Below are 115,343 nucleotides of genomic sequence, written 5' to 3' on the forward strand. Positions count from 1 at the left end.
TCCGGAAGCCGCCTTAGCTCTAGCGTCCGCTCCTGCGCCACCTTGATGTCTTACGAACGTGCCGATTGTGGACCTTCAATGGCGAGACGTCCCAGTTCGACCAGCTGCGCCCGCTAAACAGCGCAAGCCGACATCAAGCCCGTAGCCGGCTTTGCGGTGCCGTGCCGGTCGATCACGAGACTGCTACGGTTCAGGTCTGTCGTCTTCCCGCCACCCGCCTGACCAGCGCGCGCGTTCCGTCGAGCTCAAAGGCACCGCAATCGTAGCCATTCCTCTGCTGGGGTATGGCGGTGTTTTGCAGGTTGGCCCCAACGCCTTGTAAGAGCATTGGTGCTCCAGATGACCGTCAGCTTAGTGCTGATCGAGGCACCAAGCGCGCGAACATGCCCGGACCCAAGCCGCTGGGCTGGTCTTGTTGCGCCCATTCCAGACCTAAGAACGGGTGGCATATAGTTTGCTCCACCAGTGAGGTCACGATCTACAAAAGCAAGTTTGTGAGGACAGCATGCTCGGAATTGGAAGTCAGTTGCCGCCATTCGACATCACAGGCGTGAAGCCCGGTTTTCATGCGCAGGAAGAAGAAGGGCAGAGTGCATTTGAGACGCTGACCGAAACGAGCTTTCCGGAAAAATGGAAGATTATCTTCTTTTACCCCAAGGACTTTACATTCGTCTGCCCGACAGAGATCGCGGAATTTGCCCGGCTTTCCAAAGAATTCGCTGAACGGGATGCGGTTGTACTGGGTGGTTCGACTGACAACGAGTTCTGCAAGCTTGCATGGCGGCGTTCGCATGTCGACCTGCACAATCTACCAATCTGGCAGTTTGCCGATACAAAGGGAACGCTCGTCGATGGTCTTGGTGTGCGTTCACCCGAAGGGGTCGCCTATCGTTGCACCTTCATTGTTGACCCCCAAAACACGATCCAGCACGTTTACGCGACCAATCTCAGTGTGGGGCGCAGTCCTAAGGACACGCTCCGCGTTCTGGACGCGCTGCAAACCGGCGAGCTCTGTCCCTGCAACCGCGAAATCGGCGGCGAAACCTTGAAAGTTGCTTGAGGCAGCATGTCGTGGATCGAACAAATAAGGATTCCCGATTTCGCGAAGGATGTCCGGCTTAACTTGATCTCCGTGGTGACCGACGAGACGTTTTCGCTGCAGAGAAAATACGGGCTGCTGCTGGCGAGTGCGGCTGCCACCCGCAATGCAGCCCTGGTGGCCGCGCTGGAATGCGCGGCGTCCGCCGTGATGACCTCTGTAGAGATCGCCGCAGCGAAAGCCGCCGCCACTGTGGAGGCAATGAACAACGTCTACTACCGCTTCGCTCACCTCGTTTCCGACCCGGAATACAAGACGATGCCGCCACGGCTACGTATGGACGTGATCGGCAATCACGGGGTGGACAAGACAGATTTCGAGCTGTGGTCGCTTGCTGTCTCCGTCATAAATGGTTGCGGTGTCTGCATTGATGCCCATGAGAAGACACTGAGGGCCGCGGGCGTTGATTCCAGAGCGATACACACCGCTGTGCGTTTTGCTGCGATCACGCAGTCAGTGGCGGTCGCTATCGAGGCCGCTGGGTCCGCCCCCGCTCAGGCGAGAGGCTGATCTCTACTCTGCCATTCGATCGACGCAGTTGGGGCGCCACGCAGTGGCACCACAACGAGGCCTTTGCGGCTCCCGCACGAGCTGCACGGCGGGTCACGTCGGCAAGTCATGTTGCGCGGCGTCCTCATTAAGAGCGTCGTGGTCGAATTCCCGCCGTCCCGCAGATGACACGCAATGCGCCACGGATAGGATGAGTTCCCACGCCTCGCCTCGGTCGCCCGACGGCCTTTCGTTCACCATCACCCAAACTTGAACAGCACACCATACCCGCCGCGCGGATGGCTCCATTGGATGTCGCCGGTCGGCTCAGCGATAACGCGACAGGTACCGCACTCGATGCAGCCGTCAACCGCTACCTCGACCTGGCCGCCGTCGTTGAGCTCATAGCACCGCGCGGGGCAGACTTTCAAAAGTGAAAGTAGCTGCGGCGATGGCGTTGTGTGCGCACGGACCTTGACGTGAGGGTTTCCGACGTCGACAAGATAGCGGTTGTAATACAGCTTGTCTTCGACGCGCACCGCGGGTTCGGAACTCATGCTTTGGCCTTCCATTGTTGGACTTCACACTGTTGCGGTCAGCGCCAGGCCCGCGCAAGACGACAAGCATCGCCGAACAGACCTGACCATGACCGCGCCTTGACAAAGGATTTCAGGCTAGCTTTCTCCTTTTCAGCCTTGGGCGTACCATCGACGCGCACAAAGTTCTGCATCGCCTTGGAGATGAGCTGCGGATAGGTGAGAAAGAAGTTCTGGGAGTGAGTATGCATTAGGGGCGGCAAATCCTTGTACTTCTTCAGATCTTTGATGACGAACGAATCGTCCAGCATCTTCTTGTAAATTGACAGATTTGTTGCACTCATCGGTTCGCCGCGTGATTTAACCAGACCTATCGCTTCCGCGGCGATACGGCCGGAGGTCATCGCGAGATTGGAGCCCTCACGATGAATGGCATTGTTGAGTTGGGCCGCATCGCCCACTACGACCCAGCCTTCCCCAAAAAGCTGCGGGATCGACTTGTAACCGCCTTCGGGAATGAGATGCGCCGAATATTCCTTGACTTCGGACCCTGCTAACAGGGGCGCCACAGAGGGATGCCTCTTGAATTGATCGAGCAGTCCGTACGGCGTTTGGCCCGTGCGCTGGAAGTCGGCGACAAGACAACCGATGCCAAGCGAAATGCACTCTTTATTGGCGTAGATGAAACCCATCCCGGTCATGCCACGAGAAATGGTGCCGGCCGCTTCGATCACGACGCCTTCATCGCCCCTGAGATTGAAGCGCGCCTCGATAGTCTCGCGAGGCAGGAAATGCATTTCCTTAACCGCGAGCGCAACGTTGTCGGCTGTCGGGCGCGCGCGTAGGCCTGCACGTGTGCCGAGCAGGCCATTGACCCCTTCGGCCAGGACGACGACGTCGGCATGTATTTCGCCGTCTCTGCGATCTGTACGAACACCGACGATCCTTTCACGATCGTCCCGTACGAGCTCGGTGACGGTGGTCTCGCACAGCACGATCGCACCAGCTTCACGCACCTTGGAAGAAAACCATTTGTCAAACTGAGCGCGTATGATCGTATAGCGGTTCGGCCGCTCCTCGTTGAAGTCCTCCGAACGGTAGTGCATGCCGACATGGGAGCGGTCGTCCATCATCCAGAACCGCTGTTCGATCAGGTGGCGTTCGAGCGGCGCCTCCTCTCGAAACTCGGGGATCAGCTTTTCCATCATATCGGCATATAGGATGGCGCCCTGCACATTCTTCGATCCGGGATATTCGCCCCGCTCGAGCTGCAGCACCTTCATGCCGCGTTTGGCCATCGTCAATGCCGCCGCGTTTCCGGCCATACCGGCTCCGACCACGATCGCATCGAATTTCTCTTCAATCATCCTCATCTCCTCTAGACCGCGATCCGGGCGCGCGATTCTGGCAAAAGCCGCGCGCGGAATGCAGCCGTCAGCGTCGGTAGCAATTGAGTGGCATCACTGACGATCGCGAGATGGGCGAAGTCGAAGATCGGAGCGTTCTTGTCAGTATTGACGGCGACGATCAGATCCGCGCCCTCGACGCCAACCCGGTGCTGGATCGCACCGGAAATCCCCGCGGCAATATAGAGCTTCGGCCGGATGGTTTTGCCTGTCTGGCCGATCTGCCGGTCAGACGTAACCCACCCTTTTTGCACGAGAGGACGCGAGCAGCCATATTCAGCCCCAAGCAGGGATGCGAGCTCGCGCACCAACCGAAAGTTCTCAGGCGATCCTAGTCCTAGGCCGCCCGCAACCACGACATCGGCATAGGCCAGATTGGACGTTTGTGCATCGCGGTCGGGCAGAAATGACAATACTTTTGTGACGATATCGTCTTCGAAAAGGCCGAGCGGATGAACGACGATACGAGCGGCATCGCGGTCGACACGCTCAGGCATCGGCATGACCCGCGGGCGGACGGTGGCCATCTGCGGACGATAATTTAGCGTGTAGATCGTGCAGAGCAGCGAGCCGCCAAAGGTCGGACGCGTCGCCGCAAGCGAACCATCGGCGTCCACGTCCAGCGCGGTGCAGTCGGCAGTGAGCCCCGTCGATAGGGTCGTCGCCACAGAACCTGCGAGATCGCGACCGAGCGTCGTCGCACCCAACAGCAGGATCTCGGGCTTGTAGGTGTTGACGAGTTCGGTTAGGGCCTTGGTATAGGATTCGTTACGGTAATCCGACAAAACATTGTCGCTCACGAGATAGGCCAGATCGGCGCCATAGCAAAAGGCTTCAAGCGCGGCGTTACGTGTGTGCTGCCCCTCCGGACCGATAACCACAGCGGCAAGATTCACTTTTAGCCTGTCGGCAAGGCCGCGCCCTGCACCCATAAGCTCCCAGGAAACGGGATGCACCTGACCACGCTCAAGCTCGACGAAGACCCAGACGTGCTTGTACGACTTAAAGCGCTCCGGCAGCTCTTTTTTGGCTGCTGCGCGGCCGGCAGCCGCTGGCATGGCCGTTCTGCTGACGTTGCTCATAGTTTCAAATTCCTCCTCAACGATAGGGGCGCCGGCGCCACGGGTTGCTTTTTCGCTTCGTCAACTGAAGATCACTTTCGGTTAGCAAGTGGCTGGCTGCTCTGCCCCGCCTGCGTGTTCGGACCGGCCACACAACAACACAGGTCGTCGCAATAGACGCACCCGTCCGACCGGATTTGCAGAGGTCTTCCAAACTCGACTGTTACCCGTCGGGTTCGACGAGCGCCACCGCGGCTCGCCAGGGCGCTGTGGTGATTCTAACCGATCGCTTCGGTGCCTGAGTGGGCGAGTTCGTACGCTGCGCAGTACCTGCGACCCAGCTCGGCCCAACGACTCCACATTGGCGGTGCAAACGAGGGCGATCCTGGCAACACTTCTATCACGCAATCCATCCCGACCGTCAAACGAAAGCACTCCGTATGGGCCGAACCTGGCGCTCTTCGTGGCACCGTTCCCATCCGCCATGAGATGGGCACAAATCTGAGCGGGATCGGGGACCGATTTGATGCAGATGATGTTGTGCATACGGGGTGCAGGAGTAACGCGAAGCGAAGACTTATCCATTGACCAGCATCTCACCGACGTTACGGAGCTTTGATCGCGTCAAAACCGGTTTCGAGGGGAGCTAACGCAATTATGGGCCTCGAAATGGTAGCGCAGGTCTCAGCAGGTAGTAAAAACAGCATCATAGGTCCTCCTTCAAACTCATCGCGGTCGACTGCTATCTGTCGGCACCGCTGACAGGACAACAGCAAGTGTCGTACCAGTTGCAAAGACCATTGAAAACCAGTCGGAAGTAATGGCCTGCGACACAATTCAAACAACCGCTGATACCGTCGACACGACCAGTCCAGACATGGGTCGGGAATACGACAGCCGCCGCTCCGGTGATGGCTGCAGATACTTGAGCACAAAGAGAAGGCCCCAATATCGGATTGCCTCGGCGCCGGCCGGTGCGTAATTCGCTTACAGTGAAACGCTAGATCACTTCAACTCGCTCAACGGGACAAAGGCCGCGGCCTTCTTACGGTCCGCGACGGCATCCTTCAAAACCTTGAACACTCGCTGATCGATCGGTGACGATGCCACGAAATCTGCATAGGCTTGCTCCAGCATCGCCTTGCAGCTCGCTCTGATTTCCGGCTCTTCGGCGCCAGTAAATTGCTCTTCGGCAAAATATTGTCCCATGCGCTTTAAGATGTGAAGGCGCGCGACATTTACGATTTTGGGGTCGTAATCGACGCCAAGCAGCGAGAAAAAATCCTCTGCCGACGAGGCCTTGCTGAGCCGATCCAGAATACCGGCTGGCGTAGATGAGCTGATCATCGAAAATTCTCCTTCGGATTAGCTCTGGACGGTCAATGAGATGGGGGGCGCGTGTTGACTGCTGCCGTCCTGCCTCGCACAGCTGGTGCGCATCGCCACAGCCTGACTCCGGAAAGCGGTGCCCCCAACTTCGCTGCCCAGATCGGCAGGTCCGCCGGTGACGAAGCCAGTTCCGATGAAGATCCGGGATCAATGGCCAAATCACGATCTAGCTTGGCGCTCGTCAGGTCGGTCGTCAGGCCGGAAATCAGCCGGGCGAGGAGATGCCGATTGGCAGTCCGGGGACAGCTCGTCATTGGGTAGGAGATCACAGCATGTATGGCGGAACGGGAAGTAAGATCTGGAGGTGAGATCGCGCCAGGGGATCTGACGTGCGAGAGCTGGACGCCGCTCGTGCCATCAGCGACATCGCACACTGTCCTTGCGGCGCGTCGGTTTGCCAAGGGTCGACGCAAACGTTGCTGGACACGGCTTTTCACGCGGGGGTGGGGTGCCAAGCATCCGCACACGTCGCGCCAGATCGCCGCCACGGTTTCGCGCTCGACCGGCAGCTTGTGCTCGATGGCATATTTGCGGACTTGCGACAGGATCTGCCTGGCTTGATCGTCGCTGGCGACGAGCTGCAGTTCATCGAGTATCGCGGTGATCGCCGCAAGTCCGGAATGCTTGCCGAACACAAAGCGGTTGCAGCGGCCAAGCAAAACGGGATCAAGCGATTGATAGGTGCGTTGATCCTTCAAAAGGCCAGCGACATGAATGCCGGATTCATGCGCAAATACATGCTGTCCGACGATCGCCTTGTTCATAGGAATCGCACGTGCGGCCGCGGCTGCTACCACCGTGGCGACGTTCTCGAGCTCCGGGAGTATGATGCCAGTCTCGCGCCCGTAGAGCTGCTTGAGTGCGACCGCGATTTCCTCGAGCGGTGCATTTCCGGCCCGCTCGCCCAGCCCGATGACGGTCACTGAGGCGTGGCTCGCGCCAGCCCTGATGGCGGAGAGCGTGTTCGCGGTTGCGAGTCCTAGATCATCGTGACCGTGAAATTCGAGTTCGAGATCGGTAGTCGCACGCAAATTTCCGACCAGCGCGTAGGTTGCGTCGGGATCGAGCACACTGAGCGTATCTGCAATACGAAAGCGACGCGCGCCCGCGGCTTTTGCAGTCGCCATCAGTCTAATGAGAAAATCAATGTCGGCGCGGGAGGAGTCCTCACCACCGACGGCGACCTCAAGTCCGCGCTCACGGGCATAGCCTACCACTCGCTTCACCCGTTCTAGCGCCAGGTCGCGATGACCACCTAGCTTGGCCGCGATCTGGACATCGGAGGTCGGGACGGACATATTGATCATGGACACCTTTGCTTCGATCGCCGCGTCGACATCAGATTCCCGCATCCGGCACCAGCCTATGGTGGTCAGCGGAAGATCTGCTTCGACAATGGCGCGGATGGCGGCGATCTCCTCGTTGCCCATCGCCGGCGTTCCCGCCTCGATCTCCGTGACTCCGGCCCCGGGCTAGCGCCTGCGCGATCGCCAGCTTTTCGTCTGTGGTAAACGCAACGCCAGGTGCCTGCTCGCCGTCGCGCAATGTCGTGTCGTTGAGCACGGTGGGCTTGGCGCGCACCTGGTCGTACCGAGACGATTTGGCGGTGGTGTTCGCGGCGATCACGCGAGAGCTCCTCATTGTTTGACCTACCTACGCTTCAGCAACCAGCATGCCAGCCTGCCGTCCCGGCCAATCCATTGACGACTCTACCGCTTCCGTCCTCGACCTTCTTGAGCAAATGAATTGTCGCAAATGCGACAGGTCATCAAGCGGACGCCTTGCCTGTTGCTACGCCGAGTTCGAACGTTAGCAATTGCGGCTCGCCAGGATGTGAGAATTGTCGCGGAGCACTTGGGGGCCGCCGCGGCCTTGAACACATGGTCACTCGCTCGCATGGAAACGGCGTCAGCCGCGCCCTCAACGTCCCGCGCGGCTTACCAAACCCGGCGAGGCTTTCTCGGATGACTGGGCGATAGCGGACCTTTGTTGCAGTTCAGGCGGCCAGTCGCCGGAAACCACCGGCCGAGCCGCCTGCAACAGAAAATCGCGCCGGCGCTCGGCCATCCGGCTCTCACCGCTTTCTTCACCGAAGCAGATGTTGAAGTCGTGACATTGATTGCACACGGGTGTTGTGCACATCACGAGGCCTTCATTCTCACAAAGCATGCGGTAGAAGAAGCGCTTCCAGCGCATATTGTTGAAATTGCGCGCGGCGAGCGGCGCGAAATGACGGCTCAGCAACCGAGAGAGTTCGCCACGATTGCGCAAGCCGAGAGCTTCCCACAGATGGTCCGGCTCTATCGCGCGGCGCGCGATCATCGCAGCCAGCCAGCGGCCGATATCCCCTTCCGTCGATCGTTGCTTGAGCAAGAGATCGCGCAGCATTGCGATCTCGTCGTCCTCTTCGCACTTGCAAGCCGAAAGCTGCTTCGCGAGCTTGATCTCAAGCGTGGGAAAGTACTGCTCCAGCAAGGCCACCAGTTCAAGGCCGGACAGGCCAGCCTTCTCGGGAAGGGAGCCACCATCCATTGTGGCAGCCGCCAGGATAGACGCCAGGACATGGCGATCGAGATTGCTGTCAATGGTAATGTCGGCATCTGCAGGCGGCACACCGGTGAGCATGCGGTAGGTTGCAATTCCCCTGTGCATCTGGGTGTTGACATCAACGGCACAAGCAGCCAGCAACGGAACGAAGTGCGCTTCGGACAAATTTTGCGGGTCTCCACAATGGTCAGGTTTGCGTGCCGCATCCTGGTTTTGATCAGGGTCGCTCGTCAGAATGCCGGCCTCCCGGGATGGGCGGTGAGGGAGACCGGCATCCGTCGCGCGCCTTTACGAGGCCGCGAGTTCGGCGGCGGTCTTGCCGATGATGGATTCGTCCACGGGCTTCATAATGCCATGCTCCATCAGCATGTCCTCGAGCTCGTCCATGGAGATCGGGGTGGGGATGATGCCTTTGCCGCCATTATTGTGAACCTTGGTTGCAAGATTGCGATAGTGATCAGCCTGCTTGGAATCGGGTGCATATTCGAGAACCGTCATCCTGCGCAGTTCTGCATGCTGCACCACGTTGTCGCGGGGCACGAAGTAGATCAGCTGAGTACCCAGCTTCTTTGCCAACGCTTCCGCCAGTTCCAGCTCCTTGTCGGTCTGCCGCTCGTTGCAGATCAGACCGCCCAGCCGCACGCCGCCAGAGTTCGCGTATTTCAGGATGCCCTTGGAAATGTTGTTCGCGGCATACATCGCCATCATCTCACCGGACATCACGATATAGATTTCCTGCGCCTTGTTCTCGCGGATTGGCATCGCAAAGCCGCCGCAAACAACGTCGCCAAGCACGTCGTACGAAACATAGTCGATGTTCTCGTAGGCGCCGTTCTCTTCCAGAAAATTGATCGAGGTGATGACACCGCGGCCGGCACAGCCGACACCTGGCTCAGGACCACCGGACTCCACGCAACGAATCTCCCTGTAGCCGACCTTCATTACGTCCTCGAGTTCTAGGTCCTCCACGCTGCCGGCGCTCGCGGCAAGGCTCAAAATCGTGTCTTGCGCCTTGGCGTGCAGAATCAGGCGAGTCGAGTCCGCCTTCGGATCGCACCCTACAATCAGGATTTTCTGACCCATCTCGGCTAGGGCCGCCAGCGTGTTCTGCGAAGTGGTGGATTTGCCGATGCCGCCTTTGCCGTAGAACGCGATTTGTCTTAGTGAAGACATGTTGCTCTCCATCAACCGATTTGCCAAAAAAGTTGCGCACTTCTTGTGCGAGCTTGGTTCTCTCACAGAAGCGGGGCACACGGGTTCAAGGGAAGGAGCGCATCGCTCGCCGTGGGCGTCGGCCTGCACTCAGCCCTCACTCAGTGTTGCTGCAGCTCATTAGCAACAGCCGTGCCAGCGCTTGAATCCACACATTAAGCTTCTGATTACGCTTACAAAAGCCAACCAGCCGGCGCGTGATCATTGGTTGTCTTGGATGTGACGCGATCTGCGCGGCTGTCGGAAAACAAACAAACAAGCACAAACATCAACGCCAAAAGCCGGAATCACGGGATCTATTCCGATCTCTCCAGTTGTGGAACGGAACTTGCTGTTCCTCTCACAACCCGAGCGATTTCGGGAGAGTGAATATGCCGGACGGGCTCGAAACATGGCGGACCAGCGGCGAGTGTTGCAAATGCGGTACGGCGCTCGATGCGCAGATATCGGAGTTGACGGGCAAGAACTTCGAATGGGCTCGCGACAGCGGCAGCGGCTTGCCACAGATTCAGCTCAGCATCCCTACATAGGTATGCCGTGGCGACAATCATCGTTTATCAGAAGCCCGGCTGCGCCAGTAACGCGCGTCAGATTAAAGCGCTCAAGTCCGCCGGCCATGACGTGGTCGTGCAAGACATCTTGAAGCAGCCATGGCACGCGGACGAATTGGGCAGCTTCTTCCGCAATATGCCCGTTAACTCCTGGTTCAACCGAGCCGCGCCTCGTATCAAGTCAGGCGAAGTCAATCCCGATTCTATCGACGCGGCAAGCGCACTCGCATTGATGGTAGGGGATCCGCTCCTAATACGACGACCGCTGATCGACGTAGACGGGGCACGAAGTGCCGGACTCGATCGTGCGCCAGTGCTGTCGCTGCTTGGCGGCAAGACGCAAGATGATCTCGAGGTCTGCTTGCACGAAGCACACCGCACGCGTTGCCCGCAGACGTGAAGACGCCGAGTGCCAGCCATCAGGCGAGGCAAAGAATGACGTTTCCACTTCCGGCTTGCTTTACGCCAAGTAACCGCGGAGCGCTTCCCTGAAAGGGCCCGCGCGAGCGGTTGCTCGTAGGTTGGCATCGCCGATATTCCACTGGAATGCCGCGCTTGCCGCTTTGCAACATGTGAGAGACGTAGCCGCATTTGCTACCTTTATCACGCGCGACCTCGGCGGCCCGCATTCAATCGGAGCGCCACCCCGAGAGGCAGATTCTTCAAAGGATTCGTTTAGACTGACTACTGGATTGAATAACGATCAAAGCAGAACACGTTTCGCAGCCGTGATCCTAATGCAACTTAGCGGGACAATTGTGCTAACGGTCGCTTCGATTTTGATTGGTATCAAATACTACTCCGTTCCTCATGTGTGACAGAGATCTCGCGCGGCTGCTCGCGCGAGTTTTGGAATGGAGACATCGATGAGAGTACTAACAGTTCTGGCGAGGGCATCGGTCCTCGCGCTTGCGAGCTCGTTGGCCAGCAATTCGGTACGAGGTGCGGATCTGGGCCCGGCGCCGGTCTACTATGTCTACTATAAAGCGCCTCCAATAGAGCCCGACAGCCCCTGGATGATCCGCCTGCGCGTGCTCGGCGTTTTGCCGGATACCGCAGGTAGCTCGGTCAACGTTGCCGGGACGCCATCGCTGTCTTCACCAAGTTCAGGGCTTTCGCTCAGCGATCGAGCCATACCAGAGCTCGATATCACCTACTTCTTCACAAGGAACGTAGCCGCTGAACTCATTCTCGGAGCGACTCGCCATCACATCAGCGGCAATGGCGTCCTCACTGGGCTCGATATCGGCACCGCCTGGCTGTTGCCGCCAACATTAACCCTGCAATATCACTTCACCGATTTCGGCCAGTTCAAGCCCTATATCGGCGCTGGCATCAACTACACTGCATTCTTCAACCAATCGGCAGCCAATGCGTCGCTTGGCGGCCTTGCCGTCACGGATCTACACATCAGAAACCAATTCGGCGCGGCGGTCCAATTCGGCTTCGATTACATGCTTGACCGTCACTGGGGCCTCAATTTTGACGTGAAGAAGCTGTGGCTGCGGCCGGAGTACTCCGCGACCGTAAACAATACGATTGCTGTCACCGGGCGCGCCAATATCGATCCATGGCTCGTCAGCGGGGGCGTCGCTTACAGGTTCTGAGGCCAGAACAGGGTCATAAAGGAGACTCCGTTTGATCAACTCGGACGCTGCGAGCGCATCAAGCGCACCTCCTGCCCTCGCCGTCTGCAGTGGGGAGCCGGCTGACGCGTCATCGACGCGTCAGCTGGCCAGAGGCAGAAATTCATTCGTAGCATTGCTATCGCTGTGAGCCACGGATCGCGCGGCACGTAAGTGACGATACACGAACAGATCGGCGCGTTATAATCCTATTACTGCTTCGCCGCGCGTTGCAGAGGAGCCATTTTGCCTATTTGGCCTCACAACAGGCGGTGCGCCGCGCCCCATGTCAATGACCTACTGTTAGCGACCCGGAGCTCGAGTTGGACGGTCAACCTCAGACGATCCGAGCTCCGAGCGGCCGGGCAGCTCATGGACGAGCATGCCGTCCATGCTTGCTGGTCCGGTCAAGTGGTCGCGACGACGCCTCTAACTTCGCTTGAGCACCATCACAAGGCGGTCGACACGTTTGCCCTGCTTGAGGTGGGATTTGACGATCTCGTCAACGTCCTCAAGCGTGGTCACGCGGTACCAGATTCCACCGGGATAGACGACCAGCAAGGGACCAGAGTTACAAAATCCAAGGCAGCCCGCCATCGTGAAACCAATATCGTTGAGGCCTTGCGCTTTGATCGCCCTGCCCATTCGATCCCACAGGGCTTGCGCGCCTGAGGCGCCGCAGCTGCCGTGGGGATGGCCTGGCGGACGCTGCGTGTTGCAGGCAAAGACATGATGCCGATAAACCTGAGGGAGCTCCATTTCTCTTTCTGAGTTCATCCGCCTATCCTCTGATAGTGCTGAAGGGATGAGGTGCGAGCACATCATGCCCAACAGTCTCTTACTATTGAACGTCCCATGATTCCCACCCGCGCTTGCGAAACAGGCGCAATGAGCGGGCGTCATAGTGGTTGTCGTCGCCAAAGATGAGCGATAGATACCTACGCGTCCGAAGCCGCCTCCTGATCAATTCCAACCTCTTCTCCTGTCATCTCGATCTGTTTATCCACTCATCGCTTATTCACGATCCAAATTCTTTAAGGTAAGTTGCACACCAGATGCGCAACGTTCGCTGCTGCAACGATCCTTCGCTTTGGACTGCGCGCCTCGCAATTACTGCCGAAGCAGGGGCAATGTCGTTCGCTTCTCGCTTCTATCAGCGGCCCCCGAGCCAATGGCCTCGTTCAGCTCAATGGCATCGGCCGGAAAGACGGCAAAACCCTCGGACCTATTCACTCATCAAATCCCGCCGGGTTTTGTTCGCTCATCTCGGCCTCGCAGTTTCCTGCTTGAAGATATCAACCGCAGTCCGGCTCAGCCGAAAAATCCCGCGGCCACGAGTGAGCGGCCGATAAGCCGAGCTGGCACGGGTGTTGAGGACATCAAACCACTGGTCTGGCGTGAGCTTGGCCGGACGCTCGCTGATTTGTATCACCCTCCCGTTCGGGGCGAAGCGGACGTGGATGACGATTTCTTGCGAGTTCATACGATTCCTATTTTGGTAACATTATCGATCACGGGCCGAAGAGACCGACGATCTCGGTTATAACGTGCTTGGCTTCGGGCACTCGGCGCAGGCCTCAAGCCGAGCCTTGGACGCCGAGACTTTTTATGATTGAGCAGGCCTTCTTCCGCGCTCGCCTGGAACATTTCTTCTCCCTTTCCTGGACCAGTACATGTCGCCGGTGGCATCCAGCGCGCTCCTGCTTTTTTTGTGGATCACGATGTACAAAGCACGTCTCCTAGGTCCGCTTGCTCATCTCTTGCGATGATAGGTGTGCGCTCCATCCAGCTAAAACTCTGCTATTTCAGTGCCCGCACACCGTTCCTTTGGCCAAAAGGACGCTAGTCGGTCGAGTTGGGTCGGGGCGTAATCTGCACGCAGCGATCCGATCGATCGAGCATATGAAGATCGACTCGGAACGGCTGATCCGATAACTCTGACGCATGACAGCGGTGCCAAGAAAGCTGCGGCAAACGGCGCCGCCGCCTAACAAACGGAACCATGTCGGCGCCATCCGCAGCAAGCGGTCGTTCGATTTCGATCAATTCTTTCGCGGTGAGCGCCATCGTGGCTTCTTTTCAATTAAAGGGTGGTCCCTTATTGCCAGAACAGACGCTCAGGATCCGCGTTCAAGTCGTCGATTGCAGAAGGCAAGCGGAGGTAAAGGCTGTAAAATTCCCAGACTCCCTGGGCATGATTCTTCCGAAATAACTTCCAGATCCCGCTCACGGTATCATAAAGAATTAGGGCGACATCGATGAGAGCGCCATCCGTGTCGATGTTGTGCGAGCAACAAGGGCTCTCGACGAGGTAGCCGCCCCTCACCGGCCCCACTTTCGGCGAGACGTAAAGATAGCGCTTGCGCGCGCTCAAGCCCCGCTCAATTCGTTTGCGATCGAGCTCGTTTGGGTGAGGCAGCAACCCCGCCTTTGCTTTCCTCATCAGCGCGGCATTCATGGCGAAAGCCTCCTTCAAAGCACTGTTATTTCTTCTTCAAGACAGCCGATGAGCAGCGCCTCACCAAAATCGACAATATAGACCGGCACGTTCGCTTCGGTGTGGATAGCGACCTTGATGATTTCGCCGGTCGCTCCGGCGGCGAGCAAGACTCCCTCGGGCTCCGCGTTCGGAAATGAGCTGTCGTTGGTGAGGTCGACTGCGGCTTTGACTCGCTGGCCCCGTCGATATTTCGGAACGCCTTGCTGAGTCATGACTCCTCCGGTAACGGCAGATCATCGATCTCCTCACAGGTCTCCACCGGCTCTAGCTCCTTGCGTTTCATGCCAACGCGGTGGCCGCTGTCCAGAAATTCCACACCGTAGATGTAGAATTGCTGCAGGAAAGTGCCGATCGAGACGACGTACCCCACCTCCCCCTTCTTAACTAAGAGGTCGCCAATCTCCTTGCCGGGATAGGTGCCATCATTTCGGATGGTGCGATTGGCTCGAAGCTTTTGGCCAAAGGTAAAGACGGGTGGGCCGCTGAGCTCGACGATATCGCTGTCGCGAAGAATGCTGTTCATCTATCCCCTCCTCATGCGCCGCTCCCTCTAGAGATGCCGAGAAGCCGCCTAGCTCACGCGGGCAACACTCTGCATCATTTCGGTGCCCACCCGCCGTATCGTCAATCGCATCGACGATGGGAGGGCTGCCTTCGAGGCCGCTCTCGTACCACGAAGCGCCCTCGGAGCTCCGAGATGCCGCCAGGCCGTGCTGCCGACCCAACAGCACGACCGCAGGACAATGCAGAGCAGTCGCCGTAGGGTACGAACGCCCGCGCCTGCAAGGCCGCCAGCCCGAGGGCGACGCTTGCGACGGATTCAGCACTAGGTCCTGGCATGCCGTTCATGAGATCTCACGCTTTAGCCTGGCGCTTGATAGCGGGGCAAGGACGTGTCAACCACGCAGGTATTGTCGACCGGACAGGCGGCTACACATTGCGGCTCGTCAAAATGGCCGACGCATTCGGTGCATTTCGTCGCCTCAATGACAAAGCTCCCCTCCTTCTCCGATATAGCAACGTTCGGGCATAAGGGTTCGCAGGCAGAGCAGCCCGTGCACTGCGAGGCGATGATTTTGAACGGCACACATTCCTCCTTATGCCGCAGAGATCCGAAGCGGAACCGCGGCGTCGCCGCGCTCCACATGCTGGACTTCCCCGCGCCTCACCTTGTCGAGATAGGATCTGAACCAAGCGATCGCCGACTTCTCAATGAACTCATAGGCGAATTGATCGACCGGCTCGATGCCCGCCTTGATCAAATTGCTTTTGGGGCCGCCGCCAATCTTGGCCACGAAGACCGCATGGCAGTCACGGATGCCGCGCACGATGGTGGAAAGTCTATCTTCCTCGCCATAACCGCCCTGGCAGTAAACCTCCACGCGGCGTACGCCAACGAATTTGGCGCCGGATGTAGAAAGCTCGTACATTTGGAATTCTTTTGCATGCCCAAAGTGCTCGTTGATCAACCCCGAGCCCTTGGTTGCCACAGCCACCAGAAGAGTGATCGCGCTGATCTCTCCGGAAAGCTTCTCAAGCTCCTTTTGGCAGGCCTCGGCTTTGGAGACGCGCTCATTCTCTACTCTTTTCTGATAAGCCTTGCGCATCTCTAAGTCATACTGGACGTCCATTTTCATCACCTGATCAGTGGTAAACTCTGGGCCTCGATCGTCCCCGAGTAGACCAACCGCGTCGGCGCGGCACTGGCGACAATGCCGCATCATGTTTATCTGCCCTTCACAGGCATCTTGCAGCGCTTTCAATTCTTGCGCCGTCGGGCCGCGCTGACCGTTGCGGCCAAATGCTGTGCCATGCTCGGGTGCGGAGATCAGCGGCATGATATTGTGAAGGAAGGCACCGCGCGACGTGACCGCCTTGTTGACCTCCACCAAGTGGTCATCATTGATGTTGGGGATCATCACCGAGTTTATCTTGCACAAGATACCCCGCTCGCTAAGCATCTCGAGGCCTTGCAGCTGGCGATCAGTGAGTATCTTTGCCGCCTCGATGCCCGTGTAACGCTTGTGGTTGAAGAAGATCCACGGATAAATCTTGGCTCCGATTTCGGGATCAACCATGTTGATGGTGATCGTGACGTGGTCAATCTTGGACCTGACAATGGTATCAACATAGTCCGGCAGTGCGAGTCCGTTGGTTGACAGACAAAGCTTGATGTCGGGAGCCGCCTTGGAGACCAGCTCGAACGTTTCGAACGTCTTTGCTGGATTAGCCAGAGCATCGCCCGGTCCAGCGATGCCAAGCACTGTCATCTGCGGAATGGTGGTCGCGATCGCGAGCACTTTTCTCACCGCCTGCTCAGGGGTGAGTTTCTCGCTCACCACGCCCGGACGCGATTCATTGGCGCAGTCGTATTTTCGGTTGCAGTAATTGCACTGGATGTTGCAGGCAGGCGCGACCGCGACATGCATGCGAGCGTAATGATGGTGCGCGTCTTCGCTATAGCAGGGATGGTCTTTGACCTTTTCCCAGATTTCGGTTGGCAGATCGCCTTGGCCGGCCTTCGAGCCGCAGCTCGCCTGCCCGGTCTTGGCCGAAGCGCAGCAGCCCTTATGATCGGTGGTGGGCTGCATCATCTTGCCGTGATTTACTGCAGCTTTGACATATGTACCGCGTCCGACGACCGCGTTCATTCGCTTTTCCCTGGAGACATCGTCGCTCTCCTAGGACCATCCTTGAGCGAGCCTCATAAAGCTGGGTAGCAACTTGCATGCCATGGCCAGAATGATGCAATCGCAGCCGCAGGCCATCGAGTTGGCGCGACGTTAGCACTGGCGCATGCAACAACAGCCATGATGAGCTTGTTAGCAAAACGACAGATACGTCGCCATTCTCACCCAGAGCTTTATGCCTTGCGCATTCATTCTCGCGCTAAGCTCCCCCGAACGCCGCTCCATCTAACGCGTTTGCCGCGTTGCGGCTCTCGCAAGCCCGATACACGCGGGGGGATCCGGGCTCGACAAGGCCAGTAGTGGCTACCACGGATCCTGCTGGACGCCCAACGACGGGGAGCAGGATGGAGTGTAACCGCCTCGGCTCAACTGAGCGAGCGATTGCCTGCGTCATCAATTCCGTTGCGACAGCGATATGTTTGCTAATTTGGATATACCGGGGTCGCCCCTGACCGCATTGCCCGTAACTGGCTGCGGCGGCGCAAATTTGCTGGCGAAGAAGCCGGCCAATGCGTCTGGCGTTGTCGGCAGAACGGATCTGCGCCATTCAGCGTGGCCAGGACGATATGGAACAATACTCGGGGCCCTCAAACCAACGAGAGCGCCCCATGCAGCCGCCGCAACGACAAAGTCGATCTGCGGGAGTGTCTTCAGGGATCGTGCCCGGTCTCGTCCCGCTTTTTCGCATTGATTGTGATTGGCAACCGGGTGTCGCTCGCCATATCAGGCAAATCGAATACCCAGCCATTAGCCACTTTGATCCAGCCGCCCCATAGCGTCTCGTACTCGGATTCCACGATTTGCTCTTCGAGATCCTTTTTTGGCACGTAGATGGACAGGCCCTCCGGAGACCGGCGGATCATGATCTTCACAAGGTCTACTCCCTAACAGTGGCGCCGGAGATGGCGCGCATGCGAGCCACAATGTCGGACACAGCGCACACGACCTCATCGACCTCCGCCAACGAGGTCTCACGCGACAGAGAAAAGCGCACGGCGCCGTGCATCCGCCACGTCGGCACCTGCATGGCACACAGAACATGCGATGGCTGCATTGAACCGGAGTTGCAGGCTGATCCGAGCGACACGGCTATGCCCGCCCGATCGAGATGGTGGGCGATGGCTTCGCCTTCGAGGTGGTCGAAGGCAATATTGGCCGTGTTCGCCAACCGATTGCTGACGTCACCGAGCACAACGCACTCCCCATTGCGCAAAACTCCATGTTCAAGGCGGTCGCGCAAAGCGCCAATGCGAACGCGCTCGGGTTCAAGCCGCTCCGCCGCAAGCCCGGCAGCCTTTCCCAGGCCGACGATCCCGGGAACATTCTCGGTCCCGCCGCGGCGCCCTCGTTCCTGTGATCCGCCGCAGATTAGCGGCCGGAATTTAGTCCCTTTGCGCAAATATATCGCGCCGACCCCCTTGGGGCCGTGCAGTTTGTGCGCGGATAGCGACAGCATGTCGATCGCGCTTTCCCTTAGGTTCAAACGCACCTTCCCAATTGCCTGGACTGCATCTGTGTGAAACAGCGCGCCCGCCTCACGGGTCAATCCGGCCAGAAACTCCACAGGAAACAGCGTTCCGGTCTCGTTATTGGCCCACATAACGGAGGCAATGGCTGTGCGTGGCCCAAGCGCGCAGCGAAACGCCTCGATGTCGAGCCGGCCGCAAGCATCTACGGGTACTATGTGCGTCTTGACTCCCCTTGCCGCCAATTGCTGAGTTAGCGCAAGTACAGCGGAGTGCTCAACCGAAGTAGTGACAATTTCGTCTCGCTCGTCCTGCGTCGCCAGAGCAGAGAGGATCGCGGCATTATTGGCTTCGGTCCCTCCCGAGGTGAAGACGATTTCATGATCGTATGCGTTACCTAACAGGTCCCTCAGGCTTCGCCGGGCCTGCCTCACAGCAACTGCGACGTCGTTGCCAAAGGCATGCCTGGATGAGGCATTGCCGAAGTTCTGAGTGAAGAACGGCAACATCGCTTGCACGACGGACGGGTCAGTCCGTGTCGTTGCATTGTTATCGAGGTAAATCGGCGCTCGATCTTCGCTCAATCCACTGCCCCACCAGTACCAGCAACGAGGATTCGCCGACTAAATCCGCGGATTTTAACGCTCGCCCTCGAAAGCTTACACGACGTACAGCCACCGGCCAGCCTAGCCATAAACAGGCTGCCATCGATGCCGATCAGCTGCTATCCGCCACCGTGGAGTTGTAGAATGAGGCATGATATCTTCAAGCGCGTCGCGAATGCGACCCTCCCGCTTTGTCGTAGTGGACGACGATTGCCTCGGTTGTTTTGGCTCGGCCGGCGCGCTTCGATGTTTTCTTCTCATCACCTGAACAATGTTTTTCATCAGCAGAACGATTTCCCGCAGGAGCAGTTTGCGGTGGCGTTCGGGTTGTGAAAGGTAAATCCAGAGCCCTCCAGCGCCACGACGAAATCGATGGTCGTACCGACTAGATGATCGCAGCTCTTGCTATCGACGAACACCTTCAGCCCATTGCATTCGATCACGGTGTCGTCAGGCTTCGGTTCCTCGGCCAGACCCATCTTGTATTTGAATCCACTGCAGCCGCCTGCTTCAATCATGACGCGCAGACCGCCGGACGGGCGCGTGGACGATAATATCGCACTCTTGATCGCATTCACTGCGCTATCGGTCAGGTTGATCACGTCTTTCCCTCATCAGCTTGAACGTCGCTAACAGCAAGTCACGTGCCAGCGCGCAGACACTTAATGATGCGCGCCTTCGCACGTTGGCTTTGGAACAGGTGTAGGATTGCTTACATGAGGCGGTGCCAGCCAATGACACGTTTTCTTCTTAGGCTGCGCTGCTACGCTGCGGCGGCAGGCAATTTGCATCGCATCTGGCACCGACCAACGGGTCGGTGAAGAGCTTAGATCGAGGACGAATTTAATGACTGCAATCGAGAACACCGCACTCGGCAGATTTGAGAAGGAGGGCCGCCTGCTCAACGCCGTACTCAAAGGCGCGACTACCAAGCCGGGCCGGTTCGGCTTTCGTGGCGACATCGCACTGAAGTTCCAGACTCAGGTCGCCGACGAGAAGCGACCGCCGGACTATTCGATCGAGCAGGTTCTAACGATCGCTCAGGACGGAGAACGCACTTTTCCGGTGCTAGCCGGATACCTACACTCCTTCGCGTATCTTGCTGACGTAGCAACCGTCCTTGACGGCGCCTTAAGCCCAACCGGAAGCTACTTCATGTTTTGCAACAACATCGATTTACTGGCGAAGTACAGAGTGAAGTTCGGCGATATTAACTTCCACGTCTTACCCTGCGATGAATCCACCGTTTGGAAGGAGATGATGGACCTGGTCGGGCTGAACAAGGACGACATCAAGAAGCTCGATCCGCGCGGCAAGCTTGACTACCTCCTCGATGCCGCAAAGGATCTCGATCTGTCCTATGAGGAGATCTCTTACGATGGCGGGCTAAAGAGGATGGAGCCGGTGAAAAACCGCAACGAGAACCGCCCGGTCTGAGGCGGTCTTCAGTTGTCTGGCGATGCATCGTCTTCGACAAGACGCACGCCGAGGACACAGATATCACCATCCAGAACTGCCAACGCGATCGGCGTGAGCGTTCTACCCTGACATGGACCTTCGGCACACCGGCCGGTGCCGAGTTCGAAGGTCGAACCGTGCTTGCCGCACATCAGTCGGATACCGTATGGGTCCAGGAATTGGTTCCGCTCCCAGTCCAAATTGACGCTGTTGTGAGGGCATTGATTGACATAGCCAAGTACCTTTTTGCCCCAGCGCACCACAATGATGGACCACGGTCGGTGATTGCCATTATCATCGACGACCATAAGATGGAATCCCATGGCCTGGCGGCTTGGAATGTCGTTAAAGCCGCAAATCGCATAGATCGCGTCTGGCTGCATTCATCGCTCGTTTATTGGAAAACGTTCTTCATTGTCGCCGTGCAATCAAGCCTGCAAGAACCGTACAAGTGTCGGAACGTGTTTCCGGGCACGAGCGCTGGGACCTGAGCCACTGGCGCAAGCGGCCGACAAGCTGGAGGTGTTGCAGGCCAACCGCCTGCGGGTGGCGCACGAGGACGGCACGTTATGCAATCAGGACCTCAAGCGAGTCACGGTCGACACTACTGTGCAGCGAAGCCCATCACCTTCCCAACCGACCAAGCTGCTGCCCCGGCGGCGATCAAGGAGATCAGCCGCCTGGCGAGCAAGCCCAGGGGCAAGCTGCGGTAGTCCTATCTTGGTATTGCCAAGACGGCGGCAATGATGGATTCCTGCTACGCCGTTGCAAGCAATTCAAGCGGCATCACCGGCAGTTGCGCATCCCGCGCAGCCGGCTGGGCCGGATCATCCGCGAGATCCACCGCAACATCGAAGGTCAATCTGCGCTCGAGAACGCGTTCGCCCTTCCGCTTGGTCGGGCCACGCAGATTCGCTCGTAGCGGCAGCGCCAGCGCGGCTGCAGCTGCATTCCTTCCACGCCTCGGACGTGGAGTGCCTCGGCGATGGAGGGGCGCCAGCGTACCTAGTAATTTCGGTGCACCCGCGTCGCGCCTTCATCTCCGGCCAAAAGCGCGCAGTCTTCGGCATCATCAAGCGCGAGCTGCGCCGCCCCTCCGCCATCGAACCCGTCATAGGACAACTGAAGGCCGATGGTCACCTCGACCGCTCTTACCTCAAAGGCCGCGCCGGCGGCGCCGACAATCACCCTCTCCGCCGTCGCCCACAACTTCCGCCGCATCCTCACCTGGCTGAGTACTCTTGGCGTACCACCATCATTGTTGCCCTCAGCGGCCATCACCGCTGAAATCGGCTTTCTAACGGACGACCAAGTATGCGTTCAAGAACGAGGACGGCGTGACCCAGGCGCCGGCACCAGCCTATATGATCGCGAAGAAACCACCTCGCGGAGCCTGCTCCCCCTTCCCGATCGAAGAAGGCGGCTGACTTATTGGCCGATGCCCGAGATGACCGAACCTTCGAGCTTCGCTAGACTATGCGGGAATGTGAGTGATGACGGGCCTGAGATAGGTTGCGTATCGAGGCGGGTGTCGAACGCTGCCAAAACCTCTCGAGAAGAGCGATACGCCATGAATGACATTACCAATACTGTTCCATCAGGCGCGAGCTCCTGATCGACATCAAGCAAAGCGCGGGTTGCAGATCGGCCCGGAAATTGCCGTCGGCGACGGCGCGCTCGGCTTCTGGAAGGCTTCCCGGAACCCGACAACCGCGATGCTAGGTGCACACACGGTCAATATCCTGGACAAGGTACCGCTCTCGGTGCAAGCCGCCAACAGAGGGATTCGCGCCAAGTCTATTTGGCGTCGAATCGGACGTCCGACGCAGCGGCAATCGACGTCTTTGCGAACAATACCGCGCCAGATGCGGACGGGCAGACGAATGATCGCCGCAATCGTCTCACCATGAAGAAAAACGCTAGTCTATCTCATCCGTCGTTCGCAGTTGATCGCAATGCTCGGCAGGGAAGTCGTAGCAGGCCAGCAGGGTTTCGCGGTCCTTGACCAGGCTCGCGGCCAAGTTTGACCGTCCCGCAGAGAGACCATGTCATTTCCAGGTTGCTTATCCTCGATCGGATTCATGATCACTTTCATGGTTCTCTTTGAGCGCCGCCGCCGCTCTTACGGGCTCTGCATTGGTGCATTGACGATGTCGCCGACTGTATCAAGATGCTCCACTCAAGCAGGATTGGTCGGTAGACCGCCGCCCTAGCCAACGGCGGTGGGGAGCACCGGCCTGCGCAGCGCCAGGGCAGGCAGCTGAGGGCTAAGCCGCGTTGGCGGCGAGCGGCCCAGCGCTGATCGAGCAGCACTCTGGGCGCGATCCGCCGCCTGACGCAAGCGCGTGTTGAAGTGGCGAGCCATTCCTGCAGCAACATACTCAATGAACTCGAGTAGCCACCGCTTTCAGGCCCGACCTCGTCCACAGCGACTATTCGGCAGCCGACCCCGGGCCTAGATTGAGGCGCTCGAAGTACCAAGATGTGTCATCGCCTGACGACTCTGTCTCATCACTTGCTTCACTCGAAGCTCGCTCGATGTTCGCCTGAGCACCACTACTCTCGGCGGCAAGATATCCTTCAGGTTTGCCTACACGTTGCCATTTGCCTTCGTCGTTATGCGTCCACTTGTCGGGATGCTGGTGAGGATCAAGTACCCAGTGATTCTTATCACTCACAGGAACAAAGCCCATCTGAGCCAGACGGGACTCGATGCCTGGCAACGCAGGTTTTGACATTATCAATGCTTGTTCGCCGTCTTGCCGAAGCTGATGTTCAAGTAGAATATCGCCTGCGTTCTCGACGAGCGGATGAGTAACCCGAAGATCTACTTGGGATGTGACCGCGTTGCGACCGGGAAACTGGGCGCTGAATCGCCTTCCTCCTACCCGAAGTCCGCCTTCTGTCCTCAGAAGCCCGACAGTTTTGTCACCCAAGCGATAGGCGTAATATCGCGCCTGGTCGGTATCTTCGTCGGTGTGACCATAGGTTCTAGCAATGTTTGCCGCGCGCTCAGCTTTTGTGGATATGAAATCCGAGTACTCCAGTGGACGCTCGGCAATGTACTTGATGTCGTCGCCATAGAAGGCCTTCACTTCTTCCCCGAACTCATCACTGTCGATCTCTTTGATCGGAGGTTGGGAAGTTACAGAGTACGGCCGTGTCGTTGCCTGAGACGAACTTGGGCCAGCATCGGGCGCCATGCCTGCAAGCCTTTCCGCAAAGCCCTCGTCATCTGAATGCCTTGCTTCATCAGCCTGGGTAGCGCTTGTGGATTGGCTAGATGAGCCAACAATTCGGCCATACATCGGATCGCTCTCCTGTCGGTACGGTTTGGGGGTCAGAGCTCGCGTTGCTCGAGCTCTACCGAGGATGGTAAGATGTCTAGCTGACCACGAGCTGACGCGCCGAGGTTGAGCATCTGTCGCCGGCTCTTGTGAGAGGAAGCTAACGCCTCGTCAGTGAAGAGCGGCTGAAGCAAATGAGCTAGAACCGCATCTCATCGTTGTCATATGCGAAGGCACGGTCTTGGCGCATCGGGCATAGGAGTCTTGGAATTTGATTTTCTGGATTCCCTCGAATCGAGAGCCATAATTCCGTCGCATCGGAGGTGGCGATGCGGCCGAAGAAGCACAGGACGACGGGGATCGGGCAATCTGTTCCGGGCCAGGCTGGACCAGATCGTCAATATGAAGCACGCGCGGTTCAGCTCGCCGGCAACGTCGATTGGGACTGGATCGACATCCGCCGCTGTACAGCGAGAACGGCCGGCGCGCCACACGTCCACGAGCTTGTTTCGAGCGGGCAGGATCGAGCCACACAACCTGTGCATGCAACGCCGCAGATTGCTCGCCACGCTCGGGGCAGCGGCAGTTGGGCATCCTGCGCGCCTAGCTAAAGACTCTTTTGGCGTCTCTTCCTGACCGCCGATGGCACTGAGTTCCGGCCAGAGATGCGCGCCGCATGAGGCAGTCTTAAACGCGCGAGATGCGCCTTCGGCGGAACAAGCGTCCCTGCCGGGACGAAGGTGTTGGCCATCTTGAAGTCGTGCCTGCGGGCTTTACACGCCGCACGCTTCACGTCGAGATGCAGACCTCTTGAACGCGATCATGCGGCGGCTCCCTGTGGAGACGACCGCGGAAAGAACCATGAACCCGGCAGTGGATCACGTTTACTATCGGGGTTGACACCGTGCCTGCGAAGAGAACGGACGACTACCTCGTGGGCCTTTCGACCCGCTTCCACTTGTCGTTCTCGTTCCTCGTCCACACTTCGGGGTGCTGGTTAGGATCAAGCACTAATGGTTGCGGCCCACGTGAACAACACCCATTTCCGCTAGACGGGCTCCATGCCTCTCCTGGCAGGACGTGACAAGACCAACGGATGATCGCCGTCCTCTCGCATTTGATGTTCCAGGAAGATGTCGCCCGCGTTCTCGACGCGGATGAGCACCTGAAGACCTACCACAAACGTGATATCGTTGCAGCCCAGCTGTTCCTGAAGATGCTCTCCTTTAAACCGAGCCGGACCTGCTGCTCTTAAAGGCCTCCGAGAGCTGCCTTCGCTCATGCAGTTTCGGCTGCAGCTGAAACGTGGGTCTGGCAGTCGGCCGGGCAAACCCTGGCGCACGCACCGCAGCCGATGCAGGCACCCTGATCGTCCAGGACCATGATCTTCTTCTCGATCTCCTCGTCGTCGTCATTGTCGAGCTCGATAAGTTCGCCTTCCTCGTTGATTCCTTTCAAGGTCATGACATCTCGACCGCACACCTTGAAACAGCGGCCACAGCCGATGCATTTCTTTGCATCGATCGTGATCAAGTATTGTGGCGTCCAGTCGCGTCCGTCTCGTGTTTGAAACGACATGCATTGCCCCTCTAGGTATTCTCCAGCGCCTTTAAGGCGAGGCTCTTGCGCTCAAGTTCGGCATAAGCATCGTACGCCTTCTGCGCGACCACCATGATCGAGGTCCAGTTGATGGGCAGTTCTTCCGAAAGGTCGTGCAGATCCATCTTGGCCTGAATCGCCTTGGCGGACACCTTCCTTAGTTCGGCCTTCAGTGTTTCACGATCGCTCATGAGTGTGCATCCTCAATAGTTCGCCACGTCAGGGAATTTCCGAATCAGGTCAACTCCATCCCTGACATATTTATCTCCCTCCTGAGCCAGCTTGACGAAACTGTCGAATCCGAAGCGATGCACGTCGCGCAGCTGCTTGTTTACGGCGACCAACCGCCCTGCGATGAGCACTATGCGCCCGAAGCCTTCATGATGCAGCTTCAGAATCGGCTGAATCATAACGCCGGTCTCCCTCTCTACTGACAGCGCAACTGCATTGAAGAACAGCTCAAGCCGCCACAGTGTCTTGGCATCGGGATCACCGATAATCGGCAATGCGCGCCGCTTCTCCATGTTCAGGATATAGGGTTCGAGCAGATCACGATCGCTCTTCCCTTCCCAGGCTCCGTTGGTATCCTGAGCACGCCAAATCTTGACCAAATCGATGAGGAATGGCGCGTCGACCGGGCTGGCCTGCTGCTCTATTTTTGCGGTCATATCACCTCATTCATCAAACTCGAACGTTCTCCCCTGGTCCTTTGCCATGACCTTGCGCAGCCAGGGAGGTGGTGTGCCCTTCAGCACCCGCTCGAGTTTTTCTAGGAGCACTAGAATGTTTTCTGGTTTGCTCACCTTGATAGGATGGATTTTGTTGGCCACCACTCGCGCAGCCGCTGCACCACCAATGGCAGCGACGTAAAGGATTGCGCAATCCTTGATAGCCTCGATCTTTGGCGCCAACTTATCATCGCTGCCGTCTTCCTTAAGATCGCCATCAAACTCGATCGCTTTAACAAACACGTGCCCGCCAGGAGCGACATCGTAGATTGCGATATTCTTTGCCCAACCAAAATGAGCATCGACGCGTCTCAGGTCCTGAGTGGCAAACGCAACTTTCATGCAACCGACCTCTCAGTCGCGACGGTGGAGCTGCGATGGCCCGCGCATCGTGGCAGTACGCGCCCAGTCCGCCACTTATCGGGCGTAGGCTGATCGTTCTCGTCGCGATGCGCGATCACGAGATTCGCGATTTCGAAGATCACATTCCGCGTACCACGGTAGCCTACCGATAGCTGGTGTCCCGCGCCAAGTCGATCGAATATCGGAAAACCTGCGCGATAGAACGGCACCTTCAGCCGCGCCGCCGCTTGCCTTCCATGCGAATGCGTGATCAGCAGATCGCAGTTGTTCTTTTTGGCAAGGCCTTCCAGATCTTCGAGATCGCCAATGATTACCTCCTTGGTCTTGATCCGTTCGATCACCTCCGACTGAGTAGTCGTCACGGCAACGGCCACCTGCGTGCCCATGTCGTTCAGCATGCCGGACAAATCAAACAGAAGGTCTGGCTCAGCACCGATTGCGAGCTTGCGACCGCCAATATGGAAGTGCGCATCCAGCATGGCATCTGTGAGCTGACCGCGCTGGCGTCGATATTTCAAGGGTATCGGGCGGCCGCTGATCTCACTCAAAAACGTCATGAACTCATCATTCGGACAAAGGCCACACAGCCGCTCGAAGACACGAAAAGGCACGCCGGTCTTTGCCTGCATGACCTCTGCAGCTCGCCGCATCTGCGCACCGATTGCAATCGTCCACCCGGCGCGACCCATATCCGCAATTTGGCCGACGCCGATGCCGCCGATGGTCGTTGGCGTAAACTCATCCGGGATATGCCCATCAAGCGATCCCGCCAGGTCAGGGAGGAAGGACGGAGACAACCCGAAATCCTCCAGTATGACACGGAGTTCATCAAGATCGCCGGGCGTGAGGTGACATCCCGGCAGAACATTCACCCTCGATGGATCCCTCAGGCGACTGGCATTTGGCCCATCCACCAGCACCTCCACAATGCGCGCGACAGCCTTCTCCCAGCCGTCCTGGAACGCACCCTTGAAATCAGGTGTCGAGACGTAAACGAGCGGCAACTTTGCGAGTTGCGGATGCTTGCTCCGGATCAGCTTGAGGTAGGCATCCACATCGTCGCCGTTGGTCTCGGTGACACCAGTCGAGCAGATTCCGATGACCTTTGGCTTAGCTCGCTTGTAGATGTTCAGTATCGCCTGCTCGAGATTCTCATAACCACCCAGTACAGTCGTGACCTCACTCATCGCGGTGGTCTGCAGCGGTACAGCCTCTTTGAAATGCCGGACAAAGAGCGTGAGCCCGAAGGATGTGCACCCCTGGGAGCCGTGCAGAAGCGGCACTGCCCCGCCCAGCCCCATGAAGGCGAATGCGCCGCCGATCGGCTGGCTCATCTTCAGCGGGTTGACAGCGCAGGCTTTTGTTGGCGTCGTGACGATGGCCATGACGCCTCCCTACTCTGCGGCCTGCCGCATGGCAGATGGCTCGGACACCAAGATCTCCTCGATACGTCTTTGACAGCAGCCACCGACCGCATTGGTATGCTCCCTGACCGCTTCGACGCTCCTCAGGCGATGCGCGTAGATTGCATCCTCGATCGTGCCCAGATCGACCCTGTTGCACATGCAGATCTTCCTGGCGCGGCGCGACTTTTCGGCGAGCGCCGGGTCGGCGAGCGCGGTCGCGGGCGATTGCATCTGCTCCATCGCCTTGGCCAACGCCTCCCATGGCGCAGGTCGACGTAGCTGCTTCCACATCGGACTGGAGAGCGACTTATCGATCTCCTCCACCAGCTTGACCATTCCGACATAGCCCATATAGGCGTGGCAACGCTCCTGGTTGATATCGAGCCAAGGCACCGCCGCTTTCAGCGCGACGAACTGCGACTTTCCGCCCGATAGCATGATGTCCGCCTTTGCGCCCTTCAGCATCTCGTACATTTCGCGCGGCGTCATATTCTCGATCATGTGGGCATCATGCCCCATGAGCTCCTTAATGCGCTCCTTATCTTCCTTGGTCGATTTTTTTACGCTGGTGCCGACTACCTCAAGCCCGGCTTCCTGGAGTGCCGCAACGACCGACCATGACTTGACGCCGCCGGTCATTAACAAGGCCTTTTTGCCTTCGAACCGTGGCTTATACGGCTCGATCGCACCCCAGGCCCACGCTTCCTCGCGCGCGATCAACGCTTCGGTGCGCCCGAGCAGATCTGTCGGGGCGCCGCGTTCAACCAATAAGCGGGCAATCTGCCGTAGCGATTCGGTCGAATCTTGAATACCGTAGAAAGAACCCTCGAAGAATGGAATCCCGTAGCGTTGCTCCATCTTGCGTGCGACGTTGATCATGGACTTTGAGCACACCAACATCGACGCCCGTGCGCGATGAGATGAAGCGACTTCGCGATATTTGCCGTCGCCTGAGATGCAGCAGAGAATTCGCACTCCAAGCTCATCTAGTAATGGCTTCACTTGCCAGAGCTCGCCCGAAAGATTGTATTCTCCGATCAGATTGATGTCGTACGGGGTGGTGTAGTCCGGTTCTCGTGTACCGATCACATAGTCAAGCAAGGCCTCGCCGGCCAGCTTGTTGCCGAGGTTCTTCGAACCGACGAAGCCCGGAGAATTGATCGGGATCACCGGCTTTAGAAATCTTCGAGATGCCGCCTTGCAGACTGCGTTGATGTCGTCGCCGATCATCGCCGGGATGCAGGTTTGATAAACGAAGATGGCGCACGGATCGTACTTGTCGATGATCTCCTTGATCGCCTTGCAAAGCCGCTTCTCGCCTCCGAATACAATATCGGTTTCGCTCAAATCGGTTGTGAATGCGGTGCGCCACAGATCCGAGCCGGACGACACCGCACCCCGATTGTCCCAGGAATTGCCCTCGCACGCGATCGGACCATGTACCAAGTGAGCCACGTCGGTGAACGGCTGCAGCGCAACCTTGGCGCCATCGAAAGCACAGCCCCCGGCAGCACTACCCGGCTGCAGCTGTTTGGTGCAGCCGTTCCTGCGTTCAGCCTCCGACTTACTGCCATTCTTGGCGCAGCCCGGCTCGTCGAAGATATTCTGGACCGTGGCCGCTAGTGAACTCATCCTGTTTCCTCTCAGGGCGAACAAATTGCAAAGTCAACGACCATGTGCTCGTGCCATCGTCCATTGCTTGGGCGATGGCACGCGCAGTCGCTCATCAGCGAATGATGTCGAAGCTGTAGTCCGTTTTGCCAAGAACGTTGGTGTTTTTGTCGATCTCGTCGAAGATCTTGTCCAGGATCTTCACCAGCACATTCAGGCCGCCCTGATAGCCCCATAGGGGGGAGCGGTGATGATGATGCCGATCAAAAATCGGAAAGCCGATGCGGATCAGTGGCGTTCCGGTATCACGCTCCAGGTACTTCCCGTAGGTGTTGCCAATCAGAAAATCGACGGGCTCGGTAAACAGAAGTGAGCGCATGTGCCAGAGGTCTCGGCCGGGATAGGCTTGGCAGCCCTGTCCAAATGGCGAGCTTGCAAGCAGCGCCTGCATTTTTTCCTGCCATGCCTTGTTGCCGTTGGTAGACAGCACATGGGTCGGTTCGGCGCCGAGTTCGAGCAGAAACGCAGCCAACCCATAGCAAAGATCCGGATCGCCATAGATCGCGAACTTCTTGCCATGAACATGCGCGCTGGAGTCGGCGATGGCGTCCACCAGGCGGCCACGTTCTCGCGCAAGTTGCTCGGGAATCTCCTTGCCGCTGAGGCGTGACAGCGCGACGATGAAGTCATCCGTTGCAGATAAGCCCACCGGGTAGTTGAAGGATACGACGTCCTGGCCATGCTCCGCCACGAATGGCAGCGTCTTTTCCGTGCACCACTGTTGCATGGAGATAGTCGCCTTGGCATGAATCGCGTTCGCCGCATCCTCCAGCGTCGTACCACCGTCATACATCCGGAATTCGCCGTCGGTCGGAGTATCAAAGACTTCCGAATTGTCGGCGAGAACCGTATGCCGGATGCCCATCAATTCCAAGATGCGCTTGATCTCGCGAAGGTTCCCAACGGTATAGCCATCGAACCCGCCAATGATGTTGATCGCCCCATTCGGTTTGCGCTCAAGCTTCGGCGCTGTTCCGGCCTTGCCGTCCCAAAAATGCTCCAGAATGCCCTTGAGCGCATTGTCATAGCCGGTGACGTGGCTGCCGACGAACGCCGGCGTGTGGGCGAACGGCACGTCGAAGTCCGCCGGAACCGAGCCTTTTTCTTTCGAAGTCTTGATGAAGGCGTTGAGGTCATCGCCGATCACCTCGGCCATGCAGGTTGTGGAAACCGCAATCATCTTGGGCTTATACATGTTGTAGCTATTCGCGAGCCCGTCGATCATGTTGTTCAGACCGCCGAATACGGCAGCGTCTTCCGTCATTGACGAAGAGACACAGGAGCTAGGCTCCTTGAAGTGCCGCGACAAATGACTGCGGTAATAGGCCACACAGCCTTGCGAGCCGTGGACGAAGGGCAACGTGCGCTCAAAGCCAACAGATGCGAATACGGCGCCAAGCGGCTGGCACGCCTTGGCCGGATTTACCGCTAGCGCCTCTCGCGCGAAGTTTTTCTCGCGATATTCGGCGGTTTTCGTCCATTCCTTAATACGTTCGACCTCGGCGGGATGGCGAGGGTTCTCGAATATCTTCTTCTTGGCCAGCATCTGCTGGTATTCTGGACCGCGGAACAGTTCGACATGATCGATCACGTGCTCGGCACTCTGCGCCATTGGTGAAATCCTTCACTATCGTCGAGATTGGTATCGCCCGGCTTTCCCAAGCGAGATGAGTTGCTTTATTCCGCAGCCTGGAGCTTGGCCCTCGAAGCTTCCTTCCAGGGGGCCTTCGTTTTCTTCCAAATCGGCGAGTTGACAGCCATGTCCATGTCGCGCGCAAAGATCGCGAATCCGTCATAGCCGTGATATGGACCCGAATAGTCCCAAGAGTGCATCTGCCGGAACGGCACACCCATCTTTTGAAAAACGTACTTTTCCTTGATACCCGACCCTACAAGGTCAGGCTGGAGCTTTTCAACGAAGCGCTCGAACTCATAGCCATTGACGTCATCGTAGATAAGCGTGCTGTCCTTCACGTAGTGCTGAGCTGTGCGCTGATAGTCATCGTTGTGACCGAACTCGTATCCGGTGCCAATGACTTCCATCCCCAGGTCCTCATATGCGCCGATAACATGACGCGGACGGAGACCGCCGACGTACAGCATCACCGTCTTGCCCTCCAAGCGAGGCCGATATTTAGCGATCACCGCATTCACGAGCGGCTCATACTTCTGGATTACCCGCTCGGCGCCTTCCTTGATCTTGTCGTCGAAATAACCCGCAATCTTGCGCAATGACTCTGCGATCTTTGATGGTCCGAAGAAATTGTACTCGCACCACGGGATACCGAACTTCTCTTCCATGTGGCGTGAGATGTAGTTCATCGAACGGTAGCAATGCAGAATGTTAAGCTTTGCCTTCGGCGTTGCTTCGAGCTCAGCCAGCGAGCCGTCGCCGGACCACTGCGCGATTACCCGCAGGCCCATCTCCTCCAGCAGAATTCGTGATGACCAGGCGTCGCCGCCGATATTGTAGTCTCCGATAATCGCAACATCGTACGGCGTCGGCTCGAACTTGGGTTTGCCATCGCCCTCGAGATGGCCGAAAATCCAATCGCGCACCGCATCGTTCGCAATGTGATGGCCCAGTGACTGCGACACGCCCCGGAAGCCCTCACAACGGACCGGCACGATGGTCTTGCCGCCATATTCCTTGGATTTCGCTCGTGACACGGCTTCGATATCGTCACCGATCAATCCGATCGGGCATTCCGATTGGATCGTGATGCCGTTGTTAAGTGGAAACAGCTCTTGGATTTCATCAAGAATTTTGACCAGTTTTTTGTCGCCGCCGAATACGATGTCCTTCTCCTGGAAGTCGGAGGTGAACTGCAGGGTCACAAAGCTATCGATACCCGTGGTGCCAACGTAATAGTTGCGACGCGAGCCCCAGGAATACTGACCGCAGCCGACGGGGCCATGGCTGATATGAACCATGTCCTTGATTGGTCCCCAGACCACCCCCTTTGACCCTGCATAGGCGCAGCCTCTGATCGTCATCACGCCAGGTATGGATTTGATGTTGGACTTCACGCCGCAGTCTGACTTTCCGGCCTGGTGAACATTGAGGTGCTTGGCACGCCGTTTCGCGGTTTTCTCCGGATAGACCTTCAGCACCTCCTCGATCAGCTCTTTGTTGCGAGCCCTGATTTCTGCGATGCTCTGGGTCGTGGCGAGACTCATCTGATGTCCTTCAAAGGTTAGCTGTTGCGAGGGCGGCTTCTTGATCCAAGACTTTTGCAACCAGCATGCCAGTGTCTCGCGAGCACCAAAACTGCAACAATCAAAACTACTTAGCGAGCCTCGTGCGGGGAGACGGGCGTTGTTGCGAATCCGACATCACGCTTTCGGAGAACTCTTGGTTTGGCCCCGTTCGAAATGGAACAAGGCGGGCTCTGCCTGAAATTCCCTACCCAGTTCTGGATCTTATCCGCGACTGCAGCGCTCTGCGATTGAAGGCGGAAGTCGGCCGCAAGGCCGGCTGGCCGACACAGGCTTGCCAATGCTTCTATACTTACTGAAACCTACAGATGCTCACCTGCTGCGATGATGATGACGTGCACGATCCCATGCTGCAGAGCTCAACGCGAGCTGCCTCGCCACGTGAACGCTCGCCAGGTCACGCGAGCAGTTGCCACGCCCTGATAAGGGCACGCACAGCACATCGAGCTCTTCGCATGTATTGTAGTCCAAGGGACACACGGCACGTCGCCAGCAGGCCGAAACACTTGAGCAGCGGCATCGCACAGTGCGCCCCCGCCCGCACGGCTACACCGGCGCGGTCAAGGATGGTGGCAATATCATGCGCATGTGTTCCCTTCACTTCAAACGAAATGATCGGCCCTTCTCGGCCGGCGTCCCGATCATGCGCACGAAGTTGATGGCCTGAGCCCCTCCTCCGGGTAAGCGAGCAGTATCTTCTCGGGCGTGTGGATCTGCACCTTGCCTATTGAATTGATGTAATCGACAGCGGCGCCGAAACCGATGGGCTTCGACGATCGGCGGCGTACCCGCTTTGAACCGGTGTGGCGGATCGCCGTAAATGACACTGGAACGCGAACTCGCGAATCATCTCCCCGTCGCCATTGGAGGGCGACATCGAGGCCAGTGCTCAGACTTGCCGTAAAGTACCCCGACCCCAGTCGGGCCATACAGTTTGTGACCCGTCATGACTTAGAATTCGCAATCGATGTCGCAGAAGTCGGCGTTCAGATGGACGCATTCCTTGCGAGCCGTCGACCCGGCGAACGCAAGCGGTCATTGCGTTGGCGACGATACGCAGCGCGTCGATGTCGAGGCTAGCATCGATCTCGTCGAGGACGCAGAGGCTCGGCTGGAACAGCGCCATCTCCAAAACTTGGTTGCGCTTCCTCTCGCCACCGAAGAAGCCGACATTGAAGCCGCGCTTGAGCATGTCCTGGGCAATGTTAAGCCAACCGTCTCTTTTCAAAAATTCGCGGGTGGAGAATTCCTGCTCGCCGCGCGCCTTGCGCTGGGCGTTCAGTGCGGCCCGCAGGAAGTTCATTGTAGTCACGCCGGAAACTCGACCGGATACTGGAATGCTAGGACGCCTCAAACGCCGGAGAATCGGTCTGGCGCAGGGTCGTCACCCAGATCACGCGCGCCACCTGCTGGGTCGGGTTGTCGAACATGTGCGGCACGATGCTCGGAAAACGAAAGCTGTCGCCGGCTTCCAGCACATGGGCCTCGTTGTCGAGCCAAAGCCGCAGGCTGCCCGAGAGGATGTAGCCCGCCTTCTCGCCGGTGTGCTGCAGGAAGTCGGTGCCGGAGGAGGCGCCGGGATTGAGCGTGAGCTCGTAGAGCTCGAGCTGGCCTTTGCCTTCCGGGGTCAGCGCTTCCTTGACGACGCCGCTGGCGGTGAGTCGCAGCAGCCGCCGGTTGGACTTGCGCACGATGTAGCGCTGCCCGTCGGCGGGATCGCTGCTCTCGAAAAAATAGGAGATGGGGACGTCGAGCGCGATGCCGAGCAGGCGCAGCGTGCGGATCGAGGGCATCGCGCGTGCGCGTTCGAGCTGGCTGATCATGCCGGTGGACAGGCCGGTCTTGTTGGCGACGTCCTGGATCGAAAGGCCGGCGCGCTGCCGCAGCAGCCGCACGGTTTCACCCAGGCGCTGGTCGACCGCATCGTCAGCTTCGATCGCCGAAGCGGCCTTGGTGACGTTGGTATCGCCGCAACCATCCATGTCGCTCTCCCGTAGTGAAAAGCTGGCGCATTCTAGCAATGCGGTGACGGCTGTATTTAGTCGTGAAGAACTTTTGCTAGAAAATTTTGAAGCACTAAAGCCCACTCCTGTCCCTTTGCCGGGGTCTCGGGACGGCACGCTCATTACGCCGCAAGCTCTGCGAGCGACTCGCGCAAGTCACCACGGACTCGCGGCTAGCATGTGAGAAAACAGGAGACGGATAGGAAAGGCGGCGGTGTCGATAGCGTCTTCATTATGTTTCGTACGGGAGCTCCTCTCGTCGGCTACCCGACCTTTGCCGGCACGCATGTATCGGGCACCGGGCAAACGACGGCGCATTGTGGCGCGTCAAAATGCCCTTCACATTGGGTACACTGGGACGGATTGATCACATATATGTCGTTCTTCAGGCTGATCGCGGCATTGGGACACTCGAACTCACACGCACCGCAGACGGTGCACTGGGACGCGATTATCTTGTAAGCCATCACTGCGATTCCATAAGCAAAAGGTGCGGGACAGTGTCTTGCTATCAAGTCTTGTGCCAGACAGTTTGAGCTTGATTCGTCTAGAGTATTTTCAATAACGCAAATCGCCGCCTCGACACGCTGTCGCAAATCCTACAAGGGCCGTGGCGGCTTGATCTCGATGCTTTGATTTGCGCATGGTCGATTCACAGCAGTTAGCGATCAGGTGAACGACCGTTGCCAGACTTAAGGGGACGATCTGAGATCCTCCCCAAACGCCGCCGTGCCACGGCTAAGATCGATGCGTCGCGCGGCATCACAGAGTTCCCCGCGGGTCTAACCCAGAGCGCATCTTGTTGATTCCACTCACCGGGACAGCCGCGGCTTACGCGACAGCATCACGGGCAGCAACCGGCAGGTCCTCACCGGTCCGCCTCGCCACAGCCAGTCAGAAGGTCGCGGCGGCCGCTCCAGATGCAGTCACACCCGTGATGCGCGTCCCTCTCGGGGCCCGCGGGACGCATTTTCAGTTGCCCCGTATTGCCGGCGAAACCGGCACATGCGCTGTATGGGGCAAAAGTACACTGGCTCCCCCTCGTGCAGGCGACTGAAGCCAGGTGTTCGTCTGGTGATCCTCCGCTACGCTTCGCGGTCAAAGTAGATGCCGGCAGCGGTCAGCCGATTGATGTAGCCGAAAAAAAGCCACCCCAAAGGGTGGCTTAGTCACGGAGGAAAACGGCCATGAGGGCCTTTGGGATCACGCCGCCGCCTGTTCGATCGGTGAGAAGGGCAGCCCGAGGCTTTCGGCCACCGCTTTGTAAGTTAGCCGGCCTCGATGGACGTTGAGGCCTGCGCGCAAATGTGGATTTTCCAGTACGGCGGAAAACCCCTTGTTGGCCAGAGCCAAACCAAACGGCAGAGTTGCGTTATTCAGTGCTTGACTCGAGGTCAGCGGAACGGCGCCGGGCATATTGGCCACACAATAATGAATGATGCCATCTGCTTCGTAAGTTGGATCAGCGTGAGTGGTTGGGTGTGATGTCTCAAAGCAGCCGCCCTGATCGATAGCGACGTCCACGAGTACCGCTCTCTTGCGCATCGAGCTCAGCATGCTCCGGCGGACCAGCTTCGGCGCGCTCGCACCTGGAACGAGCACGGCACCAATCACCACATCCGCCGCAAAAACCTCTTCCTCTACGGACTCGATGGTTGAAAATCTGGTGCGAACGCGTCCTTCGAATAGCTCATCCAGCTCGCGGAGCCGGATTATCGAACGATCGATGATGGTCACTTCTGCGCCCAGACCGACCGCCATGCGTGCCGCGTGCGTACCGACGACGCCACCTCCGATCACCACGATTCGGGCAGGCTGAACACCGGGCACCCCACCGATCAGCAGTCCTCGTCCGCCTGTACTCCGCTTTAGGGCGCTACCCGCCGCTTCGATCGCAAGCCTACCCGCGACCTCGCTCATCGGCGCCAGCAGTGGTAGACCACCATGCGCATCAGTTACCGTCTCATAGGCGATCGCGGTGCATCCTGATTCCAGGAGGCCGGTAGCCTGGTCCAGGTCGGGAGCCAGATGCAGATAAGTGAAGAGGATGTGATTCTCACGCAGCTGAGACCATTCGGACGGCTGAGGCTCCTTGACCTTTACGATCATCTCGCTCAAGGCGAATACCTCAACGGCAGAAGGTAAAATCGTTGCGCCAGCATTGCGATAATCGTCATCGGTTGCACCAATGCCAGCGCCCGCATTGGTCTCGATCATCACGCTGTGGCCTGCTGCCACGTATTCGCGGGCAGCTCCAGGAGTAAGGCCCACGCGATATTCGTGCGCCTTGATTTCCTTTGGGACTCCGACCTTCATTTGAAAACTCCCTGCCTGACGCGCCCTTCTTATCGGAAGCGAGCAGCGATATCGCGACGCAGCCGATAAAATGCTGCAGGAATTCAGCGATATTTGACAGGCTTCGCAGGATTTCAAACCCACGGATGCCGAGCGGACCGTGTGACCTTGCTCCCTGAGCTTAACCCGTTGACACTGCGCGATAGCGATAAATCGTTCCGAATTGCGGTCTCGGGTCGCAGAAAAGCTGACCACCCAGCGAGGTTCTCAAGCAGCAAAGATGGCAATTTGCCAGTTACGCAGGATTGCCTATCAAGCGAAGCGGTTCTGGAGTTGATGGCCAATGACCATTGATGGTAAATTTGGCTACCAGGAAATGGACCATCACGGCGACAGGCCGGATCGCGGAGATATTGTCGCGCGCGCGATCCTTCCAGCCCTTTGCCAGGGCGCCGTCGCCGGCGACATGGAAGTTCGCGCCGCGCGTGCGGCGAGCGGATGACACAGAAACCGCGGCCGCCGCAACTGGCGCCGCGGGGGGCGGCGCCGATGGATCGGGACCATCGTCATCCTCCGGCCTGGACGGGGGCTGACGCCGAGGTCGCAGTCAAGCGGCGGGAAAGAAAGGCTCGGGCGATATCAAAGCGTGGAAATCGGCAACTACAAACGCTCTCGATCGTTTGTGTGACCTCAATCATCAAGCTTGCTAAACGAGGCTTGAAAGTCCCGCTCTGGATTCAGACTTTGCTGCAAAGACGGCCGGTCAACGTCGTATCGGTGGCGCTCGCCAATAAGGTTGCGCGCACCATCTGGGCCTTGTTGGTCAGAGGCGGCATCTATCAGGAGCCGGCTGCAATGCTGAAAACCTAATCCTAAGAGTTCCCCGGCGGAAGAAGAAAGCTGCCGAGGAGAAAGGTGCAAATCTGGATGCCCCCCGAATGACGACATTCCCGGTAGCGATCAGACCGCCTGACTCACTGCGCTTCGAGCGGGAGAAATTGACTGGGCGATTGCTTCCGCGGATATCATCGTGGCCAGCGGCCAGGCGCCGCGTTTACGGGCCGAACATATGACCGCACCGTCATCCCTTGTTCAACCAGAGAAAGATCTTGCAGCCCGGGCCGTTCCACATATGAGTCAGAGCCCCTGTTGGACGCCGATGGGGGTCCCATTCCAGTGCCGATTGATAGCCTAGAGGCGATTCTCCCGGGAGAGGGCGGCCACGGCATTCACGTTTTCCATATTTCAACGATATTGAATTTGCCGTCGATGGCCCCCGGCACGATCATGTGGATGCGCGGATGGTGGTTCATCGCCGAACCCGAGGTATGCAGCACCGCGGCGATGCGGATACGTGCGCCAGATGCTCGGGATTTGCGGGGATGATCGTCATCGCCTCGGAAGCCTCGTGGAACAGCAGGCCATAAGTGCCGATCGCACCCGATAATCGGTAACCTAGCGTTGAACCCGCGGTAAGCGCGCCGCAGGCAAGCGGATGACGATCTGGCTGTCCGTGATGTCGACGACTTCCTTGCGCTTTCTCCCGTCATCGTACCGCAATTCGAACGTCACTCCCGATGCAGATGGGGCAAAGGGCTCAGGCGTAAGGCTGATCCACCCCTCCCCCAAATTCAGAATGATCGGTCGATCCGCCCGGAATCGGGCGTCGAGCAGCACCAAGTCCAATCGGAGAGACTGGAGCCGCACGTTGAGCCGTCGACGCACGCCATCACGTGGCCAGATACGCAGGGTGTGAGCGAACGTCTCCATGATGCCACCATGACAAACCTGCCCAAAGATGGGATCGTCGGCAACGATTGTCGCAGCAGCGCGGACCGCCCCACAAAATCCCAGGTCGATCTCGCACGAGTAATACCACGTTCCACGGTGATGCGGCTGACCGAGCCATGTGGTCCCGCTCGGCGCGGGCTCGAAGCCGCCACCGGCCGCGCCGTCATTCTCCTCGCCCGGATACCAATAGCCATGACCGGCCGACGCAGGGCCGCTGTTCAGCAAAGCCCACGCGCTGAGTTGTGACGCATAGCCGAGACGAAGGAGCGGATGCGGGTCGTCCGCATCGTTCAGCGCATGATCAAGCAGCGCCCAGCCACCCATCTGCGCCATGTAAGTCAGCGTATAGGCGTCACCCGCAGTGCGGCGATAATCGCTGCCCAGGTAGTAATAAGCAGGTTCCAGCCAGCCACGGCAGAACAGATTTGCAGCGATCTGACGCTCCGCGAAGGCACGCGCTGCCGCCTTCGAAACCCCCATGGCGACAGGGTCGTCAAGGGCCGAGCGCGCCAGTGCCTGCGTTGATTCGAAGGCTGTGGAATCGAACGGATATTCAGACTTGAACAGGTCCGCCTTCGGATCGACAAAGGCGCGCACCTTACGCGCCCAGTGCGCCTCCAACGTCGCCGCCTCGCGCGTCAAGCCCGCCGTCGTGAGCGCCGAAACCAGTTCGGGGATCACACATTCGTTGCAGATGCCGGTGCGGTAGGCAGACCACATCACCACGCGCATCGGCACCGTGAACATGGCCAGCGCCGTACCGTAGGCGCGTACCAAATAATCTCGTGCGCTCTGGCGGGTGGGTATCGCGGGATGGTCACGCGCGATGCGGTGCATGGCCAAATACATCGCGAAGATGTGCGGATAGTCATAAGGCCGCCAGATATGCAGGCGGCCCTTTGGGCCGGGATCGCTGCTTTCCCTGTTCTGCTTCCAATCGGGTATACCGTAGAGGCCGTAGGCGTATGCCTCCTGTGTGGTACGTTGCAGCCCGCCCCAGACGAACGTATCTATATACCGATCCAGCGCCGCCACTTCCGCCACATCAGGATGCTCGGCATTCTTGGTCGCGAGGTAAGCGGGCTTGCTCAGCCCGGGATCGTCGCACGTCACCTCGTAGATGCGCCAGCCCTTGATCCGGTCGTAATTGTCCGGGCCAAGCAGGACCTGCGTCTCCATATTCCACTCGCCAAACAAACCGTCGTACCATTTGGACGGGTCACGATGCTGCCGCTTCACGATGAAGGTTGCGCGCTTCTTCATCATCGTCTCGACGGGCTCGGTAGCGAAGAATTCAAGAAAGGTCTGGCGCGCACCCGGCTGGTGCAGAGTCAGCCGGTTCTCGCCCAATCGCGAAAAGCGAACCCGCCACAGTCGCCTGCCAGCCCGATCCGGCAACCGTTGCACCACCGTGTCGCCGGTAAATTCCGCCTCAATTCGCTCCACCGGAATGGAGGACGCGAGCGCGATGTCGACATGCAGGTCGTTGGGAACCGTCATGCCCGGCATTACTTCCACGTCCACCAGACCGGCGTCCGCGATAGCCCTGCGCGCCGCCTCGTAATCGGCAACCCACTGGAAGCGGAGACGGTAACGCCGTTGCTCGGCCGACGACAGGGACAGGGAATGGGTCGGCTGTCGCCAGCGAGTCCCGCCCGCCATTGCCTCGCCGGCGGCCGCCCCGCCCAAGATGTAGGCGCACCACGTCCCACTGGCTTCGGCCGAATCCTTGTGGACATCCCAATATTCCAGTGACGTGTCCGCTTCCGGTAAGAGCATGAGGAACGGACCGGTGCTGTTGCTGCGAATCCAGAGGATGTGCGATCCATGCCCCGAGACGAAGCTGTGCTTCAAAACAGCCATCGATACCGGTTGCCCTGCCGGAAATTCGGTGTTCATCGGCATGGGTAAATAGAGGTCGCCAACCTCCACGCTCGCCATGCCGTCGTTCCGCAGCATGATCTCCCACGTCAATCCAGCCTCGTCGACTGCGAGGCGGGTCGTGAGAAGGACACCAGCATCGCGGGCTGCTAGTTCGAGGGCCGCGCTATGCATCGGCTTCGTTGCATCAACGCCGGTTCGAAGCGTATGCCACTCGGATCCGGCACGCCGAACTCTAGCGTGAGCCGTCCCCAGCACGGCTCCGGGCAGAACATAATCCGTGTCATACGCATCGTTACGATAACGCAACGAGGTAATGCCGTCTTGTGTGCACCCAACGACGAAGGGAGAGTCGGCCGCCTTCAACACCATGGCAACCTTGCGCTGCGGCCGATTGGGTGTAGGCACCGTAACGCCCTCGAACAACGCGCTACCCAAGAAGCTACTGCCCAACAGCATCGTACGACGCGTATACGTCCAGGCATTAGACATCTCTTTGGTCTTCGTCATCAACGGTATCCGGTATCGCTACATACGGATGATCAAGGCGTGCCGTTTGCCGTCGTAAACGTCAACGCGACAAAGCGACATACGTTCTCAAGTACCCAGCGTTCGGTCGGCACCGCTTCGTCACCATCGGTCCTCACGATGCCCTTGGACACCAGACCTTGCACGCAAGGAGGCCTCCGTTCTTGTCGGCGAGTCGCGATCGGCGGAGCAGACGAGATGCTGGGGCGCAAGGAGTAGGATCAGTTGGAGCTCGATCTCTCCGTGGCGTTCGATGCTCGGCAGCACTAACTCACGGCAGCAGATCCACATAAGCGCACTGGAATGGGTGATTGATCCGAGCCGACCAAGCGGGAGAAGCGGACGTTCCTGAAGGAGCTGACGCTCGTTGGCTCTACCGTTTCCGTGCGAACCAACCGCCAGAGTAGTAACTCCAGAATATGGAAAAGACACAGCAGCGAAACGTCTAATAGCAAGCTGCAACAAGTTGAGCTGTCGTATCAACTCTCAGCCCAATCTATGTGAGCAAGTTGTCGCTCTACAATCTCGGCAAATTGTAGGGCTGCTTGCGCCATGTCGTGTTCACGACATGGCGACAGCGGCCCTTTGGACAGGATAAGCGTTGGTTCTGCTTTATATCCAGGTGGCGCGCGCTCTGGCGCATCCCATGGCAAATGGCCCCGCCTTTGCTTCATTGCATTTCGGACGGTGTGCGGCCGCCAAGTCTTGTTCTGCTCCGCCACAGTCGGTGCATATATATGGAACGAAAGGCGTTACCATGAGCGATCGGAGTTCGGTCACCGCCAACACGAAGGAGACCGCCGCAGGTGCCTTCTCGAGGACGCGGACTACGCTGGTCGAAGACGGAACGAGGGATAGCACTACTCCTAACCGATACGGTTCACACGAGGGCGGCGTTCTTGCTCAGGCGAGGTGGGATCGACCAGCCAGCTTTGCGCTTCAGAATGGGCTCGAGGTTGTGGTGTTTCCGGATCATCGGACGCCCGTCGTAACTCAGATGATCTGGTATAAAGTCGGCTCGGCCGACGAGCCACCTGGAAAATCGGGGCTGGCGCATTTCCTCGAACATCTGATGTTCAAGGGCACATCCAAACATCCGCCCGGTGAATTTGACCAGGCCGTGCTGCGCGTCGGCGGCTACCAAAATGCCTTCACCTGGACCGACTATACCAGCTATTTCCAGCATGTTCCGCGCGGGCAGCTCGGAAAGATGCTGGAATTTGAGGCCGACCGCATGACCGGTCTCATCCTCGAAGATGAACAGGTGTCGTCCGAGCGCGACGTCGTGCTCGAGGAATTAAATGGGGCCGCCAACGATCCGGGTGCGCGGCTCGTCGAGCAGATGATGGCGGCGCTTTACCTTAACCACCCATACGGTCGCCCCATTATCGGCTGGCGGCAGGAGATCGAAAAGCTTGGTCGTGAGGACGCGCTCGGCTTCTATAAGCGGTTCTATGCACCAAACAACGCTATCCTGATCATCGCCGGTGACGTAGAGGCGGGCGAGATCCGCCCGCTGGTGGAGACGAGTTTTGGCCGCATCCCCCCGCAACCATCGATCCCCGCAGAACGCTTGCGACCTCAGGAGCCGACGCCGGCCGCGCCGCGCAACGTGACGCTGGCCGATGCCCGCGTTGAGCAGCCAGCGCTGTACCGCTACTATCTCGTGCCGTCGGCGCGCACCGCGGGTGCGGGCGAAAGCGCAGTGCTTGACGTGCTCGCGGAATTGATGGGCGGTGGCATCAATTCGTATCTCTATCGCGCGCTGGTAATTGACAAGCAGCTCGCAAGTAGCGCCTCGGCGGGCTACGAGGCCCCCCAGCTCGATCATTGGCTACTCGAGATTTCAGCCATACCAAAACCCGGCATCGACTTCGGGCAGCTCGAATTCGCTATTGACGAGGTGATTGCCGGCATTGCGCATAATCCGGCGAGCGCCGAAGATATCGAGCGGGTCAAGACGCGGCTGATCGCGCAAGCAATCTATGCTCACGACGACCAGGAACAGCTTGCGCTCTGGTACGGCAGCCGGCTCACGACGGGACAGAGCATCGACGAGATCCGAGGCTGGCCGGACGGCATCCGCGCTGTTAGTGACGCACAGGTGCTCGAGGCCGCGCGCAAATGGCTCGACAAGAAGCGCTCAGTAACAGGCTATCTCACTAAAGAGCGATCCCAAAAAGACGCGGAGAAGCGATCATGACCTATTGTTACACACGACGGGGGGTTCTCCTCGCCGGAGCATCGCTGTCAATCGCGACGCTCGCCTGGCCAAGCTTGTTTGCCGCCAGCAGCACGCTTTCCGCGGCCAAGATCAAACGGCTGGTCTCGCCTTGCGGTATAAAGGCATGGTTGGTGCAGGATGCAACTGTCCCGCTGATCACGGTGGAATATGCCTTCGGCGGCGGCGCGACGCAGGATCCCGCCGAAAAGCCCGGTGTTGGGCACATGGTGGCTAGCCTGCTGGACGAAGGCTCCGGCGATCTTGACTACAAGACCTTTCACGAGCGGCTCGATGGCCGCGCCATTAAGTTGAGCTTTGCATCGCATCGCGACTACCTCCGCGGTAGCTTGCACATGCTCAAGGACACCAAGGAGGAAGCCTTTGACCTCTTACGGATGGCGCTAACCTCACCACGTTTCGACCCAGCCGATGTCGAACGGATTCGTGCCGGAGTGCTTGCGAACCTTCGACATCACTCGACCAATCCGGCGTCGCTCGCAAATCGCAAATTCTTCGAAGTCGCCTTCAGGGATCATCCTTATGCTCGGCAGGCCAGAGGTACCCTCGAGAGCGTGCCGAAGATAGAGGTAGCGGATCTCAAGGGCTACCTCCGAGGCGTGATCGCCAAAGACACGCTCAACATAGCGGTGGTTGGCGACGTCGATCCAGATGCCCTTTCCAAACTGCTCGACATCAGTTTCGGCGGCCTGCCGGCCAGCTCGGATTCAACGCCGGTTCCTGACGTGGTCGCAGCAAAGCCGCCGCAGCGGGTCTTCATTCCGCTCGACGTACCGCAGACGGTCGCGGCTTTCGGCGGTCCGGGCGTCCGCCGCAGCGAACCCGATTTCATGGCGGCCCGTGTCGTCAACCACATCCTTGGCGGTGCCGGTCCGACCTCGCGGCTGTTCCGCGAAGTCCGGGATAAGCGCGGGTTGGCCTATTACGTCGGTCAGCACCTGGTTTGGATGAATCATTCGGCCGTTTTCGTCGGCGGTAGCGGCACGCGCGCCGACCGTGCCGACGGAACGGTCGAAGAGATCGAGACGCAGGCCCGCCACATTGCGGAGGAAGGGCCAACCCAGCAGGAACTCGACGATGCAAAGTCTTATCTGAAGGGCTCGCAGATACTGGCTCTCAACACATCATCGAAGCTTGCGCGAACGCTGTTGCAGCACCAGCTTGACAAGCTGCCGATCGACTATCTCGAAAAGCACGACGCCATCGTCGACGGGGTGACGTTGGAGGATGCCAAGAGAGCTGCGCAGCGGCTGTGGGGCGACGGTCTGCTCACCGTTCTCGTCGGCCGTTCCGCAGTGCCATGACTACATCCCGGTCAAGTGCCGAGCTGGACGTCAAACCACAATACGCAAGGCCTCAACGCCTGAAGCGAGGACCGGCAGGCTGTCCTGGATAGGAGAGCAATGCGGCTTGGCTCGGCGCCCGGTCAGCTTTCCCAAAGCTAGACCTGCGAACATGGCAGTTGAGAAATTGCGGGGCTGATTGCGGCTGCATCCAACGCAAACATCGGTGACGGATTTGTGAGATGCTGCACCTTCATAACACGCGCCCGACGACGAAGTTCGCGTACGGCAGTACATCGCAGCCCGCGCAGCAAGACGAACTTGGAACAGCAAGCCGATGCGGGTCCGTCCCATGATGTTATCTTCGGCTAAGTGGAGAGCCGCCCGGTCGTGTAGACCAGAATCTACATGAAAGATCGTCATCCTTCCGAACCGCGGCTCGCCGGTCGACTGCAATAAACCCAAGGCCGGCGGGCTAGCCGACCTGAATGAGCGGATAGCTTCCGTCAAACATGGGGACGTTAAGTTACCGCGTTAGGCCGCGCCGGTCGCACTTTCCAATGCCAACAGAATGCCCCAGTCCACCGGGAGAGCTCGCAGCGTTTGGGCGGCTGCACAAACATCAAAAAAATCGACGTCCAGCTTTTTCGGCGATACGGTCGAGAAAATCAATTGTCTGGGTCTTCCCATGGCGGCTCAAGGCCACTCATGTAGGAGCGGTCAATCCCGGCCTCGTGGGTAATTTAGCTTTGTGAAACACCTTGATCTCAGCGGATCCGACGCACATTCGAGGCCACAATCGCACGAGTTTTCATGCGTCAACTCATGCCATGGGCCAGGCCTGTCAAAACACTGGCTATAACTCGGTTAGGGTTCAGGCTGAAGTAATCCAATAGGCAGTGATGGCGGCGAGGTGGATGGTAGCCAAGAAATTCCTGGCGAGTTTGTCGTATCGGGTTGCGACACGCCTGAAATCCTTAGACGGCTGAAACAGCGCTCGAGAACGTTGCGCCTTTTGTAGGCACGCTTACTGAAGGTGTGGAGGGTTACCCGTCGGATTTGTTTGGAATGACGGACTTTGCGCCGCGATTGACGATTTCGGCACGAAAGCCGACGCCGTCGTAGCCTTTGTCGCCAAAGAGGGTAGACATCGGCGGCGCGAGTTCCAAGAGGGCCGACCTGCAGTAAGATCTGCGGCTTGCCATGGAGTGAGATCAAATGCACAAGGCCTGCAATCAGGGTCGCTCAGCGCGTGGATTTTGGTGGTCCGCCCACCGCGCGAGCGGCCGATCGCCTGTTCATGCTCGCCCTTTTCCGCCGCTCGCCGAGCGATGCGCTTTGATCGTGATGGAGTCGATGGACAAAGTCACGCCGTCCTTGCCGCAGCGGGCGAGTGCTTCAAAGATCGCCTGTCAATGTCCGCGGTTGGGCCGGCGATTGAAACGATTGTAGATCGTCGTGTACGGACCATAGTCGCGCGGGCAATCGCGCCAGCGTGCGCGCACTGAAGCATGTGAATGGTACGCTGATGATGCGCCGATCGTCATCGCGCGCCGGGCCAGTCTGGTTCGTGGGCAGATGCGGCTTTATCTGAGCCCACTGCTTGTGGTTGAGCCAGAACAGCCCTTTGCGCATCGAAGTCCCCCCCGAATCAACTCGGTGCGAAGGAATCAGAGTTCGCTAATTAGGTACAGACCCTAGGAGGCGCCGGCCGAACGATGGCTCATTACCCGGCACCGCTTTTCAAGGCGCTGGTCGGCATGCGGGGTCTGAGCCTAATTAGCGACTTCCCTTGCGCGCTGCCTGAATATCGAAAGGGTCTCCAGCCGACTGCCACTTTGCCTCCACTGAGAAGTTCTCAAAGCTGCCGAGGGCTGCACGAGCTGATGTTAGTCAGCGTTGGTGAAAGTAACGTGCTGACGACCTGATCGTGCTCCACTTCACCCACCATCGACAAGCCGCCGATGTGCATAGATGTACATGAGCGCATCCTGGCGAGCATCTTCGATAGGAGTGGCGGGCCAATGTCCGCCCTTGAAATCCTCATAGTAGAAGTAAGTCTGACTAAGCGCACGCAGCCTCGCGGCTGCCTTGCGGCCGTGCGCTGGATGCACGACGTTGTCGTTGGTCGCGCTGAGAATGAACGGAGCCGGATAGGTTCTGCCTGGCACTAGCTTCTGATAAGGCGAGTAACGCTGGATCCATTCGCGTTGGTCGGGAATGGCGGGATCGCCATATTCACCCCTCCAGAGCGCGCCCAATGTCAGCTTGGTGAACCGAAGCATGTCGAACAACGGTACCCGCGCGATCGCTGCATTGAAGAGATCGGGGCGCCGGGTCAGCGCGGTTCCCACCAGCAGGCCTCCTTGGCTGGCGCCGACCACTCCCAGCCGCCGCGGACTTGTGACCTTCCGCCTGATCAGGTCCTCCGCAACTGCGATGAAGTCCTCCCATGTGCGCTGCTTCGACGCTCCCTGGGCAGCCTCGTGCCAGTGCGGCCCTAGCCCGCCGCCGCCGCGCAGGTTCGCGACGACATATGCGTTGCCCTGTTCGAGCCAGAGTCGTCCCATGACCCCATCATAGGACGGCAGGAGGGGATGCCCAAAGCCGCCATAGCCATAGAGAAGAGTAGGAATTGAACCGTCGAGACGGGCGTTACGGGGCCGCACCAAAAAGTAAGGAATACGCGTTCCGTCGCGCGAGGTCGCCTCGAATTGCTCAACGACATGTTGAGACGCGTTGAAGCTTTCACGCGCGACCTTCAAGGACTCAAGGTGTTCGGTCTCGGCGTCAAAGTACCAGAGTGACGTCGGCTTGAGGTAGTTGGAGACGGTGAACACTACTCGATCGGAAGTATCGGAAGCGGTTAACAGGCTGACATTCGCATTTTCTGGAAGTGGAATGGACGTGACCCGCCAAGTGCCGCGGTCGTACTTGTAGGTGAATGCCTTGCCCTGAAGATTGTCAAGGACTGTGAGTATCAACAAGCTCTTGCTGATGAGGAAGCCGCTGAGTTCCTGTCGAGGCCCGGGCTGAAAGACAAGCGAGGGCCTGGCATGCAGCGGATCCCGCTTCCATTCCGCCAAATCATACGAGATTATCGAGCCGCCCCTGAAGCCGGCGCCACCGAACGGCGCCCAATCTTCATCAAGGCCTTTATCAAGTTTAATGAGCAGGCGGCCACCGGTGATGCCGCCGATCTCCGCGCGCTTGGGCAGACGGAGCTTGATTGGTCCCTTGGGTCCCAGGAGTATATACTTCCGCTCATCGCGGCTCGTGACTCGTATGGCGCCGGTCGCATGGACCGCGCCCTCACTGTCTCGCACCACGAATGGCTCAACCCTATAATCGGTCCGTTCGCCGCGAAAGACCTCGCGTGCTTGCGCGAGCGGCTGAGAGCGCTTGACCTCCTTCAAGACGAAGGGATGACCGGCACGTGTCATGGTCCCTTTGCCCCAATCTCGCGCAACCAGAATAGTGTCGCGGTCTACCCAGTCGACATCCTGCTTTCCCTCGGGAAGATTGAAGCCGGTTTTGACGAAGGCCTTCATATCTTGGTCAAATTCGCGTACAAATGCAGCTTCCTTTTCGCCATCGAAAAGCTTGACCAAGCACAGCCGCTCTTCGGGCGGTAGGCATCTGGTGTCTGTGTGGTTAAAAACCCAATTCTTCTTCTCCTTCGCAGCCAACGCGTCCACGTCCAAAATAGTTTCCCATTGCGGCTCCTCGGTGCGATAGCTATCAAGCGTGGTACGACGCCAGATGCCGCGCACGTGCTTCTTGTCTTGGGTGAAATTGTCTAGGCCGCGCCATCCCAAGGAAACCTTCGGGATGTCGTCTCGGCCCTTCCTGATGGTGAGCGCGTCCTGGTGGAAGCGCCTATAGCGCCAATCCGATTGTAGGATCTGTAGTGTCTTACGGGTCTCTTTGCGAGCCCACCTCAATGCGCGCGGCGCCTTCCTCCTCTCAAGCCAAAGAAAAGGATCACCTGCCGACACGCTGGCCACTAAGGTATGGGGAAACGCCGAGGATAACATGTCATCGAGAGTGATGCGCGAGGAGGAGCGACTTATTTAGGGGCATGTCCTGGACTGGGTCGGCCGGCCAAGCTCTTGCGAACTGGACGGAAGCTACGAAGCGCTGGATTTGGTCTCAAAGAGTCACATGAGAGATCGCGTCTGCGACTTGCCTGAACTTTGCAAGAGGCAGGCCAATCAAAGCAGATGGAATCTCCAGTCGCCCGAGGCCGAGAAGCACCTGAACTTGGTTTCAAGCACGACAATCCCACCAACTTTGTCGGTATCGTCTCAAAAACGGCAGTCCCGGCGCGAGCTCCGCGCCTTCTCCAAAGATATACTCTCCTACTTCTCATATCGGCTTTCGGACGCAGAAAGCTACTGTCTATCTCGCAGCAGACCTTCAAAGTACTTGAACGGCATCCCCATAGCAGGATCGAAGACCTCATGCCGCGGCTATTCCGCAAAACGTCACGCCAGCCTCACAAGGATCAAACGAAATGAACGAAGCCCCGCCCGGATACGGAAGGGCGCTGTTGCCGCAGCGGGCGAGTGCTTTAAAGATCGCCTGCCAATGTCCGCGCTTGGCCCAGCGATTAAAACGATTGCAGATCGTCGTGTACGGAACATAGTCGGGCGGGCAATCGCGCCAGCGTGCGCCGCACTGAAGCATGTGAATGATGCCGCTGATGATGCGTCAATCGTCATCGCGCGCCGGGCCAGGCTGGTTCGTGGGCAGATGCGGCTTTATCTGAGGCCACTGCTTGTCGTTGAGCCAGAACAGCCCTTTGCGCATCGAAGTCCACTGCGCCGAATCAACTCGGTGCGAACCAATCAGGGTTCGCTAATTAGGTACAGATCCTAGTTCTTCCTCGCGTTCTTCGACGTGATCTGGCCTCAAGTTCGGGAGCGCCCGGGATCGATGCATCATCATAATTGGGCAGGCGGCGCAATTTGCCGGGCTGAGCCAGCCGACCCGCTGTCCGTGGCCCAGCAAACGCCGAGACGTGGCGCTAAACTCAAACAGCAAGCGGGTGCGGAGCCGACGATGGTCTGGGGAGTCAATGGCGCCAGAGCGTTTCCGGTGGTCGCTCGCCAAATCGTGCGCGGTAAGCGCGCGCGAACTCGCCTAGGTTTATGTAGCCCAGGCATAGGCCACACTCGACACGCTCTGTCCCGGAGCCGAACCGCACAGATCGCGCCTGACGCCTTGCATGTCGCTACTCCCGAAGAAATGCACTCGGCGCATGATGGCCATATATTGTTCAGCAAGCCTGACCGCGCGAGGGGCAAGCCGCTTGCGGGGGTTCTCTAGGTCCAGATCGGCGCGGCTGGCCCATTCGTTCAACAAGTGGATACAGATCGTCTGCTCGAGGTGTCGCCCGACGCGGTCACGTGCAAGACAGCTGGGCGCATCGGTGATGCAGCGCACGATGTATTCATCAAAGCCAACCAGCTCGAATTGTTGCCTCCGATCCGGGTCTTGTATTGGCAGAGCGCATTGTCCGGCACGAAGCCGAACCAGTCGCGACAAACCTGCTCGAGCACGCTGTGCGGGATGGTCAGATTGAGCTGGAGATGATCAGGATCGAAGTCGACATTGTAGTCTGTTCGGCTGCAATCGACGACGGAGCTCTCGCCGATGGCGATTGCCTCAGCTCGGGTCGCATCGACGAAGTGCGTTGCGTTGTCACCGATCGTTGTCAGGACAACCGCATGGCCCGCGTCCTGCGACTCCTTGATATTGACGGGAATGCCGTAGGCAAAGCGGGTGACAGTAATCCGCCCGATCTGCGCCGAGTGCATAGTGGAGTCCGGGGCGGGCCACCTTGCCCGTAGGGGATACGCGGTGTGGCATATAGACCTGGTTCGACCAGTCGCGGATCTCGTCCCAGTCGTTGACAAGACTTTGTGGTCTTGCCGGATCAGATCTCCTTTGGGGTCAAACAGCAGAGCCTGCCTCAACGTCGACGTTCCCCCTCCCTGAAAGTCGCCTGCCACGCAGCCTTAGGTAAACCCACCACCTAGCCTGAACAGTCCTCAAAGCCGCTGCGATATGGAAAATCACCGATCATAGACATCCTTTGCCGATTTCAGACACAAGCCGATCCCAGATCAGGTCAAAGAGTGCATCGCTCGAAAACGGGCGGCACACGCAGCGAGGGGCGAAATTTCGCAGAGCCCTCTCCGGCGACGCCAACGGTAATGCCAACATGAGGAGGAAAGCAGAACGACGGACTTGAAATCGGCTTGCGATGACGTGCTGAAGAGGACGGTCGATTCAGCGCCTGGCGTTCCCGCCGTGGTGGCAGTGACAACCGATCGGCACGGAAACATCTATGAAGGAGCCGCGGGGAAGCGGCAGCTCGGCGGCGGCCAGGAGATGACGACCGATAGCGTCTTTGCGATCTTCTCGACCACCAAAGCGATCACCGGGACGGCGTGCCTGCAACTGGTGGAAGGCAAGCTCGACCTCGACGCTCCGGCAAAGACCTATGCGCCGGCCATCGGCAAGCTGCAGGTGATCGAGGGCTTTCGATGACAGTGGCAACCCCAAGCTGCGTCCGCCGAACCGCAACGTCACGACGCGCATGCTGCTGCTCCACACAGCGGGCGTGGCTACAATTTCTTCAACGAGACCTACAACCGGCTCGCTCAGGAGCATGGGCAACCCAGCGTTATCACCGCATCGCTTGTTCGGGCCCGGCGAGAAGTGGGAGTACGGCTCCAACATCGACTGAGCCGGTCAGGTGGTCGAATCGATCACCGGCAAGCGACTCGGAGAGGTCATGAACGAGCGCATCTTCGACCCCTCGGTATGGAGGACTCGGCGTTCACCATGACCCATTCCAGCGGGACGATGACGGAAATCTCACGGCGCTTGCCGATTTCATTCTTCCGCAGGACCCCGAGGTCCACATGGGAGGGCACGGCCTCTACTCGACGGCCCTGGATTGTGCCAAGTTCATCCGTATGTGGTTGAACGACGGACAGGGCTCGTGCGGCGCGTCCTCAAGAAGGAGACAGTCGAGATGGCGGCCAGAAACGGCTTGCCTCGCCAGCATGAAGATCAAGGCATGCCAAGCGTCATCCCAAATCTGTCGAATTATGCCGAGTTCTTCCCGGGAATGCCGAAGGGTTGGGCTCTCACGTTTATGGTCAATGAGCAGGATGCCGTTACGGGGCGCCTCGCTGGTGCGCTCACCTAGGCCGGTCTCGCCAACCTTTGCTATTGGATCGACCGCTGAAATGGGATTGGCGGCTACCGGGCAACACAGATCTTGCCCTTTGCCGACCCAACCTTCGGTCGGAAGCTATCTTCAGTTCGAGACTACTGTATTCGGCAATACTAGAAGAGCTGTAGCCTGAATCCAACTTGCGAACTTCTCGCCGGACCTCCCGTGAAGTCGTGGTTCATCCCTGTGGCAGCCAGTTGGCAGCCACAGGCTCGCTCTCGAGAGTTACGCTCGTTCTGTGGGCGACGACCTTCCGGTCGGCCTCTTCCGCTGCTGAGGCTGGCTGTATGGGAGTCGGCGGCAGTTAGGCGGATTCGGTTGCTGCTCGTGCGAGTTGCGGCCGTGCACGATCAGCGTTGCGCCGATCGAGCGCCTTCTCGAGGAACAGGGTCGCAACCATGGGAAGCCAGGCGCTACCAGCGGGCGCGGGTTAATTTACCGGGACGATGGCTTTGGGGATTGGGGCCGTTCACACGCCGCGTAGAAGTTTCAGATAACCACGCTCGACCAGGGCGGTGGAATCATGAATGAGCCGGTTAGCCTTGCGACGGGCATGCGAGTCCTTCCACTCGACCGAAGGACGGTGGGCGTGGTCGGAGGCGAGCACCTTCGCTGCCACGTCTTGCGGGCCACCGCCGAGGTCGTGGACGTCGAAGGCGTGAAGGAGCTGTATCAGTGGACGTTTCTGAAACGCCGTCAGCCGCAGAGTGCGCACCCTGTTCAACAGATCCTAGGCAATTGTTCGCCCCACAGCCAGTCGACGAGGCGTCGGCCGCCGAAACAGGTGGTTATCTGCACAAATTTGTGATCGTCAGCCACTGCCTCGCCAATATCAGCTGCATCGGACCCGAGCGGGTGCGCCTTCATGGCAGCAAGTACGGCATCGGCCGCATCAGGCGCGACGATCGCAACGAGCTTGCCCTCGTTGGCGACATGGATCGGCTCTAGTCCAAGAAGTTCGCAGGCAGCCGCAACCGCAGGCTTCACCGGAATGGTTGATTCCTGCAAATGGAACCCGAGGTCGGATTGATGCGCAATCTCGTTGAGAGTCGCAGCGAGCCCGCCGCGCGTGGGGTCGCGCATCACCCGGATGCCGCCACCGCCGGCGGCAATCATGACCGCTACGAGATGATGCAACGCTGCTGAGTCCGAGACGATTTCGGTTTGAAAAGCGACGTTCTGACGTTTTGACATGATCGCCACCCCATGGTCGCCGAGGCTTCCGGACACCAGCACACGATCCCCGACCCTTACCTTGTCGGCGGAGAGATCCAGCCCATCGGCCACAAGCCCGATCCCGGCCACAGAGATGAACAGACCGTCTGCCTTGCCGCGCTCGACGACCTTGGTGTCCCCGGCAATGATGTAAACGCCGGCCCCGCGTGCTGCCGCGCCCATCGAATCCGCGATCGTCTTCAGATCCGAAAACCGGAAACCCTCCTCGATGATAAAGCTGGCTGACAGATAGAGGGGACGCGCACCAGACATCGCGATATCATTAATCGTGCCGTGCACAGCCAATGACCCGATATTGCCGCCGGGAAAGAACAGTGGTGAAACCACATAGCCGTCGGTCGTCATCACCATCCTGCCTGCCGAAACGTCAAACGCCGACTGATCATTGCAGCGGGCGAGCCATTCATTACCGAAGGCTTGGTGAAAAAGGTCGGAGATCAGCTGTGCCATGGCACGGCCCCCGGATCCGTGGGAAAGTTCAACGCGCCCGTTCTTTACGTCGAGCTTGCGTGGATAGGATTTCACGCTCATGACCTCTGCCTCACCTGTTCATCGCGAACTCGGCCATAGGTCCAATACGCCGCACAAGCCCCTTCTGATGACACCATGCAGGCTCCTATCGGCGTTTCCGGCGTGCAGATGTTTCCAAACAACTTGCAATCGACCGGCCGTTTGGCGCCACGCAGGATCGCACAGCACTCGCACGCCGGATTGTCTGCGACAGGCATGTCGCGGGTCGCAAAACGTGTCTCGGCGTCGAATTTTGCATAAGACCGCTTCAGCTTCAGTCCGCTGTTGGGTACGAGTCCAAGCCCCCGCCATTCAAACTGATCACGCAGTTCGAATACCTGCGACACCTCGCCCTTGGCGCGCCGATTGCCTTCGCGTGTCACTGCACGGCTGTATTGGTTTTCTACCTCATAGCGGTGTTGATTCACTTGCCGCACCAGCATCAATATAGCTTGCAGCACGTCGAGGGGCTCAAATCCCGCAACCACGATCGGCTTCTCGAACTGTTCTGCCAGCGGCTCGTAAGGCTGCGTACCGATAATGGTGCTGACATGTGCAGGCCCGATGAAGCCGTCGATTGGGACGCCACCGGTGTTGCGGATCTTCGGGTTCTCGAGAATGCTGTGCATCGCAGAGGGTGTAAGCACGTGATTGCAGAACACGCTCAGGCCCTCCATCCGCTTGCTCTCGGCAATCCGGATCATGTTCGCCGTTGGGGGTGTCGTGGTCTCAAATCCGATGGCAAAGAAGACCACCTCGCGGCCCGGCATCTGTTCGGCGAGCCGGATAGCGTCGAGCGTCGAGTAAACCATCCGAATGTCAGCGCCCAGCGCTTTGGCTCGCAACAGGGATTGTCCTTGCGACCCGGGCGCGCGCATCAAGTCGCCGTAGACGCAGAGAGTGACCTCTGGTCGGTCGACGAGCCGGATCGCCATGTCGATTCGGCTTGCGGGCAGAACGCAGACGGGACAACCGGGCCCGTGGATCATCCGGACGTTCGCGGGCAGCAGATCCTCGAGGCCATAGCGGGAGATCGCATGAGTGTGTCCGCCGCAAAATTCCATGAACCGATAGGCTCTTTGCGAACTCACCTCAGCGTCAATCGCACGCGCAAGTCCCTGCGCGATGATCTTGTCGCGAAATTCATCAGAATATTTCATGACCGGCGTTCCTGCGCGGCGCTGCCTAGCTCCTGCAGGAGCTCCAGCGTGCGTTTGGCTTCTGTCGGATCGATCTTGGCGAGCGCGTAGCCGACATGGACGAGGACGTAATCGCCGACATCGAGCTCGTCGACGAGGGCAATCGATATCTCCAGGCTGATGCCGTCGATCGACACGAGAGCCACGTCGTTGGGTAGAATTTTCGCGATCCTCGCCGGAACCGAAAGACACATGTCAGGCAGATCCTCTCCCGGCGGACGACTGTTGAGCAATCTGTAGAGCGGCAATCCAGGCTTGGCCAAGGCTCAAACCGCCATCACTGGGCGGCAGCCGCCGCGGCACCAACGGTGTAAGACCGGCAGCGCTGCAACCGCGCGGGATCTCGTCCGCGAGCACCGCGTTCAGGAAGCAGCCCCCGCTCAGAACGACGGTGTTGACGCCGGTTGTCCGCGCGGCGCACGTGACCCAGTCGACGCAGGCGGCGACGAAAGTGCCATGAAACAGCCCGGCTCCGCCTGCGGCGTCAATGTCATCAGCAATCAACCGCGAAAATAGCGGATGAAGCGACAGCACGCCGCCATCGATCGTCCAGCCGGCTTCGAGAATCGCTGCCCGCCGCACCAGCGCTTCGAGCTTCATCGCTGCTTCGCCCTCATAGCTCTGCAAATGCCCAATCCCGAGCAGCGCCGCTGCCGCGTCGAACAACCGTCCCGCACTGGTCGTGGTGATCCCGCCCGGCTGATCGAGCAAGTCCGACACATACGCGGCTTGCCGTTGTGCTGCAAAACGCTGCCCGATTTCGTTGCCCCTGCCGAGCCCGTGTAAGACTGAGCTCGCCATACGCCACGGCTCGCGGGCTGCACGATCTCCACCAGGCATCTGCAGAGGCGCTAAGTGCCCGATGCGACGGGACCACGTCCCTTCGCACAACAATAGTTCGCCACCCCAGTTACCGCCGTCGGAGCCGAAGCCATGGCCATCGAGCACCAGGGCAAGCGCTGGTCCCACATGCCCATGCTCGGCGATCACTGCGGCAGCGTGTGCGTGGTGATGCTGGACCGCGATCAGCGCGCGAGCATTTGCTTGCGCAAAGCGGGTAGAAGCCATATGGGGATGCAGATCATGGGCGAAAGCGACAGGTTCCACGTCAAGGCTCGATGTGAGGTGTCGGATCGTCTTCTCGAACGCACGGATGCCTTCGGCCGTATTTAGATCGCCAATATGCTGAGAGACGAACGCTTGGTTGTCCCGGGTGATGGTGACGGTCGATTTCAGTTCGCCGCCGACGGCGAGCACGGGCGGGACGGATCTCGCAAGCCGGATCGGCTCGGGAACATAGCCACGGGCACGACGAACGAATTGCGGCCGGCCAGCCACCACCGAAACCACGGAATCATCAGCACGCGTCAAGATATCGCGATCATGGGTCACGACAAGATCGGCGATTCCCTTGAGCCGCCGCAGCGCCTGCGCGTTGTCAATCAGGAGCGGTTCGCCGCAAAGATTGGCACTGGTGGCCACCATGACCGGGCTAGACCCCGCACGTGCACCTGGCGAGCGAAGCGCATGGAAGATGAGGTGATGCAGCGGCACTACGGGCAGCATGATACCAACTCGCGATAAACCAGGTGCTATGGCGGGCGCCAGATTGTTGCGCGATGGCAGGAGGACGATGGGACGTGCTACGGATTTTAGCAGCGCTAGCTCGGGCGCGTTCGCCTCCGCGATCTCGCTGACGCGCTCGACGGAGTCGACCAAAACCGCGAACGGCTTCTGAAGGCGGTGCTTTCTCCTGCGCAAACGCTGCACGGCATCCTGATTACGCGCATCGCAAAGAAGCTGGTATCCGCCCAGCCCCTTTATCGCCACGATCTGCCCCCGCGCGATTGCCGCGACAATATCGCTGATCCCATGGCTGAGCCGAGGACCGCATGCTGGGCACGCGATCGCCTCCGCGTGAAACCTGCGGCTTGCCGGATCGGCATAGTCAGCCGCGCACGCGGCGCACAAACTAAAAGCCCTCATCACAGTGTTGCGGCGATCGTACGGAAGCCGTTCGGCGATGGTGTAGCGTGGGCCGCAATGGCAGCAACTGATGAAGGGGTAGAGGTAATGCCGATTTTCTGGATCGAATAGCTCTTTGAGGCATTGCTGGCAGACCGCGGCGTCAGCGACGATCTGCGTTGACAATTTGCCGGCTTCGCTCGTACCGATCGAAAAGCCCTTCGCTGCGAGCGCCGCAGTCTCGCGAACGCAGATGTCGACTATGCGTGCCAATGGAGGCGCCTCGAGCGGCAACGTGGCGACAAACTCCGAGGCGCGGTGGCCCTCAACCTCGATGATAACCCCCTCAGGGCCATTGATGACAAACCCCGCCAATCCGTACCGAACGGCAAGTCCATAGACGTAAGGACGAAAGCCGACCCCCTGCACTGCCCCACTCACGACCACGCGCAGCCGTGTTCCGTCGCACGTGGCTGCGGCGCTCATTGCCCATTGTCCTCGAACGCGTGCCTCTGACGGCCCGCCTGTCTATCGATCCAGGCGTAGAGCGCGGCAAAGCCTTCGCCAGTCCGAGCCGAAACTACAATCACGTCGATCTTTGGGTTGACCCGTCTGGCGTATTCGATGGCCTTGCCCACATCGAATTCGAGCAGCGACGCTAGATCAATCTTGTTAATCACCATGAGCGACGAAGCGGCAAACACATCAGGATATTTGAGCGGCTTGTCTTCACCTTCAGTAATCGAGAACACTACGATTTTGCAGGTTTCGCCAAGATCGAAGGCAGCGGGACAGATCAGATTACCCACGTTCTCGATGAAGAGAATACCGCCCGAGAGCAGCGGCAGGCAGCGATAAGCCTCGCCGATCATTGCAGCGTCGAGATGACAATTCTTGCCGGTATTGATTTGAACGGCTGGGACGCCGGCGGCCTGAATACGTTTGGCATCGTTCGAGGTCTGCTGGTCCCCTTCGATGACCCCGACCCACCGGCTGCGCTTGAGCTCGGACACCGCGCGGACGAGCAGTGTCGTTTTGCCAGCACCGGGGCTGGACAATAGATTAAATACAAGCAGGTCATCGGCTACGAAGAGCGCGCGATTGTTCGCCGCAATTCCATTATTCTTGTCCAGGATATCGCGCTCAATCTCAACGAGCCGCTTTGTGCTCTTGCCACAGCCCCTCAAATCAGGCGGATCGACGCCGCTCGGACGCGCCTGCGCGTTATGCGGCTGGTGATTGGCTGAGCGAGGAGAGCGATTATAGCTATCACCAGGGTGGTTTGACGGCGGCGGCCGTCGCTCGCCCGGTGGAAGGGTAGAATGGCAATCGCGATCGTCCTGAAGGGATCGCTCATGCATCTCCGCATCATTCGGCTCGGCGCGTTTTGTGGACGGCGTCCCTTGGTGGCAGCCGCAAACAGTACACATCAATCGATCTCCAGCTCTTTCACGCGCATCTGTTCGCCCGCGGTCACCTGCAGGTGATAGCTGCCGCAGCAAGGGCAGCACTCACCGCGCCGAGTAATTTCGACGCTCTTCGAACAGCTCATGCACCAGGCTACGCCTGGCAGTTCGACGATGTTAAGAGCCGCGCCCTCGGCAATGGTCCGCCTTGCAGCGGCAGCAAAGCAGAACCTGATCGCTTCAGGCGCCGCATGACTCAGCGCTCCCATCTCCAGACAGATGCTCCGCACCCGCGAAGAGGATCGCTCGTGTACCTTCTCCTCGGCGATCTGAATGATGCCAAGACAAATCGCCATTTCATGCATCGCGAACTTCGCTAAGGTTGAGGGTGAACGCGACGCACGGATCGAGCGATGCAATCACCGCATGAACTGCATCTTCGCGTCTTCGAGCCGTCAGCACCGCGCCTTGCAGGTTCCGTACAAGCGGTCCGCGCCGGTGGAAATTCCACTCCGTCGGCGCAAGGAATTCGAAGCGGGATATTCGGCCCTGAGCATCGAGTTCAACCGCGTGGTAGAGACGGCCCCTAGCGCATTCGACCGCGGCCGCTGCACGGCGCGGCCCTAGCTTATATCTTTCGATGATCCCATGCTCCGCGGCACCAATCTGAGCGCCGGCCTTGAGCCAGGCACATAGCCGGAGGATTTCATTAATTCTGGCCATCAGCCGCTCGGCCGCACCGAAGGGTCCCAGCGGGAGCCGATCCCGGCTGACCTGGCGCGCCCATGGACCCGTCTCGGGCACATGTCCGTCAACATCGGGACAATAGCAGAACGTCGAGTCATCCCCGAGCAACCGTTTCGTGATGTTGAGGTCGTCAGCAACAGACAGGAATGAGTGCCCCGCCGGGATTGACTTCACGTCGACGTCATTAAGCGCCGCAACGCGAAGCGCCAGCGGGCTACCAGACCTCAGCGCCTCCCCCTCATGTAGACCGAGCGCGGCCAGCGCAGCGACAATCCGCGCGGTTGCTTCGCGTTGAGCGGAGCTCCAGGCTGGCTGTGCGGAGCGGACAAACGCTGACAGTTCCGACATCAGGGAGCGGATTGCTGCCGCACTGGCGACATCTAACGTAAGATGTCCGACAAAAAGGCTCCGTGCCAAATCCGCGATGCGCTCAGTAACGATAAGTGCAATCCGCTGCTGCCTTGTTGCGCGGGTGATCACTTCGTCGCGCGCCGTCTCGAGGGCGGACAATAATGCAGTTTTCTGCGCAGCGACACACAACGCGAAAAGCCGCGGCAGCACGGTCAGCACTGTCGAGGGCTCCTTTCCGGCGAACATCCGCGCCAGCGGTGGCCGGACTCGCGGCAGGATCTCGACCGAGGCGACTACGTCGGCAGCTAGCAATATGTGGACATCGATTTTGTTGCGGGCAACAGGGCTCATGCGCAACACTCCGCCATCATCCCGCGCAAGCTATAGTCCATGCGCATGCGCCGTCTGCGGGATCCCACCCGATGCCGAATGCCCGACGTCTTCATGTGAAGTACGCCTCGATAATTTCCTGCATGCGCTCGGCTGAGTCCTGGAAATCCTCATCGGCAGCCAACGCAACAATCGGCACGCCGCCGATCTCCAGCGTATCAAGGATGATGTCGTCCGTAGAATTGAAGAACTGCACGGACCAGACATTCCTGATCCCGGTCGCCTGCACTCGGCAGGTGCCGTAGCCGTGCAACATGAGTTGGACCGGTCCATTGCCCAAGCTTTGCTGTAGGAATGCCAAATCCATAATGCTCATTGGCAGTGACATCAGATTGATGACATGGGCGTGCATGCCTAATCGCCAGACCCTCGCCCGCTCGCGTATTTCGGCCAGCACCGGTTGAACGTTCATCGCGCCATTCGGCGGCATGCCGATCACAAGATCGGCGGACGTCAGGTCAGTTGCGGCACGCCGAACAATCTGCGGAATCGACCCGACCTCAACATATTCATGCGCGGGCTCGGTGCCGATGCGCAAGCGCCAGATTCCCGCAAGCACAGACTCCCGGATTTGCGCCAAAGAGCCATCTGGCAGCGCAACCACGCCGGCCACCTCACCTTCTCCGAGCAATTCGTCGATCAACTTGCGTTCGCCATCGCTAAGATTTGCGAGTCCGTACAGTTGTGTCCGAGCACCGCTTCTCTGACCGCGAACGGCAGCAGCGGCGTTTGCTAACAGCAAGGTGGCGTTCGGATAGTTACTTCCACGCTCGTCCGCATCGCGCCAGGCGCCGCCGGCGAGCGCACTCATGGGGCCGGTATGGAATACATCGAGACTTGCAGAGCCAGTGGCAAGGTCGCTCGTGGCCCGGTCGGCGCCGCCGGATACAACGGAGATCGCTGGTTTCATGATACGAGGTTCCGTTGTCCGCATCGAGGGGCAATGCACTTGCCGACGCAAGTGCTGGCGGCGTGTGCCCTAATGATCGGTACGGAGATGCAGTTGATCGCAAGCAAACGGCCCGATCTCTTGCCGATCAGGCAGAGTTCATCGTGCCTAGAGCATGGGTTCGGCGTCGACGGTCTACGTCGACCGAGCCTGCCGACTCGTGTGCCATTAACGATGCGGAAAACCACTGCGCCTTGCGTGCCTTGCCGAAACCTCTTGACAACTTCAAGAAGGAAGAATGCGAGCTGGATGATCCGGAGCTCGGCCGCCGACAGCGGCATCACAGTCACCCCCACTTGAGCGTGCGCGGCTAGACGCGCATCGACGCTGACGCCCTCCAAGTCGGACGGAGGGGGTCGCGCCGAACCATGCTGCGCCGGCTGCAATTTCATCAGACGCCTTTCTCATGTTGTTCGTTTCTGCAAGCAGGCGGTTAGCAAGGCGCATGCCAATCATGCTCTGGCCGCGCCTCGCACTCGGACCGACGGCGAAGCGCCTGATATTTTCCAGGCAAACGTTACGTGCGATTGGAATTCGAACTGTGAGATCCCTTCAGGCGGCGCAAGCGAGCGGAACGGCTAGCGTAAGTGCTCCGGCAATTGTGGCTCGTGACCGATCAAGTCCGCAAAGAATCGATCGATGTCCTGGCCGTTGAGGCTGGCCTCAAGCCCGACAAGTGCTTCCGAGATCAGTCTTGCTTCGTTGTCGTCCAAAACCCGCACCGCGCTGTCGATATGAACGAGCACCTTGGCGCCGACCGGTACATCGGCGAGCAGCATGACCGAGACGCGCCGCTGTTCATTGCCATACTCGCACAGCGCCGTGATACCGTCGGTCTCGGCAATCGTCATTGGCAGGCCAAGGCACATTGTCAGTCGCAGGCCGCTAGACGGGCTGCGCCCTCATCTCATAATTCGCATGGTCGATGCTGTTCGCCAACAGCCGTTCTGATGCAGGCAGCGGCGCTCCCCGCGGTTTTGCCGGCGAGCCCCACTGCGCTAGGAGCTTACAAGCCAGTTCAATCGCAGGCGCAATCTGAAAGCGCACCGGCGCGGTCAGAGGACCGCCCCAAGTCTCCAGGTCCAATGGCTGACAGCCGATGAGAGCGAGCTCTCGCGGGCGGCGGCCAAGAAAATCGGCCGCGCTCAAGACCTCCTGAAAACCGGTCTGATGCAGGCTCACTTTCTTGGCACCAGTAAACTTTGGCACTTCGCCATCTCGTACCAGCTCCAACTGCCCGGGCGGCAATCCATAGTCGATGGCATCGAACACGACCAGGCAATCGGCCTGTTCAAGAAAACTGACGAGGTAGAGTCCCTGGGTACCGCCATCGAGGACGGTGACATTATTATCGACGGCGTAGCGGCTATGAAACTCTTCGACCACTCGCACGCCGAAGCCCTCATCGGCCCACAGGATATTGCCGATGCCGAGCACGAGGATCCGTTTTTTGTCTTTCGGGTTGAGCATTCGCTTCCCGGTCAATCGCCAAACCCGCGCTCAGCCGATCTTTTGGAAAAGAAGCTGCGCCGCGATATGATGTATTCCCGGATCACCGCGTAGATGTGGACCAGCGCGAACATCACGATGACCCACAGGCCGAGATGATGCAAGGTGTGGACGTCCTGACTGTTCGGCCAGATTGAAAACACCCAGCCGAACACTTTGTACTGCCAGCTGTCAGTACCGGCACCTTGCCCATAAAGTGCAAACCCAGTGACGACCATGAACGTGATCGTCTGTGTAAACATGAAGAACATTGCGAGCTGAGCAAGGCGATCGTGCCCGGGGCGCCTGTCAGGATCCCCTGTAAGGAACGCATACCAGAGTATCTCCTGATACACCTCCCGCCAGAAGCACCCGCGCCAGAGCGGCACGCAAAAGATCTGGACGGCATGCGCATTTCCCATCAAGGCCCAGTAGATGCGCAGAAGAAAGCCAACGCTGGCCACATATCCCGCCGAGAAATGGGCAAAGCGGATATAGCCGAACAGGAAATTGCCGCTTGCCTCTCCCTTCATCGCTGGTGTGCCGGTCCCAATAAGGTAGCCGGTTAAACTTAGTACCAGAATGGCCGCCGCGTTAGCCCAATGCCACAGTCGCACCGGCGCATAAACGTAGGCGACGCCACCGCCAATGCTACGATCAGTCGGTGCAGCATCGTCGGCGGCGAGGAGCTTCCGAGCCCTATTCAGCATGGACCTAACGCACTTTGACTGAAGCCATTTCTTGGCCCTCAGGACTCATCACGTGGGTCGAGCAAGCCAAGCACGGGTCAAAGGAATGGATGGTGCGCAAGATCTCCAGGGGCCGCTGCGGATCGGCCATCGGGGTACCGATTAGCGAAGCTTCAAAAGCGCCAATATTGCCTTTGGAATCCCGAGGAGATCCGTTCCACGTCGTCGGAACGACACATTGATAATTGTCGATCTTAGCGTCCTTGATCTTGATCCAGTGGCCGAGTGCACCGCGAGGCGCCTCAGTGAACCCGTAACCCTTGGCCTCCTTACGCCAGCTTTCCGGGTCCCACCTGCTAACGTCGGCAGTTGCCGTATTGCCTGACCTGAGCTGGACTACGAGCTTATCCTGAAAATAACGCATCTGATGCGCCGCCCACTGGCATTCGAGCGCCCGCGCCGCTGTACGGCCAAGCGTCGAGAACAGCGCAGTCAGAGGGAGATTGAGCCCCTTCAGCAGTCTCTCGGCGGGATCCTTGAACTCGGCTTTGCCTTGCGCATAACCAATGATGTATCGCGCCAACGGCCCGACCTCGACGGCGTGGCCGCGCCAGCGCGGCGCTTTGATCCAGGAATACTTGCTGCCTTCGTCGAGTTCCTTGATATCTGTCTTGCTGCCCTTGAATTCTGGCCCAAGTTCAAAGCTCGGCTCGGTGATGCCGTCCCAGGGATGCAGCCCACCGCAATCGCTGGGGTATTTATACCATGAATGCGCGACGAATTCCTGGATCTGCTCGGGATCGCCATGGTCGATCGGCAGTATCTCCTTGAGATTGCCATTAAGAATGACCCCGCGCGGCAGCTTGAGACTTTTCGCAGAGCAGTCATTGGCGTTTTCGGGGATGTCGCCATAGGACATCACGCTTTTGCTCGAAAGACCACCGCCGTGGAGCCAGTCCTTATAGAACGAGCAGATTGCAGCAATGTCGGGTAGATAGACCTGCTCGACAAACTCGATCGAGCGGGCGACGATCGAGGACACGATATTCAGTCGTTCCATATTGATCGCGCCCACCGCACCGATTCCGTCGATGTTGATCGCGCAGGGTACGCCGCCGACCAGCCAGTTCGGATGCGGGTTCTTGCCACCATAGATAGCTTGGATCTTGACGATCTCCTTCTGGAAGTCGAGCGCTTCCATATAATGAGCTACCGCCATCAGGTTTGCTTCCGGTGGTAGCTTGTAGGCCGGATGCCCCCAATAGCCATTCTTGAACGGACCGAGTTGCCCTGACCCGAAGAATTTGTTGAGCCGGATCTGAAAATCTCTGAAATAGCCGGGGGATGACAGCGGCCAGGGCGAGATAGACTGCGCCAGTGCGGAGGTCGACTTGGGATCGGCGTTGAGCGCGGAAACCACGTCGACCCAATCCAACGCATGCAAGTGATAGAAATGTACGAGGTGATCATGCACGAGCAAGCACAACTGCATGATGTTACGGATCGAATTGGCATTCTCCGGAATCGTAATTCCTAGTGCATTTTCAACCGCGCGCACGGAGGCGAGCGCATGGGTGCCGGTGCAGACCCCGCAGATCCGCTCGGTGAACGCCCAGGCGTCGCGCGGATCGCGCCCGCGCAGGATGACTTCGATGCCACGCCACATCGTCCCGCTTGAGACCGCATTGCGGATTACATTGTCGGAATCGAGATTGGCTTCGACGCGCAGGTGGCCTTCGATCCGCGTCAGCGGATCGATGACGATTCGCCTGCCGGAACGATCGAGACTGAACCCATTCGGCGTCTGGACGGCCACCGTCGTGTCTCCTCAACTCGGTTTGCCTTTATCGGCCGCGCGATCCGGGTTGTGAGTCCACCGATTCACGGCGGTGACCGCCGCATGGGCAGCGACGGTTAGCCCGACCACGCCGGCAGCGGCCATGCCGATCTTGTCGGCGTTCTCCTCAATGCCGAACTGCTTGATGGTTGTAAGTCGGTCGTAAAATGACCCTTTGTCCCAGAAGCCGTCCTCGGAACAGCCGAGGCAGCCGTGGCCGGATTGAATGGGAAATGAAACGCCGCCGTTCCACCGAACGGCCGAACAGGCATTGTAGGTGGTTGGCCCCTTGCAGCCCATCTTGTACAGGCAATACCCCTTGCGGGCGTACGTATCGTCCCACGCTTCGACGAATTGGCCAGCGTCGAAATGGGAACGCCGATAGCACTTGTCGTGAATGCGCTCGGAATAAAACATACTCGGACGTCCTTGGCGATCGAGCTCTGGAAGCTTTCCGAATGTGATGATGAAAGTCACGAGACCACTCATGATCTCTGCGATAGGAGGGCACCCGGGCACCTTGATGATGGGCTTGTTGGTGAGCACCTTATCGATTGGCGCCGCGCCAGTCGGATTGGGCTTGGCCGCTTGCACGCATCCCCAGGACGCACACGTGCCCCAAGCGATAACCGCCATGGCCTCTTCCGCCATCGACCTGAGCTTTTCAACGAACGGTTTGCCGCCGTCAATGCAGAACATGCCACCCTCCTTCAACGGTGGATTGCCTTCGACTGCGAGCACATACCTGCCTTTGTACTTGGCACGAGTTTCTTCCAGGATGGCCTCAGCCTGGTGTCCAGCCGCCGCCATGATCGTATCGTCGTAGTCGAGCGAAATCATCGACAGCAGCGCGTCTTTGATCAAGGGATGGCCCGAGCGGATAAAGCTTTCCGAGCAACAGGTACACTCGAGCCCGTGCAACCAGATGACGGGCACACGCGGCTTGGTTTCCAGGGCCTGGGCAATACTGCTTGCGGTGAGCGAACCAAGTCCCAAGCTCGCGGCCGTCACACTACAGAATTTGTGGAAACTACGGCGCGTGATACCCTGACGTCTGATCACGCTGTAGAACGTTTCCGTTGCATCAGCCATGAAACCTTCCAAGTGAGTAGTCGTGGCCGTTACGAATTGCTGGCGGTTTAGCAAGAACCAGGCCAGCGAAGCGAAACCCTTAAGACATCAAGCGACCGCTGAGATTTGCGAAATTGTGAACCTGGCCACCTGCCAGTAGCTTTGCCATGGATCTGTCATGCTAATGGTTCAGTTGCGGAGATGTGAGCACTTGAACAAATCAGCATGAAGGTTCACCACTGCACGGAGACTAACCTACAATCGCGACACTCGTCAGCCCGATTGTCGAATAGAATTGGTGCAGTTGACGGTCACCGCAATGCGCGCTCCCAATCAGGCTTGCCGATTTCTGACCAACGAGGCGTTCAAGCTCTCATGATCGTGACTGCAGCCGTCCAAAAGCGGCCGTCGAGCGAGGAAGAGACGCCGCAATGGACCGAGCCGAGATGCGCGCCGCTGACGTTGCTTTGGGGGCTGGGTCGACTCGATCTGACTTTGGTAAAAGCGCCTCCTCGCACGTCATCGCTACGGCGCTGTGGGCAAGAGACGCGACGTTTAAAGTTATTATCTAGGAGCGTTCATCGCACAAGCCAATCGATGGCACGGCGCGACGTCTTGGCGCATCGCGACACCCACCCACTTGCAGGAGCTTCTTCGCGATAGCGGAGGCGATCGTGTCTTGAAGCATTGGTGCGATCCATCCGACGCGGATAGAAGGCAACGGCCCCTACATTCAGTCGACATCGATCCGTATTAGCAACACTGTCTGTCTGCTACCCAAAACGGATCATCGAACCTTTCGGGGGAAAGTGGATCATCGGATTATCGCGGCATAGACGATATATTGGACTTGTTCGCGGTAGTACTCCCCGGGCGCCGCGGTTCCGACCACCGCGATCAGACGCTCTTTTGGGTCGCAGAACAATTGTGTGCCGTAGGCCCCGGTCTAGGTGAACTCTCCTGGATTGCCTGGAACCGCCGAAAGCCCCCCGGCTAGCCGTACAGCCACTCCAAGCCCGAAGCCGAGGCCGGCACGGTGCGCTTCCACAGTGGCGACTTTATTTTTGATCCCTGGCCCGAGGTGGTTGGAAATCATGTGGCGCACCGTCCTCGGACCAAGAATCCGCTGCCGATCGAGCTCCCCGCCGTTGAGCAGCATTTGTCCAAAGCGCACGTAGTCACCGACTGTCGCAAATGCGCATGCTCCCCCGCAGTCAAACTTCGTCTGGCTTTCGAGGAGTTCGATGTCTTGTGGCTTTCCCGTCAGGGGGTCCTCCGAAAATGGAACGCGCGAGGCGCTCGCGTTGCCATTCCGACAATGGAAAGTGGCATCTTGCATTTTGATCGGCTTCCATAGATTGCGGGTGAGATAGCCGCCCAATCGCTGTTCGCTGACCTGTTCAATGACAGCTCCCAGCACATCGGCCGAGAAGCCGTATTCGAATTCCGTCCCCGGTTGGTGCGCTAGCGGCAGCTTGGTAATCGCTTCGATGAAAGTCTGCTTATCGCCCCTTCGGGGCGGGTCGGCGAAACCGGGATAGAGACGCGCCACTTGGTCTGAGCTGTCGGGCGCACCGTAGGTGAGTCCGGATGTGTGGCGATAAAGATCGTGGATGTAGATCGCAGAACTCTGCGTTTGAAATTTCAATGAGCCGTCATGCTGTGGCACTGCCACCTTCATGTTTTCGAATTCCGGGTAGTAATCCGTAAGCTTGGCGTGTAGAGGAAGGCGACCTTCCTCCATAAGGATGAGCCCAGCAACGGCCACCATCGGTTTGGTCATAGAAGCAAGCGCGAAGATCGCATCGAGCCGCATGGGCTTCCTTTTACGGGGTCGAGTTGGCCGTACGCTTTGTAGTGAATCAGCTCGCCGTCTCTCGCGATTGCAATCACCGCGCCCGGCACGCGTTTGCTGCAATCTCGCGAGCGAAGAACTCGTCTAGCTTGGCAAGGCGCTGCTGAGAAACGCCGACCTCATCGGCCGCCGCTTCGGGCAGAGGCGCGGAGTGCACCGAATTGAGAGCGAATCCAGCGGCTGCCTTGGCGATAGCAAGCTTGTTCATTGTACCCTCGGAAGGATGGATGGGCCCAGTTTGCAAGACTGCCGCCCGCATTATCGGATGTCGGGCGGCAGTCCTAAGACGATTAGGTGCCCCTCCTGGCACAGTGTCTGTCGATGAGCGCCAAAGTGAAGATTGTCGCAAAGGCGAACATCACCATACCACCAGCAACCACACTTGCCTCACGCCAGCGCGACGCTTGGACGTAGTCTACGACGTAGGCCGACAACACCTTGGTGCGCCCAGGAATATTGCCGCCGATCATCATCACGACGCCGAATGTGCCGATCGTATGAGAAAAGCCAACCACGGCGGCTTTAACAAATTCCAATCGCGCCAGTGGCGCGGTGATGGCGATGAAGGCATACAACGGCGAAACGCGCCCGGTCGTCTCCAAGGGGAAATCGCCTATCGCAACAAAGGCGTTACGGATCGGCTGCACGACCAACGGCAGCGCCGAGAGGACCGATCCGACCACGATTCCGGCGAAAGTAAAGGCCAGCGTGCGCTCCCCCCAGAAAGAGGCGAGAACGCCACCCGGTCCGTGGGGGCCGAGCAAAACGAGGACGCAAAAGCCGAGAGCCGTTGGCGGCAGCACCAGCGGCAGGGCGATCAACGTGGCCACCGCCTCGCCCGCAAAGGTCTTTGAGCGCGCTAGCCACCAAGCCAGGGGCACACCAATCAAGAGAAGGATCACGGTCGTCAAGCTGGCGAGCTCAATCGTGAGCGCAAGGGATTGCGAAATCTCTGCCCAAACCACATCCATCTGCGTCAGCCCGCCAGGGAGCGCGGGCCGACGTATCCTGACAGTGATGGCCTGCACGTGCGGCTCACGCAGCGCGGTGGCGCGAACCGCCAGTTGGTCGCGCGGCAGCTCGTGGCGGCCGCCAAATTCACGCGCTTCGTTTGTGCGAGCAAGAGCGGCATCGCAAGCCTCATCGACAACTCCTGTGGCAGCTCCGCTTCGGTTCATGCGACGGCGGCAACTTCTCATTTGTCATCAGCAATTCCTGTGCCGGGTGCGAACAGTGGCAGCTCTATGCTCAGCGAGAGAAATTCGCGTGGACGGCGACGTCACTTTGGAGTGGACCTAACACTCTGTTAGGTTTCCGGCACCTTTGTTTCCGAGCAGACAGCGACGGCCCTGCAACGAAGCGTTAGAAATTGTCAGCCGAAGAGATGCCTGTGTGGTTGGTCGACGGCTCGCCGCGCCAGTAGTGGAGCGGACCGCAGGAAGCCCGCCGTTTGGCAGCAACACGAACGGATAGCCGAGAACTCGTTGTAAGCTGCTTCTGCGACGGCGCAAAAGGCGCGAGGGGCCGCGAGCGAAGCCGGCCTCGTGACCGCCCTGGCCAATGCGGATCGTCAGCACAGGCCTGGAGACAAATGGCTTTTACGAACAATCTTGTTTTCCAAGCCGCGCTTCCATCCGGCAAATGCGTGCAATCCAAACTATCGATTTTACCGATGCCACGTGTTGTTGCATCGATCTCAGCACTGTGTGCATATCGATCACGCTAAGGCTCCCAGTCGAGACGTAACTCCGCCAATGTGCGCTACGCTGCAATTATTTTGTTCGACCTTGCGAATGCGGTCCGCGCTCGACTCAGCCAATGCCGCCCAGGCAGACGACTTGTCCACGACTAATCAATCGGCCGCAGTTTAGGCATCTGGTGCGTATCTTGCTTAACGAGAATGGACAACGTAACTACACGCCTGCCTTTGGAAGGACGCGCCGGCTCCCGGAACCGTCTTCAATCGGACACGGCTAAAATGATGAGTCTCGTATGACGCTGCCGCCTCTGAAGCGCGGCGGCTCACATTCGAGTATATTCGGGAAGGAAGCGTCATGACCACCATGGCAACTGCGGCGCCTGTACGCGCGTCGCAAGCTTGGTATAAGATACTCTACGTTCAGGTGCTGATCGCGATCTTTATGGGCGCCGTGGTCGGCTGCCTCTGGCCATCTCTAGCCACCAACGACTGGATTAAGGCTCTCGGTGACGGGTTCATCAAGCTCATCAAGATGGTGATCGCGCCGATTATTTTCTGCACCGTCACATCTGGTATTGCGCATATTCAGGATGCGAAGAAAGTTGGATCCGTCGGCCTCAAGGCGCTGTTCTATTTCGAGATCGTCTCCAGCTTTGCCTTGCTGTTGGGCCTTGTTATGGGCAATCTCGTCCAAATCGGCCATGGCCTTGCGGTCAAGCCGGATGCTGCGGCGGTCGCCAATTACGTCAAGCAGGCGGAAGCTTCGAAGACCGTCGACTTTTTTCTCAACATCATTCCCGATAGCGTGGTCGGCGCCTTCGCTCGCGGGGATGTTCTGCAGGTTCTCCTGTTCGCGATCCTTTTCGGCTTTTCTTTGATGGCTCTGGGAAAGCGTGGGGAGCGGCTGCGCGGCATGATTGACGACGTCGCGCACGCAGTGTTCGGCGTAATCGCTATTGTAATGAAAGCCGCCCCGGTCGGCGCCTTCGGCGCCATGGCGTTCACGGTCGGCAAGTTTGGGCCGGCAGCACTCGGTAATTTGATCGGCCTGATCGCGCTGTTTTACGCAACTGCCGCGCTGTTTGTTGTGGTGGTGCTCGGCCTGATCGCGCGCCTCGTCGGCTTTTCAATTTTCAAGTTCCTCCTCTATATCAAAGGCGAGATTCTGATCGTGCTCGGTACTTCGTCCTCCGAAAGCGCACTGCCGCAATTGATGGAGAAGCTCGAGCGGCTGGGCTGCTCCAAGACGGTCGTCGGACTGGTGGTGCCAACTGGCTATTCCTTCAACCTCGACGGCACCAACATCTATATGACACTTGCAACATTGTTCATTGCCCAGGCACTCGGCGTCGATCTCTCCTTTAACCAGCAGCTGACGATCTTGCTTGTGGCAATGCTAACGTCGAAGGGAGCAAGCGGCGTCACCGGCGCTGGCTTCATCACCCTCGCTGCGACATTGTCGGTGGTAAACCCAGCGCTTGTGCCGGGCATGGCAATCGTGTTTTCGATCGACAAGTTCATGAGCGAGGTGCGTGCCCTGACCAACATCATCGGCAATGGCATCGCGGCCGTGTTCGTATCCTGGTGGGAAGACGAGCTAGAGCACGGAACGCTGCAGGCTCGGCTCAACCAGCCCGCAGTTTCGACCACTATCGACCCTACAAGCACAATGAAGTAGGTCCCCGGATCTTAACCGCCACCAGCCGAACCCGAATTGAATGCAAGATTCACACTTCTTGTACTTCGAATCGGCCAGGCCAAGTTAAGGCAAGCCGGCACTTTCTCGTGCGCTCTCCAGTGCACAGCTCTTGCTCCCGCGTCGCGGCCAGGCAGCTCCCCCTGAAAAGCACGCGATCAAAGAAGTGCGGGCTTCTTCAGGGCGCCTCTTTGCCGGTCAAGGCTACCGTCCACCTGAATGCAGCGAGTCGCCCACGGCACCGTCGGCTCGGTATCATGTCGGCGCTCGATCCCACCGAAACCAATTGGAGACGACCTCCGCAGCTAGGCTGATGGCCTAATCGCCAAGTAGCACTCGCGCAACTTGGCCTTCCTGTCTCAACACATGACGGTTGCGCTTTCCTCCGCAGGACCGACTGCGCCGGCGAGATAGTGGTTCGCCCGCTTATTTCTGCTCGTCAGGCTCGAGCGACTGCCGTAAGGCCATCGTCAAGGGGAGCAAAGCAGACGTTTCAGCTTCGACTGCCGCACGGTCAGCGACCCCTCATCGAAAAGTTTAGGACAACTATACGTACGTTTATGATGCGTTTTTTCCCCGCACGTGCTGAGTTCGGCCGCAGGTGATCAATCTCGGACACGCTCGATCCAAGCGTCGAAGATTGCCCCATTTTTGCCTAGAATGCTATAGCTCTCCCGCCGGAGAACAGGCCGGACGGTCTCAAAATGTCTATCCAGATCAGCAGTCTTAAACGTTCAGCCCCTCAGTTGACCTTCGGCGGTATAACGCTAGCCGCTGTTACATTGAGTTGCGTATACCTTAATGCCCATTTCGCCGCGACGGCGTTCGCCTATTTGTTAGTAGTCTTGCTATTCTCGTTGATGGGCAGCTTCATCGCGTCATCCGCGCTTTGCATCATGGCAATCGCTGCTCTCGCATACTACTTTGCGCCGCCCGCGTTCAGCCTACAAATCGATGACCCCCGCGATCTTCCAGTGGTTGTCGCATTCTTTATTGTCTCGATCGTAGGAACGTACTTGATCGGAAAGCTCCGCCAGGAAAGAGAGGCTGCGCGTGTGGCTGCGGTCAAGCTTCAGCGGAGTGCGGGGGATTTGGAGGATCGTGAAAAACGGTGGCGAGCAATCTTCGAGCACAATCCGGCCATGTACTTCATGGTCGATGAAGCCGGCACTGTCCTTAACGTCAATACATTCGGCGCGACCCAACTCGGCTATGCTCCTGCAGAACTGATCGGCCACTCCGTGCTCTGCATATTTCTTGAGGAGGATCGCGCATTCGTTCACAAATGCATTCGGGCGTGCCTTGAGGATATTGGACAATCGCGCACGTGGGACGTCCAGAAAGTCAGGAAGGACGGCTCCGTATTGTGGGTACGTGAAAACGCCAAGGCCATGCTTTGGGCCGACGACCGGCCCATTGTCCTTATCGCCTGCGAAGATGTCACGGAGCGAAAGCAGACGGAACTTGCCCTGCAGCGGAGCGAAGCGCATTTGGCTCAAGCGCAGGAGTTGAGTCATACAGGCAGCTTCAGCTGGAACGCCACCACCGGCGAGGCGTTCTGGTCAAAGGAGACATTTCGGATTTTCCAATTAGATCCTCAAACGACTCCCTCGCCGCAGCTCGTCGTTGATCGCACTCACCCAGATGATCGGGCTTCGGTTAAACAGGTTATCGATGGAGCGATGCGGGATTTGAGCGATTTCGAGCACGAGTATCGATTGCTGCTACCAGACGGCTCTGTGAAGCACATCCATGCGAAGGCACGACTCACGAGAACCGCTTCTGGTGAAATCGAGTTTGTCGGGGCAGCTACCGATATTACGGCAGCGAGGAGAGCAGAACAGCAGTTGCGTCGCAGCGAGGCCTATCTGGCCGAGGCCCAGCATCTCACCCACACAGGCAGCTGGTCCTGGGACGTCCATGGTCTAGATTTCGTGTATCGCTCCGCGGAAGTTGATCGACTGTTTGGCTTTAACCCACAAGAGCCGGTATCGATAGAGACCATTCGCTCGCGCATCCATCCGGAAGACTTGCCGCGGTTACAGGAGGTGCAGCGCCAGGCGAGAGAAAAGGAGCAGGAGCGGTTCGAATATGACTTCCGTGTTCTTCTGCCAGATGGCGGGATAAGGCGCATACACTCCGTTGCGCATGTTGTCGTCGCTAGCGATGGTAAGATCAGCGAGCTGATTGGAACACATATGGATGTCACCGATCAACACGCAGCTAGGGAACGCCTGGAAAACACACTTGTCGCGCTGCGCGAAAGCGAACAGCGCTTTCGCGACTACGCCGAGACAGCTTCCGACTGGCTCTGGGAGACCGGTCCAGATCATCGGGTCACTCGCTTATCCGAGCACACCAGCACTGCAGGAATTTTGGCCACAGGATTGATAGACCTGCTTCGCTGGGAGATCGCGTGCGACGTCGAAGACGAGCCCGAAAAGTGGCGGCAGCATCGGGCGACGTTGCAGGCGCATCAGCCGTTTCGGGATCTCGTCTACCGCACAGTGAATAGGATGGGATCTCCGATCTACGTCCGCACGAGTGGCAAACCTTTCTTCGACGGAAACGGCAATTTTCTGGGCTACCGTGGCGTCAGCACTGACATTACAGCCATTATTCGCGCCGATCAGGCCGAACAAGACCTGCGAAAGGCACAGGCGGAGCTTGCCCATGTGACGCGTGTAACGACGTTAGGAGAACTGACAACCTCCATCGCCCACGAGATAAACCAGCCACTCGCCGCTATTCTCACGAACGCCGATGCGTGCCTCGGATGGATGGCTCGCGAAGCTCCTGATCTTGCCGAAGCGCGCTCTTCAGTGGAATGGATCATCGAAGACGCGATCCGGGCAAGCGAGGTGATCCGTAGTGTTCGCGCACTCGCGAAGAAAGGCGAGATTGAGATGGTGCCGCTAGACATTAATGATGTCGTCAGGGACGTCATTGCGCTGGTAACACGAGAGCTGGTGAGCCACCGGGTGACGTTGCGAACCGAGTTGACGGCCGTGCTGCCTAGGATCCTCGGTGATCGAATTCAGCTACAACAGGTGATCATCAATCTGGTGATGAACGGAATCGAGGCGATGGACGCAATTACAGACCGGCCGCGCGAACTTCTGATTCAATCATCCAAGGACGATCTGGGGCGCGTGCAGCTTGCCGTAGCCGATTGCGGCGTCGGGATCGCTGAGAAGGACGCTGACCACGTCTTGGATCCCTTCTTCACCACCAAGTCGAGCGGCCTTGGAATGGGACTTTCGATCTGCCGTTCTATCGTGGAAGCTCACGGAGGGCGGCTATCGTTTCTTCAGAAAGATGAACCGGGCGCGACCTTCCAGTTTGTCCTGCCCGTGCATAAGGAGGCCATCCAGTGACAGTACCATTTGACTCGCCAGGTCAGGGTAGCAGTGCCGAGGCCTCGAGGAAGGCGATCGTCTTTGTCGTAGAAGATGACATCTCCGTGCGCCGCTCGCTTATTAACCTCTTTAAACAGGTAGGATTGGAGGTCGTTGCGTTCGGATCGGCCCGGGAAATGCTGCAGAGCACAATTCCGGACGTCCCAAGCTGCCTAGTTCTTGATGTCCGGCTGCCAGGCCTGAGCGGCCTTGACTACCAGACCGAGCTGGCCAGGTTGAACATACACATCCCGATCATTTTCATCACCGGTCATGGCGACATTCCCATGACCGTCAGGGCCATGAAGGGAGGTGCGGTCGATTTTCTCAGCAAGCCCTTCCGCGATCAGGAACTGCTTGATGCCGTGGTTGCGGCGACCGAACGCGATCGCAAAAGACGGGAAGCTCAGCGAACCGTCGCGAACCTGCAGTCTTTATTTGAGACCTTAAGCCCGCGAGAGCAGGGGGTGATGAAACTGGTCACGGCCGGCCTGATGAACAAGCAGGTAGCCGCCGAACTTGGGCTCGCCGAGATTACCGTCAAGATCTACCGGGGTCACGTAATGAAAAAGATGCGTGCCAGGTCGCTCGCCGAGCTGATCAGAATGAGCGAGACGCTGGGGCTTCGTGCAAATCGTCCTGAACAAACGCAAGTATGATTTTACAGCTTCATCTCTCCAGCCCATCTTTGGCCGAAGGTGGCTAGTGCTTTGGCAGCCGCTATTCCCGCGCCAGGAGGGCTCATCTTGTCCACGCCTTTGATTTCCGTCGTTGACGACGACGCCTCAGTCCGTGCGGCGACAGGGAACCTCTTAAAATCGCGTGGCTACCTCGTGCAGATATTTGCTTCGGCCGAGGCGCTCCTGCAGTCGCCGCAATTGAACGAGATATCCTGTGTCATTACCGATGTGCAGATGTCTACGATGAGCGGGCTGGAGCTGCTGGAACAGATGCGGACGCGTGGTTACGAAGCACCTTTCATTTTCATTACCGCTTTTCCCAGCGAGCGTGTGCGCACGTCAGCCCTGGACGCGGGAGCAATTGGCTTCCTCGCCAAACCATTTGGCGGACAAGAGTTACTTAAGTGCCTCGACAGCGCACTGAAGGCACCTGGCGCCCGGGGCGATATCTGATTCCAACCTGCAGCTTGAGTTCATGTCCGATCTAAACGCTCGTGGGCGACAATCACGCCACCTTGCAACGTCTTCGCAGTCCGAACCCGGGCTTACTGTAAATATGCTAGCGGCCAGCAATTTCTTGCCCGTCCACGCTTTACGGATATGGGAGGCTGCAGAACAGACTATCCTGCGAGAGATGCTGGCACGCCAACTCGACTGATTCCACGCCAACGCTCATCGTAACGCTGACCCAGAGCCGTCGTTGCGCTAAAGCACTTCTTAGCTCCATCTGGAGCGAGGCTATATATTCCATTGCAGAGTGCCGAGATGGCCCGGCAAGCACGAGATTGGCTGTGCAGCCCCACGGCGGTGACGATGACAATGGAGCTTCGCTCAGCAGCGGCCCATGTATTGGGTATCCCTCTTCTGGTGAGAGCGTTCTGCACTATGCTCGTGCTCACCGCATCGTTACGTCCGTTGACGCTTGCGGGGCCCGGCTTGTCCGTTGGGCGGCCGCTTCGCTGTACATTGTTGCGACTGACTATCGTCAGGCGCCCACGCCATTATTTCTTCGCAAGCTTCATCTGCGGAAGAGTTGTGGTCCCAGCCGTCCAACGTGCTGGCGCCACACGTGCCGGCCCCTCGGCCGGCCCCGGGGTCACAACAGGTCGTCGCCGCAGGCGAGCATTCTCAGCAATAGGCTTGTACAAGAAGCCCTACTTCCCAGGCGCGACAATCAGCAACTGCTAAGCCAAAGGAGAACTGAGGAGAGAGCATTCTGAGTCAAACGAGGAACTCTGAGCTAAACGCCGACGCCGCCGCAGAGAAGTGCGGAGCAGGCTAGATCGATTTCTTCCACGAGGCCAAATGCCGGTAATTCCATGGTCACATGAAATCATCCTCATAATCGTATGTTGAAGCACTCGCTGGCATCTCGACTTTACGGTCTTGGCTGTCGTCAGCTTTGCGAAGATACCGCGAAGCGGTGCCTTCTCGCTGCCACTTGCCGTCGCCATTCCTCACCCACTTGTCTGACTTCACTGGGTCGAGAACCATGTTATCGGCGTCAACCTCAACGAACCCCATCTTTGCAGCACGGGCTCTTGCCTCCGGATTAGCCGGACGCAAATTCAGCAGTGGCCGTTCACCGGCCATTCCAAGTTGATGCTCGAGCAGAATATCGCCGGCGTTCTCGACAAGCGGATGAACGACCTGGAGATCTACAGTTCCGGTCGTCCCAGGTCGCCCGGGAAACAGCTCCTGCCACTTTTCCACGTCGAAATTCGTCATGCTGTCGCCCCCTTCCATTCGAAGAAGACCGACACTCTTGTTTCCTAATTGATAGCTGAAGTATCGCGCATTTACAGAATCTTGAGTTGTTCCATACTCCTCAGCAACCTCTGCAGTTCGCGCCGCTTTCTGAGAGACGAAGTCCGAATATTCTTGTGGGTTATCGGCGATTTTCCTGATTTCGTCGCTGTGATAGCCCTCTGCTGCTTTTCTGAACGACCTCTTATCGATCTCTACGACAGGCGGGCTTGAATCAAGCCAATAGGGCCGTGCTGCCGAAGACGAAGTGCCGCTGGAGTTTGGCGGGGCTAAGCGCAGTTGCCGAAACGCATCCGCGAAAGTGTCTGCGTCGTTTTGCTCATCAGCCTCGTCAAGGGGAGAGGATGTGAAATAGGACGAGCCATTGATCCGATTATACATGGCAATTGGTACTCCGGTCAGACATGCAGTTTCCACGTCTAGTTCAGGCTTGCTAGGCCATGCGGCGCAGATAGGGACTCGGGCTTACCAAAACCTGACGTGATGCTGCTGGCCGCCCTCACGTTAGCGGACACAGGACCTGCTTCTAATGGAACGGCGGCGCGCTCGCCCATTGCCATTCACTAGGTCGGATGAGAAGCGAGCAGTGCGAGGATCCGCCTCCGTTGGGAACGGTCGATTGACCATTCACCTGCGGACGCCAATCAGATCCTTCCCATAGATCGCGATACTATGCAGAACGGCATTGTAGAGCGCGTGCTTCATGACGACTGCATCGCGACCGTTCAATCCCAGCATACGGCTTGGAGCATCATTAGGCCAACAAGCCTGGAACTCTTGGCATCCTGTGGCGGATTGCAATGCCTCCTGAACGGCTTCGCCAGCACATTGCAAGCCCAGAGGCATCCCGCGCCGCGGCTAGGGTGACCAATCCTACTACACCAAGGCGGGCTGACGGTAGTATCGGTTGAGGTTGCACGACCGCACGGCGGCTACCAGCGACTTCGGATTGGGAACTCGTCGAGATCCATCTCGATACCAACACTGCAGCCTCATTCCACAGTGACCGATTTTGCGAGATTACGCGGCTGATCGACGTCCGCGCCGCTTACGACGCCAGTATGGTAAGCCAAGAGCTGGACCGGAATGGCATAGACCATCGGCGTAAAGCTTGCGACCATTGTCGGCAGAACGATGGTCACGAGCGTGTCCACCGTCGCTTCCGAAGCGCCCTTCGCATCGGTGATCAGGATGATCTTGCCGCCCCGAGCCGCCACTTCTTGCATGTTCGAAATGGTCTTCTCGAAAACGCCGTCGTAAGGTGCGATCACCACCACAGGCATAGCCTCATCGACGAGTGCGATCGGCCCGTGCTTGAGCTCGCCGGCGGCATAACCTTCTGAGTGGATATAGGAAATTTCCTTCAGCTTGAGCGCGCCCTCCAACGCCAGAGGCGCCGATGTGCCACGACCGAGGTAGAGTGCGGCCCTAGCGGCGGCGATATAGCGCGCGAGCTTCTCAATCTGCGGCTCGACCAACAAGGCCGCAGCAATCAACCGCGGCATCTCGATGAGCTCTTGCACGAGCTTCGATTCATCGATTTCAGACAGCTTGCCTCGCTCTCTCCCTGCTGCGATGGCAAGCACCGCCAGTACCATCAGCTGGCAGAGGAATGCCTTGGTGGAAGCGACGCCGATTTCTGCCCCCGCCAGCGTCGGCAGAACGGATTCGCTCTCGCGCGCAATCGTCGACGTCGGGACATTAACGACAGATATCGTGTGCAGGCCCTGGCCCTTGGCGTATCGCAACGCAGCTAGTGTGTCGGCCGTCTCGCCCGATTGCGAGATGACGATCGCGAGATCGCCCCGGCGCAGAGGCGCCTCCCGGTAGCGGAACTCAGAGGCTACATCTATCTCGACAGACAAACGCGCCAGCCGCTCGAACCAGTATTTCGCGATGTGGCCAGCGTAGCTTGCCGTGCCGCACGCAGTAATTGAAATGCGCTCAATGGAATTGAAGTCGAACGGCAACGCGACCGGCAGCGCTACCCGTTTGGCCGCCACATCGAGATAATGCGCCAATGTCTTGCCGACAACTGTCGGCTGCTCGTGAATTTCCTTAGCCATGAAGTGGCGATAATTCGCCTTGTCCGCAAGGAGAGACGATACATCAGACTTTGATGTTTCTCGTGGGACGACAGAGCCGTCTGTACCATAGATCACGCACGTCGCGCGTGTAAGCACGGCCCAGTCACCGTCCTCAAGATAAGTAATAGTATCGGTCAAAGGCGCGAGCGCGAGCGCATCAGATCCTAAGTACACTTCACCGTTACCATGTCCGATCGCAAGGGGCGACCCTTTGCACGCACCGATCAAAAGGTCGTCGTGCCCCTTGAAAAGGAATGCCAACGCGAAGGCACCGCGCAAGCGCGGCAACGACGCCTGCACCGCATCCTGCGGTGAGTAGCCATTTTTGAGGTAGAATTCGACGAGATGCACCACAACCTCGGTGTCCGTCTCTGAGTAAAACTCGGCTCCATTTCGTTCCAGCTCCGCTCGCAGCTCGCGGAAATTCTCAATGATCCCGTTATGCACGACCGCGACATTATCCGTCGCATGCGGATGAGCATTGCTCTCGGTCGGCTTTCCATGAGTCGCCCAGCGGGTGTGACCGATGCCGCTTTGACCTGCAGGGGGACTGTAGCTCAACTGCTCCTCAAGGTTTCTCAGCTTACCTTGAGCGCGGCGGCGCTCGATACGGAGACCTTCGAGAGTCGCGAGACCCGCTGAGTCGTAGCCTCGATATTCCAGTCGCCTGAGCGACGCGACCAACTGCCCAACGACCGGACCACGTCCCAAAATGCCAATAATTCCACACATATTTATCCATGCAGCCCAAGTTCGAGGAGTCCGGCGTCCGCGCTATAGGAGCCCCGTGATAGAACTCGCTTGCCCGATAACAACGGGCTTCAAGTTCGGAATCTTCCGCGGCCGTCTTTATCGCATCCCCGTTCGCCCGCGTGATTTAGATCTCTTTCAGCCATCATTGTTCGTCGGCTTCATTCCACCCTTTAGCTAGCTAGTCGAATGACGCTGCGACGGGATCGCCAACGCCGTGACCGCCTGGACGAGAGCCAAACGTGCAGTAGCGCCTGCACGGCAACGTCCAGCTTGGCACAAACAGCCTCACCCTTACTGATGAGCCACCTCACGACTCTCACTTCTAAGTCTCCAAAAAGAAATGAGCAGCGATACTGGCCTACCGGATGAAGTTGATGCGGCAACAACTGCGTCGATGCTCAGGATCGACTCCTCGATAGGGGTCACGTTTCGTCTCGGCTTCTCTCCATTTCAGGCAGAAAAAAGAACGCTGCCCACATCCTCTACATGGTCTGCTGGTGATATACCTGCGCAGCAGCTCTAGCTTGAATTGTCCAGTTCTCCCGGGAACAAATTTCCGGCGCGGGCTTTAAGAGACTTGTCATACTCGGACTGAGGCAACTTACGTTCGGTCAAGATTAAAAGATCGGCGTCGAAGCTCCATTGTACTAACGTAAACTTTCGATATCGAAACGTTCGACGGTCTATACCAACGTTTGCCAGTCCCTTTGTCTTGCATCGGCTGTGCATCGCCTACTGCAAACCAGCTATTAGGGAACGGCGTGGATTATAATTTTATGCCGACGATAAGACGGGTTCTTCTATTCGGAAGCCGCAACCCCGCCGCTCCTCTGCGCCCCGATGAGAGCGCGCGGATCCATACATGCTCGTCAGGATCGATGAGGCTCACAGATGGACGGCATCTGTCTCGTTGGCGACATAGGCAGGCGGCAAGCGCGCCCGGGCGGGCGTACCGGCGCTTACAATTCATCTCACCTGCCTCGGATCATCGCCGTTGCGACGTCGCCTGACTTTCATCTCTGAAGATCGATGTGTTGGCATAAAACAGTCCACTTATAAATCAATGTATATGGTGTGTATTCCTACGCGATGTGTATGACAGGGGCTAACGATCGCGCTCCTTGAGTTGACGGTGGAGCGCGCGTGCGCATCTCGAATTTTCGGGAAGCGGCTTCGCAATGGTTCTCAGAGCGAACTCTTTCCGTCGCAACTAAGCGAGATCATGGTGGCTCACAATTCTAAACGGCGCGTTGCGCTGATCACCGGCGTCACCGGGCAGGATGGCGCATATCTCGCCCAGCATTTGCTCGGTCTCGGCTACACCGTGCATGGGATCAAGCGCCGGTCGTCCTCCTTCAACACAGCGCGCGTCGATCATCTCTACAAGGACCGGCACGCCGGTGATGTGCCATTCCTAATGCACTATGGGGACATGACGGATTCGTCCAACCTGATCCGGCTCGTGCAGCAAATTCGGCCGACCGAGATCTATAACCTGGCCGCACAGAGCCACGTCCAGGTCAGTTTCGAGAGCCCGGAATACACCGCCAATGCCGACGCGATCGGTGTGCTGCGCCTGTTGGAAGCTATCCGCATCCTCGGCATGGAAAAGGAGACGCGCTTCTACCAAGCCTCGACCTCCGAGCTTTACGGCCTCGTGCAAGAGGTGCCGCAGAAGGAAACCACGCCATTTTACCCGCGTTCGCCCTATGGCGTCGCCAAGCTCTATGGCTACTGGATCACGGTGAACTACCGTGAGGCGTACGGTATGTTCGCGAGCAACGGCATCCTGTTCAACCACGAGAGTCCGATCCGCGGCGAGACTTTCGTGACCCGCAAGATCACCCGCGCCGTCGCCGGCATCGAGGTCGGCCTCGAGAACAAGCTCTATCTGGGAAATCTCGACGCCAAGCGCGACTGGGGCCATGCCGGCGACTACGTCGAAGGCATGCACAGGGTCCTGCAGGTCGACGAACCCGGAGACTTCGTGCTTGCGACCGGCCAGACGCGGTCCGTCCGCGAGTTCGTCGAGCTAGCGTTTGCCGAGGTCGGGCGCAGAATCGAATGGCGGGGCAAGGGCGCCGAGGAGATCGGCGTCGATAAGGCTTCTGGCAAGACCCTGGTACAGGTCGATCCGACCTATTTCCGTCCGACCGAGGTCGATCTCCTGATCGGGGACGCCAGCAAGGCGCGCGCGAAACTCGGCTGGACGCCGAAAACGTCGTTCTCGCAAATGGTGAAGGAAATGGTCGCCAGCGATCTCGTCCAAGCCAGACAGGACGCAGCAAATGGCAAGCGCGGCTTTTGAGCTGAAAGGCAAGACGGTTTTCGTCGGCGGCCATCGCGGCATGGTCGGCTCGGCGCTGATGCGCCGGCTCGCACGCGAGCAGGTCGATCTCTTGACGGTGTCGCGAAGCGAGGTTGACCTGCGTGACCAGGCCGCGGTGACTGCCTGGTTTGCAGCGAAGAGGCCGCAGGCCGTGTTCCTGGCCGCTGCCAAGGTCGGCGGCATCGTCGCAAACAACACGCTGCGCGCCGAGTTTCTCCACCACAACCTCGCAATATCGAGCAACGTGATCCAGGCGGCCCATGCCAACAGATGCGAGAAGCTGATGTTCTTCGGCTCCTCCTGCATCTATCCACGCCTGGCGCCGCAGCCGCTGCGAGAGGATTCGATGCTGACCGGCCCGCTGGAGCCGACCAACGAGCCCTATGCCATCGCCAAGATCGCGGGCATCAAGTTGGCCGAGGCCTATCGCAGCCAGTACGGCGCCGATTTCATCAGCGTGATGCCGACCAATCTATACGGCCCCGGCGACAATTATCACCCGGAATACAGCCACGTCATGGCCGCGCTGATCCGCCGCTTCCACGAGGCCAAGATTGCGGGCGGCAGCAACGTCGTGGTGTGGGGTACCGGCAAGCCGCGCCGCGAATTTCTCTACGTCGACGATCTCGCTGACGCCTGCATCCATTTGATGAAGACCTATTCCTCGCCAGAACCGGTCAATATCGGCACCGGCGAGGACATCAGCATCGCCGAGTTATCACTCATGGTTGCGGCCGCCGTCGGCTTTCGCGGTGAGATCAGCTTCGACACGTCGCGCCCAGACGGAACGCCGCGCAAGCTGCTCGATGTCAGTCGGCTGTCCGGGCTCGGCTGGCGCGCCACCACCTCGCTCAAGGAGGGCATTCAGCTGGCATACCGCGCGTTTCGCGCTGAGAGCGATCAACGGCACAAGTGTGATCGGCTTGTTCACGAAAAGGAAGCCTGCATCACGGATCAGAGCAACCCCACCAACGATCCGAATGGCAGGCCGAGCCATTCGCGATGATTGGTAGGTCCACCTTTTTATCAAGAGAGCACCAATTGTCTTTTGCCCCCTCCGCGACGTCGAGCTTGGTTCCGAAGCCGTGAATAACCGGCGCCGTTACGCCTGAGCAGCCAGCAGCGGACCACCGAAGTGTTCTTCGCCGAGCAGATGAGGCGCCCTGCTCCCGAAGATCTCGATGTCCCAGGAAACGTAAAACGGTCCTAGGCTCCTTCGCGCGCCACACGGAGCAAACCCAGATTGATTTGATGGGTCATTGCCTGGCCATCTCGGCGTGAGCAGCGCCGGTGAGGTCGAGCTTGGCGAGGTTCGCGCAGTCGGCGCTCGCGTCGTCACGGTGATCGGACGCGATCGCGACATAGAGCGCAGGAAGCACGAATAGCGTGATCAGAGTGCCAACAGACATGCCGGCGGCGAGGACGAGCCCGATCGAGAAGCGGCTCGCCGCGCCAGCTCCCGTTGCAGTCAACAAGGGCATGAAGCCCGTGACCATCGCCGCCGTGGTCATCAATATTGGGCGCAATCGGACCCGCGCCGCCATCTCTATAGCCGAGCGACGGTCAACTCTCTCCTTGAGCTGCAGCTCATTGGCGAACTCAACCATTAGGATGCCGTGCTTAGAAATCAACCCGACAAGTGTCAACAGTCCAACCTGGGTGTAGATGTTCATGGTCACCCAGCCAAAGAATGGCGGAATCAACGCGCCGACCATTGCCATCGGCACGCTGATCATGATGATGAGCGGATCGCGCAGACTTTCGAACTGCGCCGAAAGCACCAAGAATATGATGATGAGTGCAAATGCAAATGTAATGGCCAGTTGATTACCCTCTTGCACATACTGGCGCGCGTCGGCCAGGAAGTCGTGGCTGAAGCCTGCGGGCAGTTTCTTCGCCTCGGCTTCCAGGAAATCCACAGCCTGTTCGATCGTGACGCCGGGCATCGGCACTGCCTGAAAAGTCGCGCAGTTGAGCTGATTGTAGTGGGTGAGCGCGTTCGGATCGGTGGCGGTCTCGATGGAGACTACGGTAGACAACGGAAGCATTGAGCCTGTCGCGGTCTTTACGTAATAACTCCCGATTGCTTGCGGCACCAGGCGTTCCCCTCGGGGAACCTGCGGGATCACCTGGTAAGAGCGGCCCTGCAAATTGAAGCGGTTGACGTAGTTTCCCCCAAGTAAGGTGGCAAGCGCATTGCCGATAGTCTGCATGGTGATGCCAAGCTCGTTAGCCTTGGATCGATCAACCTTGATTCGTACCACCGGCTGGTTGAACTCGAGGTCGGAGTCGCTCACCATGAACAGCCCGCTCTTTCGCGCGGCATCCTTCAGCTTTGACATCTGCTCGTAGATGGATTGGAAGCCAAGGGTCGAATTGATCACCATCTGCACTGGTAGCCCGTCCGAACCGCCCGGAAGCGGAGGCAAGCTAAAGGCAAACGCGTTGATGCCTTCGATTTTTGACAGCTCGGCCTGGACAAGGGACTTTAGTACAATCGATGATCGCGTGCGGTCGTCCCACGGCTTGAGCAACATGCCCGCCAGGCCACTCTGCTGGCCGCTAACGCCATTGAGCACGAAGCTCAAGTCAGTCTCTGGAAATTTCTGTAACGCGTTTTCGAGCTTGTTGCCGTAATAGTCGAGGTAGTCGATATTTGCGTATTTCGGCGCCTTCATTAAAGCGAATACGATCCCTTGATCCTCCTCGGGGGCGAGTTCTTTGGAAGTGTGCATATAGAGAAAGCCGACGAGGCCCAGCATGGTTACCGCAAACAGCCCCGTAACCGGTCGATAGTCAAGCGAGCGATCGAGCTTGCGGCCGTACCACTGTGTCATGGCGCCGAACCCACGGTTCACAAATCTTGCAAACCGTCCCCCCTCGGCGCTCTTCAGGAGGAGCGAGCACATCATCGGCGATAGCGTCAAAGCGATCACGCCCGAAACGATCACCGCTCCCGCTAGCGTAAACGCGAACTCGCGGAACAGCGCACCGGTGAGCCCGCCCAGAAATCCGATTGGGGCATATACCGCAGCCAAAGTAATCGTCATGGAGACAACGGGGCCGACGATCTCGCGCGCGCCCGCTGTGGCAGCCTTTAGGGGCGTCGCACCTTCTTCTAAATGGCGGTGAATGTTCTCCACCACCACTATCGCGTCGTCGACCACGAGACCGATAGCCAGAACCATTGCAAGGAGGGTCAAGAGATTGAATGAAAACCCCAGCACCAGCATCATGCTGCAGACACCAACGAGCGACAACGGAATAGTGACGACAGGAATGATGACCGAGCGCAGCGAGGCCAGGAACAGGAAGATCACGACCACAACGACCACGACGGCCTCAATGAGCGTCTTCTCAACTTCATCGATCGATGATTGAATAAATTTGGTGGAGTCGTAGGCTACTTTCATCCTCAGTGAAGGCGGCAGGTTACGCTCGATTTCTGGAAACAGCCCTCGAACGCCTCGCGCTATGTTTAGAGGATTGCCTTGCGGGCTCGCCTGCACGCCGACAAAGACCGCGTGCTCGCCGTTCATCGCGACACTAATGTCAGTAGTCTGCGCGGCAAGCTCCACTACCGCAATGTCCTCCATGCGCACAAAGCCACCGTCATTGGCCTTCACGATCATGCGCTTGAAATCTTCGACACTCCGCAGATCCGTATTTGCCGTGACATCGGAGATAGTGAAATAGCCCTTGGTCTGGCCCGCCGCGGCCTGGAAGTTGTTGGCGGCGATTGCAGCCGAAACCTCAGCCGGCGACACGCCGTGCCCAGCCATTTTCGCAGTATCGAGCCATAGCCGCATCGCAAAACTCTGGCCGCCCAGAATGTCTGCCGCTGCAACGCCGTCGACCGTCGAGATAACCGGTTGCACGACGCGTGAGAGATAGTCGGAGATCGCACTTGCCGCCAGTTCCTCGCTGGAGAAGGCGATGTACATGACAGCAGTCTTCTGACCCGTCGACTTCGTGACGACTGGATCGTTTGATTCCTTCGGGATCAGGTATTTGACTGAGTTGACCTTGGAGAGCACCTCCGTGAGCGCTTCGTTGGGATCGAAATTGAGCTTAATGTAGACTTTGATGGTCGAAGTACCAAGCACAGACGAGGAACTAATGTAGTCAACGCCCTCGGCGGACGCGACTGCCTGCTCCAGGGGAGAGGTGATGAACCCCTGGATCATGTCGGCGGAAGCGCCAGGATAGGAAGTCGTGATATTGACAACCGTATTAGATAGCTTGGGATATTGCCGGATCGGCAGTACGGTGGCCGCGCGCAAGCCGATCAGCAAAATCAAAGAACTGACGACGATAGACAATACCGGACGTTTGATGAAAAGCTCGGTAAATGCCATATCGACCTATGTTTTCAAGAGTGGGATGCAAATTCGCCGCAACTTATAAAGCGGCAATGATCACCGATGCTGCGGCTGTGCTAGAGCCTCCGGTATGAGGGACGCGCCATCGGCTACTCTAAGAGCTCACGTGCTCGCGGATGCGGACGCCCTATCCTTCTCTTCCATGTTCGTCACTCGAGTGAATGTTGCTCCGCTGCTCTGATGGCTGATCCCCGTCTCGATGATGGGCACCTGCTATAAAGCCTCTGTCTTCTTAAGTGCAATCGGCCGAAGGTCCGAACTCTAGATGTTCGTCGCAACACCTGATCGGAACTCAACGAATTATAGCAAGGCAGCAGCTCAGGCTTCGCACTGACCCGCAAACCAAATGATCGAGGTTCGACGTCGAAAGTACAGACGACGTGACGGGTGCTCAACTCTACAAAGGTAAATGGGTGATATAGCCTGGGCTGTAAAGCACTATACCAAGGTTTGTCGAATTGATCGATGACCGCCGTAGAGCAAATCTCGTGATGTTGCCGGACACAAACTTTTAGGTCCCACAATATTCCGTACGCACCCGCGACTTATCGCTTCGCTAAGTCGCTGAACAAGGTCGCCTTGGAGTCGGCCCTTCGCCACCAGCTCGACGCGCCCTTCGGAGGTGCTTTGAGCATTTCTTGCTGCTCAATATGCTGCGCACGGTTTAGCCACGCATTGCGCTACCGAGTTCGCAACCCCAGTAGGACGTTGTCGATCAGCCGCGTTGAGCCAACGTAGGCTGCCGCACAAAGCGCCGCGGGGCGCCGCAGTGGACTATCGGCGGTTTTGAGCGTGTCACTGTCGACAAGTTCAAGATACTGCAGTCTGTCAACTGCCTCTAAATGCCGCTTGGCGACCGCAATCAGCTTTTCTACGTTGCGCTCTCCCGAGCGAAATTCGTCGAGCGCTGCGGATAGTCCACGATTGATCGCAAGGGCCCGCTGACGCTCTTCTTTGCTCAGATAGCGGTTGCGACTGCTCATTGCGAGCCCATCCTGTTCGCGAACGGTTGGTACAGTGACCATCTCGATCGGGAGATTGAGATCAATTACCATGCGACGCACGACTGCGCATTGCTGAAAATCCTTCTGCCCAAAAAACGCGACATCGGGCTGCACCATGTTGAACAACTTGCATACGACGGTCGCGACACCGCGAAAATGCCCAGGCCTGAAGACTCCGCACAGAGGTTTGGCGAGGTCGCCCGGTTCAACGAAGGTTTCGAAATGGCTCGTATAGACCTCCTGTGTCTCCGGCGCGAAGAGGATCGCAACACCGCCATCACGGCACAGTCCCTCATCACGTAAAAAGTCGCGCGGATAGCTACTGAGATCCTCGTTTGGTCCGAACTGAGTGGGGTTGACGAAGATGCTGACGACGGTGACGTCGCATTGCGCCTGGCTCGCCGCGATCAGCGCCATGTGGCCATCGTGGAGATAGCCCATTGTCGGCACCAATCCGACCCGTTGATCGGCACCGCGGGATTTTGCGAGAGTACGGCGAAGTTCAGCGACCCTCGTGATTGTTTGCATGTAGAGCTCTATATCAAGTTGGGTTGAACGGCGCCCAGTTGGTAATTGCTTCTTCGACGCCTTCGGGAAGCCTATAGGACTCTTGCGGTCCCGGGAATGCACCACCGCGGACATCCGCGGCCCAGCGCGAAAGCGCATCATGCAACTGCTGAAAGCCTTCTGCATAGGCGCGAACGAATTTGGGGCGATGACCTCCAGTGAGGCCCAGCACGTCGTGAAACACGAGCACCTGGCCTGAACAGTCCGGGCCGGCGCCGATCCCGATCGTCGGTATTGTCAAGGACTTGGTTGCTCGAGCAGCAAGCTCGGCCGGAATGCCCTCCAATACCAAAGCGAAACAGCCGGCCTCCTGCAGACGGTGAGCGTCATCGAGCAAACGCAACGCTTCATCCGCTTTCCGACCCTGCACTTTGAAGCCCCCCATGACGTTGACGCTCTGGGGCATAAGACCGAGATGACCCATCACAGGAATCTCGCAATCGACGAGGGCCTGTACCATCTCGATTCTCTTGCCACCGCCTTCGAGTTTCACCGCAGCTGCGCCTCGCTGCAGGAATCCGCCGGCGTTGCGTATGGTTTCCTCGACGCTGACGTGGAAGCTAAGAAATGGCATATCGGCGACGAGTAAAGCACGAGGCTTGCTGCGTACCACGGCTTCCAGATGATGGTTCATCATCGCAACGCTCACTGGAAGCGTATTTTCGAATCCAAGGCAAACGTTACCCACACTGTCGCCGACGAGAATGATGTCGACGGACGGATCCGCGATACGCGCCGCAACCGCGTCGTAGGCTGTCGTCATGACGAGACGCCGACCGTCCTGCTTCCACCGCTGCAGCATGGGAATTGTGATGCGATCGATCGGCTGCTCCGAAACGTGGCTCATTTGGACCTCAGTTCGATTTTGCGGTGCGAATGTGGCAAAGCTTGAACTTCGCTTAACTCGCCGACGATTTCGAAGTCATAGCTATCCACAGCGTTCGAAATGATCGAATATGTCGGGCGATCACTGGTTGCTGCGAAACGCAGGTGAACCTCTTCTTTGTGCTCATCCAAGAAGGACAAACAGCAAACAATGAGTTGGTCACGGGATTGGCAGATCCGCGCAACAGCGCCGTTGAGAGCACAGCAACGCGAGCGCCTGCGCTGAGAATGACATAGGTCGACATCCGCATCCCGGAGTTCTTGTTCCGGATGTTCACGAACTTCATTGGCGGAAGGGCCGCTGCGAGATAGGGGTGGATCGAGGGGTGATGGAACCGAGGTAATGAAGATTGCCTCCGTCACACGCTTCGCAGCGTATACTGTTCTCATTTGAAGAACGTTCAGCCTTCCGCACACACGGTACTTCCTACGGAGCGCGGAAGAAAATTGTCAACTTGCGGAAGAGAAAAAGAAATCGACGGCTCAAAAATGGCCCTCGGATGGATGAAAATCCTTTTGATTGCGCCATCATCGCCGGGAGACTTTCTTGGGTTGTCTGTTGGTTACGCGGGCGAGGGTCGGCTTCCGCCGATTCGCCGACCGGCTGCCGCCGTCGGCGACCGATCCGGTCTGCTCTAGAGCAGCTCATCGGCTGGATCGACGATGTACAGTGTAGAATTCCTTGAGGTCCGCCGAGGTGACGCAATACTGCGGCGTGACAAAGATCGTGTTTCCAAGCCAGCGCAGCACCAGATCTCGATCGCGAAATAGCCCCTGCGCCCCGCTTGCATTCCTTCCGAAAAACATAGAGCTCGGTGCCGATTTGCTCGAGGCCGAGGCGTTCGCATGCTTTGCGGGAAGCAGAGGTTCGTAGCAGGGTCCGTTGTCGGTCATGACCTGCTGACCTTGACGCCGACGCTTGTGGCGTCCCCGCCTTGAGGAGGGCCGCGGCGCAGCCCTGCCGCTCGCTCTTCATCTCTTTGCTGAAGGTATTTCGGGAGGCATCCTCGATTCAGACGTCGACATAATCCCGGCCAGGTTCTTCGCCGCGTACCCGCAGGCTGCTCTTTCGAGTCCGGCCACCATCGATCGATGGTCTACACGGTTGGACTTGCCCAGCTTTGTCGATAGCGATGTGTCAGCTCACCCGGACGTTCACGTTCATAGCGCCGCACCGGCTCGGCCGGGTCAAGCTGCGCAATCGGCGTGGCGCGGCCGTGGCACTCCGAGTTCGGCGCATGTGGCAGGCAGAGTTTGGCTTGGCGTTGAAAGAGCCTTGTAGAGCGATCACGCTCCATCGACGCCTGTCCTTGCGGAACGCTTGACCCACTTGGCGACGGTTTTAGCCGAAATATTGAATTGCAGCGCGGGTTGGCCTTTGTGAGGCCACTATGATCACGCTCGTCACCATGGCTTCCCGATCTTTCGGCGTCAGAGCCGCGTCCTTATGGGTGCCTATCGATCCTCCACGAGCGGGCTAAAGCTTCGCCAACTTCAGCTTCCTCGTTCACGAGAGGCTGGACAGCTTACCGAAAGCTCACACTAGTGGTCTCACAGACATGCTACCCGAACCGGCTGACACCCATGCGCCCCCTCTAAAAGCGCGCGTATGCGCGCAGCGATCTGCCGTGCTTCCTTCGGCCGCAGGTCGGGTTTTATGCAATCGAGTATGGCTAGCATTGCCTGAACTTCATCCATGTTCAATGTGGCGAGCTTGCGATCGGATAGTCCCAGAGACTGATCGGCGGCACGGACCTGATTGGCTACAAGCACCGCAAGCGCTTGCGACCGCAGGGACGTGATATGCCGCTCGAACATGTGCATTTTTGCCCTGTAGCTGCCCTATGGGCATGGTGTCGCAAGCGCTGGTGGCCAACCCGGTCACAAAGACTGGGGCTGGCCACCTTTGCTCCCATGAGGCTCAAATTCCCAAGGGCGACCTAGTCATATCTTCGAGAAGTAACGAACGGCACCTATCAAAATAGGTCGGTCCCATCTCATCGGCGACTCTCTAAGCTGGGTCTTTGCTTGAAGCAATTGGAGACACCAGCATGACCAGACACGTGGGCGCTCCTAGAAAACCGTGCATAAAACACAATGACGGGCCAACGCACATGACAGGCGCAAGGAATGTTGGCAGAGCAAGTCCAGACGAAGCGCGATAGAATCAGTCCATTGAGAAGATTATCCTAGACCTTGAAAGCCGCGACAGGGAGCACCGCATTGAAGAATCGACGACGCTGTCGGCATCGTCGTCGCCACACATGGCGGACACAATTGCATCAAGACAACAGCGGACCGGATTCAGCCAGGCAATCTCCTTTCCCTTCCTGAGTGTTGGCGAAGATTGATCGGAAGCAGTGCGGGCGCGACTCGGCGCCGCTTGGTTGCGCTGGAGCAGACGCTGTCCCTACCCCGCCCGCACTGCCAGTTGAACTTAGCAGAACTTGAATCAGCGCTTTTCCCCCATGCATAGATAGGGGCAGCGCTTTCGCTGCCACCCAGCTAACTGCTCCAAACTGAGCTTCAAGCGGCGCAAGAAGCTGATTGCTTGCAGAACGAGCAAAATCGGCAGAAGGAGAACTAACCCGCGAGTTGGAAGCATTGCGGGCGCGGCTCGGCGCCGGGGGGCATCATGAGGCACTATCCTGCCGCATCCGCAATGCAATGAGCTTAACGGAAGCGTGACTCGGCACATGGTGGTCCTTCAGCTCATGCGCTGTCCCTGCCACACCCCCGTTAAACCCAACGATTCTTTATCGGGGCTGGCTTACCGAAAGCTGACAGACCTGCACAATTTACAGAACGAAAGGCGACCCATGTGGGCGGGCCGCTTGCCGTTGGCAGCGATATCGCCGTTTACGCCTCAGATAACAGTCATTCGGCGCGCTTGCGATCAGCGGCACCCGCATTGGGACTACGCGCCGGATTGACACTCAGCCAATCCACTGCACGTTTGATGACTGATCGGCCGTATGACCTCACGCCCCCTGGCTCGTGGCCTCTTCGACCATGCAGGATTGGCCATTCGGATTGCGCATCAGTTGCTCTCGAATTTGAATACGTCGCGCCGCTTACCGGCTCGTGCTCCACGCTGGGTTCGCGTGGGGAGGACGATTGGGTTCCGATCTGTCAAAATGCTTAATGAGCTCGATCAGCCTATCTCCCAGTAAGGCGCGAAAACTAGACGCAATTAGCGAGTTCGAGAGAAAGCAGCGCGGATGCGACTCGGCGCCGATGTCCACCGGGGAGGTGGATAAATGCGCTATCTGCCGCATCCGCTTCGCCGGAACGCTAGTCAGCCTCGCGGATCACAAGGCTAACCCACCCGGCTTTCCCGTGAGGCCCGCCGCCTCAGGGTACAATGACTTTAGCGAGAGAGCGGCCTCGGGTGACCTACCAGCATTGGTAGTCATGCACAGCACGGCGGCGCAAATGGGCAAGCACACCACGTTGAACCACCTTGCATGAAGGCAGCACGCTTCGCGCCGGGTTCGGCGGTATCGGCCGCTCCGTAACGCGTTATCCAGAGCGTCTCTGCGTACAAGCACTGGAGCTCCCTCACTACACCGTGGCCTTTGTCGGGCCGATATAGCTCCCGGCGCTGTTCGCCATTCTGGCGAGCTTCTCGTTGCCCAGCGCCCCTACGCGCCCCTTGCTTTACGAGAGACCAAGGTGTGGCCACCACGGCTTGCGGCGGCGAGCCTTGGCTTCGAGGCGTTTGTCCCTCGGGCTAGCGTCTTCGGCAGGCTTCCTGCTATTTATGGAGCGCAGTTGCGCGATGAAGTTCGCGGCGAACAGCTCGATGTCAGGCAGAGCCTTTGATTTTTATAGAGAGGCGCAAGCGTCTGCATGCTTTCTTTCACTAAGCATCGGTCAATTCCTTCTCTCGCGAGCGACCAAACGGGTTCCCGTTCCCAAAAATGAAGCCACACGAGCAACGCCATGGCGGCTATGCGTGCCGCAATGCAGTCGCGCCTCTTTGCGTACAGTCAGCGCGTGGCTCCGAATTCCCGCAGGATCCTTCGATGGATCCCGAGAATTCGCGCGGCCTCAACCTGTGAGGCTGCGACGCCATCAGCGTTGATGTTATCTGTGCTCAGCATAGCTTTGAAATTCGCGTCTGCCGGTTCGTCAACGGCATGCCACCATTTTGCTTCGCCGAGACACGGCGGAACAACTCGCAACATTGGAAAGTGCGAATGTGCGGGATCGGCTGCGAAAATACGCGCGGAAGAGAAGTGCTGCCGCCCTCGTCGAGCGGCCTGCCATGATCTGTTCGGCGAGGACGATCGGAAAGGACCTTGTAGCTGCGCAATGCTCAGGTAGACTATCTGATTTGCGCGTTTGCCTCTTCGCTCTCGCCAAAAATCTCGACTCATCTGCGATATCTCGTACGCGCGGCAGAAGATCCGTCGCCTGCCGAACCGCAATGGGCGGCGTTTGGCGGCACCAGCATTCGGCCTCCTCTGCAGCTTAAGCGAGGTCAAGGAAGCTATGACCTATCGGATCTAAGAGGGCGCAAAAGACGTCGCTGATCGAGATCAGAGAAACCGTCCATGGTGACAAAAGCGATCTCAGCGGCGCTCGGCATGGGCAGCCGCCTCGACTCATGCTGACGCTTGCCAAGGAACGTGTCCGTCCGCTTATGCAGCAGATCGCGAAAGCATCTCAAGGTTCTGGCTGACAGCAATCGACGAGCAGGATCGGGCATGGCTCACCCGTTAGTGTGTCGAAGTATTCCGAGGCCCAGAAGGTCTAGAACTAGAGGGGAGGCAGCGCGGGCCGGGCCTCCGCGCTGTTCAAAGCTCTGAAACTACCAACTCCGCGCTGCCAGCGGAGTTAAATGACGTGTGACTCGGCGCTCGTCGGAGAGGCCCTTGGAAAGCGCTGTCCCTATCACATGCGCCACTAACTTCGCTCGCCAGCGTCGCGGTACTGCAACGCTGCCGCCTCGCACCCTTGGGGCGGCTGCCCCGGGGCGCCCTGCCTTTATCGTCGAGACGTCCCGCAAGGCACCTGCCAGATTTGGTAGGTTGAGCTGTCTTACAAGGGAGAAACTGAAGCGTTGTGCCGTGCACTCCTGCCCCCGCGCCCGATCCTGAAGCCGCTTATCGCGAGGGGGCAATTATGAGCTTCTGGCTTGTGCACCGTAGCCACGCATCTGATTCCCGACTCCCGCATCATTGGAGCGCGCGTGAAAACACCGGCCATCTCACGGGAATATTGAAATGTCAGAACCTGAAGGCATTTCGCAGAATTCGCTACGTACGCGTCCTTCATCTGAGACAAAATTCGGCAGACGATCGTACCTGGCCATATGCTTATTGCGGTTGCGCCAATGCCGTATGAGAGTCTTTCTAAATGGATCTTCGAAACCGGTTCCACATGGCACCTGCCAGATTTGATGGGTAGGCTCCCCGTCACACGACGTTAGCCATCAGGAGTCGCAGCAACATGCGCACGAGGGTCGTGCGCCAGCGAAGGGGCATCGATTTCGTCAAAAGACGCAATATCCAGGCCATAGTCGAGCCATAGCAGTCTGTCTGATGGTTGCGAGAACGGCGAAGGCCATTTCCGCTCGCTGGGTAGACCTGCCTATGGACGGTTGAACCATCCACCGCCTCCTCGCTCAGGGTCTAGCTAAGGGCTCCAATCAGGCCGAACTGGTGGCGAATTCGACAGCTGGAATAGAGTCCTTTGGCGAGGCCCGGAGTTTCCACTTCGGTATTCGCTAGATGGAGAGGTTGCGCGCTTCCCAGCAGTATCAATTCCATTCACGCAAAGCCGTTCGCTCCTGTCTTTTTCTTCGCCTAGGCATCCGATTGCACGACGAGTTCATAGCGGCCGTTGCACTTAGTCATCATCCGAGCAGGATGCTCGAGATGATCAGTTCCCCCCACGTCGTCTTGTCGACTGACGCCAGCGTAGGTGCGTGCACCTCGTTGAGCTGCGCGATTGCCTAGAGGTTCGATCGTGCGGGAAGCCGATCTCAAATTTTCCTTGCAGGCGAAACCAGACAAGGCGATCTTACGCCTCGCGCGAGTACTTGCCCGTGTGGCCGCGAGGGAAGATCATGAAAGACAGCTCATCGAGCGAAGCGGGGAAAAGAGCGACGATCTATGCTCGATTCTCAACCGATCTCCAGAACGAGCGATCGATTGAGGATCAGCTTTCACTTTGTCAGAGCTATGCCGAGCGCGAAGGATTAATTGTTGTCAGTACCCATGAAGATCGGGCTCGTTCGGGCGGGTCTGTCATGGGCCGCGAAGGCCTTCTACAGATGTTGGACCAAGCGCGGGAGAGATCCTTTGACGTGGTGATCGTCGAAGCGCTCGATCGCCTCTCTCGCGACATGGAAGATCTGGCTGGCATTCATAAGCGGCTGTCATTTCTCGGGATCGAGATCCGGGCGGTCCACGAGGGCGTCGCTAACACCGTGCTGGTGGGCCTTCGCGGCTTGGTCGGACAACTTTATCGCGAGGACAATGCGCACAAAGTGCGTCGCGGCCAAGCGGGGCGGGTTAAGCAAGGTTTGGCTGGCGGGGGCCTGACGTACGGATACGCAGCGGTACCTGGAAGAAGTGGTGAACGAGTGGTTGTCGAGGCCGAGGCACAAGTGATCCGGCGCATCTTTCAGGAATACGTGGATGGTCGTACGCCTCGGGAAATCGCGCATGATCTCAATAACGAGGGGGTATCACCTCCGCGGGGGCGAGGCTGGAATGCGTCAACAATCAATGGCAATCATGAGAGGGGCGCCGGCATTCTGCTAAACGAACTTTATGTGGGGCGCCTTGTCTGGAACAAAGTCAGGATGGTGAAGGACCCCGACTCGGGAAAACGCCTGTCACGACCAAATCCGAAGAGTGACTGGCAGGTGGCTGAAGTGCCGCATCTTGCAATTGTCAATCCAGAGCTATTCACGGCTGCTCAGCAACGCAAGGAAGAGCGCGGTCACATCCACCCCAGCCACCAACGTCGGCCTCGTCGGATGCTATCCGGACTGCTCCGGTGCGGCTCATGCGGTTCGGGTATGGCAACTAATGGACGCGACAAGTCAGGCCGCATTCGTATTCGCTGCTCTGCGGCGAAAGAGAGCGGCACATGTTCTGATGCCAAGACCTTTTATTTAGATGCGGTCGAAAGTGCAGTCCTCAGCGGGCTCAGGGCCGAGCTGCGTGCACCGAAGGTTTTTTCGGAATACGTACGAACGTATCTGGAGGAGCGGAAGCGCCTCCTAGCTACATCACAGGCAAAGCGGCACCGCCTTGAGCAGCAGCTAGGGCAGTTGAGTCGAGAAATCGAACGACTGGTGGATGCGATCGCGAAGGGACATGGCGATCCGTCCGTGCTCGGGCCGCGATCGACTGCCTTAGATGCCGAACGAAAGCGGATATCTGAGGAGTTGCAAAGCGAACCACCCGCTCCGATCGAAATTGCGCTGCATCCGGCCATCCTCAAACGATATGAGGAGCAACTCGGTCGGCTTGAAGAAGCACTGGGTAAAGGTGTCAGTGCGGGCGACGGAGAGGCCGCAGAAGCCATTAGAGACTTGGTCGAGACGGTCACCGTGTTCCGCGAACCGGAACGCCCAGGTGGTTTAGCCGTCGAGATAGCAGGCCGACTAAACGCCCTGCTTGGCGAAAAGGCCTATCCAAATCAAGTCAAAGGAGTGTGGGGAAAGGTGGTAGCGGGGGAGGGACTCGAACCCCCGACCCCAGGATTATGATTCCCGTGCTCTAACCAGCTGAGCTACCCCGCCACAGGGATCGCGGCGGCGACTTGAGGCCGATCTCGCGAACGCGCGGCATATAAGGAAGGGGGCGGGGGTAAGTCAATCCGCCTTCGCTAAAGCTTCGTCGCGACAAGTCCGCTTCGGCCCGATTTCTCACCAGAATTTGCGAGTTTTTACGGCGCCGAACTCGCGGATGGTCCCCCTCACCCGGAATCCGCGCGTCGCGCGGATTCCGGCCTCTCCCCGGCGGGGAGAGGCGAAGGGAAGCGTCCCTTACTTCGGCCTTACATTGGGGTCGCCGCCGGGGCTGCCGGGGGGCGGGATCACCGGGGTGTTGCTGTCGGTGCTGGGGGCCGGGGCGTGCATCTCGGGATCGACGCCCGCGGGCGGGCAGAGCACGCCGTCCGTCTTGGCCAGCTTGTCGCCGAGCGGTTCCCGGGACTGGCCGGTGGTGGTGCCGTCCGGCGTCGTGGCCAGCCGATCGGATGGGGCACATCCGGCGGCGCGTTGCGGGGATGGCGGCGCGGTCGCTTGCGGCGGCGTCGCCGGGGCGGGCGGGGCCTGCGCGATCGCCGGTGCAGAGGCGGCGATCAGGAGGCCCGCAAGAATGAGGTTTGTCGTGCGCATGGGAAGGAAACGCGCGCGCGAGGCCCCCTGTTCCCGCAGGTGGCAATCACGATTTGCGGTAGCGGATCAGCGAGAAGTGGCCCATCGGCGGCATGGGACGGCGCTCGGTGAGCGCGACGCCGCCGTGCCTTGCGGCCCAGCCCTCGAGGCGCGCCCACGGGAATTCCGGGCGCCAGCCGAGGCGGCGGGCGATGGGCGCGAAAGCGAGCTCGAACAGCTTGCGAGGGCCGGCCTCCGCACCGATGTGGTTGACCAGGATCAGCTCGCCGCCTGACTTGAGCACGCGCATGAACTCGTCGAGCGTGCCTTCGGGATCGGGAACGGCGGTGATGACATATTGCGCCACCACCGCGTCGAAGAAATCATCGGGGAAGGCGAGGTTCTTCGCATCCATCACCGAGAGCACTTCGACATTGGAGAGACGTAAGCTCCGCACACGCGCCTGCGCCTTGCGCAGCATCGGCTCGGAGATGTCGACGCCGCAGACCTTCGTGGTGCGCGCGTATTCGGAGAGCGAAAGACCGGTGCCGACGCCGACGTCGAGGACACGGCCGCCGATGCGGTCGGCCTCCGCGATGGTCGACTGCCGGCCGGCGTCGAACACCTTGCCGAACACGAGATCATAGACCGGCGCCCAGCGGCCATAGGCCTTCTCGACCCCGGCCCGCGAGATGTCTGCTGCCATGCCCCCTGCCCTTACTTCACCTCTCCACAACAGGAGAGGTGAACCCAGCCCAATGAGTTGTGCTTGATGTCGTCATTCCCTCAGCCGCGCACGGCTTCCGCGAGCGGGCGCGATGTGCCCGTGCCGACCTTGGCCGCGGCGCTCTGGATGAAGCCGCCGCCGAGCACGCGGGCCTGGCCGCTCGCTGCGTCGTAGAACACGCAGGCCTGTCCCGGCGAGACGCCCTCCTCGCCGGCGACGAGCTCGACCTCGTAACGGCCGTTGCTGCCGCGCAGCCATGCCGGTTGGGGGCTGCGGGTCGAGCGCACGCGCACGAACATTTCGAGGCCGCTTCCGATGGCGCGGTCGATGTCGCCGTCGCCGATCCAGTTGACGTCGCGAAGTGCGATGCGGTGCATCTTCAGCGCATCGCGCGGGCCGACCACGACGCGGCGGGTCGCCGCGTCCAGCCGCACCACGAACAGCGGCGCATGGGCTGCGATGCCGAGGCCGCGGCGCTGGCCGACGGTGAAATTGGCGATGCCGTTGTGCCGGCCGAGCACGCGGCCCTCGAGATCGACGATGTCGCCGGGGTCCATCGCATTGGGGCGCAGGCGCGTGATGATGTCGGTGTAGCGGCCGGTCGGCACGAAGCAGATGTCCTGGCTGTCGTGCTTGTCGGCGACCGCAAGGCCAAAGCGGCGCGCGAGCTCGCGCGTCTCGGGCTTGGTCATGTCGCCGAGCGGAAAGCGCAGGAAGTCGAGCTGTTCCTGCGTGGTCGCGAACAGGAAATAGCTCTGGTCGCGGTCGGCGTCGGCGGCGCAGACCAGCGCGCGCGAGCCGTCGCTCCGGCGGCGCGAGGCGACGTAATGGCCGGTGGCGAGCGCCTTCGCGCCGAGCTCGCGGGCGGTCTTCAAGAGGTCGCGGAATTTGACGCTGCGGTTGCACTCGATGCAGGGCACCGGCGTTTCACCAAGGGCATAAGAATCGGCGAAATTGTCGATGACGGACTCGCGGAAGCGGTCCTCGTAGTCAAGCACGTAATGGGGAATGCCGAGCTTGGCCGCGACGTCGCGGGCGTCGTGGATATCCTGGCCGGCGCAGCAGGCGCCCTTGCGGTGGGTGGCCGCGCCATGGTCGTAGAGCTGCAGCGTGATGCCGACGACGTCGTAGCCCTCAGCCTTCAAGAGCGCAGCCGTCGTCGAGGAATCGACGCCGCCCGACATGGCAACGACGACCCTGGTGTCCTCGGGACGGCCTTCGAGATCCAGACTGTTGAGCATGGGCCCTAGAGCGTTGTGACGGCGGCGACGCGCGAATCCGCGATTTGCTTTCTCGGGGGACGGCGGCGATCCCCCGGAACCTTGGTTCCCGAAGAGCACGACTGCCCAAGTCGAAAGCGGCTGAGAGTAGCCTCTTTAATATAGGCGGCATTCCGGTGAAGCAATCACGCGAGCCCCCCGCTTAGGGCAATTCTTGCCGGGGCGGCAGAAATGGCGGGGTCGGAGCCCGCGGCCCGGCAATGCACCCACATCGCTAAAACGTTGATTGTATTAGTGAAATATTCGGTTCGGGGCGCTGGCCCGCTCCTTGCTCCCTCTTGATGCGAAGTTGCTTGCAAGGGGTTGCCTGTGGTCGGTCGGATGTCAGATGTCGTGGCACGCGTGCAAATCCAGAGCGCGCAGCAGAAGCCTGCCCGGTCGCAAGCCCCGAAGGACACGCCCGCGAGCGAGGCTTTCGGCTCGCTGGTCGATAGCAACACGCAGGCCAGCGGCAACAACGCGCCGGCGCAGGACAGCCCGCCGCGCCGGAGCGAGCAGACCTCGTCCTCTCCGGCGGCCGAGCGGCCGTCGCGCGACACCTCGTCCACAGACCAGGCTTCGCAGAGCAAGGCGAGCGACGACACCGAGGCGTCTGCGCCGGCGGAGAATGACAGGGGCGAGGCGTCCAGCGATCCGGCCAAGGACGCCGGCAAGGTCAAGGACAAGTCCGAGACGGCGGAGGCCAAATCGGCCGACAAATCCGACGAGCCCGAGAGCGACGCGACTGATGGCACCGAGGTCCTCACCGCCGCCGTCGAGGCGGCTGCCGCCGCGCCGTTCGCGACGACGCAGACCGCCCTGCCCGACCCCGGCATCATCGTTGCCGCGCCGGTCGTCCCGGTCGACCCGAATGCAGCTGCGAACCAGGCTGGCGATGCCGCAGCCCCGCCGCTCGCGATCGCCGCGGCAGGTCTTGCCGCCAGCGCCTCCATCGCGGCCCAGATCGCCGGCACCAAGACCGATACCGCCACGGCGAGCGCCAAGGCCGCAGGCGCCGAGGTCGATGCCGAGACCACGACGACGCTCGGCGAGGCCGCCGCCGGCACGACCGAGACCGCCTCGACCGATGCAAAAGCTGGTGGCGGACTGATCGCCGCGGTCAACCAGGGCACGCCCAAGACCGCGTTCAAAGAGGCCGCCACGGCGCAAGCCCAGACCGACATCTCCGATATCGGCCAGGACACCGGCAAGGCGAACGTCGCTGCGCAGGCACCGGCCGCCAACGCCGCCCATGCGCAAGGCTTGAAGCCGCAGGCCGATCACGTCGCGACCGACGCCAAGGCGGGTCCCGCCGACCGCGCCGCCGATCAGGCCCAGGGCACGTCGGCCGCGCCGGCGCATGCCGGCCCGCAAGCCACGATCGCTCCGACGGATACCAGCGCGCAGGCCGCTTCTACCGTGCAGGCGCCGCTGACGAATGCGACCTCGGCCGCGACAGCATCAACCGCGACGCTCACCGCGACCGCGGCGACCCACACTACGGCGGTGCCGATCAGCGGCATCCCGATCGAGATCGCAGCCGCCATTCGGTCCGGCAAGTCGCGGTTCGACATCAGCCTCGATCCGGCCGAGCTCGGCCGCATCGACGTGCGCATCAACGTCGACCGCGCCGGCAACGTCACCTCGCATCTCACCGTCGAGAAGCCGGAGACGCTGCAGATGCTGCGTCAGGACGCGCCGCAATTGCAGCGTGCGCTCGACGATGCCGGCTTCAAGACCGGCAGCAACGGCCTGTCCTTCAGCCTGCGCGACCAGAATTCATCGGGCCAGCACTCGGGCCAGAACAACGACAATGGTGGCAATGCCCGCCGCCTGATCATCAGCGAGGACGACAGCGTTTCCACGGCGCCCATCGGGCGCGGCTATGGCCGCATGCTCGGATCGAGCAGCGGCGTCGACATCAGAGTGTGAGGAGTATCTGGCAATGACCACCACGAATGCCGCCACTTCGCCCCCGGTCGTCTCCGGGACGACCGACCTGCCGAAATCCTCGTCGAATTCGTCGATGAGCTCGACCACGGGGTCGACGCTCGCCGGCAATTTCCAGACCTTCCTGACCCTGCTGACGACGCAGCTGCAGAACCAGAACCCGCTCGATCCGCTCGACACCAACCAGTTCACCCAGCAGCTGGTGCAGTTCGCCGGCGTCGAGCAGCAGCTCAAGACCAACGAATCGCTGGCTCAGCTCGTCACCCTGCAGCAGACCACGCAGGCGACCCAGGCGCTGGGCTTCGTCGGCAAGACCGCGCTGGTCGACGGCTCGACCGCGACGATGACCAACTCGACGGCTGTCTGGCATCTCAACGTGCCGACCGACTCCACCGTCGAGATCTCCATCGCCAATTCGAGCGGCCAGACCGTGTTCAACGGTAAATATACCGCGGCCGCCGGCAACGACATTCCCTTCACCTGGAACGGGATGGGTAATGACGGCACGCAATGGCCCGACGGCAAGTACACGATCTCGGCCACGGGCAAGGACGTCGCGAACAACAATGTCGGCATCGCCGCGCAGGTGCAGGGCGTGGTGTCGTCGGTCGATCTGACCCAGTCGCCGCCGCTGCTCACCATCGACGGCGCCAGCTACACGCTGAGCCAGGTCAAGAGCATCATTGCGACGAGCTATTGAGGGCGGGCAAGCGAACCACATACGAGATGTCATCCCCGCGAAGGCGGGGATCCATAACCCCAGGAAGTCGTTTTCGCATTAGGTCGTAACCCCGAGTCGTCGTCAAACTGCTCCCTGGGGTTATGGGTCCCGGGCTCGCGCTACGCGCGCCCCGGGACGACGGTTGGGCCTCCGCGGCACCGCGCTCCGACCCTCGTTCGTTAGTAAAGTATTTACCTTCTGCCCCGCTCAGCCGGCCGAGATTGCGTCTTTCGCCCGCCGAGTCGGCCGCGTTCCCGCAAGATTCAACGAGAATTGTACTGAACCCTTAGGCTTAGCGGATTTTTAAGCCGCGGGGGTTACGGTTACGGCGTGAGTTCAGTGGTTGAGAGTTTGTGAGTACGCCATGACAGAACCCCATCGCCCGAGGGTAAAATACGTCATCGGGCCGGACGGCAGTCCGTTGACGATCGCGGATCTGCCTGCACCCGGCACCAAACGCTGGGTCATCCGCCGCAAGGCCGAAGTCGTCGCCGCTGTCCGTGGCGGACTTCTCTCCCTGGAGGAGGCCTGCAGCCGTTATACCCTGACGGTCGACGAATTCCTCTCCTGGCAGTTTTCCATCGACCAGCACGGTCTGGCGGGTCTTCGCACCACCCGCATCCAGCAATATCGCCAGTAGGCGATCCGGAATTCTGCGGTCTTTGACGAAAATCGGCCTCGCTTTGCGAGGCCGATTTTTTTCATGATGCACTTTTGTCCGACCTCTTAACCTTCGTTAACCATATCGAAACCATCACCTAGGCAATAATTGCCCAGTCGACCGCTCGGTTGCGGGTCGGATTGGTCGGGGCGGTTGCTTGCAAGGTCTTGCGGACTTCTTAAAAAGTATCGGTGCCGCCCGGTTCGGGGCGATGATCGCGGTCACCGCCGCGCTCATCGGCTTCTTTGCCTTCGTCATCATGCGTGTCACCACGCCGCAGATGACGACGCTGTTCACGGACCTGTCAGTCGAAGACTCCTCCAGCATCATCAAGGACCTGGAACGCCAGGGCATCCAGTTCGAGATCCGCAATGAGGGCTCCATCATCATGGTGCCCAAGGACAAGGTTACGCGGCTGCGGATGAAGCTCGCCGAGGGCGGCCTGCCCAAGGGCGGCGGCGTCGGCTACGAGGTGTTCGACAAGTCGGACGCGCTCGGCACCACCTCCTTCGTCCAGAACATCAATCATCTGCGCGCGCTCGAGGGCGAGCTCGCCCGTACCATCCGCGCCATCGACCGCATCCAGGCCGCCCGCGTCCATCTGGTGCTGCCCGAGCGGCCGCTATTCGCCCGCGAAGCGCCGGAGCCGTCGGCCTCGATCGTGGTGCGCGTCCGCGGCGCGCTGGAAGCCCAGCAGATCCGCGCCATCCGCCACCTCGTCGCCTCCGCCGTCAACGGCCTGAAGCCGCAGCGGGTCTCGATCGTCGACGAGGCCGGCCAGCTGCTCGCCGACGGCGCCCAGACCGATCCGGAGCAGGCGATCGGCGAGGAACGCCGCATCGCCTTCGAGAAGCGGATGCGCAAGCAGGTCGAGGACATCGTCTCCTCCGTGGTCGGCTCGGGTCGCGCCCGCGTGCAGCTCTCCGCCGATTTCGACTTCAACAAGGTCACCCAGACCTCGGACAAGTTCGACCCCGAAGGCCGCGTGTTGCGCTCGAGCCAGACCCGCGAAGAGCAGAGCATGACCGCCGACAACAACGGCCAGGTCACCGTCAACAACGAGCTGCCCGGCAACCAGCAGAACAACGGCGTCGCGCCCAAGGACCAGAGCAAGAAGACCGAAGAGACCAACAATTACGAGATCTCCCGCACCACCAAGACCGAGGTGACCGAGGCCGGCCGGGTCAACCGCATCTCGGTCGCGGTGCTGGTCGACGGCATCTACAGCAAGAACGACAAGGGCGAGCTGGCCTACCAGGACCGCACCAAGGAGCAGCTCGACCGCATCGCCACGCTGGTGCGCTCGGCAATCGGCTTCGACCAGAAGCGCGGCGACCAGGTCGAGGTCGTCAATCTGCGCTTCGCCGACGCGCCCTCCACCGCCCCGGTCGGCGAGCCTGGCGGCTTTCTCGGCATGCTGCAGTTCACCAAGGACGACGTCATGTACTTCGTCGAGCTCGGCGTGATGATGCTGCTCGGCCTCGTCGTGCTGTTCCTGGTGATCCGCCCGCTGGTCAAGCGCATTCTCGCCTCCGACGAGGTCGCCGCCGCCATCTCCGGCGTGCTGACGGGCCCAGCCGCCTCGGAAGAGGCCGCGCCGGCCGGCCAGCCGCTGCTGCCGAGCGGCGGCACCAGCGCCATCGACGTCGCCACCATTCAGGGCCAGGTCCACGCCCAGTCCGTTCACCGCGTCGGCGAGCTCGCCGAACGCAATCCCAACGAAACCGTCGCAATCATCCGCCAGTGGCTGACTGAGCCGACGAAATAACCAACGCCAAGTGCATCAAGAAGTGATCTGACATGGCCGCTAATCTGCAAAACGCCAACTCGAACGACATCACCAGCGTGATCTCCACGCTAGGTCAGCGCGCCGGCAGCCGTGAGGGCGGACCCAAGACAGAAGGTCTGACAGGGCCGAGGCGCGCCGCGATCCTGATGCTGGCGCTCGGCGAGCAATATGGCGGCAAGATCTGGAGCCTGCTCGACGACGACGAGGTCCGCCAGCTCTCGCTGGAGATGTCGACGCTCGGCACCGTCGAGGTCGACACCGTCGAGGACATGCTGCTCGAATTCGTCTCGCGCATGTCGGCCTCGGGCGCGCTGATGGGCAATTTCGACGCCACCGAGCGGCTGCTCCAGCAATACCTGCCGCCGGAACGCGTCAACGGCATCATGGACGAGATCCGCGGTCCCGCCGGGCGCAACATGTGGGAGAAGCTCTCCAACGTGCAGGAAGAGGTGCTCGCCAACTACCTCAAGAACGAATATCCGCAGACCATCGCCGTGGTGCTGTCGAAGCTGAAGCCGGAGCATGCCGCCCGCGTGCTCGGCATCCTGCCCGAGGAGCTCGCGCTCGACGTCATCAACCGCATGCTGAAGATGGAGGCGGTGCAGAAGGAGGTGATCGAGAGCGTGGAGAAGACGCTGCGCGTCGAGTTCATGTCCAACCTGTCGCAGACCCGCCGCCGCGACGCCCACGAGGTGATGGCGGAAATCTTCAACAATTTCGACCGCCAGACCGAAACCCGCTTCATCACCTCTCTGGAAGAGGACAACCGCGAATCCGCCGAGCGCATCAAGGCGCTGATGTTCACCTTCGACGACCTGGTGAAGCTCGATTCCGGCTCCGCCCAGACCTTGATGCGCAACGTCGACAAGGACAAGCTCGGCGTCGCGCTCAAGAGCGCGAACGAGGACGTCCGCAACTTCTTCTTCGGCAACATGTCCTCGCGCGCGGCCAAGATGCTCCAGGACGACATGGCGGCGATGGGCCCCGTGCGCCTGCGCGACGTCGACGAAGCCCAGGCGCTGCTGGTCAATCTCGCCAAGGACCTCGCCGCCAAGGGTGAGATCATGCTGACCAAGAACCGCGCCGACGACGAGCTGGTGTACTGATGGCCGCTCCGGCAAAATTCCTGTTCGATACCGACTTCGCGGCGCCCGAGCGCGCGACGCGCGAGAAGGCCGCGACCGCGGCAGAGATCGCGCAGAAGGTCGCGGAAGCCGAGGCGCGCGCCTATCAGGACGGCTTTGCCGCCGGCCAACGCGAGGCCAAGGCCGAGAGCGACCGCCGCGTCGCGCTCGCGATGGAGGAGATCAACATCGCCATCCGCGGCGTCGCCGCCGGCATCGGCAACATCGAGACCAGGATGGAGACCGAGGCGGTCGAGGTCGCAATCGCGGTGGCTCGCAAGTTGTGTGCCGACCTCGTCGCCGCCGAGCCGCTCGGCGAGGTCATCGCGCTGGTCAAGGACTGCTTCTCGCATCTGGTCGCGACGCCGCATCTCGTCGTCCGCATCAACGATTCGCTCTACGACAGCGCGCGCGAGAAGATCGAGCGGCTCGCCAAGCAGAGCGGCTTCGAGGGCCGGCTGGTGATCCTGGCCGAGCCGGAAATTGCCACCGGCGACTGCCGGATCGAATGGGCCGATGGCGGCGTCGTGCTGGAGCGCGGCGCCATCGCGGCCAAGATCGACGAAATGGTCGGACGCTATATCGCGTCCCGCAGGGGGAGCTAAACCATGAGCGACACCGACGGACAGGTCCCGCTGCCCGATCTCAACGGCCCGATGCCGCCTGCCGGCACCGACGTCGGCTACAACGAGGACGAATATGCGGCGCGTGCCGCCGCCGACCTCGAGGCGGTGTTCGACGTGCCGGTGCAGGTCTCGGCCGTGCTCGGCCGCTCCAAGATGGACGTCGGCGAGCTCCTGAAGCTCGGACCGGGCACCGTGCTCGAGCTCGACCGGCGCGTCGGCGAGGCCATCGACATCTACGTCAACAACAAGCTGGTCGCCCGCGGCGAGGTCGTCCTGGTGGAGGACAAGCTCGGCGTGACCATGACGGAAATCATCAAGGCCGAACGCGGCTGACACGCAAGGACATGACGCGCGACGGCGCGAGCAGACGGACAGGAGACTGACATGCGGCTTCTCATCGTTGGCACATTGAAGGGCCAGCTCACCACCGCCACCAAGATCGCGATGGAGAACGGCGCCACCGTGACCCATGCCGAGGATCACGAGCAGGCGATGCGCGTGCTGCGCGGGGGCAAGGGCGCCGACCTCCTGCTGGTCGACGTCGCGCTCGACATCCGCGACCTCGTGCTGCGGCTGGAAGCCGAGCACATCCACGCCCCGATCGTCGCCTGCGGCATCACCAACGACGCCCGCGCCGCGGTCGCTGCGATCCATGCCGGGGCCAAGGAATACATCCCGCTGCCGCCGGATCCGGAGCTGATCGCCGCGGTGCTGGCTGCCGTCGCCAACGATTCCCGCGAGCTGGTCTACCGTGACGATGCGATGGCAAAGGTGATCAAGCTCGCCCAGCAGATCGCCGGCTCGGACGCCTCGGTGATGATCACCGGCGAATCCGGCACGGGCAAGGAAGTGCTGGCCCGCTACGTTCACTCCCGTTCGGCCCGGGCCAAGCGTCCGTTCATCTCGATCAACTGCGCCGCCATCCCGGAGCACCTGCTGGAATCCGAGCTGTTCGGCCACGAGAAGGGCGCCTTCACCGGCGCGGTCGCCCGCCGCATCGGCAAGTTCGAGGAGGCGACCGGCGGCACGCTGCTGCTCGACGAAATCTCGGAGATGGACGTTCGCCTGCAATCGAAACTGCTGCGCGCCATCCAGGAGCGTGTGATCGACCGCGTCGGCGGCACCAAGCCGGTTCCGGTCGACATCCGCATCATCGCGACCTCGAACCGCAATCTCGCCGAGGCCGTGCGAGAGGGCACGTTCCGCGAGGACTTGCTGTTCCGCCTCAACGTCGTGAATTTGAAGATCCCGCCGCTGCGCGAGCGTCCCGCCGACATCCTCGAGCTCGCCCAGCACTTCGTGAAGAAATATGCCGACGCCAACGGCGTGCCGCTGCGTCCGCTCTCGGCCGAGGCGCGGCGCGTGCTCTCCGCCAACCGCTGGCAGGGCAACGTCCGCGAGCTCGAAAACACCATGCACCGCGCGGTGCTGATGGCCCAGGGCGACGAGATCGGGCCCGACGCCATCATCACGCCGGACGGCGACCGCCTCGACCTCGCCAAGACCGCCCCGGCCGTGGCGCATGCCACTATGGCCGCCGAGCAGGTGACGCGCGCGCTGGTGGGGCGCACCGTGGCCGATGTCGAGCGCGACCTGATCCTGGAGACGCTGAAGCACTGCCTCGGCAACCGCACCCATGCCGCCAACATCCTCGGCATCTCGATCCGCACGCTGCGCAACAAGCTCAACGAATATGCCGACGGCGGCATCCCGATCCCGCCCGCAGGCACGCCCGGGGAATATCCGCGGATGCCGATGATGGGCGCGTAGACGCCTGCGACCATCGAGCGGACGCGAATGCCCGGGCCAAGTCCGGGCATTTTCGTTTGGCGCAGGCCGCCACCCCGTCATTGCGAGCGCAGCGAAGCAATCCAGCATCCCTCGGCGGCGACAGACCGGATTGCTTCGCTGCGCTCGCAATGGCGAACCTCAAGAGCGTCCTTCGCATGACCGAACCGCGCCACGTGACTATGCCATCCGCGCGGCACGCCCTATAACCTCGCGCGAAAACCACGCGAGGGACACATGTCTGAAGCTCAAATCACGGATTGGCTGGCGTCGCAGAAGCAGGCGATGATCGACCTGCTGCGCGACGTCGTGAACATCGATTCCGGCTCCTATGACAAGGAAGGCGTCGATGCGGTCGGTGCGCGGTTCGAGCGGCATTTTGCCGAGCACGGCATTCCGTTCCGGCGCGAGGCCAACGCCACCTTCGGCGACGCGATCCATGCCGAGGTGGCAAAGCCCGGCAGCAACGAGAAGCCGGTGCTGTTGATGGGGCACCGCGACACCGTGTTCGGCAAGGGCGAGGCCGCGCGGCGTCCCTTCACGATCCGGGATGGCCGCGCCTATGGGCCCGGTGTCGCCGACATGAAGTCGGGCCTCGTCATGAATGTGTTCGTGGCCGCCGCCTTCCACAAGTTCGGCGGCGCACCGCATCCGATTAAGGTGCTCATCACCTCCGACGAGGAGATCGGCTCGCCCTCCTCGCGCCCGGTGATCGAGCGCGAGGGACGCGCGGCCCGCGCGGTGTTCAATTCCGAGCCGGGCCGGCCCACGGGCAACGTCGTCACCGGGCGCAAGGGCGGCATCTTCATGCACATGGCCATCACCGGCAAGGCCGCGCATTCCGGCGCCAACTTCGCCGCCGGCGTCAGCGCCATTGGCGAGCTCGCGCACAAGATCGTCCAAATCCACGCGCTCACTGATCTCGACAAGGGCATCACGCTCAATGTCGGCCTCGTGTCGGGCGGGCAGTCCGTCAACACGACCGCGCCTTACGCGGAAGGGCAGATCGACCTGCGCTATGTCGATCCGGCCGATCGCGCGCGGATCATGGGTGCGATCGAGAAGATCGTCGCGACGCCTTACGTGCCCGGCACCAGCGCGACGCTGTCGATCAAGGGCGAGTTCGTGCCGGTGATGCAGAGCGCGGACTCGAAGGCGCTGTTCGAAAACTATCAGGCGGCCGCAAGGCAGGTGGGCCTCACCACGCTGCAGGGCGAGTTCTCCGGCGGCTGCGCCGATTCCGGCTTCACCGCCGCCGTGGGCACGCCGACCATTTGCGGTCTCGGCCCGGTCGGCGGGCTCGCGCACACGCCGGAGGAATATCTGGAGATCGACAGCATCGTGCCGCGCGCACAGGCGCTGGCGCTGGCGATTCTGCGGGGGTGAACGGAGGTGCCGTAGGGTGGGTTAGCGAAGCGTAACCCACCTGGTCATTTTCCGTGGAGACAAACAGTGGTGGGTTACGCCTTCGGCTAACCCACCCTACGAGACCGTCACGAATAGCTCGGCGCATCCGGCTTGCGGAAGATGTGGATGGGATCGCCCGGCACGATCGGAGATCCGGAGAACATCGCGTAGGCGTAGAGCGCGAGATAGGCGATCGCGAGCGCGCCGATGGCGTAGAAGATCAAGGTAGCCACGCGCTTCATCGTTCCGCTCCATGCGTCCGGCGGGACAGTCAGGAGCGCTTCTAGAGCGACGAGGCGGAAAAGGCCAGCCTTGCGCGAGGCTCGCCGACGGCGATCAAATGCCGCGCCGGCCGCGCGCGGGAAGGCTGACATCGGCAAGCCGGGCCGCGTCTTCGTCCTGGTCGACCGCCACGTATTGGCCGTGCCAATAGGCCAGCGCGGCATTGCGAGTCGAGCTCCTGATATCCCTGACACGGCCGATGACGATGCCGTGCGAGTGCCGTTCGACGATCTCCTCGACTTCGCAATCGAAGGCCGAGAGCGCGCCGGCCAGCAGCGGGACACCAGAGACTGCCGTCACCCACTGGCTGCCTACAAAGCGATCCGCACCCTTCAGCCCGCCCTTGCCGGCAAAGCGTTCGGCAATGTCGAGTTGGTCAGCATTGAGGATGTTCACGCCGAAGGCGCCGTGGCGGCGGATCAGCGGAAACGACGAGGCGTCGCGGTTGATGCTGACCAGCAGCGTCGGCGGCTCGACCGACAGCGAGGTGACCGAGGTCACCGTCATGCCGGAGATGTCCTTGCCCCGCCCGGCCGTGATGACGCTGACGCCGCCGGTAAGGTGGCGCATGGCGCCGCGGAAATCGGCGGACGAGACGGGAATTTCGGTCATGAGCTCGCGGGGCACTACATTCATGGCGCTACTCCCCGCAAGCGGGGTTCCCTCTATTTAGGTACGATCGTCCGCCGACAACAGGTGGCTCAGGATCGAGCCTTCGAGCCCGGCAAGCTCGGCCGAGCCGCGCTGGCGCGGCCGGGCGGCGTTAACCGTGACGTCATGGGCGATGCGGCCCTCCTCGATGACGAGCACGCGGTCGGCCAGCGCCACGGCTTCCGAGACATCGTGGGTCACCAGGATCGCGGTAAAGCCCTGATCGCGCCAGACCCGCTCGAGGAGCCGCTGCATCGAGATGCGGGTCAGCGCATCCAGCGCGCCGAGCGGCTCGTCGAAGGCGAGCACGCGCGGGCGCGAGACCAGCGCACGGCCGAGCGCGACGCGCTGCTTCTGGCCCCCTGAGAGCACCGAGGGCCATTGATCGCGCTTGTCGGCGAGGCCGACCTCGATCAGCGCCTTCTCGGCGCGGGCATGCGCATCGCTTGAGACACGATCGCGGCCGAGGCCGACCTCGACATTGGCGAGCACGCGGGCCCAGGGCAGCAGCCGCGGCTCCTGGAACATCACGCGGATGTCCTCGGGCTGGATCTCCTGACCGAAGCTGATGCTGCCCGCATCGATCTTGTCGAGGCCGGCGATCAGGCGCAGCAGGGTGCTCTTGCCGCAGCCGCTCTTGCCGACGATCGCGACGAACTGGCCGGCGGGAATGTGCAGGTCGATGCCGCGCAGCACCTCGTTGTCACCGAAGGATTTGCGCAAGCCGCGGATGCTGAGCGGCAGGCCGCTGGCCTGAACTCGGTGTTCTTCTTGCCGCTCCTCGCGCACCACGCGGGCGTGAGGAGCGAAAGTGGCGCGGCCGGCGAGCTCTGTCTCGGGAAGAGAGGTACGAAGCGCTGTCTGCATGTGATTCCCAGTATTTTCGCTCAACGTTTCTGGAAGGCGGGGTGCCAGGAGAGCGTCAGACGCTCCAGCACGCGGGAGGCGCTGTCGGCGAGCTTGCCGAGCAGGGCGTAGATCAGGATCGAGAGCACGACGACGTCGATCAGCATGAACTCGCGCGCTTGCATCGCCATGTAGCCGAGGCCGGAAGAGGCCGCGATGGTCTCGGCGACGATCAGCGTCAGCCACATGATGCCGAGCGCAAAGCGGATGCCGACGAAGATCGAAGGCAGCGCGCCCGGGAAGATGACGCGGCGGAACAGTTCGCCATCGGTCATGCCGTAGATGCGGCCCATCTCGATCAGCTGCGGATCGACGGTGCGGATGCCGTGCAGCGTGTTGAGATAGATCGGGAAGAACACCCCGAGCGCCACCAGGAAGAGCTTTGCGCTTTCGTCGATGCCGAACCAGAGGATGACCAGCGGGATCAGCGCCAGATGCGGCACGTTGCGCACCATCTGCAGGGTGGTATCGGTGAGCCTGGCCGAGAGCTGCGACAGGCCGTTGGCGAGGCCGAAGGCGAAACCGATGCTGCCGCCGATCAAAAAGCCGACCGAGGCGCGCCAGAACGACACCCAGATGTTGCGGACGAGCTCACCGGAGACCAGCAGCTTCCAGCCCGCGAGCACGACGTCGCTCGGGGCCGGCAGCACCCGCGTCGGCACGAAGCCGGTGACGCTCGCGACCTGCCAGACCGCGATGATGGCGAGCGGCACGATCCACTGGATCAGGCCGTCGGCCCGCGGCAGGCGGATGCTGCGCGGAAGCGAAATGCTGTCGATCAGGCTCATGACTGCGACACCCGGTGCTGCGGACGGAAATCGCTGCCGACCGTCTCGCCGAACGGACCGCCGTTGAAATGCAGCTTCGTCACGTTGCTCGGCTGCTCCAGCGCGAGCAGCGGGAACACCAGCTCGGCGAAGCGATAGGCTTCCTCCAGATGCGGATAGCCCGACATGATGAAGGTATCGATGCCGAGATCCTGATACTCCTTGATGCGCGCCGCCACCGTCTGGGCGTCGCCGACCAGCGCCGTGCCGGCGCCGCCGCGTACGAGGCCGACGCCGGCCCACAGGTTCGGCGCGATCTCGAGCTTGTCGCGCTTGCCGCCGTGGAGCTGCGCCATGCGGTGCTGACCGACCGAGTCCATACGGGCAAAGTTCTTCTGCGCCAGCGCGATGGTGTCGTCGCTGACATGCCTGATCAGCTCGTTCGCGGCGTGCCAGGCTTCTTCGTTGGTCTCGCGGACAATGACGTGTAGACGGATGCCGAAGGAGAGTTTGCGGCCACGAGCGGCGGCAACCTCCCTCACCTTCGCGATCTTCTCGGCGACCAGCGCCGGCGGCTCGCCCCAGGTGAGATATTTGTCCACGGTGTCCGCCGCGACGTCGATGCCGGCATCGGAGGAACCGCCGAAATAGAGCGGGGGCCGCGGCGACTGCACGGGGGGAAACAGCAGCTTGCCGCCCTCGATGCGGATGTGCTTGCCCTCGGCGTTCACCGTCTTGCCGGCGAGCAGGTCGCTGTAGACGTTGAGGAACTCGCGGGTGACCTCGTAGCGCTCGTCGTGGCCGAGGAAGATGCCGTCGCCCTTGTTCTCGACGGGATCGCCACCGGTGACGACGTTGACGAGGAGCCGGCCGTTCGAGACGCGATCGAGCGTCGCGGTCATGCGCGCGGCGACGCTCGGCGATTGCAGGCCGGGCCGAACGGCGACGAGATAGCGCAGCCGCTCGGTGAACGGCGCGACCGAGGACGCAACGATCCAGGAATCCTCGCAGGATCGCCCGGTCGGCAACAGCACGCCGAAATAGCCGAGCTGATCGGCGGCCTGCGCGACCTGGCGCAGATAGTTGAAATTGACCTCGCGGCCGCCGATGCCGGTGCCGAGATAGCGGCCGTCGCCGTGGGTCGGCAGGAACCAGAGGATGTTGGCGTTTGATTGCTTGCTCATGAGTGTGCTCACGTTCCCGGCTTCCGCGCCACGTCGGAAATCTTGATGGATTTGGGGATCAGGCCGAGCGCGAAGAACGCGTCGGCCACCTGCTGCTGGTCGGCGATGACGGCATCGGTGATCGGCTTGATGCCGTAGGACTGGCGCTTCAGGGCCACCTCGACCACGGGGACCGGGAGACCGATCGAGGGAGCCAGCTGCTCGGCTACGGCGCGGATGTCGCCCTTGGCCCAATCATCGACCGCGCTGAGTTCGGCGAGCACGGCATCGACGATCTTCGGGTTGGCTTCGAGGAATTTCTTGGAGGCGAAGTAGAACTGGTAGTTGGCCACGATGCCGCTGCCATCGGCCAGCGTGCGTGCGCCGGTGGCCGCTTCCGCCGCGGCCTGGAACGGATCCCAGATCACCCAGGCATCGACTGCGCCGCGTTCGAAGGCGGCCCGCGCGTCGGCTGGTGCCAGGAACACGGTCTCGATCTCCGAGTATTTGACGCCGGCTTTCTCAAGCGCCTTGACGAGGAGATAGTGGACGTTGGAGCCCTTGTTGAGCGCGACCTTCTTGCCCTTGAGGTCGGCAACGGATTTCAGCGGACTTTCCTTCGGGACCAGGATCGCCTCGCCCTTCGGCGCCGGCGGCTCGTAGGCCACATACTGGATCGGCGCGCCGGCGGCCTGCGCGAAGATCGGCGGAGCTTCGCCGGTGTTGCCGAAATCGATCGCGCCGACGTTAAGCGCTTCGAGCAGCGGCGGACCGGACGGAAATTCGGTCCACACCACCTTGTAGCCGTCAGCGGCGAGCTTCGGCTCCAGCGTGCCCTTGCTCTTGAGCAGCACCAGCTTGCCGTACTTCTGGTAGCCGATGCGGACCACCTTATCCTGACCGTAGGAGGTGCCGACCGCGGCCGCGACGATGCCGATCGACAGCACGATGGCTGCGATCACGCGTTGAACGATGCGCTTCATGTTCAGACCTTTTTGAACGGGAAGAGTTGTCGGCACGGTCAGGCTGCCGGGTTGCGCCAGACGATGTCGCGAATATGAATCGGCTTCGGGATCAGGCCGAGCTTGTAGAAGCGGTCGGCGACGCCCTGCTGGGTCGCAACGATCTCGTCGGTGACGGGGCCGACCACGAAGTTCGCGCGATTGGCGGCGACGGTCTGGATATCCAAGGGAACGCCGGTAATCGCGGCGAGCGATCTGGCGACCTCGTCGCGGTGCTGCTCGGCCCATTGGCCTGCCGCGGTCGTCACGTCGACGATCTGCTGCAGGATCGCCCCATGGTTCTTCGCGAACTCGCGGTTGGCGATGTAGAAGGAATTGGTCTTGGTGACCTCGCGCGCATTGATCAGGATGCGGCCGTTCTGCTTGGTCTCGCCGATCGCGAAATACGGATCCCAGATCGCCCAGGCCTCGATGCTGCCATTGGCGAAGGCGGGGCCGGCATCCGGCGGCGTCAGGTAGACCGGGGTGATGTCGGCATAGGTGAGGCCGGCCTTCTCCAGCGTCTGCACCACGACGTTGTGGGCGCTGGAGCCCTTGGTGAAGCCGATGCGCTTGCCCTTGAGATCGGCGATGTCGCGGATTGGCGAATCCTTGGGCACCAGGATGCCCTGGCCGTTGGTGATGGGCTGGCCGGCGGCGTAGACGATCGCCGCGCCCGCGGCCTGGGCAAACACTGGCGGGGAATCACCCACCGCGCCGAAATCGACGCTGCCGACGTTCATCGCCTCCATCATCGGCGGCCCCGAGGAGAACTCGATCCACTTCACCTCGATGCCTGAGGCTGCGAAATGTCTTTCCAGGGCAGCCTGCTGGCGCGCGATGACCAGCACGCCGGTCTTCTGGTAGCCGATACGAATTTCCTTCACCGCGCCTTGCGCGATCGCATGCGATGCGAACGCAGCGGCGGCCGCAGTTCCAACCGAAAGTTTCAGAAAGTCCCGACGCTGCATTCCACACTCCCGGCCGCATGTGGCCGTCATCATTCACGTATGCCGAATGATGGTGCGCGTCATCGGAAGTGTCGAGACGTCCGG

Annotated in this window: 94 protein-coding genes, 1 tRNA gene and 10 pseudogenes; 32 read left to right on the forward strand and 73 right to left on the reverse strand. The window is 59.6% G+C overall.

Going from position 1 to position 115,343, the window contains the following annotated elements; translation table 11 throughout:
- The first annotated feature begins 505 nt into the window (after positions 1-505).
- Positions 506-1,060, forward strand: a complete 555-nt coding sequence (locus tag I6F16_RS12360) for a peroxiredoxin (protein ID WP_036014864.1) — start codon at positions 506-508, stop codon at positions 1,058-1,060.
- A 6-nt stretch (positions 1,061-1,066) separates the two neighbouring features.
- Positions 1,067-1,609, forward strand: coding sequence for a carboxymuconolactone decarboxylase family protein (locus I6F16_RS12365; protein ID WP_036014866.1), 543 nt, complete (start codon positions 1,067-1,069; stop codon positions 1,607-1,609).
- A gap of 239 nt (positions 1,610-1,848) precedes the next feature.
- On the opposite strand, the gene I6F16_RS12370 is transcribed toward I6F16_RS12365, so the two are convergent.
- The 7 genes and pseudogenes from I6F16_RS12370 to nifH all read right to left on the reverse strand — a co-directional run bounded on the left by I6F16_RS12370 (position 1,849) and on the right by nifH (position 9,700).
- Positions 1,849-2,145, reverse strand: coding sequence for a ferredoxin family protein (locus I6F16_RS12370; protein WP_036014950.1), 297 nt, complete (start codon positions 2,143-2,145; stop codon positions 1,849-1,851).
- Between the two features lie 38 nt (positions 2,146-2,183).
- Positions 2,184-3,491, reverse strand: coding sequence for an FAD-dependent oxidoreductase (locus I6F16_RS12375; protein ID WP_036014868.1), 1,308 nt, complete (start codon positions 3,489-3,491; stop codon positions 2,184-2,186).
- Positions 3,492-3,502: 11 nt separating this feature from the next.
- A complete protein-coding gene (locus tag I6F16_RS12380; RefSeq protein WP_036014870.1) occupies positions 3,503-4,612 on the reverse strand; it encodes an electron transfer flavoprotein subunit alpha/FixB family protein in 1,110 nt (369 codons plus the stop codon).
- 984 nt (positions 4,613-5,596) lie between these two features.
- Positions 5,597-5,938, reverse strand: a complete 342-nt coding sequence (gene nifW / locus I6F16_RS12385; protein ID WP_225173774.1) for a nitrogenase stabilizing/protective protein NifW — start codon at positions 5,936-5,938, stop codon at positions 5,597-5,599.
- Between the two features lie 503 nt (positions 5,939-6,441).
- Positions 6,442-7,606, reverse strand: a pseudogene (gene nifV / locus I6F16_RS12390) (homocitrate synthase); the annotation flags it as partial.
- Positions 7,607-7,900: 294 nt separating this feature from the next.
- Positions 7,901-8,692, reverse strand: coding sequence for a nitrogen fixation protein NifQ (locus tag I6F16_RS12395; protein WP_225173775.1), 792 nt, complete (start codon positions 8,690-8,692; stop codon positions 7,901-7,903).
- A 123-nt stretch (positions 8,693-8,815) separates the two neighbouring features.
- Positions 8,816-9,700 (reverse strand): nitrogenase iron protein, encoded by an 885-nt coding sequence (nifH, locus tag I6F16_RS12400; protein WP_036014954.1) that lies wholly within the window; start codon positions 9,698-9,700, stop codon positions 8,816-8,818.
- A gap of 410 nt (positions 9,701-10,110) precedes the next feature.
- Here nifH and I6F16_RS12405 point away from each other — a divergent pair, with 410 nt between their 5' ends.
- The 3 genes from I6F16_RS12405 (at position 10,111) to I6F16_RS12415 (ending at position 11,897) form a co-directional block, all read left to right on the forward strand.
- On the forward strand, positions 10,111-10,269 hold the full coding sequence (locus I6F16_RS12405) for a hypothetical protein (protein WP_225173776.1): 159 nt from the start codon (positions 10,111-10,113) through the stop codon (positions 10,267-10,269).
- 7 nt (positions 10,270-10,276) lie between these two features.
- Positions 10,277-10,690 carry an ArsC/Spx/MgsR family protein gene (locus I6F16_RS12410; protein WP_225173777.1) on the forward strand — a complete coding sequence of 138 codons (414 nt, stop codon included), beginning with the start codon at positions 10,277-10,279 and terminating at the stop codon, positions 10,688-10,690.
- A 454-nt stretch (positions 10,691-11,144) separates the two neighbouring features.
- Positions 11,145-11,897 (forward strand): OmpW family outer membrane protein, encoded by a 753-nt coding sequence (locus tag I6F16_RS12415; RefSeq protein WP_225173778.1) that lies wholly within the window; start codon positions 11,145-11,147, stop codon positions 11,895-11,897.
- A 447-nt stretch (positions 11,898-12,344) separates the two neighbouring features.
- On the opposite strand, the gene I6F16_RS12420 is transcribed toward I6F16_RS12415, so the two are convergent.
- The 10 genes from I6F16_RS12420 to I6F16_RS12470 all read right to left on the reverse strand — a co-directional run bounded on the left by I6F16_RS12420 (position 12,345) and on the right by I6F16_RS12470 (position 19,778).
- Positions 12,345-12,692, reverse strand: a complete 348-nt coding sequence (locus tag I6F16_RS12420; RefSeq protein ID WP_225173779.1) for a (2Fe-2S) ferredoxin domain-containing protein — start codon at positions 12,690-12,692, stop codon at positions 12,345-12,347.
- A 1,065-nt stretch (positions 12,693-13,757) separates the two neighbouring features.
- A complete protein-coding gene (locus I6F16_RS12430; RefSeq protein ID WP_225173781.1) occupies positions 13,758-13,982 on the reverse strand; it encodes a hypothetical protein in 225 nt (74 codons plus the stop codon).
- 31 nt (positions 13,983-14,013) lie between these two features.
- On the reverse strand, positions 14,014-14,373 hold the full coding sequence (locus I6F16_RS12435) for a DUF3024 domain-containing protein (RefSeq protein ID WP_050996303.1): 360 nt from the start codon (positions 14,371-14,373) through the stop codon (positions 14,014-14,016).
- A gap of 14 nt (positions 14,374-14,387) precedes the next feature.
- Positions 14,388-14,627 carry a nitrogen fixation protein NifZ gene (locus tag I6F16_RS12440; protein WP_036014885.1) on the reverse strand — a complete coding sequence of 80 codons (240 nt, stop codon included), beginning with the start codon at positions 14,625-14,627 and terminating at the stop codon, positions 14,388-14,390.
- On the reverse strand, positions 14,624-14,938 hold the full coding sequence (locus I6F16_RS12445; protein WP_225173782.1) for a nitrogen fixation protein NifZ: 315 nt from the start codon (positions 14,936-14,938) through the stop codon (positions 14,624-14,626). The genes I6F16_RS12440 and I6F16_RS12445 overlap by 4 nt, the downstream gene beginning before the upstream one ends.
- A gap of 339 nt (positions 14,939-15,277) precedes the next feature.
- The gene (locus tag I6F16_RS12450) at positions 15,278-15,502 is read right to left on the reverse strand and encodes a 4Fe-4S binding protein (RefSeq protein WP_036031964.1); all 225 of its coding nucleotides are present in this window, start codon (positions 15,500-15,502) and stop codon (positions 15,278-15,280) included.
- A 10-nt stretch (positions 15,503-15,512) separates the two neighbouring features.
- Entirely contained in the window at positions 15,513-17,066 is a 1,554-nt protein-coding gene (gene nifB / locus I6F16_RS12455; RefSeq protein WP_225173783.1) for a nitrogenase cofactor biosynthesis protein NifB, read from the reverse strand.
- 689 nt (positions 17,067-17,755) lie between these two features.
- Complete coding sequence (gene nifT / locus I6F16_RS12460) at positions 17,756-17,977, reverse strand: putative nitrogen fixation protein NifT (protein WP_036031961.1); 222 nt, start codon at positions 17,975-17,977, stop codon at positions 17,756-17,758.
- Between the two features lie 5 nt (positions 17,978-17,982).
- A complete protein-coding gene (gene nifS / locus I6F16_RS12465; RefSeq protein ID WP_225173784.1) occupies positions 17,983-19,155 on the reverse strand; it encodes a cysteine desulfurase NifS in 1,173 nt (390 codons plus the stop codon).
- Positions 19,156-19,457: 302 nt separating this feature from the next.
- Positions 19,458-19,778: an iron-sulfur cluster assembly accessory protein gene (locus I6F16_RS12470; RefSeq protein WP_225173785.1), complete on the reverse strand. Its 321-nt coding sequence runs from the start codon at positions 19,776-19,778 to the stop codon at positions 19,458-19,460.
- A gap of 244 nt (positions 19,779-20,022) precedes the next feature.
- Between I6F16_RS12470 and I6F16_RS12475 the strand changes: the two genes are divergently transcribed.
- Positions 20,023-20,613 carry a hypothetical protein gene (locus I6F16_RS12475; protein WP_036031952.1) on the forward strand — a complete coding sequence of 197 codons (591 nt, stop codon included), beginning with the start codon at positions 20,023-20,025 and terminating at the stop codon, positions 20,611-20,613.
- Positions 20,614-20,621: 8 nt separating this feature from the next.
- On the opposite strand, the gene I6F16_RS12480 is transcribed toward I6F16_RS12475, so the two are convergent.
- The gene (locus I6F16_RS12480; protein ID WP_225173786.1) at positions 20,622-21,017 is read right to left on the reverse strand and encodes a Rieske 2Fe-2S domain-containing protein; all 396 of its coding nucleotides are present in this window, start codon (positions 21,015-21,017) and stop codon (positions 20,622-20,624) included.
- A gap of 89 nt (positions 21,018-21,106) precedes the next feature.
- Here I6F16_RS12480 and I6F16_RS12485 point away from each other — a divergent pair.
- Positions 21,107-21,868, forward strand: a pseudogene (locus tag I6F16_RS12485) (IS5/IS1182 family transposase); the annotation flags it as partial.
- A 340-nt stretch (positions 21,869-22,208) separates the two neighbouring features.
- Complete coding sequence (locus I6F16_RS12490; RefSeq protein ID WP_225173862.1) at positions 22,209-22,544, forward strand: hypothetical protein; 336 nt, start codon at positions 22,209-22,211, stop codon at positions 22,542-22,544.
- A 522-nt stretch (positions 22,545-23,066) separates the two neighbouring features.
- On the opposite strand, the gene I6F16_RS12495 is transcribed toward I6F16_RS12490, so the two are convergent.
- Positions 23,067-23,942, reverse strand: coding sequence for a host specificity protein (locus I6F16_RS12495; protein WP_225173787.1), 876 nt, complete (start codon positions 23,940-23,942; stop codon positions 23,067-23,069).
- Between the two features lie 308 nt (positions 23,943-24,250).
- Here I6F16_RS12495 and I6F16_RS12500 point away from each other — a divergent pair.
- Together I6F16_RS12500 and I6F16_RS12505 are read left to right on the forward strand one after the other, a co-directional pair.
- Positions 24,251-24,405 (forward strand): annotated as a pseudogene (locus tag I6F16_RS12500) (IS5/IS1182 family transposase); the annotation flags it as partial.
- A gap of 612 nt (positions 24,406-25,017) precedes the next feature.
- Complete coding sequence (locus I6F16_RS12505; protein WP_225173788.1) at positions 25,018-25,176, forward strand: hypothetical protein; 159 nt, start codon at positions 25,018-25,020, stop codon at positions 25,174-25,176.
- Positions 25,177-25,199: 23 nt separating this feature from the next.
- Here I6F16_RS12505 and fdxB read toward each other — a convergent pair whose 3' ends face one another.
- The 14 genes and pseudogenes from fdxB to ald form a co-directional block, all read right to left on the reverse strand.
- Positions 25,200-25,499, reverse strand: a complete 300-nt coding sequence (gene fdxB, locus I6F16_RS12510) for a ferredoxin III, nif-specific (protein WP_124163606.1) — start codon at positions 25,497-25,499, stop codon at positions 25,200-25,202.
- 11 nt (positions 25,500-25,510) lie between these two features.
- The gene (locus I6F16_RS12515; RefSeq protein WP_036014914.1) at positions 25,511-25,711 is read right to left on the reverse strand and encodes a CCE_0567 family metalloprotein; all 201 of its coding nucleotides are present in this window, start codon (positions 25,709-25,711) and stop codon (positions 25,511-25,513) included.
- Positions 25,712-25,723: 12 nt separating this feature from the next.
- Positions 25,724-26,188, reverse strand: a complete 465-nt coding sequence (locus I6F16_RS12520; protein ID WP_225124657.1) for a NifX-associated nitrogen fixation protein — start codon at positions 26,186-26,188, stop codon at positions 25,724-25,726.
- A gap of 6 nt (positions 26,189-26,194) precedes the next feature.
- A complete protein-coding gene (nifX, locus tag I6F16_RS12525; protein ID WP_036014919.1) occupies positions 26,195-26,590 on the reverse strand; it encodes a nitrogen fixation protein NifX in 396 nt (131 codons plus the stop codon).
- Positions 26,587-27,996 (reverse strand): nitrogenase iron-molybdenum cofactor biosynthesis protein NifN, encoded by a 1,410-nt coding sequence (gene nifN, locus I6F16_RS12530; RefSeq protein WP_225173789.1) that lies wholly within the window; start codon positions 27,994-27,996, stop codon positions 26,587-26,589. The genes nifX and nifN overlap by 4 nt, the downstream gene beginning before the upstream one ends.
- 9 nt (positions 27,997-28,005) lie before the next feature.
- The gene (gene nifE / locus I6F16_RS12535) at positions 28,006-29,649 is read right to left on the reverse strand and encodes a nitrogenase iron-molybdenum cofactor biosynthesis protein NifE (RefSeq protein WP_225173790.1); all 1,644 of its coding nucleotides are present in this window, start codon (positions 29,647-29,649) and stop codon (positions 28,006-28,008) included.
- Positions 29,650-29,743: 94 nt separating this feature from the next.
- Positions 29,744-31,300 carry a nitrogenase molybdenum-iron protein subunit beta gene (gene nifK, locus I6F16_RS12540; RefSeq protein WP_036014925.1) on the reverse strand — a complete coding sequence of 519 codons (1,557 nt, stop codon included), beginning with the start codon at positions 31,298-31,300 and terminating at the stop codon, positions 29,744-29,746.
- Between the two features lie 65 nt (positions 31,301-31,365).
- A complete protein-coding gene (nifD, locus tag I6F16_RS12545) occupies positions 31,366-32,868 on the reverse strand; it encodes a nitrogenase molybdenum-iron protein alpha chain (RefSeq protein WP_225173791.1) in 1,503 nt (500 codons plus the stop codon).
- A gap of 436 nt (positions 32,869-33,304) precedes the next feature.
- Entirely contained in the window at positions 33,305-33,508 is a 204-nt protein-coding gene (locus I6F16_RS38185) for an aminotransferase class V-fold PLP-dependent enzyme (protein ID WP_346730178.1), read from the reverse strand.
- 288 nt (positions 33,509-33,796) lie between these two features.
- The gene (locus tag I6F16_RS38190; protein ID WP_346730179.1) at positions 33,797-33,946 is read right to left on the reverse strand and encodes a hypothetical protein; all 150 of its coding nucleotides are present in this window, start codon (positions 33,944-33,946) and stop codon (positions 33,797-33,799) included.
- Positions 33,938-34,251: pseudogene (gene sufC, locus I6F16_RS12555) on the reverse strand (Fe-S cluster assembly ATPase SufC); the annotation flags it as partial. The gene I6F16_RS38190 and the pseudogene sufC, both read right to left, overlap by 9 nt.
- Entirely contained in the window at positions 34,248-34,889 is a 642-nt protein-coding gene (locus I6F16_RS12560; RefSeq protein WP_225173792.1) for a cupin domain-containing protein, read from the reverse strand. The gene I6F16_RS12560 and the pseudogene sufC, both read right to left, overlap by 4 nt.
- 284 nt (positions 34,890-35,173) lie before the next feature.
- The gene (locus tag I6F16_RS12565; RefSeq protein ID WP_036014930.1) at positions 35,174-35,377 is read right to left on the reverse strand and encodes a 4Fe-4S binding protein; all 204 of its coding nucleotides are present in this window, start codon (positions 35,375-35,377) and stop codon (positions 35,174-35,176) included.
- A 736-nt stretch (positions 35,378-36,113) separates the two neighbouring features.
- A complete protein-coding gene (ald, locus tag I6F16_RS12570; RefSeq protein ID WP_225124663.1) occupies positions 36,114-37,226 on the reverse strand; it encodes an alanine dehydrogenase in 1,113 nt (370 codons plus the stop codon).
- Positions 37,227-37,548: 322 nt separating this feature from the next.
- Here ald and I6F16_RS12575 point away from each other — a divergent pair, with 322 nt between their 5' ends.
- The gene (locus tag I6F16_RS12575) at positions 37,549-37,707 is read left to right on the forward strand and encodes a hypothetical protein (protein ID WP_225173793.1); all 159 of its coding nucleotides are present in this window, start codon (positions 37,549-37,551) and stop codon (positions 37,705-37,707) included.
- A 134-nt stretch (positions 37,708-37,841) separates the two neighbouring features.
- Positions 37,842-38,075, forward strand: a pseudogene (locus I6F16_RS12580) (IS110 family transposase); the annotation flags it as partial.
- 404 nt (positions 38,076-38,479) lie between these two features.
- Here the strand turns inward: I6F16_RS12580 and I6F16_RS12585 are convergent.
- Positions 38,480-38,631 (reverse strand): annotated as a pseudogene (locus tag I6F16_RS12585) (transposase); the annotation flags it as partial.
- A 29-nt stretch (positions 38,632-38,660) separates the two neighbouring features.
- On the reverse strand, positions 38,661-41,387 hold the full coding sequence (locus tag I6F16_RS12590; protein ID WP_225173794.1) for a DUF5695 domain-containing protein: 2,727 nt from the start codon (positions 41,385-41,387) through the stop codon (positions 38,661-38,663).
- Positions 41,388-42,006: 619 nt separating this feature from the next.
- Between I6F16_RS12590 and I6F16_RS12595 the strand changes: the two genes are divergently transcribed.
- Both I6F16_RS12595 and I6F16_RS12600 read left to right on the forward strand, forming a co-directional pair.
- Positions 42,007-43,608, forward strand: a complete 1,602-nt coding sequence (locus tag I6F16_RS12595; protein ID WP_225187093.1) for a pitrilysin family protein — start codon at positions 42,007-42,009, stop codon at positions 43,606-43,608.
- Positions 43,605-44,951: a pitrilysin family protein gene (locus tag I6F16_RS12600; protein ID WP_225173795.1), complete on the forward strand. Its 1,347-nt coding sequence runs from the start codon at positions 43,605-43,607 to the stop codon at positions 44,949-44,951. The genes I6F16_RS12595 and I6F16_RS12600 overlap by 4 nt, the downstream gene beginning before the upstream one ends.
- 513 nt (positions 44,952-45,464) lie before the next feature.
- Here I6F16_RS12600 and I6F16_RS12605 read toward each other — a convergent pair.
- The 5 genes and pseudogenes from I6F16_RS12605 to I6F16_RS12625 all read right to left on the reverse strand — a co-directional run bounded on the left by I6F16_RS12605 (position 45,465) and on the right by I6F16_RS12625 (position 50,752).
- Complete coding sequence (locus tag I6F16_RS12605; protein ID WP_157784109.1) at positions 45,465-45,620, reverse strand: hypothetical protein; 156 nt, start codon at positions 45,618-45,620, stop codon at positions 45,465-45,467.
- Positions 45,621-45,804: 184 nt separating this feature from the next.
- Positions 45,805-46,565 (reverse strand): annotated as a pseudogene (locus I6F16_RS12610) (IS5 family transposase).
- A gap of 305 nt (positions 46,566-46,870) precedes the next feature.
- On the reverse strand, positions 46,871-48,967 hold the full coding sequence (locus I6F16_RS12615; protein ID WP_225173796.1) for a prolyl oligopeptidase family serine peptidase: 2,097 nt from the start codon (positions 48,965-48,967) through the stop codon (positions 46,871-46,873).
- A gap of 517 nt (positions 48,968-49,484) precedes the next feature.
- Positions 49,485-49,742, reverse strand: a pseudogene (locus I6F16_RS12620) (transposase); the annotation flags it as partial.
- A gap of 548 nt (positions 49,743-50,290) precedes the next feature.
- Positions 50,291-50,752, reverse strand: coding sequence for a hypothetical protein (locus tag I6F16_RS12625; protein WP_249785499.1), 462 nt, complete (start codon positions 50,750-50,752; stop codon positions 50,291-50,293).
- Between the two features lie 496 nt (positions 50,753-51,248).
- Between I6F16_RS12625 and I6F16_RS12630 the strand changes: the two genes are divergently transcribed.
- Entirely contained in the window at positions 51,249-51,488 is a 240-nt protein-coding gene (locus tag I6F16_RS12630) for a serine hydrolase domain-containing protein (protein ID WP_346656574.1), read from the forward strand.
- Between the two features lie 490 nt (positions 51,489-51,978).
- Entirely contained in the window at positions 51,979-52,155 is a 177-nt protein-coding gene (locus I6F16_RS12635; protein WP_225173799.1) for a hypothetical protein, read from the forward strand.
- Positions 52,156-52,651: 496 nt separating this feature from the next.
- Here the strand turns inward: I6F16_RS12635 and I6F16_RS12640 are convergent, their stop codons facing one another.
- From I6F16_RS12640 to I6F16_RS12715, 16 genes and pseudogenes are all read right to left on the reverse strand, one after another.
- Entirely contained in the window at positions 52,652-52,897 is a 246-nt protein-coding gene (locus tag I6F16_RS12640; RefSeq protein WP_225124710.1) for a DUF2285 domain-containing protein, read from the reverse strand.
- A gap of 5 nt (positions 52,898-52,902) precedes the next feature.
- A complete protein-coding gene (gene hypE, locus I6F16_RS12645) occupies positions 52,903-53,949 on the reverse strand; it encodes a hydrogenase expression/formation protein HypE (RefSeq protein WP_035999154.1) in 1,047 nt (348 codons plus the stop codon).
- Positions 53,946-55,088, reverse strand: a complete 1,143-nt coding sequence (gene hypD / locus I6F16_RS12650; protein ID WP_225157489.1) for a hydrogenase formation protein HypD — start codon at positions 55,086-55,088, stop codon at positions 53,946-53,948. Before hypD ends, hypE begins: the two co-directional genes overlap by 4 nt.
- The gene (locus I6F16_RS12655) at positions 55,085-55,321 is read right to left on the reverse strand and encodes a HypC/HybG/HupF family hydrogenase formation chaperone (RefSeq protein ID WP_225124671.1); all 237 of its coding nucleotides are present in this window, start codon (positions 55,319-55,321) and stop codon (positions 55,085-55,087) included. Before I6F16_RS12655 ends, hypD begins: the two co-directional genes overlap by 4 nt.
- Before the next feature lies 1 nt (position 55,322).
- Complete coding sequence (gene hypF, locus I6F16_RS12660; RefSeq protein WP_225173800.1) at positions 55,323-57,578, reverse strand: carbamoyltransferase HypF; 2,256 nt, start codon at positions 57,576-57,578, stop codon at positions 55,323-55,325.
- The gene (gene hypB / locus I6F16_RS12665; protein ID WP_085968725.1) at positions 57,575-58,453 is read right to left on the reverse strand and encodes a hydrogenase nickel incorporation protein HypB; all 879 of its coding nucleotides are present in this window, start codon (positions 58,451-58,453) and stop codon (positions 57,575-57,577) included. Before hypB ends, hypF begins: the two co-directional genes overlap by 4 nt.
- A gap of 68 nt (positions 58,454-58,521) precedes the next feature.
- The gene (gene hypA / locus I6F16_RS12670; protein ID WP_035999141.1) at positions 58,522-58,863 is read right to left on the reverse strand and encodes a hydrogenase maturation nickel metallochaperone HypA; all 342 of its coding nucleotides are present in this window, start codon (positions 58,861-58,863) and stop codon (positions 58,522-58,524) included.
- On the reverse strand, positions 58,856-59,947 hold the full coding sequence (locus I6F16_RS12675; protein WP_035999139.1) for a hypothetical protein: 1,092 nt from the start codon (positions 59,945-59,947) through the stop codon (positions 58,856-58,858). Before I6F16_RS12675 ends, hypA begins: the two co-directional genes overlap by 8 nt.
- A gap of 91 nt (positions 59,948-60,038) precedes the next feature.
- The gene (locus I6F16_RS12680) at positions 60,039-60,896 is read right to left on the reverse strand and encodes a hydrogenase expression/formation protein (RefSeq protein WP_035999136.1); all 858 of its coding nucleotides are present in this window, start codon (positions 60,894-60,896) and stop codon (positions 60,039-60,041) included.
- Positions 60,897-61,513: 617 nt separating this feature from the next.
- Entirely contained in the window at positions 61,514-61,804 is a 291-nt protein-coding gene (locus tag I6F16_RS12685) for a HypC/HybG/HupF family hydrogenase formation chaperone (RefSeq protein ID WP_035999129.1), read from the reverse strand.
- Between the two features lie 16 nt (positions 61,805-61,820).
- The gene (locus tag I6F16_RS12690; protein ID WP_035999126.1) at positions 61,821-62,405 is read right to left on the reverse strand and encodes a HyaD/HybD family hydrogenase maturation endopeptidase; all 585 of its coding nucleotides are present in this window, start codon (positions 62,403-62,405) and stop codon (positions 61,821-61,823) included.
- An 11-nt stretch (positions 62,406-62,416) separates the two neighbouring features.
- Positions 62,417-63,133, reverse strand: coding sequence for a Ni/Fe-hydrogenase, b-type cytochrome subunit (cybH, locus tag I6F16_RS12695; RefSeq protein WP_035999123.1), 717 nt, complete (start codon positions 63,131-63,133; stop codon positions 62,417-62,419).
- Between the two features lie 4 nt (positions 63,134-63,137).
- Positions 63,138-64,928, reverse strand: coding sequence for a nickel-dependent hydrogenase large subunit (locus I6F16_RS12700; RefSeq protein WP_225173801.1), 1,791 nt, complete (start codon positions 64,926-64,928; stop codon positions 63,138-63,140).
- Between the two features lie 12 nt (positions 64,929-64,940).
- Positions 64,941-66,041: a hydrogenase small subunit gene (locus tag I6F16_RS12705; RefSeq protein ID WP_035999169.1), complete on the reverse strand. Its 1,101-nt coding sequence runs from the start codon at positions 66,039-66,041 to the stop codon at positions 64,941-64,943.
- A 793-nt stretch (positions 66,042-66,834) separates the two neighbouring features.
- A pseudogene (locus I6F16_RS12710) lies at positions 66,835-68,083 on the reverse strand (serine hydrolase domain-containing protein).
- A gap of 82 nt (positions 68,084-68,165) precedes the next feature.
- Complete coding sequence (locus tag I6F16_RS12715) at positions 68,166-68,846, reverse strand: molybdenum ABC transporter permease (RefSeq protein ID WP_225137824.1); 681 nt, start codon at positions 68,844-68,846, stop codon at positions 68,166-68,168.
- A 1,083-nt stretch (positions 68,847-69,929) separates the two neighbouring features.
- Here I6F16_RS12715 and dctA point away from each other — a divergent pair.
- The 4 genes from dctA to I6F16_RS12735 all read left to right on the forward strand — a co-directional run bounded on the left by dctA (position 69,930) and on the right by I6F16_RS12735 (position 75,801).
- Positions 69,930-71,252 carry a C4-dicarboxylate transporter DctA gene (gene dctA, locus I6F16_RS12720; RefSeq protein WP_225124680.1) on the forward strand — a complete coding sequence of 441 codons (1,323 nt, stop codon included), beginning with the start codon at positions 69,930-69,932 and terminating at the stop codon, positions 71,250-71,252.
- A gap of 722 nt (positions 71,253-71,974) precedes the next feature.
- Positions 71,975-74,647: a PAS domain S-box protein gene (locus I6F16_RS12725; protein ID WP_225173802.1), complete on the forward strand. Its 2,673-nt coding sequence runs from the start codon at positions 71,975-71,977 to the stop codon at positions 74,645-74,647.
- Positions 74,644-75,327 (forward strand): response regulator transcription factor, encoded by a 684-nt coding sequence (locus I6F16_RS12730; protein ID WP_035999112.1) that lies wholly within the window; start codon positions 74,644-74,646, stop codon positions 75,325-75,327. The genes I6F16_RS12725 and I6F16_RS12730 overlap by 4 nt, the downstream gene beginning before the upstream one ends.
- Positions 75,328-75,414: 87 nt before the next feature.
- On the forward strand, positions 75,415-75,801 hold the full coding sequence (locus tag I6F16_RS12735; RefSeq protein ID WP_035999163.1) for a response regulator: 387 nt from the start codon (positions 75,415-75,417) through the stop codon (positions 75,799-75,801).
- An 870-nt stretch (positions 75,802-76,671) separates the two neighbouring features.
- Here I6F16_RS12735 and I6F16_RS12740 read toward each other — a convergent pair.
- Positions 76,672-77,496: an Effector protein NopP gene (locus I6F16_RS12740; RefSeq protein WP_225124683.1), complete on the reverse strand. Its 825-nt coding sequence runs from the start codon at positions 77,494-77,496 to the stop codon at positions 76,672-76,674.
- Positions 77,497-78,107: 611 nt separating this feature from the next.
- On the reverse strand, positions 78,108-79,934 hold the full coding sequence (gene glmS / locus I6F16_RS12745) for a glutamine--fructose-6-phosphate transaminase (isomerizing) (RefSeq protein ID WP_035999107.1): 1,827 nt from the start codon (positions 79,932-79,934) through the stop codon (positions 78,108-78,110).
- A gap of 1,243 nt (positions 79,935-81,177) precedes the next feature.
- Here glmS and gmd point away from each other — a divergent pair.
- Positions 81,178-82,263 carry a GDP-mannose 4,6-dehydratase gene (gene gmd / locus I6F16_RS12750; RefSeq protein WP_035999104.1) on the forward strand — a complete coding sequence of 362 codons (1,086 nt, stop codon included), beginning with the start codon at positions 81,178-81,180 and terminating at the stop codon, positions 82,261-82,263.
- Positions 82,244-83,290, forward strand: a complete 1,047-nt coding sequence (locus tag I6F16_RS12755) for a GDP-L-fucose synthase (RefSeq protein WP_276573556.1) — start codon at positions 82,244-82,246, stop codon at positions 83,288-83,290. The genes gmd and I6F16_RS12755 overlap by 20 nt, the downstream gene beginning before the upstream one ends.
- A gap of 250 nt (positions 83,291-83,540) precedes the next feature.
- Here I6F16_RS12755 and I6F16_RS12760 read toward each other — a convergent pair whose 3' ends face one another.
- The 4 genes and pseudogenes from I6F16_RS12760 to I6F16_RS12775 all read right to left on the reverse strand — a co-directional run.
- Entirely contained in the window at positions 83,541-86,642 is a 3,102-nt protein-coding gene (locus I6F16_RS12760; protein WP_225173803.1) for an efflux RND transporter permease subunit, read from the reverse strand.
- 704 nt (positions 86,643-87,346) lie between these two features.
- Complete coding sequence (gene panC, locus I6F16_RS12765; RefSeq protein ID WP_035999098.1) at positions 87,347-88,198, reverse strand: pantoate--beta-alanine ligase; 852 nt, start codon at positions 88,196-88,198, stop codon at positions 87,347-87,349.
- A gap of 13 nt (positions 88,199-88,211) precedes the next feature.
- The gene (gene panB, locus I6F16_RS12770; protein ID WP_035999095.1) at positions 88,212-89,084 is read right to left on the reverse strand and encodes a 3-methyl-2-oxobutanoate hydroxymethyltransferase; all 873 of its coding nucleotides are present in this window, start codon (positions 89,082-89,084) and stop codon (positions 88,212-88,214) included.
- A gap of 161 nt (positions 89,085-89,245) precedes the next feature.
- Positions 89,246-89,427, reverse strand: a pseudogene (locus I6F16_RS12775) (aspartate 1-decarboxylase); the annotation flags it as partial.
- Positions 89,428-95,198: 5,771 nt separating this feature from the next.
- Here I6F16_RS12775 and I6F16_RS12780 point away from each other — a divergent pair.
- On the forward strand, positions 95,199-96,854 hold the full coding sequence (locus tag I6F16_RS12780) for a recombinase family protein (protein WP_225157507.1): 1,656 nt from the start codon (positions 95,199-95,201) through the stop codon (positions 96,852-96,854).
- On the opposite strand, the gene I6F16_RS12785 is transcribed toward I6F16_RS12780, so the two are convergent.
- The 4 genes from I6F16_RS12785 to mnmA form a co-directional block, all read right to left on the reverse strand.
- Positions 96,811-96,887, reverse strand: a tRNA-Met gene (locus I6F16_RS12785). The two genes, I6F16_RS12780 and I6F16_RS12785, sit on opposite strands and share 44 nt — an antisense overlap.
- 246 nt (positions 96,888-97,133) lie before the next feature.
- The gene (locus tag I6F16_RS12790) at positions 97,134-97,487 is read right to left on the reverse strand and encodes a hypothetical protein (RefSeq protein WP_225173804.1); all 354 of its coding nucleotides are present in this window, start codon (positions 97,485-97,487) and stop codon (positions 97,134-97,136) included.
- 46 nt (positions 97,488-97,533) lie between these two features.
- Positions 97,534-98,172, reverse strand: coding sequence for a methyltransferase domain-containing protein (locus I6F16_RS12795; RefSeq protein ID WP_225114779.1), 639 nt, complete (start codon positions 98,170-98,172; stop codon positions 97,534-97,536).
- Positions 98,173-98,252: 80 nt separating this feature from the next.
- Positions 98,253-99,434 (reverse strand): tRNA 2-thiouridine(34) synthase MnmA, encoded by a 1,182-nt coding sequence (gene mnmA / locus I6F16_RS12800; RefSeq protein ID WP_225114780.1) that lies wholly within the window; start codon positions 99,432-99,434, stop codon positions 98,253-98,255.
- A 372-nt stretch (positions 99,435-99,806) separates the two neighbouring features.
- Here mnmA and I6F16_RS12805 point away from each other — a divergent pair, with 372 nt between their 5' ends.
- From I6F16_RS12805 to I6F16_RS12845, 9 genes are all read left to right on the forward strand, one after another.
- A complete protein-coding gene (locus tag I6F16_RS12805) occupies positions 99,807-101,384 on the forward strand; it encodes a flagellar hook-length control protein FliK (protein WP_345960981.1) in 1,578 nt (525 codons plus the stop codon).
- Positions 101,385-101,397: 13 nt separating this feature from the next.
- Positions 101,398-102,102 carry a flagellar hook capping FlgD N-terminal domain-containing protein gene (locus tag I6F16_RS12810; RefSeq protein WP_225114782.1) on the forward strand — a complete coding sequence of 235 codons (705 nt, stop codon included), beginning with the start codon at positions 101,398-101,400 and terminating at the stop codon, positions 102,100-102,102.
- 385 nt (positions 102,103-102,487) lie between these two features.
- Positions 102,488-102,763: a DUF1153 domain-containing protein gene (locus tag I6F16_RS12815; RefSeq protein WP_002714638.1), complete on the forward strand. Its 276-nt coding sequence runs from the start codon at positions 102,488-102,490 to the stop codon at positions 102,761-102,763.
- Between the two features lie 178 nt (positions 102,764-102,941).
- Positions 102,942-104,552 (forward strand): flagellar basal-body MS-ring/collar protein FliF, encoded by a 1,611-nt coding sequence (gene fliF, locus I6F16_RS12820; protein WP_225173805.1) that lies wholly within the window; start codon positions 102,942-102,944, stop codon positions 104,550-104,552.
- Between the two features lie 32 nt (positions 104,553-104,584).
- The gene (gene fliG, locus I6F16_RS12825; protein ID WP_225114783.1) at positions 104,585-105,679 is read left to right on the forward strand and encodes a flagellar motor switch protein FliG; all 1,095 of its coding nucleotides are present in this window, start codon (positions 104,585-104,587) and stop codon (positions 105,677-105,679) included.
- The gene (locus tag I6F16_RS12830) at positions 105,679-106,302 is read left to right on the forward strand and encodes a FliH/SctL family protein (protein ID WP_109142568.1); all 624 of its coding nucleotides are present in this window, start codon (positions 105,679-105,681) and stop codon (positions 106,300-106,302) included. The genes fliG and I6F16_RS12830 overlap by 1 nt, the downstream gene beginning before the upstream one ends.
- 3 nt (positions 106,303-106,305) lie before the next feature.
- Positions 106,306-106,656, forward strand: coding sequence for a flagellar motor switch protein FliN (gene fliN, locus I6F16_RS12835; protein WP_035704875.1), 351 nt, complete (start codon positions 106,306-106,308; stop codon positions 106,654-106,656).
- Between the two features lie 51 nt (positions 106,657-106,707).
- Positions 106,708-108,093 carry a sigma-54 dependent transcriptional regulator gene (locus tag I6F16_RS12840; RefSeq protein ID WP_035999037.1) on the forward strand — a complete coding sequence of 462 codons (1,386 nt, stop codon included), beginning with the start codon at positions 106,708-106,710 and terminating at the stop codon, positions 108,091-108,093.
- 255 nt (positions 108,094-108,348) lie between these two features.
- Entirely contained in the window at positions 108,349-109,497 is a 1,149-nt protein-coding gene (locus I6F16_RS12845) for a M20 family metallopeptidase (RefSeq protein WP_035999032.1), read from the forward strand.
- 107 nt (positions 109,498-109,604) lie between these two features.
- Here I6F16_RS12845 and I6F16_RS12850 read toward each other — a convergent pair whose 3' ends face one another.
- The 7 genes from I6F16_RS12850 to I6F16_RS12880 form a co-directional block, all read right to left on the reverse strand.
- Entirely contained in the window at positions 109,605-109,760 is a 156-nt protein-coding gene (locus tag I6F16_RS12850) for a hypothetical protein (RefSeq protein ID WP_035999067.1), read from the reverse strand.
- A gap of 94 nt (positions 109,761-109,854) precedes the next feature.
- Positions 109,855-110,436, reverse strand: coding sequence for a flavin reductase family protein (locus tag I6F16_RS12855; protein ID WP_035999029.1), 582 nt, complete (start codon positions 110,434-110,436; stop codon positions 109,855-109,857).
- A 33-nt stretch (positions 110,437-110,469) separates the two neighbouring features.
- Entirely contained in the window at positions 110,470-111,318 is an 849-nt protein-coding gene (locus I6F16_RS12860; protein ID WP_035999026.1) for an ATP-binding cassette domain-containing protein, read from the reverse strand.
- A 20-nt stretch (positions 111,319-111,338) separates the two neighbouring features.
- A complete protein-coding gene (gene ssuC / locus I6F16_RS12865) occupies positions 111,339-112,145 on the reverse strand; it encodes an aliphatic sulfonate ABC transporter permease SsuC (protein WP_035999023.1) in 807 nt (268 codons plus the stop codon).
- Positions 112,142-113,308: an FMNH2-dependent alkanesulfonate monooxygenase gene (gene ssuD / locus I6F16_RS12870; RefSeq protein ID WP_225151282.1), complete on the reverse strand. Its 1,167-nt coding sequence runs from the start codon at positions 113,306-113,308 to the stop codon at positions 112,142-112,144. The genes ssuC and ssuD overlap by 4 nt, the downstream gene beginning before the upstream one ends.
- An 8-nt stretch (positions 113,309-113,316) precedes the next feature.
- Positions 113,317-114,270, reverse strand: coding sequence for a sulfonate ABC transporter substrate-binding protein (locus tag I6F16_RS12875; protein ID WP_035999020.1), 954 nt, complete (start codon positions 114,268-114,270; stop codon positions 113,317-113,319).
- 38 nt (positions 114,271-114,308) lie between these two features.
- Positions 114,309-115,259, reverse strand: a complete 951-nt coding sequence (locus I6F16_RS12880) for a sulfonate ABC transporter substrate-binding protein (RefSeq protein WP_035999017.1) — start codon at positions 115,257-115,259, stop codon at positions 114,309-114,311.
- Positions 115,260-115,343 lie beyond the last annotated feature (84 nt).

This window comes from Bradyrhizobium sp. IC4060 (assembly GCF_020193715.1).
In the GTDB taxonomy this organism is placed as follows: Bacteria; Pseudomonadota; Alphaproteobacteria; order Rhizobiales; family Xanthobacteraceae; genus Bradyrhizobium; species Bradyrhizobium yuanmingense.

Bases quoted from the DNA above. Each gene is read 5' to 3' on its own strand.
- I6F16_RS12360 (WP_036014864.1), top strand. From the start codon at position 506: ATGCTCGGAATTGGAAGTCAGTTGCCGCCATTCGACATCACAGGCGTG.
- I6F16_RS12365 (WP_036014866.1), top strand. From the start codon at position 1,067: ATGTCGTGGATCGAACAAATAAGGATTCCCGATTTCGCGAAGGATGTC.
- I6F16_RS12370 (WP_036014950.1), bottom strand. From the start codon at position 2,145: ATGAGTTCCGAACCCGCGGTGCGCGTCGAAGACAAGCTGTATTACAAC.
- I6F16_RS12375 (WP_036014868.1), bottom strand. From the start codon at position 3,491: ATGATTGAAGAGAAATTCGATGCGATCGTGGTCGGAGCCGGTATGGCC.
- I6F16_RS12380 (WP_036014870.1), bottom strand. From the start codon at position 4,612: ATGAGCAACGTCAGCAGAACGGCCATGCCAGCGGCTGCCGGCCGCGCA.
- nifW (WP_225173774.1), bottom strand. From the start codon at position 5,938: ATGATCAGCTCATCTACGCCAGCCGGTATTCTGGATCGGCTCAGCAAG.
- nifH (WP_036014954.1), bottom strand. From the start codon at position 9,700: ATGTCTTCACTAAGACAAATCGCGTTCTACGGCAAAGGCGGCATCGGC.
- I6F16_RS12405 (WP_225173776.1), top strand. From the start codon at position 10,111: ATGCCGGACGGGCTCGAAACATGGCGGACCAGCGGCGAGTGTTGCAAA.
- I6F16_RS12415 (WP_225173778.1), top strand. From the start codon at position 11,145: ATGGAGACATCGATGAGAGTACTAACAGTTCTGGCGAGGGCATCGGTC.
- I6F16_RS12420 (WP_225173779.1), bottom strand. From the start codon at position 12,692: ATGAACTCAGAAAGAGAAATGGAGCTCCCTCAGGTTTATCGGCATCAT.
- I6F16_RS12430 (WP_225173781.1), bottom strand. From the start codon at position 13,982: ATGGCGCTCACCGCGAAAGAATTGATCGAAATCGAACGACCGCTTGCT.
- I6F16_RS12435 (WP_050996303.1), bottom strand. From the start codon at position 14,373: ATGAATGCCGCGCTGATGAGGAAAGCAAAGGCGGGGTTGCTGCCTCAC.
- I6F16_RS12440 (WP_036014885.1), bottom strand. From the start codon at position 14,627: ATGACTCAGCAAGGCGTTCCGAAATATCGACGGGGCCAGCGAGTCAAA.
- I6F16_RS12445 (WP_225173782.1), bottom strand. From the start codon at position 14,938: ATGAACAGCATTCTTCGCGACAGCGATATCGTCGAGCTCAGCGGCCCA.
- nifB (WP_225173783.1), bottom strand. From the start codon at position 17,066: ATGAACGCGGTCGTCGGACGCGGTACATATGTCAAAGCTGCAGTAAAT.
- I6F16_RS12475 (WP_036031952.1), top strand. From the start codon at position 20,023: ATGACTGCAATCGAGAACACCGCACTCGGCAGATTTGAGAAGGAGGGC.
- I6F16_RS12480 (WP_225173786.1), bottom strand. From the start codon at position 21,017: ATGCAGCCAGACGCGATCTATGCGATTTGCGGCTTTAACGACATTCCA.
- I6F16_RS12490 (WP_225173862.1), top strand. From the start codon at position 22,209: ATGACATTACCAATACTGTTCCATCAGGCGCGAGCTCCTGATCGACAT.
- I6F16_RS12495 (WP_225173787.1), bottom strand. From the start codon at position 23,942: ATGTATGGCCGAATTGTTGGCTCATCTAGCCAATCCACAAGCGCTACC.
- I6F16_RS12505 (WP_225173788.1), top strand. From the start codon at position 25,018: ATGATCGCCGTCCTCTCGCATTTGATGTTCCAGGAAGATGTCGCCCGC.
- fdxB (WP_124163606.1), bottom strand. From the start codon at position 25,499: ATGTCGTTTCAAACACGAGACGGACGCGACTGGACGCCACAATACTTG.
- I6F16_RS12515 (WP_036014914.1), bottom strand. From the start codon at position 25,711: ATGAGCGATCGTGAAACACTGAAGGCCGAACTAAGGAAGGTGTCCGCC.
- I6F16_RS12520 (WP_225124657.1), bottom strand. From the start codon at position 26,188: ATGACCGCAAAAATAGAGCAGCAGGCCAGCCCGGTCGACGCGCCATTC.
- nifX (WP_036014919.1), bottom strand. From the start codon at position 26,590: ATGAAAGTTGCGTTTGCCACTCAGGACCTGAGACGCGTCGATGCTCAT.
- nifN (WP_225173789.1), bottom strand. From the start codon at position 27,996: ATGGCCATCGTCACGACGCCAACAAAAGCCTGCGCTGTCAACCCGCTG.
- nifE (WP_225173790.1), bottom strand. From the start codon at position 29,649: ATGAGTTCACTAGCGGCCACGGTCCAGAATATCTTCGACGAGCCGGGC.
- nifK (WP_036014925.1), bottom strand. From the start codon at position 31,300: ATGGCGCAGAGTGCCGAGCACGTGATCGATCATGTCGAACTGTTCCGC.
- nifD (WP_225173791.1), bottom strand. From the start codon at position 32,868: ATGAGTCTCGCCACGACCCAGAGCATCGCAGAAATCAGGGCTCGCAAC.
- I6F16_RS38190 (WP_346730179.1), bottom strand. From the start codon at position 33,946: ATGACCGCTTGCGTTCGCCGGGTCGACGGCTCGCAAGGAATGCGTCCA.
- I6F16_RS12560 (WP_225173792.1), bottom strand. From the start codon at position 34,889: ATGGATGGTTGCGGCGATACCAACGTCACCAAGGCCGCTTCGGCGATC.
- I6F16_RS12565 (WP_036014930.1), bottom strand. From the start codon at position 35,377: ATGGCTTACAAGATAATCGCGTCCCAGTGCACCGTCTGCGGTGCGTGT.
- ald (WP_225124663.1), bottom strand. From the start codon at position 37,226: ATGAAGGTCGGAGTCCCAAAGGAAATCAAGGCGCACGAATATCGCGTG.
- I6F16_RS12575 (WP_225173793.1), top strand. From the start codon at position 37,549: ATGACCATTGATGGTAAATTTGGCTACCAGGAAATGGACCATCACGGC.
- I6F16_RS12590 (WP_225173794.1), bottom strand. From the start codon at position 41,387: ATGACGAAGACCAAAGAGATGTCTAATGCCTGGACGTATACGCGTCGT.
- I6F16_RS12600 (WP_225173795.1), top strand. From the start codon at position 43,605: ATGACCTATTGTTACACACGACGGGGGGTTCTCCTCGCCGGAGCATCG.
- I6F16_RS12605 (WP_157784109.1), bottom strand. From the start codon at position 45,620: ATGGGAAGACCCAGACAATTGATTTTCTCGACCGTATCGCCGAAAAAG.
- I6F16_RS12615 (WP_225173796.1), bottom strand. From the start codon at position 48,967: ATGTTATCCTCGGCGTTTCCCCATACCTTAGTGGCCAGCGTGTCGGCA.
- I6F16_RS12625 (WP_249785499.1), bottom strand. From the start codon at position 50,752: ATGCACTCGGCGCAGATCGGGCGGATTACTGTCACCCGCTTTGCCTAC.
- I6F16_RS12635 (WP_225173799.1), top strand. From the start codon at position 51,979: ATGGCGGCCAGAAACGGCTTGCCTCGCCAGCATGAAGATCAAGGCATG.
- hypE (WP_035999154.1), bottom strand. From the start codon at position 53,949: ATGAGCGTGAAATCCTATCCACGCAAGCTCGACGTAAAGAACGGGCGC.
- hypD (WP_225157489.1), bottom strand. From the start codon at position 55,088: ATGAAATATTCTGATGAATTTCGCGACAAGATCATCGCGCAGGGACTT.
- I6F16_RS12655 (WP_225124671.1), bottom strand. From the start codon at position 55,321: ATGTGTCTTTCGGTTCCGGCGAGGATCGCGAAAATTCTACCCAACGAC.
- hypF (WP_225173800.1), bottom strand. From the start codon at position 57,578: ATGAGCGCCGCAGCCACGTGCGACGGAACACGGCTGCGCGTGGTCGTG.
- hypB (WP_085968725.1), bottom strand. From the start codon at position 58,453: ATGCATGAGCGATCCCTTCAGGACGATCGCGATTGCCATTCTACCCTT.
- hypA (WP_035999141.1), bottom strand. From the start codon at position 58,863: ATGCATGAAATGGCGATTTGTCTTGGCATCATTCAGATCGCCGAGGAG.
- I6F16_RS12675 (WP_035999139.1), bottom strand. From the start codon at position 59,947: ATGAGCCCTGTTGCCCGCAACAAAATCGATGTCCACATATTGCTAGCT.
- I6F16_RS12680 (WP_035999136.1), bottom strand. From the start codon at position 60,896: ATGAAACCAGCGATCTCCGTTGTATCCGGCGGCGCCGACCGGGCCACG.
- I6F16_RS12685 (WP_035999129.1), bottom strand. From the start codon at position 61,804: ATGTGCCTTGGCCTGCCAATGACGATTGCCGAGACCGACGGTATCACG.
- I6F16_RS12690 (WP_035999126.1), bottom strand. From the start codon at position 62,405: ATGCTCAACCCGAAAGACAAAAAACGGATCCTCGTGCTCGGCATCGGC.
- cybH (WP_035999123.1), bottom strand. From the start codon at position 63,133: ATGCTGAATAGGGCTCGGAAGCTCCTCGCCGCCGACGATGCTGCACCG.
- I6F16_RS12705 (WP_035999169.1), bottom strand. From the start codon at position 66,041: ATGGCTGATGCAACGGAAACGTTCTACAGCGTGATCAGACGTCAGGGT.
- I6F16_RS12715 (WP_225137824.1), bottom strand. From the start codon at position 68,846: ATGGATGTGGTTTGGGCAGAGATTTCGCAATCCCTTGCGCTCACGATT.
- dctA (WP_225124680.1), top strand. From the start codon at position 69,930: ATGACCACCATGGCAACTGCGGCGCCTGTACGCGCGTCGCAAGCTTGG.
- I6F16_RS12725 (WP_225173802.1), top strand. From the start codon at position 71,975: ATGTCTATCCAGATCAGCAGTCTTAAACGTTCAGCCCCTCAGTTGACC.
- I6F16_RS12740 (WP_225124683.1), bottom strand. From the start codon at position 77,496: ATGTATAATCGGATCAATGGCTCGTCCTATTTCACATCCTCTCCCCTT.
- glmS (WP_035999107.1), bottom strand. From the start codon at position 79,934: ATGTGTGGAATTATTGGCATTTTGGGACGTGGTCCGGTCGTTGGGCAG.
- gmd (WP_035999104.1), top strand. From the start codon at position 81,178: ATGGTGGCTCACAATTCTAAACGGCGCGTTGCGCTGATCACCGGCGTC.
- I6F16_RS12755 (WP_276573556.1), top strand. From the start codon at position 82,244: ATGGCAAGCGCGGCTTTTGAGCTGAAAGGCAAGACGGTTTTCGTCGGC.
- I6F16_RS12760 (WP_225173803.1), bottom strand. From the start codon at position 86,642: ATGGCATTTACCGAGCTTTTCATCAAACGTCCGGTATTGTCTATCGTC.
- panC (WP_035999098.1), bottom strand. From the start codon at position 88,198: ATGCAAACAATCACGAGGGTCGCTGAACTTCGCCGTACTCTCGCAAAA.
- panB (WP_035999095.1), bottom strand. From the start codon at position 89,084: ATGAGCCACGTTTCGGAGCAGCCGATCGATCGCATCACAATTCCCATG.
- I6F16_RS12780 (WP_225157507.1), top strand. From the start codon at position 95,199: ATGAAAGACAGCTCATCGAGCGAAGCGGGGAAAAGAGCGACGATCTAT.
- I6F16_RS12790 (WP_225173804.1), bottom strand. From the start codon at position 97,487: ATGCGCACGACAAACCTCATTCTTGCGGGCCTCCTGATCGCCGCCTCT.
- I6F16_RS12795 (WP_225114779.1), bottom strand. From the start codon at position 98,172: ATGGCAGCAGACATCTCGCGGGCCGGGGTCGAGAAGGCCTATGGCCGC.
- mnmA (WP_225114780.1), bottom strand. From the start codon at position 99,434: ATGCTCAACAGTCTGGATCTCGAAGGCCGTCCCGAGGACACCAGGGTC.
- I6F16_RS12810 (WP_225114782.1), top strand. From the start codon at position 101,398: ATGACCACCACGAATGCCGCCACTTCGCCCCCGGTCGTCTCCGGGACG.
- I6F16_RS12815 (WP_002714638.1), top strand. From the start codon at position 102,488: ATGACAGAACCCCATCGCCCGAGGGTAAAATACGTCATCGGGCCGGAC.
- fliG (WP_225114783.1), top strand. From the start codon at position 104,585: ATGGCCGCTAATCTGCAAAACGCCAACTCGAACGACATCACCAGCGTG.
- I6F16_RS12830 (WP_109142568.1), top strand. From the start codon at position 105,679: ATGGCCGCTCCGGCAAAATTCCTGTTCGATACCGACTTCGCGGCGCCC.
- fliN (WP_035704875.1), top strand. From the start codon at position 106,306: ATGAGCGACACCGACGGACAGGTCCCGCTGCCCGATCTCAACGGCCCG.
- I6F16_RS12840 (WP_035999037.1), top strand. From the start codon at position 106,708: ATGCGGCTTCTCATCGTTGGCACATTGAAGGGCCAGCTCACCACCGCC.
- I6F16_RS12845 (WP_035999032.1), top strand. From the start codon at position 108,349: ATGTCTGAAGCTCAAATCACGGATTGGCTGGCGTCGCAGAAGCAGGCG.
- I6F16_RS12850 (WP_035999067.1), bottom strand. From the start codon at position 109,760: ATGAAGCGCGTGGCTACCTTGATCTTCTACGCCATCGGCGCGCTCGCG.
- I6F16_RS12855 (WP_035999029.1), bottom strand. From the start codon at position 110,436: ATGAATGTAGTGCCCCGCGAGCTCATGACCGAAATTCCCGTCTCGTCC.
- I6F16_RS12860 (WP_035999026.1), bottom strand. From the start codon at position 111,318: ATGCAGACAGCGCTTCGTACCTCTCTTCCCGAGACAGAGCTCGCCGGC.
- ssuC (WP_035999023.1), bottom strand. From the start codon at position 112,145: ATGAGCCTGATCGACAGCATTTCGCTTCCGCGCAGCATCCGCCTGCCG.
- ssuD (WP_225151282.1), bottom strand. From the start codon at position 113,308: ATGAGCAAGCAATCAAACGCCAACATCCTCTGGTTCCTGCCGACCCAC.
- I6F16_RS12875 (WP_035999020.1), bottom strand. From the start codon at position 114,270: ATGAAGCGCATCGTTCAACGCGTGATCGCAGCCATCGTGCTGTCGATC.
- I6F16_RS12880 (WP_035999017.1), bottom strand. From the start codon at position 115,259: ATGCAGCGTCGGGACTTTCTGAAACTTTCGGTTGGAACTGCGGCCGCC.